94 protein-coding genes and 2 riboswitches (1 of these 96 cut by a window edge) are annotated in these 107,624 nt (G+C 62.5%); of the genes, 37 read left to right on the plus strand and 57 right to left on the minus strand.

All coding sequences use genetic code 11. From position 1 onward, the window contains the following. Positions 1-354, minus strand: partial view of a methionine synthase gene (metH, locus tag ACIPZF_RS19185; protein ID WP_400802112.1) — the start only. The gene continues 3,354 nt to the left of window position 1, outside the view; only the first 354 of its 3,708 coding nucleotides appear in the window; it begins with the start codon at positions 352-354; its stop codon lies beyond the left edge, outside the window. Positions 355-519: 165 nt separating this feature from the next. Between metH and ACIPZF_RS19190 the strand changes: the two genes are divergently transcribed. From ACIPZF_RS19190 to ACIPZF_RS19210, 5 genes are all read left to right on the plus strand, one after another. Then, positions 520-2,820, plus strand: coding sequence for a fatty acid cis/trans isomerase (locus ACIPZF_RS19190; protein WP_400802114.1), 2,301 nt, complete (start codon positions 520-522; stop codon positions 2,818-2,820). 110 nt (positions 2,821-2,930) lie between these two features. Then, positions 2,931-3,965, plus strand: coding sequence for an acyltransferase family protein (locus tag ACIPZF_RS19195; RefSeq protein ID WP_400802115.1), 1,035 nt, complete (start codon positions 2,931-2,933; stop codon positions 3,963-3,965). A 58-nt stretch (positions 3,966-4,023) separates the two neighbouring features. After that, positions 4,024-4,608 (plus strand): Fe-S biogenesis protein NfuA, encoded by a 585-nt coding sequence (gene nfuA, locus ACIPZF_RS19200; protein ID WP_400802117.1) that lies wholly within the window; start codon positions 4,024-4,026, stop codon positions 4,606-4,608. A 199-nt stretch (positions 4,609-4,807) separates the two neighbouring features. Further along, positions 4,808-5,416 carry an SCO family protein gene (locus ACIPZF_RS19205; RefSeq protein ID WP_400802119.1) on the plus strand — a complete coding sequence of 203 codons (609 nt, stop codon included), beginning with the start codon at positions 4,808-4,810 and terminating at the stop codon, positions 5,414-5,416. Beyond that, a complete protein-coding gene (locus ACIPZF_RS19210) occupies positions 5,416-5,904 on the plus strand; it encodes a copper chaperone PCu(A)C (protein WP_400802121.1) in 489 nt (162 codons plus the stop codon). Before ACIPZF_RS19205 ends, ACIPZF_RS19210 begins: the two co-directional genes overlap by 1 nt. 48 nt (positions 5,905-5,952) lie before the next feature. Here the strand turns inward: ACIPZF_RS19210 and ACIPZF_RS19215 are convergent, their stop codons facing one another. From ACIPZF_RS19215 to ACIPZF_RS19250, 8 genes are all read right to left on the minus strand, one after another. Next, positions 5,953-6,180 carry a hypothetical protein gene (locus ACIPZF_RS19215; protein ID WP_012313790.1) on the minus strand — a complete coding sequence of 76 codons (228 nt, stop codon included), beginning with the start codon at positions 6,178-6,180 and terminating at the stop codon, positions 5,953-5,955. 58 nt (positions 6,181-6,238) lie between these two features. Continuing rightward, a complete protein-coding gene (locus ACIPZF_RS19220; RefSeq protein ID WP_400802123.1) occupies positions 6,239-7,072 on the minus strand; it encodes an AraC family transcriptional regulator in 834 nt (277 codons plus the stop codon). Then, on the minus strand, positions 7,069-7,383 hold the full coding sequence (locus ACIPZF_RS19225; protein ID WP_317662773.1) for an AzlD domain-containing protein: 315 nt from the start codon (positions 7,381-7,383) through the stop codon (positions 7,069-7,071). The genes ACIPZF_RS19220 and ACIPZF_RS19225 overlap by 4 nt, the downstream gene beginning before the upstream one ends. After that, positions 7,380-8,081 (minus strand): AzlC family ABC transporter permease, encoded by a 702-nt coding sequence (locus ACIPZF_RS19230; protein ID WP_400802125.1) that lies wholly within the window; start codon positions 8,079-8,081, stop codon positions 7,380-7,382. Before ACIPZF_RS19230 ends, ACIPZF_RS19225 begins: the two co-directional genes overlap by 4 nt. 98 nt (positions 8,082-8,179) lie before the next feature. Then, positions 8,180-8,875 carry a sel1 repeat family protein gene (locus tag ACIPZF_RS19235; protein ID WP_400802126.1) on the minus strand — a complete coding sequence of 232 codons (696 nt, stop codon included), beginning with the start codon at positions 8,873-8,875 and terminating at the stop codon, positions 8,180-8,182. Between the two features lie 156 nt (positions 8,876-9,031). Next, positions 9,032-10,123, minus strand: coding sequence for a hypothetical protein (locus tag ACIPZF_RS19240; protein ID WP_400802127.1), 1,092 nt, complete (start codon positions 10,121-10,123; stop codon positions 9,032-9,034). Between the two features lie 38 nt (positions 10,124-10,161). Continuing rightward, complete coding sequence (locus ACIPZF_RS19245) at positions 10,162-10,788, minus strand: LysE family translocator (protein WP_400802129.1); 627 nt, start codon at positions 10,786-10,788, stop codon at positions 10,162-10,164. Between the two features lie 2 nt (positions 10,789-10,790). Continuing rightward, entirely contained in the window at positions 10,791-11,573 is a 783-nt protein-coding gene (locus tag ACIPZF_RS19250; RefSeq protein ID WP_400802131.1) for a YqcI/YcgG family protein, read from the minus strand. A gap of 160 nt (positions 11,574-11,733) precedes the next feature. Here ACIPZF_RS19250 and ACIPZF_RS19255 point away from each other — a divergent pair, with 160 nt between their 5' ends. The 4 genes from ACIPZF_RS19255 (at position 11,734) to ACIPZF_RS19270 (ending at position 20,443) form a co-directional block, all read left to right on the plus strand. Continuing rightward, positions 11,734-12,654, plus strand: a complete 921-nt coding sequence (locus ACIPZF_RS19255) for a LysR substrate-binding domain-containing protein (RefSeq protein ID WP_400802133.1) — start codon at positions 11,734-11,736, stop codon at positions 12,652-12,654. Positions 12,655-12,706: 52 nt separating this feature from the next. Beyond that, positions 12,707-15,067 carry a DNA polymerase II gene (locus ACIPZF_RS19260; RefSeq protein ID WP_400802134.1) on the plus strand — a complete coding sequence of 787 codons (2,361 nt, stop codon included), beginning with the start codon at positions 12,707-12,709 and terminating at the stop codon, positions 15,065-15,067. A 78-nt stretch (positions 15,068-15,145) separates the two neighbouring features. Further along, positions 15,146-19,660 (plus strand): NEL-type E3 ubiquitin ligase domain-containing protein, encoded by a 4,515-nt coding sequence (locus tag ACIPZF_RS19265; protein WP_400802136.1) that lies wholly within the window; start codon positions 15,146-15,148, stop codon positions 19,658-19,660. Between the two features lie 231 nt (positions 19,661-19,891). Further along, positions 19,892-20,443: a DUF4174 domain-containing protein gene (locus tag ACIPZF_RS19270; protein WP_400802138.1), complete on the plus strand. Its 552-nt coding sequence runs from the start codon at positions 19,892-19,894 to the stop codon at positions 20,441-20,443. A 12-nt stretch (positions 20,444-20,455) separates the two neighbouring features. Here the strand turns inward: ACIPZF_RS19270 and ACIPZF_RS19275 are convergent, their stop codons facing one another. From ACIPZF_RS19275 to ACIPZF_RS19290, 4 genes are all read right to left on the minus strand, one after another. Beyond that, positions 20,456-20,950 carry a DoxX family protein gene (locus ACIPZF_RS19275; RefSeq protein ID WP_400802140.1) on the minus strand — a complete coding sequence of 165 codons (495 nt, stop codon included), beginning with the start codon at positions 20,948-20,950 and terminating at the stop codon, positions 20,456-20,458. A 15-nt stretch (positions 20,951-20,965) separates the two neighbouring features. Then, positions 20,966-21,586 (minus strand): ferric reductase-like transmembrane domain-containing protein, encoded by a 621-nt coding sequence (locus tag ACIPZF_RS19280; protein WP_400802142.1) that lies wholly within the window; start codon positions 21,584-21,586, stop codon positions 20,966-20,968. 97 nt (positions 21,587-21,683) lie between these two features. Continuing rightward, entirely contained in the window at positions 21,684-22,970 is a 1,287-nt protein-coding gene (locus ACIPZF_RS19285) for a sensor histidine kinase (protein WP_400802144.1), read from the minus strand. Then, positions 22,967-23,707, minus strand: coding sequence for a response regulator (locus ACIPZF_RS19290; RefSeq protein ID WP_201207473.1), 741 nt, complete (start codon positions 23,705-23,707; stop codon positions 22,967-22,969). The genes ACIPZF_RS19285 and ACIPZF_RS19290 overlap by 4 nt, the downstream gene beginning before the upstream one ends. 218 nt (positions 23,708-23,925) lie before the next feature. On the opposite strand from ACIPZF_RS19290, the gene ACIPZF_RS19295 reads away from it, so the two are divergent. Both ACIPZF_RS19295 and ACIPZF_RS19300 read left to right on the plus strand, forming a co-directional pair. Then, positions 23,926-24,201 carry a DUF2790 domain-containing protein gene (locus tag ACIPZF_RS19295; RefSeq protein ID WP_400802146.1) on the plus strand — a complete coding sequence of 92 codons (276 nt, stop codon included), beginning with the start codon at positions 23,926-23,928 and terminating at the stop codon, positions 24,199-24,201. Then, a complete protein-coding gene (locus ACIPZF_RS19300) occupies positions 24,191-24,727 on the plus strand; it encodes a thioredoxin family protein (RefSeq protein WP_400802148.1) in 537 nt (178 codons plus the stop codon). The genes ACIPZF_RS19295 and ACIPZF_RS19300 overlap by 11 nt, the downstream gene beginning before the upstream one ends. Before the next feature lie 102 nt (positions 24,728-24,829). Here the strand turns inward: ACIPZF_RS19300 and ACIPZF_RS19305 are convergent, their stop codons facing one another. Together ACIPZF_RS19305 and aroQ are read right to left on the minus strand one after the other, a co-directional pair. Next, positions 24,830-25,678, minus strand: a complete 849-nt coding sequence (locus tag ACIPZF_RS19305; RefSeq protein WP_400802150.1) for a shikimate dehydrogenase — start codon at positions 25,676-25,678, stop codon at positions 24,830-24,832. After that, positions 25,675-26,124 carry a type II 3-dehydroquinate dehydratase gene (aroQ, locus tag ACIPZF_RS19310; RefSeq protein ID WP_400802151.1) on the minus strand — a complete coding sequence of 150 codons (450 nt, stop codon included), beginning with the start codon at positions 26,122-26,124 and terminating at the stop codon, positions 25,675-25,677. The genes ACIPZF_RS19305 and aroQ overlap by 4 nt, the downstream gene beginning before the upstream one ends. A gap of 223 nt (positions 26,125-26,347) precedes the next feature. Between aroQ and ACIPZF_RS19315 the strand changes: the two genes are divergently transcribed. The 3 genes from ACIPZF_RS19315 to ACIPZF_RS19325 are packed head-to-tail and all read left to right on the plus strand — an operon-like array spanning position 26,348 to position 31,935. Then, a complete protein-coding gene (locus tag ACIPZF_RS19315) occupies positions 26,348-27,577 on the plus strand; it encodes a TolC family protein (protein WP_400802268.1) in 1,230 nt (409 codons plus the stop codon). Next, positions 27,570-28,772, plus strand: coding sequence for an efflux RND transporter periplasmic adaptor subunit (locus tag ACIPZF_RS19320; RefSeq protein ID WP_400802153.1), 1,203 nt, complete (start codon positions 27,570-27,572; stop codon positions 28,770-28,772). Before ACIPZF_RS19315 ends, ACIPZF_RS19320 begins: the two co-directional genes overlap by 8 nt. 16 nt (positions 28,773-28,788) lie before the next feature. Continuing rightward, positions 28,789-31,935: an efflux RND transporter permease subunit gene (locus tag ACIPZF_RS19325; RefSeq protein ID WP_400802155.1), complete on the plus strand. Its 3,147-nt coding sequence runs from the start codon at positions 28,789-28,791 to the stop codon at positions 31,933-31,935. A 93-nt stretch (positions 31,936-32,028) separates the two neighbouring features. Here the strand turns inward: ACIPZF_RS19325 and ACIPZF_RS19330 are convergent, their stop codons facing one another. The 7 genes from ACIPZF_RS19330 to ACIPZF_RS19360 all read right to left on the minus strand — a co-directional run bounded on the left by ACIPZF_RS19330 (position 32,029) and on the right by ACIPZF_RS19360 (position 39,628). Next, positions 32,029-33,360 (minus strand): MFS transporter, encoded by a 1,332-nt coding sequence (locus tag ACIPZF_RS19330; protein WP_400802157.1) that lies wholly within the window; start codon positions 33,358-33,360, stop codon positions 32,029-32,031. Between the two features lie 178 nt (positions 33,361-33,538). After that, positions 33,539-34,297: a hypothetical protein gene (locus ACIPZF_RS19335; protein ID WP_400802159.1), complete on the minus strand. Its 759-nt coding sequence runs from the start codon at positions 34,295-34,297 to the stop codon at positions 33,539-33,541. Between the two features lie 182 nt (positions 34,298-34,479). After that, positions 34,480-36,630 carry a TonB-dependent receptor gene (locus tag ACIPZF_RS19340; protein WP_400802161.1) on the minus strand — a complete coding sequence of 717 codons (2,151 nt, stop codon included), beginning with the start codon at positions 36,628-36,630 and terminating at the stop codon, positions 34,480-34,482. A 62-nt stretch (positions 36,631-36,692) separates the two neighbouring features. Further along, positions 36,693-37,103, minus strand: a complete 411-nt coding sequence (locus ACIPZF_RS19345) for a DUF2946 domain-containing protein (protein WP_400802163.1) — start codon at positions 37,101-37,103, stop codon at positions 36,693-36,695. A gap of 77 nt (positions 37,104-37,180) precedes the next feature. Beyond that, positions 37,181-37,957: a ParA family protein gene (locus ACIPZF_RS19350; RefSeq protein WP_400802165.1), complete on the minus strand. Its 777-nt coding sequence runs from the start codon at positions 37,955-37,957 to the stop codon at positions 37,181-37,183. Positions 37,958-38,062: 105 nt separating this feature from the next. After that, positions 38,063-39,085 carry a UV DNA damage repair endonuclease UvsE gene (gene uvsE, locus ACIPZF_RS19355; RefSeq protein ID WP_400802167.1) on the minus strand — a complete coding sequence of 341 codons (1,023 nt, stop codon included), beginning with the start codon at positions 39,083-39,085 and terminating at the stop codon, positions 38,063-38,065. 63 nt (positions 39,086-39,148) lie between these two features. After that, positions 39,149-39,628 (minus strand): hypothetical protein, encoded by a 480-nt coding sequence (locus ACIPZF_RS19360; RefSeq protein ID WP_400802169.1) that lies wholly within the window; start codon positions 39,626-39,628, stop codon positions 39,149-39,151. 131 nt (positions 39,629-39,759) lie between these two features. Between ACIPZF_RS19360 and ACIPZF_RS19365 the strand changes: the two genes are divergently transcribed. Beyond that, entirely contained in the window at positions 39,760-40,260 is a 501-nt protein-coding gene (locus tag ACIPZF_RS19365; protein ID WP_400802171.1) for a GNAT family N-acetyltransferase, read from the plus strand. 104 nt (positions 40,261-40,364) lie between these two features. Further along, entirely contained in the window at positions 40,365-40,667 is a 303-nt protein-coding gene (locus ACIPZF_RS19370; RefSeq protein ID WP_400802173.1) for a hypothetical protein, read from the plus strand. A gap of 138 nt (positions 40,668-40,805) precedes the next feature. Here the strand turns inward: ACIPZF_RS19370 and ACIPZF_RS19375 are convergent, their stop codons facing one another. The 12 genes from ACIPZF_RS19375 to ribBA form a co-directional block, all read right to left on the minus strand. Next, on the minus strand, positions 40,806-42,143 hold the full coding sequence (locus ACIPZF_RS19375; protein ID WP_400802175.1) for an OprD family porin: 1,338 nt from the start codon (positions 42,141-42,143) through the stop codon (positions 40,806-40,808). Further along, positions 42,140-42,574, minus strand: coding sequence for a pseudoazurin (locus tag ACIPZF_RS19380; RefSeq protein ID WP_400802177.1), 435 nt, complete (start codon positions 42,572-42,574; stop codon positions 42,140-42,142). The genes ACIPZF_RS19375 and ACIPZF_RS19380 overlap by 4 nt, the downstream gene beginning before the upstream one ends. Before the next feature lie 17 nt (positions 42,575-42,591). After that, the gene (locus tag ACIPZF_RS19385) at positions 42,592-43,380 is read right to left on the minus strand and encodes an ABC transporter ATP-binding protein (protein WP_400802179.1); all 789 of its coding nucleotides are present in this window, start codon (positions 43,378-43,380) and stop codon (positions 42,592-42,594) included. After that, positions 43,377-44,393 (minus strand): FecCD family ABC transporter permease, encoded by a 1,017-nt coding sequence (locus tag ACIPZF_RS19390; RefSeq protein ID WP_400802181.1) that lies wholly within the window; start codon positions 44,391-44,393, stop codon positions 43,377-43,379. The genes ACIPZF_RS19385 and ACIPZF_RS19390 overlap by 4 nt, the downstream gene beginning before the upstream one ends. After that, positions 44,393-45,403, minus strand: a complete 1,011-nt coding sequence (locus ACIPZF_RS19395; RefSeq protein WP_400802183.1) for an ABC transporter substrate-binding protein — start codon at positions 45,401-45,403, stop codon at positions 44,393-44,395. The genes ACIPZF_RS19390 and ACIPZF_RS19395 overlap by 1 nt, the downstream gene beginning before the upstream one ends. A gap of 108 nt (positions 45,404-45,511) precedes the next feature. Continuing rightward, positions 45,512-45,709, minus strand: a riboswitch (cobalamin riboswitch). 28 nt (positions 45,710-45,737) lie between these two features. Then, positions 45,738-46,898 carry a DUF1624 domain-containing protein gene (locus ACIPZF_RS19400; protein WP_400802185.1) on the minus strand — a complete coding sequence of 387 codons (1,161 nt, stop codon included), beginning with the start codon at positions 46,896-46,898 and terminating at the stop codon, positions 45,738-45,740. A gap of 201 nt (positions 46,899-47,099) precedes the next feature. Further along, positions 47,100-49,226, minus strand: a complete 2,127-nt coding sequence (locus ACIPZF_RS19405) for a TonB-dependent receptor (protein ID WP_400802186.1) — start codon at positions 49,224-49,226, stop codon at positions 47,100-47,102. Positions 49,227-49,336: 110 nt separating this feature from the next. Further along, positions 49,337-49,543: riboswitch (cobalamin riboswitch) on the minus strand. A gap of 45 nt (positions 49,544-49,588) precedes the next feature. Further along, on the minus strand, positions 49,589-50,737 hold the full coding sequence (locus ACIPZF_RS19410; RefSeq protein WP_400802188.1) for an ABC transporter ATP-binding protein: 1,149 nt from the start codon (positions 50,735-50,737) through the stop codon (positions 49,589-49,591). 19 nt (positions 50,738-50,756) lie between these two features. After that, positions 50,757-51,566 (minus strand): ABC transporter permease, encoded by an 810-nt coding sequence (locus ACIPZF_RS19415; protein ID WP_387528195.1) that lies wholly within the window; start codon positions 51,564-51,566, stop codon positions 50,757-50,759. A 6-nt stretch (positions 51,567-51,572) separates the two neighbouring features. Further along, a complete protein-coding gene (locus ACIPZF_RS19420) occupies positions 51,573-52,490 on the minus strand; it encodes an ABC transporter permease (RefSeq protein WP_400802190.1) in 918 nt (305 codons plus the stop codon). Beyond that, the gene (locus ACIPZF_RS19425; protein ID WP_400802192.1) at positions 52,487-53,512 is read right to left on the minus strand and encodes an ABC transporter substrate-binding protein; all 1,026 of its coding nucleotides are present in this window, start codon (positions 53,510-53,512) and stop codon (positions 52,487-52,489) included. Before ACIPZF_RS19425 ends, ACIPZF_RS19420 begins: the two co-directional genes overlap by 4 nt. A gap of 306 nt (positions 53,513-53,818) precedes the next feature. Further along, positions 53,819-54,940 (minus strand): bifunctional 3,4-dihydroxy-2-butanone-4-phosphate synthase/GTP cyclohydrolase II, encoded by a 1,122-nt coding sequence (ribBA, locus tag ACIPZF_RS19430; RefSeq protein WP_400802194.1) that lies wholly within the window; start codon positions 54,938-54,940, stop codon positions 53,819-53,821. A 78-nt stretch (positions 54,941-55,018) separates the two neighbouring features. Between ribBA and ACIPZF_RS19435 the strand changes: the two genes are divergently transcribed. After that, a complete protein-coding gene (locus tag ACIPZF_RS19435) occupies positions 55,019-55,312 on the plus strand; it encodes a DUF1330 domain-containing protein (RefSeq protein ID WP_400802195.1) in 294 nt (97 codons plus the stop codon). A 116-nt stretch (positions 55,313-55,428) separates the two neighbouring features. On the opposite strand, the gene ACIPZF_RS19440 is transcribed toward ACIPZF_RS19435, so the two are convergent. Beyond that, positions 55,429-56,151, minus strand: a complete 723-nt coding sequence (locus ACIPZF_RS19440; protein WP_400802197.1) for a pirin family protein — start codon at positions 56,149-56,151, stop codon at positions 55,429-55,431. A gap of 55 nt (positions 56,152-56,206) precedes the next feature. Further along, on the minus strand, positions 56,207-57,226 hold the full coding sequence (locus ACIPZF_RS19445; protein ID WP_400802198.1) for an alpha/beta hydrolase: 1,020 nt from the start codon (positions 57,224-57,226) through the stop codon (positions 56,207-56,209). A 146-nt stretch (positions 57,227-57,372) separates the two neighbouring features. On the opposite strand from ACIPZF_RS19445, the gene ACIPZF_RS19450 reads away from it, so the two are divergent. The 6 genes from ACIPZF_RS19450 to ACIPZF_RS19475 all read left to right on the plus strand — a co-directional run bounded on the left by ACIPZF_RS19450 (position 57,373) and on the right by ACIPZF_RS19475 (position 61,410). Beyond that, positions 57,373-58,257, plus strand: a complete 885-nt coding sequence (locus ACIPZF_RS19450) for a LysR family transcriptional regulator (protein ID WP_400802199.1) — start codon at positions 57,373-57,375, stop codon at positions 58,255-58,257. Positions 58,258-58,271: 14 nt separating this feature from the next. Continuing rightward, positions 58,272-58,673 (plus strand): hypothetical protein, encoded by a 402-nt coding sequence (locus tag ACIPZF_RS19455; protein ID WP_400802200.1) that lies wholly within the window; start codon positions 58,272-58,274, stop codon positions 58,671-58,673. A 111-nt stretch (positions 58,674-58,784) separates the two neighbouring features. After that, complete coding sequence (locus ACIPZF_RS19460) at positions 58,785-59,006, plus strand: MbtH family protein (protein WP_012313972.1); 222 nt, start codon at positions 58,785-58,787, stop codon at positions 59,004-59,006. Then, entirely contained in the window at positions 59,003-59,722 is a 720-nt protein-coding gene (locus ACIPZF_RS19465) for a thioesterase II family protein (RefSeq protein ID WP_400802201.1), read from the plus strand. The genes ACIPZF_RS19460 and ACIPZF_RS19465 overlap by 4 nt, the downstream gene beginning before the upstream one ends. Before the next feature lie 57 nt (positions 59,723-59,779). Further along, positions 59,780-60,331, plus strand: a complete 552-nt coding sequence (locus tag ACIPZF_RS19470; RefSeq protein WP_400802203.1) for a hydrolase — start codon at positions 59,780-59,782, stop codon at positions 60,329-60,331. A gap of 26 nt (positions 60,332-60,357) precedes the next feature. After that, positions 60,358-61,410: a DUF1615 domain-containing protein gene (locus ACIPZF_RS19475; protein WP_400802204.1), complete on the plus strand. Its 1,053-nt coding sequence runs from the start codon at positions 60,358-60,360 to the stop codon at positions 61,408-61,410. 114 nt (positions 61,411-61,524) lie between these two features. On the opposite strand, the gene ACIPZF_RS19480 is transcribed toward ACIPZF_RS19475, so the two are convergent. From ACIPZF_RS19480 to ACIPZF_RS19520, 9 genes are all read right to left on the minus strand, one after another. Continuing rightward, a complete protein-coding gene (locus tag ACIPZF_RS19480) occupies positions 61,525-62,394 on the minus strand; it encodes a metal ABC transporter solute-binding protein, Zn/Mn family (protein ID WP_400802205.1) in 870 nt (289 codons plus the stop codon). Continuing rightward, the gene (locus ACIPZF_RS19485) at positions 62,391-63,290 is read right to left on the minus strand and encodes a metal ABC transporter permease (RefSeq protein ID WP_400802207.1); all 900 of its coding nucleotides are present in this window, start codon (positions 63,288-63,290) and stop codon (positions 62,391-62,393) included. The genes ACIPZF_RS19480 and ACIPZF_RS19485 overlap by 4 nt, the downstream gene beginning before the upstream one ends. Further along, positions 63,290-64,036, minus strand: a complete 747-nt coding sequence (locus tag ACIPZF_RS19490; RefSeq protein WP_400802209.1) for a metal ABC transporter ATP-binding protein — start codon at positions 64,034-64,036, stop codon at positions 63,290-63,292. Before ACIPZF_RS19490 ends, ACIPZF_RS19485 begins: the two co-directional genes overlap by 1 nt. Next, on the minus strand, positions 64,033-64,935 hold the full coding sequence (locus ACIPZF_RS19495) for a metal ABC transporter substrate-binding protein (RefSeq protein ID WP_400802211.1): 903 nt from the start codon (positions 64,933-64,935) through the stop codon (positions 64,033-64,035). The genes ACIPZF_RS19490 and ACIPZF_RS19495 overlap by 4 nt, the downstream gene beginning before the upstream one ends. Before the next feature lie 17 nt (positions 64,936-64,952). Next, a complete protein-coding gene (locus tag ACIPZF_RS19500; protein WP_400802212.1) occupies positions 64,953-65,537 on the minus strand; it encodes a DUF6162 family protein in 585 nt (194 codons plus the stop codon). Then, on the minus strand, positions 65,534-65,854 hold the full coding sequence (locus tag ACIPZF_RS19505) for a hypothetical protein (RefSeq protein ID WP_400802214.1): 321 nt from the start codon (positions 65,852-65,854) through the stop codon (positions 65,534-65,536). Before ACIPZF_RS19505 ends, ACIPZF_RS19500 begins: the two co-directional genes overlap by 4 nt. After that, the gene (locus tag ACIPZF_RS19510; RefSeq protein ID WP_400802215.1) at positions 65,851-66,390 is read right to left on the minus strand and encodes a thiamine pyrophosphate-binding protein; all 540 of its coding nucleotides are present in this window, start codon (positions 66,388-66,390) and stop codon (positions 65,851-65,853) included. The genes ACIPZF_RS19505 and ACIPZF_RS19510 overlap by 4 nt, the downstream gene beginning before the upstream one ends. After that, a complete protein-coding gene (locus ACIPZF_RS19515) occupies positions 66,387-67,580 on the minus strand; it encodes a PepSY-associated TM helix domain-containing protein (RefSeq protein WP_400802217.1) in 1,194 nt (397 codons plus the stop codon). Before ACIPZF_RS19515 ends, ACIPZF_RS19510 begins: the two co-directional genes overlap by 4 nt. Positions 67,581-67,755: 175 nt before the next feature. Beyond that, positions 67,756-69,090, minus strand: coding sequence for a lysine N(6)-hydroxylase/L-ornithine N(5)-oxygenase family protein (locus ACIPZF_RS19520; protein WP_400802218.1), 1,335 nt, complete (start codon positions 69,088-69,090; stop codon positions 67,756-67,758). A gap of 198 nt (positions 69,091-69,288) precedes the next feature. Here ACIPZF_RS19520 and ACIPZF_RS19525 point away from each other — a divergent pair, with 198 nt between their 5' ends. Then, positions 69,289-69,735: a hypothetical protein gene (locus ACIPZF_RS19525; protein ID WP_400802220.1), complete on the plus strand. Its 447-nt coding sequence runs from the start codon at positions 69,289-69,291 to the stop codon at positions 69,733-69,735. A gap of 50 nt (positions 69,736-69,785) precedes the next feature. On the opposite strand, the gene pbpG is transcribed toward ACIPZF_RS19525, so the two are convergent. Both pbpG and ACIPZF_RS19535 read right to left on the minus strand, forming a co-directional pair. After that, positions 69,786-70,712 (minus strand): D-alanyl-D-alanine endopeptidase, encoded by a 927-nt coding sequence (gene pbpG / locus ACIPZF_RS19530; RefSeq protein WP_400802222.1) that lies wholly within the window; start codon positions 70,710-70,712, stop codon positions 69,786-69,788. 242 nt (positions 70,713-70,954) lie between these two features. Next, positions 70,955-71,137: a hypothetical protein gene (locus ACIPZF_RS19535; protein WP_400802224.1), complete on the minus strand. Its 183-nt coding sequence runs from the start codon at positions 71,135-71,137 to the stop codon at positions 70,955-70,957. A 162-nt stretch (positions 71,138-71,299) separates the two neighbouring features. Here ACIPZF_RS19535 and ACIPZF_RS19540 point away from each other — a divergent pair, with 162 nt between their 5' ends. Beyond that, complete coding sequence (locus tag ACIPZF_RS19540; RefSeq protein ID WP_400802226.1) at positions 71,300-72,121, plus strand: shikimate 5-dehydrogenase; 822 nt, start codon at positions 71,300-71,302, stop codon at positions 72,119-72,121. Between the two features lie 60 nt (positions 72,122-72,181). Here the strand turns inward: ACIPZF_RS19540 and ACIPZF_RS19545 are convergent, their stop codons facing one another. The 3 genes from ACIPZF_RS19545 to ACIPZF_RS19555 form a co-directional block, all read right to left on the minus strand. Beyond that, positions 72,182-72,424 (minus strand): hypothetical protein, encoded by a 243-nt coding sequence (locus ACIPZF_RS19545; protein ID WP_400802227.1) that lies wholly within the window; start codon positions 72,422-72,424, stop codon positions 72,182-72,184. A 94-nt stretch (positions 72,425-72,518) separates the two neighbouring features. Further along, positions 72,519-73,046, minus strand: coding sequence for a lactoylglutathione lyase (gene gloA, locus ACIPZF_RS19550; protein WP_400802229.1), 528 nt, complete (start codon positions 73,044-73,046; stop codon positions 72,519-72,521). Between the two features lie 222 nt (positions 73,047-73,268). Next, on the minus strand, positions 73,269-73,628 hold the full coding sequence (locus tag ACIPZF_RS19555; protein WP_400802231.1) for a histone-like nucleoid-structuring protein, MvaT/MvaU family: 360 nt from the start codon (positions 73,626-73,628) through the stop codon (positions 73,269-73,271). 353 nt (positions 73,629-73,981) lie between these two features. Here ACIPZF_RS19555 and ACIPZF_RS19560 point away from each other — a divergent pair, with 353 nt between their 5' ends. Continuing rightward, the gene (locus ACIPZF_RS19560; protein WP_400802233.1) at positions 73,982-75,271 is read left to right on the plus strand and encodes an OprD family porin; all 1,290 of its coding nucleotides are present in this window, start codon (positions 73,982-73,984) and stop codon (positions 75,269-75,271) included. 20 nt (positions 75,272-75,291) lie between these two features. Then, entirely contained in the window at positions 75,292-76,041 is a 750-nt protein-coding gene (gene cobF, locus ACIPZF_RS19565) for a precorrin-6A synthase (deacetylating) (RefSeq protein ID WP_400802235.1), read from the plus strand. A gap of 24 nt (positions 76,042-76,065) precedes the next feature. Here the strand turns inward: cobF and ACIPZF_RS19570 are convergent, their stop codons facing one another. Further along, the gene (locus tag ACIPZF_RS19570) at positions 76,066-76,416 is read right to left on the minus strand and encodes a response regulator (protein ID WP_400802237.1); all 351 of its coding nucleotides are present in this window, start codon (positions 76,414-76,416) and stop codon (positions 76,066-76,068) included. 249 nt (positions 76,417-76,665) lie between these two features. Here ACIPZF_RS19570 and ACIPZF_RS19575 point away from each other — a divergent pair, with 249 nt between their 5' ends. The 8 genes from ACIPZF_RS19575 (at position 76,666) to ACIPZF_RS19610 (ending at position 98,466) form a co-directional block, all read left to right on the plus strand. Beyond that, entirely contained in the window at positions 76,666-80,133 is a 3,468-nt protein-coding gene (locus ACIPZF_RS19575) for a response regulator (protein ID WP_400802239.1), read from the plus strand. Further along, complete coding sequence (locus ACIPZF_RS19580) at positions 80,130-80,951, plus strand: CheR family methyltransferase (protein WP_400802241.1); 822 nt, start codon at positions 80,130-80,132, stop codon at positions 80,949-80,951. Before ACIPZF_RS19575 ends, ACIPZF_RS19580 begins: the two co-directional genes overlap by 4 nt. Next, positions 80,948-81,523: a chemotaxis protein CheB gene (locus ACIPZF_RS19585; RefSeq protein ID WP_400802243.1), complete on the plus strand. Its 576-nt coding sequence runs from the start codon at positions 80,948-80,950 to the stop codon at positions 81,521-81,523. Before ACIPZF_RS19580 ends, ACIPZF_RS19585 begins: the two co-directional genes overlap by 4 nt. After that, on the plus strand, positions 81,517-82,743 hold the full coding sequence (locus ACIPZF_RS19590) for an ATP-binding protein (protein ID WP_400802245.1): 1,227 nt from the start codon (positions 81,517-81,519) through the stop codon (positions 82,741-82,743). The genes ACIPZF_RS19585 and ACIPZF_RS19590 overlap by 7 nt, the downstream gene beginning before the upstream one ends. 47 nt (positions 82,744-82,790) lie before the next feature. After that, positions 82,791-83,168 carry a response regulator gene (locus tag ACIPZF_RS19595; protein WP_400802246.1) on the plus strand — a complete coding sequence of 126 codons (378 nt, stop codon included), beginning with the start codon at positions 82,791-82,793 and terminating at the stop codon, positions 83,166-83,168. Between the two features lie 313 nt (positions 83,169-83,481). Next, positions 83,482-91,050, plus strand: coding sequence for a neuraminidase-like domain-containing protein (locus ACIPZF_RS19600; protein ID WP_400802248.1), 7,569 nt, complete (start codon positions 83,482-83,484; stop codon positions 91,048-91,050). Between the two features lie 99 nt (positions 91,051-91,149). Then, a complete protein-coding gene (locus tag ACIPZF_RS19605; RefSeq protein WP_400802250.1) occupies positions 91,150-95,490 on the plus strand; it encodes a SpvB/TcaC N-terminal domain-containing protein in 4,341 nt (1,446 codons plus the stop codon). Positions 95,491-95,571: 81 nt separating this feature from the next. After that, positions 95,572-98,466 carry an RHS repeat-associated core domain-containing protein gene (locus tag ACIPZF_RS19610; RefSeq protein ID WP_400802252.1) on the plus strand — a complete coding sequence of 965 codons (2,895 nt, stop codon included), beginning with the start codon at positions 95,572-95,574 and terminating at the stop codon, positions 98,464-98,466. A gap of 118 nt (positions 98,467-98,584) precedes the next feature. Here ACIPZF_RS19610 and ACIPZF_RS19615 read toward each other — a convergent pair whose 3' ends face one another. From ACIPZF_RS19615 to ACIPZF_RS19625, 3 genes are read right to left on the minus strand one after another with little or no spacing between them, the layout of a single operon-like run. Then, on the minus strand, positions 98,585-99,166 hold the full coding sequence (locus ACIPZF_RS19615) for a TetR/AcrR family transcriptional regulator (RefSeq protein ID WP_400802253.1): 582 nt from the start codon (positions 99,164-99,166) through the stop codon (positions 98,585-98,587). 11 nt (positions 99,167-99,177) lie between these two features. Further along, positions 99,178-100,026 carry a 3-hydroxybutyryl-CoA dehydrogenase gene (locus tag ACIPZF_RS19620; protein ID WP_400802254.1) on the minus strand — a complete coding sequence of 283 codons (849 nt, stop codon included), beginning with the start codon at positions 100,024-100,026 and terminating at the stop codon, positions 99,178-99,180. A 12-nt stretch (positions 100,027-100,038) separates the two neighbouring features. Beyond that, positions 100,039-101,223, minus strand: coding sequence for an acetyl-CoA C-acyltransferase family protein (locus tag ACIPZF_RS19625; RefSeq protein ID WP_400802256.1), 1,185 nt, complete (start codon positions 101,221-101,223; stop codon positions 100,039-100,041). Positions 101,224-101,391: 168 nt separating this feature from the next. Here ACIPZF_RS19625 and ACIPZF_RS19630 point away from each other — a divergent pair, with 168 nt between their 5' ends. Then, complete coding sequence (locus tag ACIPZF_RS19630; RefSeq protein ID WP_400802258.1) at positions 101,392-102,402, plus strand: AraC family transcriptional regulator ligand-binding domain-containing protein; 1,011 nt, start codon at positions 101,392-101,394, stop codon at positions 102,400-102,402. Between the two features lie 4 nt (positions 102,403-102,406). Here the strand turns inward: ACIPZF_RS19630 and ACIPZF_RS19635 are convergent, their stop codons facing one another. Beyond that, positions 102,407-103,936 carry a catalase gene (locus ACIPZF_RS19635; protein WP_400802260.1) on the minus strand — a complete coding sequence of 510 codons (1,530 nt, stop codon included), beginning with the start codon at positions 103,934-103,936 and terminating at the stop codon, positions 102,407-102,409. Between the two features lie 105 nt (positions 103,937-104,041). Further along, complete coding sequence (locus ACIPZF_RS19640) at positions 104,042-104,479, minus strand: carboxymuconolactone decarboxylase family protein (protein ID WP_400802262.1); 438 nt, start codon at positions 104,477-104,479, stop codon at positions 104,042-104,044. A gap of 243 nt (positions 104,480-104,722) precedes the next feature. Between ACIPZF_RS19640 and ACIPZF_RS19645 the strand changes: the two genes are divergently transcribed. After that, positions 104,723-105,919, plus strand: coding sequence for a CynX/NimT family MFS transporter (locus tag ACIPZF_RS19645; RefSeq protein WP_400802264.1), 1,197 nt, complete (start codon positions 104,723-104,725; stop codon positions 105,917-105,919). On the opposite strand, the gene ACIPZF_RS19650 is transcribed toward ACIPZF_RS19645, so the two are convergent. Further along, positions 105,912-107,345, minus strand: coding sequence for a PLP-dependent aminotransferase family protein (locus ACIPZF_RS19650; protein WP_400802265.1), 1,434 nt, complete (start codon positions 107,343-107,345; stop codon positions 105,912-105,914). The genes ACIPZF_RS19645 and ACIPZF_RS19650 overlap by 8 nt on opposite strands. Positions 107,346-107,624 lie beyond the last annotated feature (279 nt).

A 107,624-nucleotide genomic window follows, 5' to 3' on the forward strand; every position in this document is an offset into this window, starting at 1 on the left:
GGCTACCTGGCGGGCGATGCGCGCGCCCTCGACGTTCAGCTCGTAGACCAGCGACTCCATGCCGTAGTCGGCCTGGGAAATCTGCGTGGCGTTGAAGGTGTTGGTTTCGAGGATATCGGCGCCGGCGTCGAGGTAGGCCTTCTCGATGGCGGCGATCACATCGGGGCGGCTGAGCAGCAACAGGTCGTTGTTGCCCTTGACGTCGCTTGGCCAATCGGCGAAGCGCGTGCCACGATAGTCGTGTTCCTCGAGGCGATAACTTTGGATCATAGTACCCATGCCGCCGTCGAGGATCAGAATGCGCTCTTTGAGTGCGTGCTGGAGTGCTTGGAGACGAGCGCTGCGGTCGGACATAGGAACTACCTGGTCGGGCAAATATCAGAAGGTGCGCAATCTTATCAAACTGCGTGGTTTTTAGGCGCATTGGCCATTTTCATGAATTCTGTTCATGTTGAGCCGCCGAGCACCCAAGGACGACCAGGCAAACGTGATGGCTTTCAAAACCAGGACTTTCGGCACATGGTGCATCGCTTTATGGCTGCCGCCTTCGCCCTGCTGATCAGCGGCGTGGCATTCGGGCAAGCCCCCCAATCGAGCCCGGCAATTTCCTACACCCGGGATATCCAGCCGATCTTCACCGAGAAGTGCGTGGCCTGCCACGCCTGCAACGACGCTGCCTGCCAGCTCAAGCTGGAAAGCCCGGAGGGCGCGGTACGCGGCGCCACCAAGGTGCCGGTGTACCAGGGCGAACGGAGCAAGGCGGTGCCTACCACGCGGCTGTTCTACGACGCCCACAGCGAAGAGGCGTGGCGCAGGAAGGGTTTCTATTCGGTGCTCGACAACCAGGGCAGCCAGGCCGCGCTGATGGCGCGCATGCTCGAACTGGGGCACAAGACGCCACTCACACCCAATGCCAAGTTGCCCGAAGAGATCGTTCTGGGCCTGAACCGCAACAACATGTGCCCGCTGCCCAACGAGTTCGACGCCTACGCCGGCGCTCACCCCAAAGAAGGCATGCCGCTGGCAGTCACCGGGCTGACCGACAAGGAATACGACACCATGCAGCGTTGGCTGGCGGCGGGCGCACCGGTCGAATACCAGCCGCTGCAGCCTAGCGCGGCCGAAGCCAGGCAGATCGCCGAGTGGGAAGAACTGCTCAACCGCCCGGGTTCTACCGAAGCACTGGTAGGCCGTTGGCTGTACGAGCACCTGTTCCTAGCGCATATCCATTTCGTTGGCGGCGAGCCAGGTCACTTCTTCCAATGGGTGCGCTCGCGCACGCCCAGCGGGCAGCCGGCCGACATCATCGCCACGCGTCGCCCCAACGACCCGCCCGGTACCGACTTCTATTACCGGCTGATCCCGGTGCAGGGCGTGATCGTGCACAAGACCCACATCACCTACCCGATGGGGCCGCAGAAACTCAAGCGGGTGAAGCAGCTGTTCTATGCCGGCGACTGGCATGCCTCCGCGCTGCCGGGCTATGGCCCACGCCACCGGGCCAACCCGTTCGAGACCTTCGAGGCGATCCCGGCCGTGGCGCGCTACCAGTTCATGCTGGATAACGCCGAATACTTCGTGCGCACCTTCATCCGTGGCCCGGTGTGCCGCGGGCAGATCGCCACCGACGTGATCCGCGACAACTTCTGGGCGTTGTTCCAGGAACCGGCCTACGACCGCTACATCACCGATGCCAAATACCGGGGGCAAGCCACGCCGCTGCTGGCAATGCCAGGGCAGATCGATGACGTCGGCAGTGTGTTGTCGCTGTGGCACGCCTACCGCGACAAGCGCAATGAATACGAAAAACGGCGTCGCCAAGCCTATGCCGACATGCCAGCCCCGGGCTGGGCAACCTTGTGGGCCGGCAACGACAACGCACTGCTGAGCATCTTCCGCCACTTCGACAGCGCTGCGGTGACCAAGGGCCTGGTCGGCGACGTGCCGCTGACCATGTGGCTGTTCGATTACCCGCTGTTCGAGCGCACCTATTACCAGCTGGCGGTCAACTTCGACGTGTTCGGCAATGTTTCGCACCAGTTGCAGACGCGGCTGTACTTCGACCTGATCCGCAATGGCGCCGAGGTCAATTTCCTGCGCCTGATGCCGGCCGATCAGCGTGGCGCAATCCTCAGCGACTGGTACCAGAGCGGCGGCAAGGTGAAGATGTGGCTCGACTACGAGGACATCGACACCGACACCCCGAGCGGTATCAAGCTCGACCCAAGCGATGCCAAACGCGACTTCGGCCTCAAGCTGCTGCAGCGCACCGGTAGCCTGAATGCCGCGCCCGACCCCATCAATCGCTGCCAGGGCGCCTACTGCTCACGGCCGCAGATGAACGAGGAATTTCGCAATGTCGAGCAGTCGCTGAGCCGCCTGGTGTCACGCCCGGCCGCGGGCCTGAAGGTGATCAATCAACTGCCCGAGGCGACGATGCTGCGCATCGAAGGGCAGGGCGGCCAACGCCAGGTCTACAGCCTGCTGCGCAACCGTGCGCACAGCAACGTCGCCTTCCTGCTGGGCGAAGCTTCGCGCTATCAGCCGGGGCTGGATACTCTCACCTTGTACCCGGGGGTGCTCAGCAGCTATCCCAACTTCATCTTCAACATTCCAGCTGCAGATGTGCCGGAGTTCGTCGAAGACATGGAATACGCACGCGATGATGCGGCCAAGTTCGAACGCATCGTCATGCGCTGGGGCGTGCGCCGCAGCCACCCGGAGTTCTGGCGCTACTTCCATGACCTCACCACCTTCATCCAGGAAACCGAACCGGTGGAGGCGGGGGTGCTGGACATGAACCGCTACGAGAACCTCTGATCGGTTGAGCTGACCTTTCCGGTACGCCTGCGGTCGGAATCGGTGGGTGGCCCTTGCCAGCGATCTGCGCTTGCAAGGGCCTCAATGCACCGGCAAGCGCAGGGTATTCCATGCTGTATTCGCTTCAGGCACTGCGGGCGTTCGCCGCCTGGGTGGTGGTCTGCCACCATTTCATGCAGATCTTCTTCGACTTCCATGCCACCGGGCCCATTGGCCAGTTTCTTACCGATCGCGGCGCCGTGGGTGTCGACATCTTCTTCGTCATCAGCGGGCTGGTGATCTACCTGTCGACCCGTGACAAAGCCATCGAGCCAGGTCGCTTTCTGCTCAACCGCGCGCTGCGCATCGTCCCTGCCTACTGGTTCTATACCGCGCTCATGGCGGTGCTGTTACTCGCCTTCAGCCAGTGGATGCCGCACCAGGAGTTCGACTGGCGTCATCTGCTCCTGTCACTGCTGTTCATCCCGGCCGAGAACCCCGGCGGCTATGGCCTGTATCCGACGTTGAACGTGGGCTGGACGTTGAACTTCGAGATGTTCTTCTACCTGCTGTTCGGCCTGGCATTCCTGGTCCGTCAACGCCATCACCTGCTGCTGGTAACGGCGGCATTGTTGCTGGTCAGCGAAGTGCTGGGCCGATTGGGTGTGCTCAGCCGCTTCTACAACAACGACATCATCTACGAGTTTCTGCTGGGTATCGGAATCGGCGTACTGTACCGCCGTGGTCTGGTGCGGGAGGGGCGGTGGTTACCCTTGGCGGTGCTGGGCTTGGCGGGCTATGCGATCTATCACCTGGACGCGTCCGACCGCCTGCTGCACTGGGGCGTGCCGAGTGCCCTGGTGGTGCTCGCGTTCGTTTCCCTGGAGCCGTACTTTCAGGGCAACCGGATCCTCAAGGCGCTGGGCGATTGTTCGTACTCGGTCTACCTGATCCACGTGCTGGTGCTGTATGCCGGCTGGTTCGCCAGCCAGCGTTTGCACCTCAATCCGTATCTGGTCTTCGCCTTGTGCGTGCCGTCCATTGGACTAATGTCGTGGTTCAGCTACCAGTGGCTGGAGCGCGGCCTGTACCGGCGCATGCAGGCCTGGGTGGCGGCATCGCGGGAGCGGACACCGGTATTTGCGCTTTCCCGAGTCAAATGCTAGGACTTTGTTCAAAGGCCAGGTTGGCGTACACTTGGCCGCAAGTCTGTGAGGAACTTCCATGAGCGCTATAACCATTACTGACGCCGCCCATGATTACCTGGCCGATCTGCTTTCCAAGCAGAACACGCCTGGCATTGGCATTCGCGTTTTCATCACCCAGCCAGGCACCCAGTACGCCGAGACGTGCATTGCCTACTGCAAACCGGGTGAAGAGAAGCCCGACGACGAACCGGTCGGCCTGAAAAGCTTCACCGCTTACCTCGATGCGGTCAGCGTACCGTTCCTGGAAGACGCGCTGGTCGACTACGCCACCGACCGCATGGGCGGCCAGCTGACCATCAAGGCACCTAACGCCAAAGTGCCGATGGTCAACGAAGACAGCCCGGTCAACGAGCGCATCAACTACTACCTGCAGACCGAGATCAACCCGGGCCTGGCCAGCCACGGCGGCCAGGTGAGCCTGGTCGACGTGGTCGACGACGGCATTGCCGTGCTGCAGTTCGGTGGCGGTTGCCAGGGCTGTGGTCAGGCCGACGTCACCTTGAAGGAAGGTATCGAACGCACCCTGCTCGAGCGCATTCCGGAGCTCAAGGGCGTGCGTGACGTGACCGACCACACCCAGAAGGAAAACGCCTACTACTGACCGGTAGTAGCTCGCGCTCCTAGCAACAAACTGTTACGGATTCAACCCCTGCGACAACAGGCCGCAGCCCATGTTTAAAGGGCTGCAGGCCATCATCGCCTTCGTCGGGTAGAAGCACCAGGGGTGTCATGCCAGAATGCCCCGGTTTTTCGGCCGGCCCGTCCCGAGGGCCGGCACCTTCCCTGTAAAGGATGGTTCCATGAATGATCTGTTGACCCGGCGCGCAGTTGTCGCCGGGATGGGCGTTCTCGGGCTCGGCCTGCTGGCAGGCTGCAACCCGGCCCGGGGGCTTGAGTTCAAGTACGGCAAGAACATGAGCAATGAAATCCTCGGGCGTAAGTTCCGCCTCAAGGATACCCAGGGCAACGACGTCACCCTGTCGAGCTTTTACGGCAGCATGCCGATGATCTTCTTCGGCTTCACCCAGTGCCCGGCGGTCTGCCCGACCACGCTGGCGCGGGCGGCGCAAATCAGGAAATTGCTCAAAGGCCGTGACCGCGAGTTGTTCCGCGTGGTGTTCATCACCCTCGACCCGGAACGCGACACCCCCGAAGTGCTCGACGCCTACGTCAAGGCCTTCGACCCGACGTTCACCGCGCTGACCGGCACACCGGAAGAAATCGCCGAGGTGGCGCGGGAGTTCAAGGTGTTCTACGAGAAAGTCCCGGCCGGTGACACCTACACCATCTCTCACTCGTCCACCAGCTACGTCTACGATACACGTGGCACCCTGCGCCTGAGCCTGGGCCATTCGCTGAATGCCAAGGAATGCGCGGAAGACCTGCTCACATTGATGGAGATTTGCTAATGGCTGTTTCACTGCAACCGATCAAGCGCGGTCTGGCCGCCATGGCCCTTTTCGGCCTTGCCCTGCCAGCCCTGGCCCAGACCACCGTGAGCGATGCCTGGGTGCGTGCCAGCGTCCCGCACCAGCAGTCGACCGGTGCCTTCATGACCCTGACCGCCAGCAGCGACAGCAAGCTGGTCGGCGTGGCATCGCCCGTGGCCAAGACCGTGCAGGTGCACGAGATGACCATGAACGGTGATGTGATGGGCATGAAGCAAGTCGATTCCGTCGCGCTGCCTGCCGGCAAGCCGGTGAGCCTGGACCCGAACGGTTATCACGTGATGCTGATGGGGCTTACCCAGCAGGTGAAGGAAGGCGAGAAAGTGCCGCTGACCCTTACCGTCGAAGATGCCAAGGGCGCCAAGGAAACCTTGCAAGTGCAGGCAGAAGTGCGTGCGCTCAATGCCGAGGCTGGCGGTGGGCATGACCACATGCACATGAACCACTGACCGACGAAAGGGCCGCATCAGCGGCCCTTTTTCATGCTGCCCTGCGCTTCAGCTACGAAAGCGTGGCAGCGGCCTTTCGAGGGTCAGCGAGGTCAAGGTCTTGCGTACCTGGGCTTCGTCGGCCTCCAGGGCCTTGAGGCTTGCGCGGATCTTGCCGGCGGCGGGCACATCGCCCTGCCGGTCGATCCAGTCGGCAATCTCCTTGCAGGCGCTGCTCAGGCAGGCCTGACGCTGGTTCATCAGCGATATGAGGGTGGTGAGCTCTCTTTCGGACATGGCAGGATCCTCCGTTAGCCCCCTCAGTGTAGCAGTGGCCAGCGTACTTGCCTGACGGCTAGCCGTGCAGGCAGGCCGTACGGTAGGCACCTGGCGTGACGCCATAAGCTTGCTTGAACTGCCGACTGAGATGGCTCTGGTCTGCGAATCCCAGGTTGAACGCAACGTCGGTTGCCGCCAGGCCGCTCTTGAGCAGCTCTCGCGCACGGGCCAGCCGACGTTGCTTGAGCCAGGCGTGGGGTGGCAGGCCGGTGGCCTGGCGGAAGGTCCGGGCGAAGTGAAAGGGCGACAGGTTCACGGCCGAGGCCAGTGCTTCCAGCGAAGGCGGATCTGCCAACGTGCTCTCAAGCAGCTCACGGGCGCGGGCCACGGCCAGCGGCTCATTGCCGGGGGCGCTTGGCGCTGGGCAGTGACCGTGGCGCTGGACCAACGCGAGCACCGCGTTGCGCCACGCGGTTTGTTGCTCGAGGGCGCTGGCACCGGCTTCCGACAACTGGTGCAACTGACTGAAAGCCAGCGCCAGGGCGGGGTCGTTGATTACGCTGTCCTTGAACAGCGGCATGCCATGGTGCCCCAACTCCAATTCATCCAGCACCCCGGTGACGCGCTCATGCTCCGGGTAGAAACCCCGGTAGCGCCAACCCGCCTCATGCGCGGTAGCCCCGGTGTGCAGTTCGTCCGGGTTGATCAACACCATGCTGCCGACCGGTGCCAGGTGCTCGCTGCCACGGTGCCAGAAGCGCTGGGCGCCGGACTCGATCACGGTAAACACGTAGCCTTCGTGTACATGCGGGGCGAATCGCTGCTGAAAGTAGCGCGCATGCAGCATCTCGACGTCGCCCAGGGCGGGCGCCTGCCAGAGATGGGTCTGTTCGCGCAGGGACGTGCTCATGCCAGCCAACTGCGCAGCAGGAAGAAGATCAACATGCTGGCCAGCATGCTCAGCAATACGCTGCGGGTCAACAGCACCAGGGCGATGGCCACCAATGCACCCAGCAGGTAGGGGTTGAGCGGGCTGAGGTCGAGCTGGTGGCCCGGCAGGAAGATGATCGGCCCGCAGATCGCGGTCAGCATGCCCGGTACGGCGAAGCCGAGGAACTGCCGGGCATTGGAGCTCAGGCGCAAGGGCAGGCGCGGCTCCAGGAAGGCGTAGCGGTTGAGGAATACCACGGCGCCCATGGCGAAAATCAGCAACCAGGTCATGTGCGTGCTCCGGAAAATTTCTGGCAGATGAAGCCGGCGGCCATGCCCAGCAGGCCGGCTGCCACCAGCGCGGTTTCCCAGTGCCAGTAGCTGAACAGCACGGAGCAAAACAGCGACACTGCCACGCACACCACAGTGGGCAGGTTGCGTACCAGTGGGGTGATCAGCGCGACAAAGGTGGCGACGATGGAAAAGTCCAGGCCCAGTTGGTCCAGATGCGGGATGTTCTGGCCCAGCACGATGCCGGCCAGGGTGAACAGGTTCCAGGCGACGTAGAACGTCAGGCCGACCCCCAGTGCGTACCAGCGGTTGAACTGCTGCTGGTCGTAATGGCTGGTCAGGGCGAAGAATTCATCGGTCAGCAGGAAGCCCAGGCCCAGCCGCCAGCGCAGCGGCTGGCTGGACAGCACGGGGCGCATGGTCAGCCCGTAGAGCAGGTGCTGTGACGTCAGCAGCAGTGTCGTCAGCAGGATCGACATCAGGTTGGCGCCACCCTTGAGCATGCCGATGGCCACCAGTTGTGCGGCGCCGGCGAAGACGATCGCCGAGAGGCCCTGGCCTTCCCAGGCGCTGAGATTGGCCTCGATGGCCATGGAGCCCGCGAGCAAGCCCCATGGCGCCACGGCCAGGGACAATGGAAGAATGGCGATGGCGCCGTGCAGGAAGGCTTGGCGGGCAATGGCAGGACGGCTGGACATGGTGGCTGCGACACTGTTGTTCGGTAAAACAGCATGCCAGCCGACGGCCATGGCTGGCTTGAACGATCTTGCTGGTTTGTCGAGGGTAGAGGAAACCGTCAGCGCTGGCTGGTCAACCGCCGTTGCGCTGCGGCACAGCCATTGATTTCCACCGCCTTCTGCAGCAAGTCCTGGCGGTGCTGCGGGTCCAGCTCACCGAGCAATCGGTACACCTCGGCCTGGTAGTCGCGCTGGCGCCCCCACTGCATCTGCAGCCCTTGTGGCTGAGTACGGGCACAGGCAAGGCGTGCGGCCGGTTGTGGATAATAGGGCGCGTACAGCGTGGCCATGCTCGGGATCGCCTCGAGTGCTTCGCGATAGCGGCGGCTAGCGTTGTAAGTCGGACACCAGGTAGCGATCGCCGTGGCCGGTGGAGCGAAGCCTTGTTGCAAGCTCGCCTCCAGCAATGGGCAGGCGGCATCGGAAATCTGCGCTGCGGGCAGATAAGTCGTGTAGTACAGCGCCAGGCGATACTGGGCTACCGGATGGCCGAGTTCCACGGATTTTTTCAGCAGCGCCACTGCTGTCGGCAGGGTTCGCGCCATGGCCTGGCCTTGGCGGTTGAGCTCGGGGTCGCCGCCGATCGCCGTGCGCAGAATGCTGCCGCTGACGTCCTGATTATCAGCCTGCTCCAGCAGCGGCAGGGCCTGGCGGTAAAGCAGGTCGGCGTGCGGGTCGATGCGCACGTCGAGTGCTTGTGCGGCAAGCGGAAACAACGTGGCGACCAGCGCGGGTAGAAGAACAGCGCGACTCACGGACGCGCCTCGCGAACGGCGCGTACGTGGCTGGCAGCCAGGTACGGGTGGACTGGAGAAATATTCATCACAGGTACGCGTGCGCCTCAGGCGGATCGGAACGACGGCCTATTCTAGCCAAGCGTAGGGGGCGACCGAAAGGGCAGCGCCCAACCTTCAGACGAGCTTGATCGGCGTGACCTTGCGTCGGGCGTGTTTTTCCTGGGCCAGGCCAAGTTTTGCGGTGATGACTTTGGCCAGTGCATTGTTGCCCAGGTCGTTGAGGTGCATGCGGTCGATGAACAGATCCGCGCCGAATACCGGGGAGCTGCTGAGCATGCCGTTCATGTCATAGCAAGGCACGGGGTCGGCCTGGGTCTTGATTCGCCTGAAAAAAGCCGTGTGCAACTGGCTGTCGAAAATGCCTTCGAGCAGGCTGTCGAAGTGCGGTGGTTGCCGCTCCAGTGCCGTCAACATGGCCTGTTCACCGGCAGGCAGCGTTTCCCGGCACCAGGGTAGCAGGGGTTGCAGGATGAACGTGAGGGTAGCGTGGCTATCGGCCAGCAGGCGCTCCCATTGACGCAATGTGCGGCCGATGTCGTCGGCAGCTCCAGCCAGGCGTTTCGCCGGGGCAGACAGCCGCCAGGCGGGCGCGGGCACCTGGCGACGAGGCGCCAGCGCCTGGCCCAGCCTCTGCCATAGGGACTCGCGCACGGGGTGGGTGGGTTGAATTCCCTCGTTATAGCCGCTGAAGAAATGTTGCAGTGCCTGGGCCTGCCCCAGCTCATACCGGCTGGCCAGCACTTCGCCCAGGGCCTGGTGGGCCAATGTATTGATGCCGCTGAGCACTACCACGTGGCCGATGTCGCCCAGGCGGTGCTGATGAGTGAGGAACAGCAGCAGCTCCTGGCTCGCATTGAGCCCACAACCCGCCAGGTTCAGCCACACTTCTCCAGTCAGCATCGAAAGATGCGAGGCCACGGTGTGCTCATCGCTGCTGGCACCGACACCCAGTGCGGTCGAACCGCCGACCAGCAGGTTGACCCGCGGCGCGCTGCCCCTTTCTGCAGGAGAGAAGCGCTTTCCGGCGCCATGGCTGTAGCGCAGGCCAAGCGCGTCGGTGTTGATGGTGCCGGAACGGTAGCCGCTTTCGTGGACATGCAGCGTATGCGGGGCACGACGGCTACCCAGCTGCAGGAAACGCTGGTAGTCCTGCGCCAGCGGAGAGGGGAGGCCCTGGCCGTGTGTTGCAGCGTTGAACGGGATCATGGCGCTCCTTGGCTGACACGGGTTCGCACGTTAACGCTTCAGCCCGCCAGCTCTTTGACGTTGTAAGCCAGGCCGCCGATCGCAATCAGCAACAGCGCGACCCCCGAGGCCAGCGAAATCATACGGTTGCTGCGTTGCGAGGCGATCTTGCCAATGGCGAAGATGTACAGGCTGAGCACGGCGAAATCGATGGCCACCCACAGCAGCGACAGCACCACCATGCTTTTGCCGAACGATTCGGTGATCTGGATGAACTGCGGGAAGAAGGCGATGAAGAAGATGATGTCCTTGGGGTTGGAGATGCCCACCATGAACCCCTGCCACAAACCGCCGCGCCCGGCTTTCGGTGGCTGTGCCTCGTTGTGCACGGCGGGTGCCTGCAGGCATTCGCGCAAGGTGCCCACAGCGATATAGCCGATGAACAGGCAGCCGAGCAGGCTCATTCCACTCAGCCAGGCTTTGTCGATGGCCGCACTGGTGAGGATGACCCAGGCGGCGGCGCCGATCAGCACCAGCGATGCCCAATTGGTGCCGACGGCGGTGAACATGGCCTTGCGCGAGCCCGAGGCGGCGGCGGTGTTGACGATCAATGCCACCACTGGCCCGGGGGTGGCGATCAGCAGCAGGACGGTCAGTGCATAGGTTGCAGTCAGTGCGGTATTCACGGTCAGTTCTCGATCAGTGTGTCGGGTGTGGCGTGGGCATTGGCATGAAAGGGGCAGCGCGACGGGTTGAGCGAGCCTGCTTCCTGCAGTTGGTATTGCTTCCATTCGAAATTGTCGTCCTGGCCGAAGAAGCCCAGGCTGTCGGGCATCACGCCGTCGTTGTAGTGGCGTACGCGTTCGCGGATGCGCGCGCGGATCCGTTGACCGCTTTCGGTGCTGGCGTTGGCCACTTCGTCGAAGTTTTCCCGGGGGTTGATGACGAAGGTGATGTGGTTGCCCAGGTTGCGGCTCTTCATCTGCTGATGGCCGGGGAAGTTCATGTTGATGAACAGCGGCATGCCGGCGTAGCAGAACGACCAGCCGCTGTCCTGTGGGTCACTGGGGATTGCCTGCGGCCATGGATGCGGGTCGCGCGCATGCACGCCACGCAATACTCTCCAGGCCAACGCCTGCTGCTCCGCGAGGGTGCTGCCGGCGGTGGTTTCGAGAAATACCACCAGAGGGCTGCCGATGCGTTTCTTTATGGCAACGGGGTTGATCAACCGAATGTACTCGGCCAGCCCTTGGGCGATGTCATCGGCCAATTGTTCGGCACGGGCGAAAAGGATGTGGCAGGATTCCCCAGCCACCGCTTTGCGCCCGAACAGGCACGGAAAGTCGGGATTGGCGAGAATGCTGCGAAAGTGCTGAAGGGTTTGGTGCGTCCAATGTTGTGTATTACGCACATGTTCGGCGGCGAGCTCTAGCGCGTCCAGGCGATAGCAGTTTCCATAACCCGTAAACATGATTTCCCCAGGCGTTTAATTGAAAGAAAGTTACAGGCACATGCAGGCAGGTTATTGGCTTATCTTGGTTATTTACCTGCATTTTCTGAGACGCGCTTCTCGTTGTAAAACGCGTGGAACTATGACTTACTATTAGTCTCACTCATGCTTCGGGGGCGTCATGTCAGAACGGATTCAGGCCTTGCACGCACTACGCGCTTTCGAGGTCGCCTCGCGATACGGGTCATTCACACGTGCGGCCGAAGAACTGGCGTTGACCCAAGGCGCTGTCAGCCATCACATCAAAACCTTGGAAGGCATGTTCGGGTGCGACTTGTTCGAACGGCGCGGCCCCAAGCTGAGCCTTACCGAACATGGGCGCCTGCTTTCCCAGGAGCTCAAGGTCGGCTTCAAGATCATCGAAAACGCCTGCGCACTGTTGCGCCAGGACCGCTATGGACTGCGCCTCAAGGCGCCCTCGACGCTCACCGTGCGCTGGTTGCTGCGGGCGCTGGATGCGTTCAAGAAGGTCGACGACAGCTGCAGCGTGCAGCTGTCGAGCGTGTGGATGGACATCGACACGGTGGATTTCTACTCGGAGCCCTACGACTGCGCCTTCCTGTTGTCCAATGGCCGCTTTGCCGCCGATGTCGAGAGTTTCAAGCTGTTCGATGAATGGCTGATCCCTGTGTGCCACCCCGACTATATGGCGCACGATCAGCCGGCACTGGGTGACCTGCGCCAATGTGAGCTGCTGCACCCATCGCCTGACCGGCGCGACTGGCGGCGCTGGCTGGCACGCATGGACGCGCTGGACATCAGCATCGATCAGGGCCAGGTGTTCGATACCCTCGACCAGGGCATTTCCGCAGCCCAGCAGGGCCTGGGTATCTCGGTGGTCGACCTGGTGCTGGCCAGCGCCGACCTCGCCGCAGGCCGTCTGGTGACGCCGTTCAAGCATGCGGTGGCGACCGGTGATGGGTATTACATGACCTGGCTCAAATCCAGCCCCAAGGCGCGGCAGATGCACAAGCTGCGCGACTTCCTGCTGGGCCAGGTACCGCCCCTGGCTTACAAGGACATCAACTACCTCTACGGTTGATCGCCCGCACAGCGGTACAATTGCTCCATTCGATTACCCCGAGGACAAGGCAGTGGAGTTGCAGCAGGGCTTTGTCCTGACCCGGCACTGGCATGACACGCCCGAAGGCACCTGCGTGGAGTTCTGGCTGGCCACCGATAAGGGGCCGCGCCTGTTGCGCCTGGCCCCGCAAGATTCGGTGATGTTCATTCTGCAGGCGCAGGCGGAGCATGCACGGGTGCTCCTGGCCGCTGAATCAGGTGTGCAGCTCAAGCCGCTGCAATTACGGGATTTCCAGCATCGACCGGTGCTGGGCGTGTACTGCCGCCAGCACCGCCAACAGATGCAACTGGAGCAGCGTCTGCGCAGCGCGGGTGTGGAGGTGTTCGAGGCGGATATCCGCCCGCCGGAACGCTACCTGATGGAGCGCTTCATCACTGCGGCGGTTCAGTTTACCGGGCAGGTGGATGCCCACGGCGTGGTCTGCGATGCTCAGCTCAAACCCTCGGCGGATTATCGTCCACCGTTGCGCCTGGTGTCGCTGGACATCGAGACCAGCGAACGCGGTGAGCTCTACAGCATCGCCCTGGAGGGATGCGGCCAGCGTCAGGTGTTCATGCTCGGGCCCGCCAACGCCCAACCCGATGCGGTGGATTTCGAACTGCATTACTGCAACGACCGTGCTGAGCTGCTGCACTGCCTCAACCAATGGATGGCCAAGCACGATCCGGATGCGATCATTGGCTGGAACCTGGTGCAGTTCGACCTGCGCCTTTTGCATGAGCATGCCCAGCGACTGCAGGTGCCGTTGAACCTGGGGCGCAACGCCGCGCCCATGACCGTGCGTAGCCATGCCAACCGCGGGCATGTGTTCGCCGATGCGCCCGGTCGGCTGTTGATCGACGGCATCGAGGCGCTGCGCTCGGCCACCTGGAGTTTCCCTTCCTTCAGCCTGGAGAACGTCGCCCAGACCTTGCTGGGGGAGGGCAAGGCAATCGACACGCCCTACCAGCGCATGGACGAAATCAACCGGATGTTCGCCGAGGACAAGCCCGCCCTGGCTCGCTACAACCTCAAGGACTGCGAGTTGGTCACGCGGATCTTCGCCCATACCCGGCTGCTGGAGTTTCTGCTCGAACGTTCATCCGTCACCGGGTTGGCGGTGGATCGCAGCGGCGGTTCGGTGGCCGCGTTCTGCCATCTGTACATGCCGCAGATGCATCGGCTGGGCTTCGTGGCGCCCAACCTTGGCAGTCGCCCGGATGAGGCCAGCCCCGGCGGCTTCGTCATGGACTCGCGCCCAGGGCTGTACGACTCCGTGCTTGTGCTCGACTACAAGAGCCTGTATCCCTCGATTATCCGCACGTTCCTCATCGACCCGGTCGGGCTGGTCGAAGGCCTGCGCGAGCCGGACGATGCGCGCTCGGTCGAGGGTTTTCGCGGGGGGCGTTTCTCGCGCAGCGTGCATTGCCTGCCGAGCATCGTCGAGCGTGTGTGGCAGGGCCGGGAAGCGGCCAAGCGCGAGGGCAATGCGCCGTTGTCGCAAGCGCTGAAGATCATCATGAACGCCTTCTACGGCGTGCTCGGTTCGAGCGGTTGCCGTTTCTTCGACCCGCGCCTGGCATCGTCGATCACGATGCGCGGCCACCAGATCATGCGCCAGACCCGCGCGCTGATCGAGGCACGGGGCTACGACGTGATCTACGGCGACACCGACTCCACCTTCGTCTGGCTCAAGGGCGCCCATGGCGAAGAAGAGGCGACACGCATTGGCCGCGAGCTGGTGGCTGAGGTCAACCAGTGGTGGCGTGAGCATCTGGGCGAAACCATGGGCCTGACAAGCGCCCTGGAGTTGCAGTTCGAAACCCATTATCGACGTTTTCTCATGCCGACCATTCGCGGGGCCGACGAGGGCAGTAAGAAGCGGTACGCCGGGCTGGTGCAGCGTGCCGACGGCAGTGAGGAGATGGTCTACAAGGGCCTCGAATCGGTGCGTACCGACTGGTCGCCATTGGCCCGGCAGTTTCAGCAGGCGCTTTACGGCCGCGTCTTTCGCGGCCAGCCGTATCGTGACTATGTGCGCCAGTTCGTGCAGCAAACGCTGGCCGGTGAGCTGGATGATCTGCTGATCTACCGCAAACGCCTGCGCCGGCCATTGGCCGATTACCAGCGCAACGTCCCACCCCATGTGCGCGCCGCGCGGCTGGCCGATGAATACAACACTCGCCTGGGGCGCGCGCGGCAATACCAGAACGGCGGCTGGATCAGCTACATGATCACCACGGCCGGCCCCGAGCCTCTGGAAAACCTGCAGTCGCCGATCGACTACGACCACTACCTGAGCCGCCAGCTGCAGCCGGTGGCCGATGCCATTCTGCCCTTCGTCGGTGATGACTTCGCGGCCTTGACCGACCGCCAGCTGCTCTTGTTCTGAGCCCGGGCGTTAGCTATCTAGCGCCTGGCAATCCGTCCCTTGCTTAGGCTGACCTCCTCACGTTCAGGAGGCTCCAACATGAATATCCAACCGCCGTCAGATCCGCTGCGTGATGACGCGTTTCGCCTTGCCAGCGAGGCATTTCAGGACGACATCATCGGCAAGCGCCTGCCGCCATGGTTGCGCAAGGCATCGGTCGAACAACTGCCCGCGCTGGGTCAGGCGCTGGCCAAGAGCCTCGAGTGCCGGCACCAGCTTACCCACTTGCTGGCACGCATCGACAGCATCGACGATTTCGTCGCCTCGGCAATGGAAGCTGCACTGGCCGAGCGTTATGGCATGGCTGTCAACCTGCGCCGCTTGAGTTTTCTCCAAGGACGCCGTGAGCCGATCATCAATAGCGAACCTGTGGGCGCCCACCTCACCGAGGTGGTCTATGAAGAAACACCGCTGCTCGAGGTTACCTTGCGCAACTTCAGCGTCGATGAGGCTGCACCTGGGGGGCAACCGGCAGGCAACCGCTTGCTCGTCCCGCGCCTCGGCACTGCCAGGCCGCCCACCGCCATCGAGTTCGCTGCCTTGTGCCGCGAGCTGGACCTGGGAGAGCGCTATCAGCAGCATCTGGACGCCATTCTCAAGCCGGTCAATGCCGAAAAACAGGTTGAGTCGCTGCTGCTCGATGCCTGCCGCTATGCAATGCTGGAAGAGGCGCACAAAGCCAGCTTGGACGACAGGCTGGACGCCAGCGAATTGAAGTTGATCGCAGCCATGTGCCTTGAGGGTAAATTGCTGCGCCTGGCCGGCGATCTGGTGGAGGCCAAGCGTCTGACACTGCTGAACTGCGCGCTGGAACAGGTGGTGGTGCTCGAAGTCACCGACCAGGGGCCGTTGTTCAACACGACGCGACGCCTGTTGCTGTACATACCGGGCGATCCGATTGCCCCCTGGAGTGCGTTCGATGACCTGGAGGGTCTCAATCGAGCACTGGGCCATCGCTTGCGGGTCAAGTCTTACCAAGGCTTCTTCAGCCGCTTCGTGCTGCGGCGCGAAAGCCAGGCATTCTTCGCCACCGTGATCCCCGTTTTCGATGATCTTCCCGACTGGGCCAGCTACGATTTGAAGCCGCGTCTGCACGCTTATGCAGCGCCTCTGTTCAACACCCTGGCGCAATCGCGGATTCGCCAGATAAAAGAAGATGCGGCAATGATCGCGACGCCGGTGGCGCGGCTCGATCGTGACCTTCAGCGCGCCCACGATCAGCGTCTGGCTGCCGAGGGCTGGCTGCTGCTCAATATTGCCGGGCTGTTCGTGCCGGGCATCGGGCTGCTGCTGCTGGCCGTGACTGCATGGGAGCTGCTGGGTGAGGTATTCCAGGGTTTCAAGGCATGGCAGGACGGTGATCGTCAGGAGGCGCTCGATCATTTGACCAATGTCGCCACCGACCTTGCGGTGATCGCAGCCACGGTGGCGGGGGTGAAGATCGCACAGCGCGTGTGGGCACGCTCCTCGGTGGTCGATGCGCTGACGCCGGCGCGGCTGGAGGACGGCAGTACCAAGCTCTGGAGGCAGGACCTCACCCCCTATCGCAGCTTGCCCCCGAGCGCGGCAGCAGTGCCCGATGCACTGGGGCTTCGTCGGCTGAATGCACAGGCCTGGATCGAAATGGACGGCCACCATTATGCCGTGGCCGAAACTGGCAGTGACGGCCAGTGGCGGTTGCGTTCGCGTGACGGGCATGGCCCTGCACTGCGCCACAACGGTGCTGGCGCATGGCGAGTATGGAGCGAGCAGCCCGCTGAGTGGGACGATACCTATCGCTTGTTCCGTCGTCTCGGCGAACCTTTGCAGGGCATGAGCGACGAGCAGATCGATGAAGTGTTGAACATCCATGGCTTGAACGCCGATCATCTGCGTGCGCTGCATGTGTATGCCCGGGCGCCGGAACCCGGCATGCTCGACAGCGCCGAACGCTCCAGGCTCGATCGACGTATTCGGCAGATGATCAGCCGCTTGCGCAGTGGCGAGCACGTTGAAGACAGCACGGTGCTTGAGCATGCCCGGCAGCTACCCGGTGCCAGCGGCTTGCCCGACCAGGCGCTGGCCGAGCTGGCATGGGCCCGTCGTCGCGCCCTGCTGGGCCAGGTGTACGCTGCCTTGCAGCCGGACGACAGTGCCGGTGCCGCTGTGCTGCGCAGGGTCTTTCCGGGCTTGCATCGGCGCGCAGCCCAAGCGTTGCTCGAGGGGGCCTGCGGCGATGATCGACGGCGTCTGCTGCAAACCGGGCGCGTGCCGTTGAGCCTGGCCGAAGCGGCGAGGCTCAGCGTCATGAACATTCGCAAGGCGCGTGTGTTCGAGGCCTTTTACTTGGATACGCCGCAAACTGCCGACCTGGCCCGAGTGGTGCTGGGCTTGCTCAAGTATCTTCCCGGCGCTGCCCAGGGCGTGCGTTGGCGTCTGCTCGAAGGCCATCTTGGTGGACCGTTGCTGGTATCGACCGAGGCAGGTACGCAGGCGTTCGACCTGATCCATCAGCAGGGCCGTTTCCAGTTGGTCGACGCCCAGGGCGCAGAGCAGGGTGAGGCGGGTGAGCTGTTCGAGGTGATGGTTTCGGCCTATACGCCGCAGCAACAGGACGCCATGGCGGTTGGCGACCCTTTTGCGCACAATCTCAGGGTAATGCTGGCGCGTGAGGCCCGGCAGCGGCGCTCCGAGCTTGAACCGCTGCTCGGTCTGCAGCGGCCGGGTGCTTTTCGCGCTCCACTACGTATTGCCAATGGCAGGCTCGGCTACCCGTTGGGCGGTCAAAATACGGGAGGATTCAGGCGCGCCCATCAGGCACTGCCGGCCACCTTGCGTGATCTCTACCCAGCCTTCAGTGACAATCAGGTGGCTGCCTGGGTCGAAAGAGTGCGGCGCTCGGGGCAGCAGCTCGATACGGTACTGGCAGCCCAGCGCGAGCAGCTCAGCGCACTGCGTAACCGGCTCGATGCCTGGGTAGGCGAGGCGCACGGCGAGTTGCGCGCGGAGCGACACACCGTGCGCCGGACCTTGGTCGATTGTTGGCAGCGCCTCACCCATGCCGAGGACTTGCTTGCCGATACGGACGACAACTACCGCCTGATCATCTACAACACTCAGCCGGGTGCGCTGCCAGTGCTCCCTGCGCAGGTGAGTTTTGCCCATGTCTCCGAGCTCTCGTTCCTGGACATGGGCTTGACTGAGATTCCACAGAGCTTCGTGCTCGCGTTCCCGCGATTGCAGGTGTTGGACCTGGGCAGTAACCGCCTGACACGATTACCTGAACCGTTGCTGCAATTGCCGTCCTTGCGCCAGCTGACCTTGACCGACAATCAGATCGTCCTGAGCACCCACCAGGTCACCACCTTGGCGAGCGCCACGATGCTGGAGTACATCGACCTGTCCCACAACCCCTTGGGGCGCACTTTCACGTTGAGTGGGATGACCTATTTGCGCTGGCTGAGCCTGCGTAACACCGGCACAAGCAACTTTCCCCATGGCCTGAACAACCGTTCGGGGCTGCTTTACCTGGATATGCGACAGAACCGGATCCGCCAGATACCCGAGTGGTTCTATCAAGCGCCCGCGCTGTTTCGCCAGCGTATCCGGTTGAGCGACAACCCCTTGCCGGCGCTTGAGCGTCAACGGCTGGACGCTGCCTTGATCCTTCCACCCGGCGTGCTCGACGCGGCACTGGAGCGCGAGCGGGTGGTTCGGGCCCGGGAGATCTGGGGGGACGCGGTGGGGCCGCGAAACCGTGGCTTGCTGATAGCGGCCTGGGAAACGGCGGATGTCGGCGAGGCGTCGGAGCGGTTCTTCCGGGTGTTGCAACAACTGCTGCTGTCGGCGGACTTTCAGGTGAGCGCCGAGGCGCTGGGGTACCGGGTGCTTGCCCTGCTCAGAGCGATGGGGGAAGAGCCCGCCTTGCGTGACCACTTGCTGAGCGTGGCCAACGACGAGTGGGGATGTCAGGATGGCGCAACCTGGTGTTTGAGCAACCTGGAAGTGAGTGTTCTGGTGTGGCGTGCTCGGACCGATCACCCAGCCAACTCGGAACGGGCGCTGATCAGGCTGGGACGACGCTTGTGGCGGCTGGAGCAAGTGGACAACATCGCGGTACGAGAAATCATCCGTCGCGGCGGCGATCCTGATGAAAGCGAGATCGGGCTCGCTTATCGGCTAGGGTTGCGAGAGCGGCTGGATCTGCCCATCGAAGTGGGTGATATGAGCTTCAGTCGGATTGCCGGCGTGGATGAGCAGCACCTGCAGGTGGCGCAGGCGCAGATCCGTCGGGAGGAGACGCAGGAAGCGTTGGCTCGCTCGCTGGTGGATCATTCATTCTGGCAGGCCTATCTGGAACGTACCCATGCCAGCCGTTTTGCCGAAGTGGACAGGCCCTTCCAGCGCCGACTCAGTATCCTGCTCGATGATCTTGCGTTGACTGATGATGCCCGCCGGGTGCAGTCGGATGCCATTCTGGCAGAGCAACGTGCCATGCGCCGCCGGGTGATGCTCGACTTGACGCTGGCGGCGTTGGAGATCGGCCTGGGGGATCCGCCTATCGACGTCCGTTGACCCTCGCAGGCAAGGTGCAGCCTGTCACCCGCGTGCCAGCAGAGCCTTTGGACTATGCTCAGATGAGGTGACGGAGGTGGGTTGAGCATTCGCTCCGGGACCAAGGCCGCTGCGGAAACCACCAGTTACTTTTCCATGGCCACCTGCAGCGCGAAGTAGTTTAGGCTCCCGATCGGATTTTTCTCCGTGATCTGTAGTCATTGGTTTATCGAGACAAATAAGGAGATGCGTATGCTCGTCCGGTCACTGATCCTCGCCACCTTGCTCGCCGTCACTGGGCCTTCGTTCGCCGCCGACAGCGACGCGCCGCTGGCCAAGGAGGTGGGCAAGGCTCGACCTTTGGTGATCATCGCGCCGAGTTCTGCGGACCCCACGCTGCGGGGGTTGAACGAGGCGCTCAAGGACCCTGCCACCCAGGCGGCATTCAAGGAACGCGGCCTGGTGGTGTATAGCGTCGCCAACATGATGGGCAAGCGCGAGGACAAGAACCTCGAGCAACAGACCACCATGGCCCTGATCCGAGAACTCAAGCTCGGCGCCAGCAAGGGCACCAAGGTGATCCTGGTGGGCAAGGACGGCGAGCGGCATATGCTCAAGGATGACGAGTCTGGCGAGAAGATCGACCCGCAGGCGATCCTCAAGGCGGTCGACGAACTCCCCGCGTCGGAGCAGGCCGTTGCGGCACCTGAGCCTGTTGCCGCCGTACCGGAACCCAAAGGCAAAGACAGCAAACCCGCCAAACCTGCCAAGCCCGCCGCGCCGCCCAAACCGCTGGAAGACTGACATCACAGTGCATCAGGCGCGTGCAGCAATGCGCGCGCCGATCCAGTGATCGATGCTCAGCCGGCCGGCGCCCTTGAGCAGCAGGGGCAGCAACGCCACCAGGTAGATCAGCGGCAACTTGAAATTGCCAAAGCCTTGGTCAGTAATGGCGTAGCCCTGCGCCAGCTCTGCCAGGCTCGACCAGTGCGCGGGCCAGTGCACGGCGGCTATCGCCACCACAGTGATCACCATCAGCCCCGCCGAGGCCAGCCTGGTGCCAAGGCCCAACAGCAGCAGCACCGGCAACAGCAACTCGGCCCACATCGACAGCTGCCAATTCAGTGATGGCGGCAGGATGTTGAAGGGGAACGGGAAGCTTCCCTGCAAATCGCCGAACCAGTTGCTGCCATTGAATTTCTCAAGGCCCGATTCGAAGAATTCCCAGGCCAGGAAAAGCCGGAGGGGCAAGTCGGCGCTCCAGCTGCCGAAACGGTCGACGTGGGTGAAAGTACGGGTCAAGGTGGTCATGGTGTTTTCTCTTCTTCAGGAAAGGGCGGCGGTGTTGCGGCGCTGGCGCAGCGCCAGCTTGGCGGTGAGCTTGAGGCCGATGGCGGCGAACATCAGGGCGAACGCCAGCGGGTACCAGCCGGCCATGGGGATGCGCTTGTAGAACGACAGGCAGAACACTGCGGCCAATACCCACATGCCAGTACTGTGCAGGGCCTTCCAGGTGCGGCTGCCAAGCAGGCGCATGGCGGGTTTGAACGAGGTCAGGGTCAGCAACAGCAAAAATACATAGCCGATGCTGCCCGGCAGGCTGGAGGTGACGGTACGGCCAGCCCAGAACAACTCGGGGAACTGCTGCGCGTAGCGATAGATCAGCAGGCCATGCACGGTGTGCGAGAAGGCGAAGGCCAGGCCCAGGTAACGCCGTTCGCGCACGATCCGCCGTGTTGCCGGGCTTGGCAGCAAAGCCACCAGCGAGGAGGCCAGGAACGCCAGCAGGAACAGTGCAAAGGAACTGCGCGCAGTGGCGCGGATAGCGCTGCGCAGGCCATCGGATCCGGCTGGGTGGGCGGCCAGGACCACGACGGTCATGAGCAGGGTCAGGGCGGCGAGGGCGCTGAACAGCTTCCAGCCGGACGGTAGGGTGATAGGTCTCATCGACAAGCTCCCGGGGTGTGGTTGTGTGACCGGAAGTGTGTGGCGATGAGTTATCTGCAGTGTGTCGAACCCAGCTGCTTTATGTATCGGACTGTAGTCAGTGCAACTCGATCTGGGCGCACAACCCGCCACTGCGGCGGTTGCTCAGGGTCAAGCGCCCGCCCATGGCCTGGGTCAGTTGCTGGGCGATGGCCAACCCCAGCCCGGTTCCGCCGGTGCTGCGGTTGCGCGAGCTTTCCACCCGATAGAACGGCTTGAGTACTTCGCTGAGTTCTTCTTCCGGAATCCCCGGTCCCTCGTCGAGCACGCGGATCAGGGTGCGGCCCTGTTCACGGCTGACTTCCAGTTGAGCCTTGCCGGCGAACTTCAAGGCATTGTCCAACAGATTCACCAGCACCCTGCGCAACGCATGCGGGCGGGTTTCCAGCAAACTGTCGGTATGGCCACAGCGCTCGACCTGGGCGCCGCTGTCCTGATAGTCGAACACCACGCTGTCGAGAAACGCATCGAGGTTGATCCGGCAGGGGGGCTCGGTGTTGATATCCATGCTGCGGGCATAGGCCACGCCTTCGCGGACCAGGTGCTCCATGGCATCCAGGTCATGCCATAACTTGTCTTTCTCGACGCTTTCGTCCATCACCTCGACGCGCAGTTTCATGCGTGTGATCGGGGTTTGCAGGTCGTGGGAGATCGCTGCCAGCAACTGCATGCGCTCCTTGAGGTAGGCGGCGATGCGGGCTTGCAGGGCGTTGAAAGCGATGGCCGCTAACTTCACTTCGCGCGGGCCGCTTTCGTCGAGCAGCATCCCTGGCTTGTCCGGGTCGAGGTCGTCCAGCGCCTTGATCAAGCGGGTCAGCGGGCCGATGGCCAGGCGCACGGCCAGCCAGGTACAGAACAACAGCACGCCAAGCTGGATCAGCAGCACCAGCGGCAACCATTTGGCCACAGGTACCGGTGCAGGCGTGACGTCGATGGTCAGCGGGGCACCGTCAGCCAGGCGCAGGTGGGCTTGGAAGTGTGCGTTCGGCCCGGGGATTTCCAGGAAGGTCAGAGGGTAATGATGACCGATGGCCTTGACGATCGACTCGGCGGCCATCGGTGGGTCGTTGCTCGGCATTGACTCACCGGCGAGGCCCTCATCCAGCCGGTAGCGGTAGGTGCGCCGCTCCAGGCGTGGCAGCCAGGCGGCGCGTTCGGCCGCAGGCAGGCGGTCGAGAATGGCCACCGAGGTGGCGACGTCCAGCTCCAGGTTGCTGAGCATCATCGAGCGGCTGCTGATGTAGCGCTCATAGGCCTGCAGGCTGAAGGACAGCCCATAGGCCAGCACCAGGCCGGTGAAGAAGATCAGCGCCAGACGCGAAGCCAGGGTGCGGGGCCACTTCATGACGGCGACTCGAGCAACTGCACCGGCAGCGAGAATACATAGCCCTCGCTGCGCACGGTCTTGATGCAACTGGGTTCGCGAGCATCGTCACCCAGGCGCTGGCGCAGGCGGCTGACCAGCAGGTCGATGGAACGGTCGAAAATGTCGGCCTCGCGCCCTTGGGTCAGGTTGAGCAGCTGCTCGCGGCTGAGCACCCGTTGCGGATGGTCGAGGAATACCCGCAGCAAGCGGTACTCGGCGCCGCTGAGGGCCACCAATGTACCCTCGCTGTCAAGCAAGTGGCGCGCGGTGGTGTCCAGGCGCCACTGGCCGAAGGCGAGCAGGCGGCTGCTTTCACTGATGGTCAGGTTGGGCGGCAGCATGCGCGTGCGGCGCAGCACGGCGTTGATGCGGGCCAGCAGTTCGCGGGCGGAGAACGGCTTGGTCAGGTAGTCGTCGGCGCCCATCTCCAATCCGATGATACGGTCGGTTTCATCGTTGCGTGCGGTCAGCATCAGCACCGGCGTGTTGCGGTGCTTGCCGGCGCGCAGTTCGCGGCACAGCAGCAGGCCGTCATCGCCCGGCATCATGATGTCGAGCACGATCAGGTCGACGCTGTTGGCTTCGAGAAAGGCGCGCATCTGCCGGCCATCGGCGACGATGCTCGTGCGCAGGCCGTTCTTCTTCAGGTAGTTGCCGACCAGTTCGCGGATTTCGCGGTCGTCGTCGACGATCAGGATGTGATCGACATGTTCCATCGCTGGAGTCCTGTGCAAAGTGGAGTGGGCGCAGTGTACCGAGCAGGCAGGTGCTTGCCTGCAGGGGTTTGTATTGCAGTGTATCTGCCCCCGGCGCTGATACAGCAGGAAGCACATCACCGGTTCTGCGACACATGCCCGATACCTGGCGGGCGTGAAATGGCTCTCGACCGGGGAGCAACACTCCCCACCCCTCGAAGATGCACAGGAGCGATACCATGAACGTCAAAACCCTTGCCAGCGCCAGCCTGTTCGCCGTGCTCAGCCTCGGCACCCTGGCCGCCCAGGCGACCACCATGCCGACCAACGATGCCAGCGTCATGCAGTACCGCTACGGCGATCAGCTGGATGTGCAGAAAGTATTGTCGGTGAAGGATGACCAGAGCAATGGCTGTGGCCTGGTCAACACCCGCATGGATTACATCAACTCCAAGGGCCAGCCGGAAAGCGTCCAATACCGCACCTACGCCACGAGCGGCTGCCATGACAACTGATCGCCGTCGGCTGCTCAAAGCGGGTGGCGTGGCCCTGGCGCTGGTCGGCCTGGGCCTGGCCGGCCACCTGATGGCCCGCGACAGCTACGGCGCCATGCCCTCGCTGGCGGGGGCCAGCGCGTGGCTCAACTCGCCGCCGCTGGACGCCCCGGCGCTCAAGGGCAAGGTGGTACTGGTGGACTTCTGGACCTGGGACTGCATCAACTGCCAGCGCAGTATGCCGCATGTGAACGACTGGGCTCGGCGTTATGCCGACCAGGGGCTGGTGGTGGTGGGCGTGCATACACCGGAGTACGACTATGAACATGATGTCGGGGTGCTGAAAAGCAAAGTGGCCAGCCTGGGTATTGGGTATCCGGTGGCGGTGGACAATGATAAAGACGTGTGGAATGCCTGGGGCAATCAGTTCTGGCCCGCCCATTACTTCGTCGATCGCCAGGGGCAAGTGCGGCATGTGCACTTTGGTGAAGGCGACTATGACGGGCAGGAGCAAGTGATAAAGGCGTTGCTGGATGAAAAAGGGTGATGTCAGTGCCGGCCCTTTCGCGGGGCAAGCCCGCTCCCACAGATCCGGCGGTGCACCCTACCTGTGGGAGCGGGCTTGCCCCGCGAAAGGGCCGGTGATGCCTCAGCTGAAACTGGCGAAATGCGCCTGCATCCGCGCCGCATCCGCCTTGCGCCCACTGAACAGCTCAAACGCTTTCACTGCCTGGAAAACCGCCATGTTGCTGCCATCCAGCGTCCGGCAACCCAACGCCCGCGCAGCGCGCAGCAGTTCGGTCTGCAGCGGGAAGTAGATGATCTCTGCCACCCACAGCCGCGCATGCAGCAGTTCTACCGGCAGCGGCGTCCCTGGCAGTTTGGCCATGCCCACCGGCGTGGTGTTGACCAAGCCGTCCGCCTCGGCAATTTCATTCGCCAAGTCCGTACCGAGCACCGCGCGTCCCGCGCCAAAATGGCCGTTGAGGTTGTCGACCAGCGCCTGCGCACGCGCCGCATCCACTTCGAACAGCACCAGCCGCTCGACCCCTTCGCCCAACAGCGCATGGGCCACCGCCGAACCGGCGCCCCCCGCGCCCATCTGCACCACGCAGCGCCGTGCCACATCCGGCAGGCCACGGCGCAGGCCTTCGGCAAACCCTAGGCAGTCGGTGTTATGACCTACACGCTTCCCGTCCTTGAGTACCACCGTGTTCACCGCGCCGATACCCCTGGCCTCATCGGACAGTTCGTCTAGCAGCGGCACAATCGCCTGCTTGAACGGGTAGGTGATGTTGAGCCCGGTAAAGCCCGTGTGCTGGGCGGCGTCGAGCAACTGTGCCAAGGCGCTGTCGTCCAGTTGCAACTGGTCGGCATCGATCAGGCGGTAGAGGTAGCGCAGGGCCTGGGCATCGCCTTCGTGTTCGTGCAGGGCAGGGGTACGCGAAAGCTGGATGCCGCGGCCGATCAGGCCGGCAAGAATGGCTGGCTGAGTCATGCGGCCTGCTCCCGGAACCGTTCGGCGAAGTGGCTCAGGGCCATGCGGTAACCCTGACTGCCCAGCCCGCAGATCACGCCCACGGCGATCGACGAGACGAACGACAGGTGGCGGAACGGCTCACGTTTGTGCACGTTGGAGAGGTGGACTTCGATCACCGGCAGTTCGCAGGCCACCAGCGCATCGCGAATGGCCACCGAGGTGTGGGTCCAGGCACCCGGGTTGATGACCACACCGCTGCAGCGATCACGGGCAGCGTGGATCCAGTCGATCAGTTCGCCTTCGTGGTTGGTCTGGCGGAATTCGATTTCAAGGCCGTGCGCGTGCGCGGTGTCGGCGCAGCTTTGGGCCAGGTCAGCAAGGGTTTCGTGGCCGTACTGGGTGGGCTCGCGGGTACCCAGCATATTCAGATTGGGGCCGTTGAGCACAAGGATGAGGGGCTTCATGGCGGGCATCGCTTTGTTGTTGTTGAATGCCTTTATGGTTGTACCACCTGGTTAGTTTCGTCAATTGGACAAGCCGCCGCACGAGGGATAGTGGGCGATTATCGAACTTGATTACAGAATTGTAACGTTGACGCCACCGCCTCGATATCCAGCCCTCCCTACAGTCCCTCGCCACCGCTTGCCGACGAGGACTTTCGAAGTGCCCACCCCCCGCAAGATCGTCATGCTCTGCCTGTTGCTGACGGCCAGCGTCAATGCCCAGGCCGAGCAGGGCCCGAGCCTGTCCGAAGCGCTCGCCGCTGCCTTTGCCAACAATCCCGAGCTGGCCGCCGCCGGCCGCGAAATCGGCATTGCCGAGGGCGAGCGCCGCCAGGCCGGGCTGATCCCCAACCCCGAACTGTCCTGGGAAGTCGAGGACACCCGCCGCGACACCAGCACCACCACCGTCACCCTCAGCCAACCCTTGGAGTTGGGCGGCAAGCGTGGTGCGCGCATCGCGGTTGCGGGGAGTGGCCAGGCCATCGCCCAGCTCGAACTGGAACGTCAACGCAACGGCCTGCGCGCCGACGTGGTTCAGGCATTCCACGCCGCCCTGCGCGCGCAGACCGCAGTGGAGCTGGCGCAGCAGTCGCAGGCGCTGACCGAGCGCGGCCTGCGCGTGGCACAGGGGCGCGTCAGCGCGGGACAGTCGTCGCCAGTGGAAGCGACCCGTGCCCAGGTGCAACTGGCCCAGGCGCAAGCCGAAGTGCGTCGCGCGCAAACCCAGCAGACGGTGGCCTACCAGGCATTGGCGCGGTTGACCGGTAGCCCGTTGGCGACGTTCAACCAGTTGCCTGCTACCGCGTTGTCACCCGGCGCGGCGCCCGATACCGACACCCTGCTCGACAAGGTCGAACACACCGCCGACTGGCGACTGGCGGCCGCGCAGATCGAGCGCGGCGAGGCCTCGCTGGGCTCGGAGAAAGCCCAGCGCATTCCCAACCTGACCGTCAGCGTCGGCAGCCAGTACAGCCGCGAGGATCGCGAGCGGGTCAACGTGGTGGGCCTGTCCATGCCCCTGCCGCTGTTCGACCGCAACCAGGGCAACGTGCTGGCCGCAGCACGCCGCGCCGACCAGGCACGCGACCTGCGCAATGCCGTCGAGCTGCGCCTGCGCAGTGAAACCCGCAGCGCCGTCAGCCAGTGGCGCACGGCAATGCAGGAGGTGGACGCCTATGACCGGGCCATCCTCCCTTCGGCGCAGCAGGCCGTGGATACCGCCACCCGTGGCTTCGAGATGGGCAAATTCGCTTTTCTCGATGTGCTCGATGCCCAGCGCACGCTGATCGAGGCGCGCGGGTTGTACCTCGACGCACTGGCCACGGCGACCGATGCCCGTGCGCAGGTCGAGCGCCTGTACGGCGACCTTGACGGTTTGAACACCTTATCGAGCAGCAGGAGCACCCATGAATAATCCCCGCAAGTTAGCCCTCCTGGCTGCCGCCATCACCGTGCTCGGCCTCGGTGGCCTGGCCTGGACCGGCAACCTCGGCCAGGCCAGCAGTGGTGAGGCCCATCACGACGAGCATGGCGAAGACAGCCACGGCCACGGCCACGGTGAAGAAGGCGGCGAAACGCACGAGGGAGAAGAAGGCCAGTTGCACCTGAGCGCCGAGCAGATCAAGGCCGCCGGCATCCAGCTGGCCACCGCCGCGCCGCGCGAGCTGGGCACCGCCATCAGCTTCCCCGGCGAGATCCGCTTCGACGAAGACCGCACCGCCCATGTGGTGCCGCGCGTACCCGGTGTGGTCGAGGCGGTGCACGCCGACCTCGGCCAGGCGGTCAAGCGTGGCCAGGTCCTGGCGGTGATCGCCAGCCAGCAGATTTCCGACCTGCGCAGCGAGCAGCAGGCCGCCCAGCGCCGCCTCGAACTGGCGCGCCTGACCTTCCAGCGCGAGCAGCAGTTGTGGCAGGAACGCATCAGTGCCGAACAGGACTACCAGCTGGCTCGCCAGGCCCTGCAAGAGGCCGAAATCGCCTTGGCCAATGCCCGGCAGAAGGTCGCCGCGGTCGGCCCGGCCGGTGCGGGCAACCGTTACGAGCTGCGGGCGCCGTTCGACGCGGTGGTGGTGGAGAAACACCTGACCGTGGGCGAAGTGGTGGGTGAGACCAGCAATGCCTTCACACTTTCGGACCTGAGCCGGGTCTGGGCCACGTTCGCCGTGGCCCCGCGCGATCTGACCAAAGTCACCACCGGCCGCAGCGTCACCGTCAGTGCCCCGGACCTGGGCGCCGAGGTCGAGGGCAAAGTCAACTACGTCGGCAGCCTGCTTGGCGAGCAGAACCGCGCCGCCACCGTCCGCGCCACCCTGGCCAACCCCAACGGCGCCTGGCGCCCCGGGTTGTTCGTCAATATCGCGGTCAGTGTCGAGCGCTTCAACGCCGCCGTGGTAGTGCCTGAAAGCGCCCTGCAGACCTGGGAAGACCAGGCCGTGGTGTTCGCCCGCACCGGAGAGGGCTTCGAGGCACGCCCGGTGAAGGCGGGCCGGCGCGATGCCGGCCAGGTGGAAATCACCGAAGGCCTGGCCGCCGGAACCCAGGTGGCTGCCGCCGGCAGCTTCGTCCTCAAATCGGAGCTCGGCAAGGGCTCCGCCGAGCACAGTCATTGATCACGGGGACGCTTGCATGTTCGAACGCCTGATCCAATTCGCCATCGAGCAGCGCCTGGTGGTGATGCTTGCCGTGGTGCTGATGGCCGCTGTGGGTATTCACAGTTACCAGAAGCTGCCCATCGACGCGGTACCCGACATCACCAATGTCCAGGTGCAGATCAACACCGCTGCCCCCGGTTACTCGCCGCTGGAAACCGAGCAGCGCATCACCTTCGCCATCGAAACGGCCATGGCCGGCCTGCCGGGGCTCAAGCAGACCCGCTCGCTGTCGCGCTCGGGACTGTCCCAGGTGACGGTGATCTTCGACGATGGCACCGACATCTTCTTTGCCCGGCAGCTGGTCAACGAGCGTCTGCAGGTGGCCCGCGCGCAATTGCCGGCCGGTATCGAGGCCGGCATGGGGCCAATTTCCACAGGCCTTGGTGAAATCTTCCTGTGGACGGTCGAAGCCGAGGAGGGCGCGCTCAAGGACGACGGCACGCCGTACACCGCCACCGACCTGAGGGTGATCCAGGACTGGATCATCAAGCCGCAGCTGCGCAATGTGCCGGGGGTGGCGGAAGTCAACAGCATCGGCGGCCATGCCAAGCAATACCTGATTGCCCCGGAGCCCAAGCGCCTCGCGGCCTACAAGCTCACTCTCAACGACCTGATCGCAGCCCTGGAGCGCAACAACGCCAACGTCGGCGCAGGCTATGTCGAGCGCAATGGCGAGCAGTTGCTGATCCGCGCACCGGGGCAACTGGCGTCGGCCGAGGACATCGCCAATATCGTCATCTCCAGCGCCGATGGAACGCCGATCCGCGTCAGCCATGTCGCCCAGGTCGGTCTTGGCCAGGAGCTACGCTCTGGCGCCGCTACTGAAAACGGTCGTGAAGTGGTGCTGGGCACGGTGTTCATGCTGATCGGCGAAAACAGCCGCACGGTATCCCAGGCCGTGGCCGCCAAGCTTGTCGAGATCAACCGCAACCTGCCCAAGGGGGTAGTCGCGGTGACGGTGTACGACCGCACCAACCTGGTCGAGAAGGCCATCGCCACGGTCAAGAAGAACCTCATCGAGGGCGCGATCCTGGTGATCGCCGTCCTCTTCCTGTTCCTTGGCAATATCCGCGCCGCGCTGATCACGGCGATGGTGATACCGCTGTCGATGCTGTTCACCTTCACCGGCATGTTCAGCAACAAGGTCAGTGCCAACCTCATGAGCCTTGGCGCCCTGGACTTCGGCATCATCGTCGACGGCGCCGTGGTGATCGTCGAGAACGCCATCCGCCGCCTGGCCCACGCCCAACAGCGCCATGGCCGCATGCTGACCCGCGCCGAGCGCTTCCACGAAGTGTTCGCCGCCGCCCGCGAAGCGCGCCGGCCGCTGATTTACGGGCAGCTGATCATCATGGTGGTGTACCTGCCGATCTTTGCCCTGACCGGGGTCGAGGGCAAGATGTTCCACCCCATGGCCTTTACCGTGGTGATGGCGCTGCTCGGTGCCATGATCCTCTCGGTGACCTTCGTGCCGGCGGCCATCGCCCTGTTCGTCACCGGCAAGGTCAAGGAGGAAGAGGGCGTGCTGATGCGTACCGCGCGCAAGCGCTACGCCCCGGTGCTGGCCTGGGTACTGCGCCGGCGCAGGCTGGCCTTTGCTGGCGCAACGCTGCTGGTGCTGTTGTCGGCAGCCATGGCCAGCCGCATGGGCAGCGAGTTCATCCCCAGCCTCAGCGAGGGCGACTTCGCCCTGCAGGCCTTGCGCGTGCCGGGCACCAGCCTGTCGCAGTCGGTGGATATGCAGCAGCGCCTGGAGCAGGCGATCATCGCCAAAGTGCCGGAAGTGCAGCGGGTTTTCGCCCGCACTGGCACCGCCGAGATCGCTTCCGACCCCATGCCGCCGAACATCTCCGACGCCTACGTGATGCTGCACCCCCGCGAGCAATGGGCAGACCCGAGCAAGCCCCGCGAGGCACTGATCGCCGAGGTCCAACGCGCCGCCGCCAGCGTGCCGGGCAGCAACTACGAGATGTCGCAACCGATCCAGCTGCGCTTCAACGAGCTGATTTCCGGTGTGCGCAGCGATGTGGCAGTGAAGGTGTTCGGTGACGACATGGACGTGCTCAACCGCACCGCCGGGCAAATCGCCAGCAGCTTGCAGCAGGTGCCGGGCGCCTCGGAAGTGAAGGTCGAGCAGACCACTGGCCTGCCGGTGCTGACCATCGATATCGACCGCGACAAGGCCGCCCGCCATGGCCTGAACGTGGGCGATGTACAGGACGCCATTGCCATTGCCGTGGGCGGGCGCACAGCCGGTACGCTGTACGAAGGCGATCGCCGCTTCGACATGGTGGTGCGCCTTGCCGAAACCTTGCGCACCGATGTCGATGGCTTGTCCAGCCTGCTGATTCCGGTGCCGGCGAACGCGGCAGGCGGCGCTGCGCAGATCGGGTTCATCCCCCTGTCCCAGGTAGCGACACTGAACCTGCAGCTGGGGCCGAACCAGGTCAGCCGCGAGGATGGCAAGCGCGTGGTGGTGGTCAGCGCCAACGTGCGCGGGCGTGACTTGGGCTCGTTCGTCAAAGAGGCCGAGCAGACTTTGCTGCAGCAAGTGCAGGTTCCGCCAGGCTACTGGACCCGCTGGGGTGGCCAGTTCGAGCAGCTGCAATCGGCGGCCGAGCGCTTGCAAGTGGTGGTGCCGGTGGCGTTGCTGCTGGTGATGGGCTTGCTGCTGATGATGTTCAACAACCTCAGGGATGGCCTGCTGGTGTTCACCGGCATTCCCTTTGCCTTGACCGGCGGCGTGCTGGCGCTGTGGCTGCGGGACATTCCCCTGTCGATTTCGGCGGGGGTGGGCTTTATCGCGTTGTCGGGGGTTGCGGTGCTCAATGGCCTGGTGATGATCGCCTTCATTCGCAGCCTGCGCGAAGAAGGTCGCAGCTTGCGCGTGGCAGTCGAGGAGGGTGCGTTGACCCGATTGCGGCCGGTGCTGATGACGGCGTTGGTGGCGTCGCTCGGGTTTATTCCGATGGCGCTGGCCACCGGGACCGGGGCAGAAGTGCAACGGCCGCTGGCGACCGTGGTGATTGGCGGGATTCTGTCGTCGACGGCGCTGACCTTGCTGGTGTTGCCAGCGCTTTATCAGTGGGCGTACCGGCGCGAAGAGGCTGACGAAGGTTGAGAGTGCTCTACTGACCTGCATGCCCTGTGGGAGCGGCTTTAGCCGCGAAGCAAACGACGCGCTGGATGGCACCGGCTTAGCCGGTGTTCGCGGCTAAAGCCGCTCCCACAGTGGCCCAGCATCCACAGCCGGCTCTTCATGCAACGAAATCCGCGAAGTCTCGGGCAACGCCAACCCCCCGACCAACGCCACCAACGCAATCACGACCAGGTAAAACGCCGGCGCCAGGCTGCTGCCGGTCTGCCCGATCAGCCAGGTCGCCACCAACGGCGCGGTACCGCCGAACAGGGTGTAGGCCACATTGTAGGTAATCGCCGACGCGGTGTAGCGCGTACGGGTCGGGAAACTCTCCGACAGCAGCGCCGCCGTCACCACCCCACTGCACAACGCCCCCACCGCCAACAGGATCACCCCCAACAGCGCGCCGGACATCGACCCGGAACTGGCCAGCCAATAGGCCGGGAACACGCAGACCACCACCCACAGGCAGGTAAAGCCAATGGTCTTGCGCCGCCCGACCCGATCGGAAAACGCTCCGGCCAGCGGGCAACCGATGGCAGCGAAAAGCAGCGCTACAGTGGTCACCAGCAGCGATTGCGCGCGGGTCAGGTTGCCGACCAGTTGCAGGTAGGTTGCGAAGTAGGTGGTGAACATATAGAACGACAGCGCCGTCAGTGAGATGAACGCCCCCAGGTTGCGAATGGCCCGACCATGGTTGCGCAGGGTGTCCTTGAGCGGTGAGTGCTCATGCACCTTGCCCTGGGCAATGGCTTCACGGAATGCCGGTGTTTCCTCCATGCGCCAGCGCAGGTACAGCCCCACCAGGCCCAACGGCGCCGCGATCAGGAACGGGATGCGCCAGCCCCAGGCCGCCATCGCCTCGGCGGACAGGCTCGCTTCCAGGCCGTAGGCAATCACCGCTGCGCAGGCGAAGGCCGAGAAGGTCGAAACCGGCACGAAGCTGCCATAGAGCGCGCGCTTGTTGCGCGGGGCGTGCTCCATCAGGTATGCACAAGCCCCGGCATACTCCCCACCGGCCGAGAAGCCCTGCAGGCAGCGCGCCAGGGTCAGCAGCGCGGGGGCGGCAAGGCCGATGCTGGCGTAGGTCGGCAGCAGGCCGATCAGCGTGGTGGAGCCGGCCATCAACAGGATGGTCAGCGACAGGATGCGTTTGCGCCCGAGCCGGTCACCCAGCGCGCCGAACACGATCCCGCCCAGCGGTCGCAAGGCGAAGGCCACCGCGAACACCGCAAAGGTCTTCAGCAAGGCCACGCTGGGATCACCGCTGGCAAAGAACTGGCTGGCGATGAGCGTGGCGAGAAAGCCGTAGACGGCAAAGTCGAACCATTCGACGAAGTTGCCGATGGCCGAGGCAGCGATGACCCGGCGCAGGGTGGCGGGGGATACCTCATGAGTTGCGGACATGTGGGAACGCTCCGGTTTCCAAAGGCAGCCTGGAGGGAATGTGAGGCGGTCCATGCCGCGTCATCATTTTTTGTTCCAGGCAGTAGACCGGCAGGTGGAGCTCCGCGCTTCCACGTGGGCGACATCGGGATATCTGTTTCGACCGCTGTGTCTATTCTGTGGGGTCAGATGCACACGCTCAGGGCCGGTTGACCCGCCACGGTGCGTAGTTCATTTCGCTGTAACCCGTTGCCAGGCCCTGCTCATCTACCTCGAAGCCGGGCAGCTTGCTCAGGTCCAGTGCCATGCAGCGGCTGTTCAATTGAGCTTGCAGGTTGCCATCGAGTTTGAAGGCATCCTTGCGCAGCGGATGTGGGTACAACTGCACCAGGCAGCCTTCGACCTTGCCCTGGGCGTTGGCCTGGTAGTAAAGCGACGCGGTGCCGATGCTGGTCACAGGCTGATCGCGCAGCAAGTGCTCCCAGAAAAAGTCCCGTTGGGCATACGCCTTGCGCCGCAGCGTGCCAGGCGCCTGTTCCGATCGCGGCAGCACGATGTACAGCGGTGCGAGCACATGCACGGTGCCATCTTCTTCGCGCATGGCGGCGGGCGCTACGGGATAGATGGTTTTCCAGCATTGCGCCTCGACCATGCGGGTCAAGGCCTTGATGTCGGTTGCCATCACGCCGGCCGGCAGCGCCATCTGGTATTTGACGGGCGCGCGTATGGCCTTGCAGCTGGTTGGGGCAGACTGCCGATCCAGTTTGACTTCGAGCAGCACCGCACCGATCTGCTCGCCCGTGTCAGCCGTTGCCATGCTGTGGATCAGCGTTCGTTGCATGTCGTTGATGAAACTTTGACGCTTTTGTTCATCCTCCTTGGATACGGGTGCTGACTGGCAGCCGGCCAGGGTGATGAAAGCAGTGGCGAATAGGGCGGGGGACAGCGATCTGAACACGTCGACTTCCTTGATAGAGCTGTAAGCCGGAGCTTCATGTGCCGGCAGTTGTGATGAGCGCAGATTATCACTGAATATCTGTTGACTGTGCCGGCCCTTTCGCGGGGCGAGCCCGCTCCCACACGGTGGAGAAATCTGTGGGAGCGGGCTCGCCCCGCGAAGAGGCCGGCACAGTCAAACGATCAGAAGCGCATATCCACCGCCACCTCGAACGTCCTCGGCGCGCCCATGTAGTATTGCAATCCATACGCCTGCTTGGCATAGACCTCGTCCGTCAGGTTGCGTACCCGCCCGGTGACCGTGGTGTGTTCGTCCAGTCGGTAGCGGGCGAAGGCCCCGAACAGGGTATAGGCCGGCGCCTTCAGCGTGTTGGCGTTATCCGCGTACACCGACCCCACATAGCGCCCATCGACCCCCGCCGACCACGCCGGTGAGAAGCTATAGGTCAGCCACAGATTGCCGACATTGGCCGGCACGTTCACCGGCGCATTGCCCTTGCGCGACACCGACACGCCATTGACCGCCTCGTTGAATTCATCGTACTCGGCATCGACATACGCATAATTGGCCTCGGCCAACAGCTTCGAGGTGACCTGCAAGCGCCCCGACAGTTCGATGCCGCGCGAGGTCTGCTGGCCGGCCTGTACCGTCAGGTTGGGGTTGTTGGAATCGCGCACGGCAAAGTCTTTGCGCACGATCTGGTACAAGGCAACGGTCGCTGCGCCGCGGCCATCGAGGAAGTCGAACTTGCTGCCGACTTCCCATTGCTCGCCCTTGGACAGGTCGAACAGCCCCACGTTGGAGTAGGTCGCCGCAGCCAGCGAGCCGGCGGGCAAGTCGGCGGAGTTGCTGTACTGCGCGTAGACGCTGGCCGACGGCGTCAGCTCATAGGTCAGGCCGATACGCCCCGACAGCGGCTCCCAGCGCCGTTCGAAATAGGCCGGGGAGGTGGGCGTGACGGCGCCGTAGTTGGTGACCTCCATGTCCAGGTAGTCGTAACGCAGGGCCGTGAGCAGTGCCAGTCGATCGCTAAGCTGCAGTCGATTCTCGGCGAACACGGCGCGGTTGCTCACCTCATGGCGGCGCTGCTTGGTAAGTCCGGCGTTCACGCCCGGGATGTCGTCGAAGCTGCCGGGGTCGAAGTGGTCAGGGTCGACCTCGTCGTTCCAGCTGCCCGACGTCGGGTACAGCGTCTGGCGCATGCGCGAGTAGTCCAGGCCCAGCGACCACTGGCTAGTCAGGCCGAACAGCTGGTTGTCGTGGCGCAGTTCGATGCGGTCGCCCAGCACGTTCTGGTCGTGGCGCTGCAGGTAGGGGCTGGCGCGCAGTACGTTGCCGTCGCTGGTGTAGCTGTAGCGCTCGACGTTGCGGTAATCGCGCTGAGCGTTGTAGTGGTAGAGGGTGTTCTGCACGCTGGTGCTGTCGCTGATCCGGTAGTCGAGGATCGAGCGCAACCAGCGTACGCGCTGCTCGTAGCGGCCGTCGGCGACGTTGTAGTTTTCGAAGCGGCGGCTGTTGTCGATCTTCATGGTGCTGCGCCCAGGCAGGATCGGCGAGCCCCAGTAGGGGCTGTCTTCGCTGTCTTCCTGGTACTCCAGCGCCAGGGTGTGGGTGAGGTCTGGCGTCAGGTCGCTGAGCAGCGAAAACGCCAGGCTGTCGGTCTGGCGTTCATTGCGGTCTATGTAGCCGTTGCCCTGGCCGTGGCTGTAATCCAGGCGCATGAAGTGGCGAGCATCGGCCGGGTTGCTGGCCAGGGCCTGGTTGATGCCGAAGGCCACTTCCGAATCGTCGAAGCTGCCATAGCGAATGCGCCCGTCGATGATCTGCTGATCGCGGCTGGCGAGCTTGGTGATGTAGTTGATCGAGCCACCGACCGCGCCCGCACCATGCAGGAACGAGGACGGCCCGCCGATCAGCTCGACCCGGTCCAGCACCCAGGCGTCGATGGGCCGGGTGGCGCTGCTGTAGCCAAGGTTGATGCCGTTGTACAGCTGGGTCACCTGGTTCTGGGTAAAGCCGCGGTAGCTGACGAAACCGCCGTAGCCGGGGTTGGCCGAGGCGTTCACGCCAGTCATGGCATTGATCACGTCCTGGCTGTCCTTGGCGCCGCGTTCTTCGATGACGCGGCGGTCGGATACGCTCACCGACGCGGGTGTTTCGCGGGCGGTCAGGCCCAGGCGCGAGCCGGTACGGATCGGCTCGTCCAGCTGCACGCCGGTAGGCGCTTCGCGCTGGCCATCAATGGTGGTGGCGGTGAGTTCAACGGCGGTGTCGTCCGCCCAGGCGTAAGTGCAGGTGCTCATCAGGAGCACCAGAGAGGTATTGCGGAGCATGTTGTTATGTCTTCCACGCAAAGGTCATGGCTGACCGCACGCACGCAGGCAGGCGCGCCGGGTCAGGCGAGATGATTGGCTGATGCGGGGAAGACGACGGGGGAGGCGCGGGGGTTGAGGGCTGGGCGTTGATAGCGTGGGGGCGGTTGCGCCCAACTGCGCACGACGATGGGCGAAGTGGCAGCGGTTTGCGCTGGTGCGAATGACCAACCGTCGCTGCTGAGCGGCACCGCCATGCCGAACGATGAACACACCGGGCAGTCGAGCTGGGCCATGTGCTGGTCGCCGCCGGCGCCATCCAGGTCGATGGCCACGCCGTGCTCGCTGTTGATCGAGCAAAAACCACCTTCCAGGCCGGCCAGGCGCAGGCCGCCCATCTGGCCATGGTGCAAACCGCACAGCAACAGGCTGAACAGGACGCTGGCATAGAGCGTCCAGGCAGTCAGCGAGCGAGTGTGCCGGGTGATTTTCATGGCGGCGAATCTACCACCCGGATGGACGGTCGGGTAGTCGCTCTCGGTTTACCTGCTGCGCGACAGGTTGTCGCAGGTCAGGCGGCGCGTTCCAGCACGTCCAGCAGGTCGACGAATTCCAAGGCCAATTTGTGCTTTGGCGCAAGGTGCACCAAGGGCACCGACGCCTGGTGCGATTCGCGCATCTTGATCGAGCTGCTCAGGTACACCGGCAGCACCGGCATGCCCTCTTCGCGCAACTGATCGACCAGGGTCTGGTGCAGCGCCGTGCGCCCGGCGAACTGGTTGACCACCACACCTTCCACCTGCAGCGCCGGGTTGTGGTCCTGGCGTAGCTCCTCGACCTCGGCCATCACACAGTGCAGCGCCTGGCGCGAGAAGCTGTCGCAGTCGAACGGGATCAGCAGGCGTTGCGCGGCCACCAATGCGCTGAAGGTGTAGAAATTGAGCGCAGGCGGCGTGTCGATGTAGATTCGCTCGTAGTCCTCGCCCAGCTCCACCAGCAGCTTGCGCAGCTTGTTGATCTTGAACTTGCTCTCCAGCTTGCTCTGCAGGTCGCTGAGGTCGGGGCTGGCGGTGATCAGGTGCAGGTTGCTGTAGCGGGTTTCGGTAATTGCCACGCGGTGCTTCTTGCCCGAGGCGGTGACCGGCGACAAGGTCTGGCGGAAGAAGTCGGCGATGCCGGCAGGGATGGCGTCGTTGGTCAGGCCGGTCAGGTAATAGGTGGCATTGGCCTGCGGGTCGAGGTCGACCAGCAGCGTACGATAGCCCTCCGCGGCACTGGCGGCGGCCAGGTTGCAAGCGATGCTGGATTTGCCGACGCCACCTTTCTGATTGAAAACCACACGACGCATGAGACGCTCATCCATGAAGAAGGGAAATGTCAGGTTGGGGTCAATCCTATGACCGAAAGACGACAGTTTTATGACAAAGCTTGTTACAAACTGCTTTTTGGCGCTCTAGCACGGCTGTTTGAGGTAGCGCTCGTAGAAAGTCAGCGTGGCCAGGTTCTTGTCCTTGGCCTCGAACATGATGTCGAAGCGGTCGCTGAACTGTAGCGCATAACGGTTGGTCCAGTCGTTCCACATCTGGGCGCTGTGCGCATAGAGATCGCGCTTGTTCACTTTTTCCAGCAGGGCGGGGATGGTCAGCTTGGCTGCGGCATCGAAACCCAGGGTCTGAAGATGTTCCGGGGGCTGTGAGTAATGCATGGTCGGGCGTACGCCGCGCCAACTGGCGATGACCCTGTTGACGCGTGGGTCGTTCGGGTCGATGTAGTCGCCTTCGTGGATCCAGCAATGGTGGATATCCAGCACTACCGGCGCCAGGTCTGCCAACGACAGGCAGTCATCGACGCCGTAGGTCTTTTCGTCGTTTTCGAAGGTGATCACATTGCGCGCCACCTGCGACAACCTCGGCCACACTTCGCGAATGCCTTGCGCGCCCAGGCGCCCGGCGATGTGGATATTGCACTTGAAGTCCTGGAAGCGTTGACCGAAACCCATCATGCCGATCATGTCGGCGTGGTATTCGAACTCGGCAAGGCTGTTCTCAACCACTTCGGGGCGGTCTGAGCCGAGTACACAATATTGGCCCGGGTGCATCGACAGGCGTATATCCGTGCTGCGGGCGAGATCACCAATGGCCGAAAAGCCTTTGCTCATCAGCGCCTGGAAGTCGCTGTCGTGATAGACAGGCGCGATGCTGGGGTGGCTGTACAGCGGCAGCAGGTCGCTGCTCAGGCGCACCATGCGCAACATGGCGGGAAGCTCGGCGACGTAGTCCAGCAGGCGCAATTGGGCATCAAGGTTGTGCTGTACCAGCTCGAATAGCTTGGCGCGGGCGGCTTCCGGGCTTGCCCCGGTCAACCAGCGCAGCGTCGTGGTGCGCGGATTGAACGTTCGCTCGATGGTCTCCAGCGCCTTGATCGAAAGGCTGCGGTGGGGGTGGCGGTACATGCAGGCAAAGCCCAGGCGGGGCATGGTGGTCTCCAGGCTCGGGTATGAGCGTTGGACTGCGTCTGCAAGCGAACGATCAATCGGGCGTCAGGAACCGGCGTCTTCCAGCGCGTTCAGCTCGTCTTCCACCAGCTGCAGGCGCTGCTTGGCCAATGCCTGGGCCTTTTCATCGCGAGCGGTTTCGCGCATCAGACGGGTGAGTTTCTCGCTCAGGCGTTGCCCGTCCTCGGTCTCTTCCAGTGCCCTGGCCTTGGCCGGGTCGCGGGTGACCTCGACGATGGTAGCGAACTCGGCGTCGCTGAAATTCTTCTCGCTGTAGAGCTTGTACAGGTCCTGGCGCTGGTCTTCGACCGTGAGGTGCTTGCGCAGCACGCTGCGGATGGTGTCTTCGGCCAGCTGTGGGTGGGTGCGGGTGAGCAACGACGCCATGCGCTCGATGTTGTGCGCGTAGGCCTCCTGTAACGGCAGATTGGCCAGGATCTGCTCTTCGCGGGTGGGTTTCTGGTCGCAGGCGGTGAGGGCGGCGGTGAACAGCAGGGGCAGCAGCAACTTCGGGATGCGGGGCATGGGGTGGCCTTGGGCGCGCGATTCAGGTGGGGATTATAGCGAGGTCGGGACGATGCCCGCGAGCCATACCAGTACTAAGGAATGTGCTGTAGGGTAGGGGCCCCTTTTGCCTACGCCATGCTGACCGCCCCATGCCGAACTGGATCATCCAATCGCCCCGCCCTGAGGCCGTGGCCGAAGTCGTTGATTTCGTCGACAGCGCCCGCCGTGCGCTATTCCCCTTGCTCGCCAACTCGCCGTTGCCCAAAGACCTGAGCCATTTCGAGGCAACCTATCTGGACGGCGAGGGGCACTTTCTTGAAGCCCGTGATCGAGGCCGATTAGTCGCTGCCATCGGTTACCTGCCGTACGACCATCGCTTTTGCCAACTCGATTACCACGGCAAGCATGTAGTCGAAATCGTGCGGCTGTTCGTGCTCCCCGAATACCGCCGCCATGGATTGGCCGCCGCATTGTTTGCGTCGTTGCGTGAGCATGCTGTCGGGGCCGGCATCGAATGCCTGTACCTGCACACGCACCCATTTCTACCTGGGGCTATCCGGTTTTGGGAGCGGCAGGGGTTCGTGGTGACTGACGTTGAAGATAATCCAGTGTGGCGGACTACGCACATGGAACAGTGGCCAGCTGCGTAGGATTTTTCCTGTTGTTCAGTCGCTGGCGTGGACACCCGGTTCATTTTCAACAGCCGACCATTTCCTTACCTTAGGGTCTCTGACGATGATGAGAAGGAAATCACATGGCCCATCTGGCACTGTACAAACTGCAACTGCTCGATGAATTCGAGAGCCGAAACGACAACTGGAGCTTTGGCGATTTCGAGCGGCGGTTGAGCGAGGTATGGCCCAAGTCCTCCTATCACGATGCCAAGGGCATCATCAACGCGGCGCACCAGGAGCGTAAGTGGCCGAGGACGGTGAAGCGGTATCTGCTGACCAACTATCAGGTACATGGGAATGTCAGTTCGGAGTTCAACGATACCTTTGCTGATGTCGTGGCAGCGATGAGTGAGCAAGAGCGGCGAGATTGGGGGGTGGCTTAGCATTTCGGCCGGGTAGAGAACACTGCACGAGAGGGTGCCGCTTACTATGTGGGAGCGGGCTTGTCCCGCGAAACAGGCGCCGCGCAGGATGGCACGGGCTTCGCCCGTGTTCGCGGGGCAAGCCCGCTCCCACAGTTTTCAGAAACCGCCTGTCAACGGCCACTCCACCGCCAGGCGGATCTGATCCCCATCCAGCTCCGCCTGCGCCGTATCCCCGCGGTGCATGTTGTGCCTGATCGAGAACGTGGTCCCTTTCGCCTTGCCGCTCTGCACCACATACCGCGCCTCGAGGTCCCGCTCCCAGTGCTTGCCATCCTTGCCATACCCCAGGTACGCATACCCGCCAGTGGGGTCCACATGCGTCCCATCGATATCGAACCCGCGCACATACAGTGCCGTCAGGTTCAACCCCGGCACGCCATACGCACCCATGTTCAGGTCATACCGCGCCTGCCAGGACTTCTCGTTCGGCGCGTTGAAGTCGGACATCTGCACCGCGTTACCCAGGAAGATCGCGCCACGCGTCACGTAGTCGAACGGCGTGTTGCCATCCACCTGTTGCCAGCCGAGGCTGAAGCTGTGCGGGCCTTGGCTGTAGCGCGATACCAGGCTCCAGGTGGTGTTGTCGATGCGCCCGGACAGGGCCTTGCCGGTGTCGGTGGTGCGGTACAGGTTGAGGTCCAGGCTCAGGCTGCGGCGGTCGTCCAGAGCGTGGGTGATGGTGCTGCCGAGGTAGTGCTGGTTCCAGGTGTCTTCGTAGCGCGAGGTGTACAGGCTGCCACTGAACGCGGCGCTGGGGTTCCACACCACGCCGGCGAGGTCGAAGGTGTTGCCCTGGCGGCCGTTGGAGTAGTTGACCACGAAGCCTTGGTCATGGCTCGAAGCGTTGCGGTCGGTGCTTTCGTTGAAGTGCCCTGCCACCAGTTTGAGCTTGTCGATTTCGTTGCTGGTGAGGAAGAACCCCGTCGCGGTTTCAGGTAGCAGGCGGCTGTCGGAAGAACTGAACACCGGTGTCTTCACCCGCTGCTCACCATAAGACAGCACAGTGTTGGACAGGCGCAGCTTCAACGCCGCACCACCGCGGCTGTATTCGTTCTTCGGGTGGCCGTCGTTGTCCACGCCGAGCAAGCGCGCCTTGCCGGCGCGGCCGCCGCCACTGTCGAGCTGCACGCCAAGGTAGGCGTGGGCATCCACGCCCACTCCGATCAGGCCCTGGGTGAAGCCGGACTGGAACGTACCCATCAGACCGTAGGCCCATTCCTCCGCTAGGCCGTTGCGTTCGCTGCGCGGTTTGTAGGCATTGCGCGCAGCGCTGTTGCGCCCACCATGCTTGTAATCGCGCTGGTCGAACACCGTTCGGTTGAGGAGGCTCCAGGTGCTGTCTTCGATCAGGCCATTGCTTTGCGACTGCGCAGACTCGGCGAGCGCCAAGGGTGCGAGGCTAAGCAGCGGCAGGGCCAGCAGAATGCGACTCATTGTCCGGCCTCCAGCTGCTGCAGCTGGGTCGCGAAGCGCGCCTGTGCACGTGCCGGCAACCCCGCAGGTAGTGCGGTCGAATCGGTATCGCCGACCTGAATCAGCATCACCATACCCATCGCCAGGTGCGGAATGCACTGGATGCCGTACAGCCCTGGCACCGTGAAGGTCTGCTCGAACGGCTGATTCAGCTTGCTTTTGAACGCCTCGGCACCGGTTGGCAGTAAGCCCGGCACGCTGGCCGCGTTATGGCCGCTCTGGGTCGGCAGGAAGCGAACGGTGTCGCCCGCAGCGATGCGCAGGTGGTCAGGCTCGTAGACCATGGCGCCGGCCGTTCCGCGGTTGAGCATCTTCACTTCATGCACTTCGGCCTGGGCGGCGAAGGGCAGCAGGGCGCTGGCGAGCAGCAGGGCGGTGGAGCGCAACAGCATGACAGAGACTTCCATTTTCAAGGGGCGCGAAAGCGCAGGATGCGCGCGCCGTCGAAGGGGTCGGTGAGGTAGCGGGCGTGCACGCCGAAGGTGCTTAGCAGGCGTTCGGGAGTGAGGACTTCCAGCGGCTTGCCGAGCGCCACCAGGCGGCCTTGATCGAGCACCGCCACGCGGTCGCAGGTCAGTGCCTGGTTCAGGTCGTGCAAGGCCACCAGGGTGGTCACCGGCAGCGCCTGCACCTGCTGCAGCAAGCTCAGCTGGTGCTGGATGTCGAGGTGGTTGGTCGGCTCGTCCAGCAGCAATACTTGCGGGCGTTGGGCCAGGGCGCGGGCGATGTGTACGCGCTGGCGTTCTCCTCCGGACAGCGAACCCCAGATGCGCGTGCGCAGGTGCGCAGCATCGAGGTCGGCCAGGGCCTGTTCGACGATGGCGTGGTCGTCTTTGGAGAATGGTGCCAGGGCCGACAACCACGGCGTGCGGCCGAGGGCTACCGCGTCGAATACGCTGATCGCGTCGAGGGTATCCGCCTGTTGTTCGACCAGCGCCAAGGCCTGGGCAATACGCCGGCGTGGCAGGCGAGCGAGGGGCTCGCCGAGCAGCTGGACGCTGCCGCTGTGCGGTGTGCGTAAACCCGCCAGCAGCTTGAGCAGGGAGGATTTGCCCGAGCCATTCGGGCCGACGATGCCGAGTGTTTCACCGGCAACGACGCTCAGGTCGATATCACGCAGCACGCTGTTGCCCGACAGTTGCAGGCTCAGGCCCTTGCAGGCGAGGGGGGCGACGTGCAAGGGGGCCATGACAGTCATACGCGCCCCCTGCGGCTTACCAGAATCAAGGCGAATACGGGTGCACCGATCAATGCCGTGACGACACCCACCGGGATCACTTGCCCGGGTATCAACGTGCGCGACAGCATGTCGGCAGCGATCAGGAACAACGCACCGCCCAGGGCGCTGGCCGGCAGCAGGCGGCTATGGCCGGGACCCAGCAGCAGGCGCAGGGCGTGCGGAATCACCAGCCCGACAAAACCGATGGCGCCAACGATGGACACCATCACCGCCGTCACCAGCGCCGCGCAGCTGATCAGCAGCAACTGGCTGCGGCGCACCGGGATGCCCAGCGATGCCGCCGAATCGGCGCCGAAGGTGAAGGCGTCCAGCGTACGGCGGTGCCACAGGCACACCACCAGCCCGAACAGCGCCACCGGCACTGCCAGCCACACCGAAGGCCAACGCACGCCGCTGAGGTTGCCCAGCAGCCAGAACAGAATGCCGCGCGCCTGTTCGGCGGTGGCCGACTTGGTGATCAGGAAGGCGGTCAGGGCGTTGAACAGTTGCGAACCGGCGATGCCAGCCAGGATCACCTGGGCGTTGTTGCTGCTCGGGCCGGCGGCGCGCGCCAGCACCAACACCAGGCCGAAGGCCGCGACAGCGCCAACGAAGGCGCCGCCAGACATGCTCAGCGCCGCGCTGCCCAGGCCCAGCAGACCGACCAGCACAGCGCCTGTCGAGGCGCCGGCCGAAAGGCCCAGCAGATAGGGTTCGGCCAGTGGATTGCGCAGCAGCGCCTGCAGGATCACCCCACAGGTCGCCAGCCCAGCGCCGCAGGCCGCAGCGACCAGGGTGCGGGTCAGGCGGTAGTTCCAGATGATGCCGGCGTCGATCGGGTCGACCGGGTAACCGGCCTGCCAAAGATGATTGGCCAATACCTGGTACACAACGCGTAGCGACACCGTGGTTTCGCCAATCGCCGTGCCTGCCAGCAAGGCGGCGAGCAAGGCGATCAGGGCCAGGGCGGTGCAGGGCAGCAGACGCTTCATCACTGGGCCGCTTTACCGCTGGCGAAGGCCGTCGACAGGGTCTGCAGGCCACGGAACAGGCGGATGCCGGCCTGCATGGCGTCGGCGTCGAGGATGATGATGCGGTTGTTCTTCACCGCATCCATGTGCTGGGTGACCGGGTCGCTGTGGAGGAATTCGAGTTTCTTCTGGTAATCGTCGGCCGGGAAGCGGCGGCGGTCCATGCGGGCGATGATCAGCCAGGTCGGGTTGGCCTTGGCGAGGGTTTCCCAGCCCACGGTCGGCCATTCTTCGGTGGATTCGACCACGTTGCGCACACCCAGGGTACGCAGCATGAAGTCGGCGACACCTTGTTGTCCGGCGACGTAGGGGTCAATGTCCAGGTCGGCGCTGGAGAACCAGAACAGCGCTGAGGTATTGCTCAGATCCTTGCCGGCCAGTTGTTGCTTGGCAGCGTCCAGGCGGGCTTTGAGGTCGGCGTTCAGCGCCGCGCCACGGTCCTGCACGTCGAAGATTTCAGCTAGCTGGCTGACGCTTTTATAGATGCTGTCGACCTGGAAGGCCTGCAGGCGGGTGCCGTCGGCACCGACCAGGTTGTCCTTGCCTTCGCAGTCCGAGGGCAGCAGGTAGGTGGGAATCTTCAGTTCGTTGAATTGTTCGCGGGTGGCGACCACGCCCTGGGCGCCGACCATCCATTCGAACTGCACGGCCACCAACTGCGGGCGCTTGCCGACCACCGCTTCGAAGCTTGGGTCGTTGTCGGCCAGGCGCGGCACCTTGTCGTTCAGCGCCTTGTACTCGGGCAACACGTTGTTGAACCACAACGAAGTGCCGGCCAGCTTTTCGCCCAGGCCCAGCGCATAGAGCATTTCCGTGCCGGCCTGGCCGATGGTCACCGCGCGCTCGGGGGCCTGGGCGAAGGTTTGCGGCGCGCCGCAGTTGTCTACGGTGAGCGGGTAATGGGTGGCGGCGGCATGGGCCACACCGGTGAGGCTGAGGCCGGCGAGCAGTGTGGCGAAACGGGGCAGCATGGGGACGATCTCCTATCGGACAGTTCACGGAAGAACGCACGGACAGGCATCGCCGAGCCCCTGCAGCCGGCAGGGGCAACACTGATGGCCAATCCCGGACACCCCGCCGGTTGGTGAATGTAGGCCGGCAGGTCTCCTGACTGGTGCGTCGTCGTTCGGCTCCGGCCTTCCCGGACCTGAGATCCAGTGGCATTGATGAAGCGAACTCGGCACCTACAGTTGCGGGGGCAGTTCCCTTTGGCGCGCCACGGCGGCCTGGGATTCCCTATTATTTCCGTGGTGGAAACCGGCGGCCCGCATGGTAGACCATCAGACGCCGGGTGAAAACGTTGAATCAGAAGTACTTGAGCCAGGTGATGTCACGACGACGCGCCTTGAGCCGGGCGAACCATTGCACCGGCAGGTACAGCACCACTGCCAGCAGCACCGCACTCAGCCACACAGCGCCGATGCCATCGAAGCCGAAGTAGGCCCCGTGATTCAGGCCGAACAGGGCGACGCTGGCCAGGTACAGCAGCTTGAGCACGTACAGGTGCAGCAGGTAGAAGAACATCGGTGCCGCGCCAAATACCGCCAGGGCGCTGATCCAGCGAGCCTGCCCTGCGCGTTCGAAGGCGCGCAGCAACAGCAGGCCACAGCCCAGGGTCAGGGTGAGGAACAGCAGCGAAGGCGGGTATTTGGTGATATTGAAAAAGCTCATCAGCGTCTGCGTGAATGTCGGGTAGCCGCTCCACGGCGCTTCGCCGTAGCCGTTGAGCATGCGCAGCACGACGAAGCCCAGCAACGCGATCACGCCGGCCAGCAGCAGTCGATTCTGGCGTTTTTGCGCATCCTTGCCACGGGCAAACCATGGGCCAAGGCCATAGCCCAGGGCGATCACGCCAATCCAAGGCAGCACCGGGTAGGAAGTACGCAGGCGCAGGCTATCGGAAAATTCCAGCCAACCCCGATCATGCAAAATCGCCCACGGTACATGCATGGCCGACTCCACGCCGAAGTGCAGGCCATCGAGCAGGTTGTGGCCAGCGATGATCACGGCACCGACGGCCAGCAGAACAGGGCGCGGCAGCCACACCAGCAGCGACAGGGCGATCATGCTGACGCCGATGGCCCAGATCACCTGCAGGTAGATCACGCTGGGCGGCAGCTGGAAGGTCCAGGCGAAGTTGACCAGGGTGAGCTCCAGCACCACCAGGAACAGGCCGCGCTTGAACAGGAACGCCGAAACATCGCTGCGGCCCTGGTACTTCTCGCCGTACAGCCAGGCCGACAGGCCCGTGAGCAGCACGAACACCGGCGCGCACAGGTGGGCCAGGGTGCGGCTGGCGAACAGCGTCGGGTCGGTGGCGTCGATGGTCATCGGGTCGCTGACCTGGCGGTGGAGGAAGAACGTCTCGCGGACGTGGTCGAGCAGCATGAAGAGGATTACCAGACCGCGTAGGGCGTCGATGCTCTGTAGGCGCTGGGTGAGCAGGGTGGGGGTGGCGCTTGTCATGGAGAGTCGCAGGCAGGAATGAATGTCAAATGAAACGTTATCTTATAACTATTTCATTTGAGTAGAAAGGTGTTTTTGTGTTGTTCATACCGGCCCTTTCGCGGGCAAGCCCGCTCCCACAGGTGCATCACTGATCGCGAGACAGCGGAGATCCTGTGGGAGCGGGCTTGCCCGCGAAGAGGCCGGTAAAGCCGACTCACATCAGAAGCTGTAATCCACCGTCGCAAAGTACGACCGCGGCACACCCATGATCCACTGCGTACCACTGAACGCCGACGCCACATACTCCCGGTCGAACAGGTTGTTCACCTGCAACCCCAAGCGCACATCCGGCAGCACCTGCCAGCCGATATTGGCATCGACCACGGTATACCCCGGCGCGCTCTGGGTGTTGGCCGTGTTGGCATAACGCTCGTCCACATAGCGCGCGCCAATACCGGCCTCGACCTGCTGGCCGAAGCCCTTGCTTAGCCACAGGTTGGCAGTGCGCCGTGGCACGTTAGCCGGGCGGTTGCCGGCGCGGTCCTGGGGCACGCCGCCGACCAGCTCGTCGAAGTCATCGTACTTGGCGCGCACCAGCGAGGCATTGGCTGACACTTGCCACTGCTGCGGCAAGGCCAGCTCCAGGGTCGCCTCCAGGCCATCGGAAGTCTGCTGCCCGGCCTGCTGTTTTTCATGGGTCAGCGGGTCATCCACCAGCAGCTTTTTCTTGACGATGTGGAAGGCGGCCAGTGTCCACTCGCCTCGACCGTCCCAGAAGCGCTGCTTGAGGCCCAGTTCGGTCTGCTTCGACTCGGTCAGGTCGTAGTTCATCTGCGTCGGGCTGAGGCTGACCAGGTTGTTCACCCCGTCCTCGCTCGTTGAGTACTGGCCGTACAGCGACAGGTTGTCGGTGGCGGCGAACACCAGCCCGGCGCGCCAGTTGCCGCCGTTCAGGCTGCGGTCGCTGCGGGTATCGTTGGTGAGATTGTCGCGGTCGATGTGGTTCTGGTCGCGCCGCACGCCGGTCACCAACGACAGGCGCTCGGTCAGTTGCAGGCGGTTCTCGGCGAACAGGGCGAAGGTGTGGGTGGTGGACAGGGTTTGCGGACGGGTCGGCGAGTCGCTGTGGAAGTACCCCGGCGCCGGCTGCCACGGGTCGATGTAGTCGCCGCCCACATCGTTGTACGGCGAGTTGCTGTCGACGTTGAAGCGCACCTTGTTGTACTCGGCGCCGACCACGGTCTTGCTCGCCAGGCCGAACAGCGAATGGTCGAAGGTGAAAGTCTGGCGGTCGCCGATCTGTTCCTGGTTGTGCTTGATCTCCAGGTAGCTCTGGCGCAGCAGCTGCTCACGGTCGGCGTCCCAGCTGTAGTCCTCGGCGTTGCGCCAGTGGCGGCGGCTCTTGATGTAGTAGAGCTGGTTGCTGGCGCTGAGCTGGTCGTTGATCGTCCAACCGGTGGTGAAGCGGGTCCACTCGTCGTGGTAGCGCTGCTGGTCATTCTGGATGTTGTAGTTCTTCTTGCGCAGGCTGCTGCGGTAGTGGCCGTCGATCAGCGGCGTGCCGTAGTAGTTGGCGGGCTCGGCGTCGCCACGCTCATGGGCCAGGGTGAAGCTCAGGTCGTCGCTGGCGTCGAAACGCAGCGCGGCGCTGAGGGCCAGGCTGCGCGAGTCGGTGCGGTCGACCCAGCCGTTGCCGGCCTGCTGGTTGAGGGTCAGGCGGTAGCTCAGGCGCTCGCTGAGGCTGCCGCCGCTGTCCAGGCCCAGTTGCTGGCGGTCCCAGGAGCCGTAGCCCAGGCGCACGTGGTTGCGGATGTCGCCGCTGAAGGGCTTCTTCGGGATCACGTTGATGACCGCACCGGTGGCGCCTTCGCCATACAGCACCGAGGCTGGGCCGCGGATCACATCGATGCGCTCGACCATCCACGGGTCGACCGGAAAGGTCTGGGTGCCGGCACCGGTATACAGGCGTGCGCCGTCGAACAGCGTCATCACCGAGCCGTGGCCGGTAAAGCCACGGGCCGACAAGCCGGTGCCGCCATCGCCGGGGCTGCCGACGAAGGTGATGCCCGGCGAGCGGGTCACGGCGTCCTGCACGGTAAGGTTGTTGCGTTGCTGGATCTCTTCGGCGGTGATGTTGCTGGTGCTGGCCGGGGTTTCCAGGGCGCTGAGGTTCAGCCGTGAGCCGGCCTGGGTCGGCGTGGCAAGGTCGACGTGCTGCTCATCGTGGGTGTCGGTGATGGCCGTGGAGGGTAGTGCCAGGACGGCGTTGTCGTGGTCATCGGCCAGGGCTGGCAGGGCGACGGCCAGGCAGGCCGCCAGCGGGTGAAGCTTGAAGAAACGGGACATGTCTTTCCACTGACTGCAGGAATGAATGGATCCCGGTGGAAAACACGCAAAGGCACAACCGCGCACGCAGGCGCGCACGCAGATACCGGCCTGCGCCCGCCCACCGCGGGTTGCCAAGTGAAGCTTCAGGCCGGTCTCCGGGCTTGCGAGGGTCATGACGCCTTCACCTTCCCATGCATGCGCACAGTGGTGTGTCGAAGGCCTCACTCGCTTACCGTTGCGGGGGCAGCGCCGGACTTGTCGTGGACCACGACGCACCGGCTTCCCGTTTCACCCTGCGCACGGCGGCGCAGGACACCTGAAACTGGCGCGCATCTGACCACTGGTCGGGGCGCGCGTCAATCATTTACCTGCCGTGGTGATCAGTGCGCCCCGGCCGACTTGCTCAGGTCGCTTTCGGCCCATTCGGTGTAGATGCAGGCATCGGCCACCGCCCAGCGCACCTTCACGGTATCGCCCGGTTGCATTGGCATGCCAGCAGCCGACAGCGCCTTCACCGTCAGTTCGGTGCCGCCCGGGGTCATCACATGGCAGGTCTGGCTTTCGCCGAGGAACAGTACTTCGCCGACTTTTGCATCGACCTCGTTCCAGCCTGCGGGCAACGGTTCGCGCGCAGCCTGCTCGGTGGTCAGGGCCAGGGCCTTTTCCGGACGCACCATGATCAGCGCATCCTGCCCGGCCGCCAGGCCAGGGGTCAGGCGGATCGCCACCGGTTGGCCTTCGAAACTGCCTGCACCATGGCTGCTGGCCTTGATACGCAGGAAGTTCGAGTTGCCCAGGAATGAGGCGACGAAGGCGTTCGGTGGGTTCTGGTACAGATCGTAACCGGTGCCCAGGCCGACGATCTTGCCGTGGCTGAAGATCGCGATGCGCTGGGACAGGCGCATGGCTTCTTCCTGGTCGTGGGTCACGTAGACGATGGTGATGCCCAGCCGGCGGTGCAGCTGGCGCAGTTCGTCCTGCAGGTCTTCGCGCAGTTTCTTGTCCAGTGCGCCGAGCGGCTCGTCCATCAGCAGGATGCGCGGCTCGTACACCAGCGCACGGGCAATCGCCACGCGCTGCTGTTGGCCACCGGACATCTGCGAGGGCTTGCGATGGGCGAATTTCTCCAGTTGCACCAGCTTGAGCATGGCGTCGACCCGCTTGTTGATCTCGGCAGCGCCGAGCTTGCGGATGGCCAACGGGAAGGCGATGTTGTCGCGCACGTTCAGGTGCGGGAACAGCGAGTAGCGCTGGAACACCATGCCGATGTCACGCTTGTGCGGTGGCACGTTCACCAGCGACTGGCCGTCGACCAGGATCTCGCCGCTGCTGGGCGTTTCGAAACCGGCCAGCATCGACAGGGTGGTGGACTTGCCCGAGCCGCTGGAGCCAAGGAAAGTGAGGAACTCGCCGTCCTGGATCTCAAGGTCGAGGTTGTCCACGGCGGTGAAGTCGCCGTAATGCTTGTTCAGGCCGCGCAGGCTGACCAGGGTCTTGTTGTGCGCGTTGTCTTTGATCACTGCACTCATTGTTGTTTTCTCCGCGCAATCAAGCGTTGACTTCGGTGCGCCGGCGCAAGGCGGCGGCGATGACCATGACCAACAGCGACAGGCCGATCAGCAGCGTCGAGGCGACGGCGATCACCGGGCTCAGGTCCTGGCGCAAGGTGGTCCACATTTTCACGGGCAGGGTCTGCAGATCGGGGCTGGCCATCATCACGCTGAGCACCACTTCGTCCCACGACACCAGGAAGGCGAACAGACCGCCGGCGATCATCCCCGGGCGAATCGCCGGGAAGGTCACCTTGAAGATCGCCTGCAGGCGCGAGGCCCCGCAAATCACGGCGGCATCTTCGATCGACTGGTCGAACAGTTTCAGCGAGTTGATGATCGAGATGATGGTGAAGGGCAGGGCGACGATCACATGGCTGACCACGAAGGCGAACAGCGTGCCGGTGTAGCCCAGCTTGAGGAACAGTGCGTACACCGCCACGGCGATAATCACCAGCGGCACGATCATCGGCATGGTGAACAGCCCGTAGAGCATCTCGCGGCCGGGGAAACGGCCACGCACCAGGGCAAATGCGGTAGGCAGGCCCAGCAGCACGGCGGCGATGGTCGTCAGCACAGCCACCTTGAGGCTGGCCAGCGCAGCATCCATCCACTCCGGGTTGGCGAAGAACTGCACATACCACTTGAAGGTCCAGCCCGGAGGCGGGAACACCAGCCACTGCGACGAGCCGAACGACAGCAGGATGATGAACACCACCGGCAGCAGCAGGAACGCCGCGATGACCCCGGTGGTCAGGTACAGGCCCGTGCGCAGCGGGCGGCCCATGGCATTGGGAGACAGAAGCATGGCGGATTACCTCGCGTTGCCGACCGGGGATTCCGGCTGCAGCTTCAGGTACAGGTAGAAGAGCACCAGGGTGATCACCACCAGCAGTGCGGCGGCGGCGCTGGCCAGGCCCCAGTTGAGGAACGACTGCACCTGCTGGATGATGAATTCGGGCAGCATCATGTTCTGCGCACCGCCGAGCAGGGCGGGGGTGACGTAGTAACCGAGCGACATCACGAACACCATCAGCGCGCCGGAGAACAGGCCCGAGCGGCACAGTGGCAGGAACACCTTCCAGAAGTTGGTCCAGGGGCTGGCGCCGCAGATCGAGCCGGCCTGCAGCACCATCGGGTCGATGGCGTGCATGGTCGCCTGCAGCGGCAGCACGATGAACGGGATCATGATGTAGCTCATGCCGATCACCACGCCGGTCAGGTTGTGCACCATTTCCAGCGGCGCATCGATGATGCCCATGGCCATCAACGCCTTGTTGATCACCCCCGAGCTCTGCAGCAGTACCAGCCACGAGTAGGTGCGCGCCAGCAGGCTGGTCCACATCGACAGCAGCACGATGTTCAGCAACCAGCGGCCCCAGCCGTTGGGCACCAAGGTGATCGCCCAGGCCAGCGGGAAGCCCAGCAGCACGCTGATCAGGGTGACCACGCCGGCCACCGAGAAGGTGTTGAACAGCACCCGTGCATAGGCCGAGTTGGCGAACAGCTGCTCGTAGTTGCCCAGCCCCGGCACGGGTTCCAGCACCCCGCGCAGCAGCAGGCCGATCAGCGGGGCGAAGAAGAACAGGCCAAGGAACAGCAAGGCCGGCAGCAGGTTACGGCTGCCTTTCCAGCGCCGGCTCATGGGTTCGCGCCGGGGTGCGGTTTGCGGGGCGCCGGTGCCCGTGGGGGCACCTTGCGCATTGTGCAGGGCGTTGATGGCGACTTTCATTTGACCAACCACTCATTCCAGCGCGCAGCGATGGCTTGGCCGTTCTTGGCCCAGTAGGCGAAGTCCAGCGTGACCTGGTCCTGGGCGTAGGCGGTCGGCAGGTTCTGCGCCAGGTCCTTGTCGAGCTTGGCGACGCTGTCGACGTTGACCGGGGCGTAGGCGGTCTTGTTGGCGAACTCGGCCTGGCCCTCGGCGCTGCTGGCGTTGGCCAGGAACTTCATGGCCGCGTCCTTGTTCTTGGCGCCTTTGGGGATGACCAGGAAGTCGGCCATGACCAGATTCTGCTTCCAGCTCACGCCCACCGGCGCGCCGTCTTGCTGCAGGGCGTAGACGCGGCCGTTCCAGAACTGCCCAAGCGAGGCTTCACCGGAGGCCAGCAGTTGCTGCGACTGAGCGCCACCGCCCCACCAGACGATGTCCTTCTTGATGGTGTCGAGCTTCTTGAAGGCGCGGTCCAGGTCCAGCGGGTAGAGCTTGTCGGGCGCGACGCCGTCGGCCAGCAGGGCCAGCTCCAGCACGCCGGGGCTTGGCCATTTGTACAGGGCGCGTTTGCCGGGGTAGGTCTTGGTGTCGAACAGCGCGGTCCAGTCCACCGGCTTGTTGGCGCCGAGCTTGCCTTCGTTGTAGCCGAGCACGAACGAGAAGAAGAACGAGCCGACGCCGTGGTCGCTGACGAAGCGTGGGTCGATCTTGTCGCGTTTGATCTGGTTGAAATCGAGGGGTTCGAGCAGGCCTTCGCTGGCGGCACGCAGGGCGAAATCGGCTTCCACGTCGACCACGTCCCATTGCACGTTGCCGCTCTCGACCATGGCCTTGAGCTTGCCGTAGTCGGTCGGGCCGTCCTGGACGACTTTGATGTCGGTCGATTTGCTGAAGGGTACGGCCCATGCCTCTTTCTGGGCGTCCTGGGTGGTCCCACCCCAGCTGACGAAATTCAGGCTGTCGGCGGCCTGCACGGCCTGACATGCCAGGGTCAGCAGGCTGGCGGACAGCACTGCGGTTACACGTTTGCTCAACAGCATGGTTACGCCCTCGTTGCTTTTGTTATTCGAGGCGGGGCTTTTGGGTGCGCCCGCCAACAGTATTCGGGGAGCAGCTAAAACAAAGTGTCAGTGGCCGTTTTGAGTGTAGGCGGCGGCCTGCGATTTTAAGGTCTACGGGATATCATATTATGGTATTCCAAGCTTTTGGCAAGAGGATAAGGCGACCGGCCATCACTAATCTCTCGACCCTGCTTGGCACACTGTGGGAGCGGGCTTGCCCCGCGAAGGCGTCGGTGGATTCACTGCCGCCTTCGCGGGGCAAGCCCGTTCCCACAAGTGCCCGCTTCAGCTCAACATCCCGGGCTCGAACGGGATGCTTTGCACCACCTCCAGCTCATATCCCGCCAACCCCGCATACTTGAGCGGCGGCCCCAGGTGACGCAGCTTGCCCACGCCCAGGTCTTGAAGAATCTGCGCGCCGGTACCGACCTCCGAGTACACCTTCGACTGCCCGCGCTGGTAAGGCCGCACGGGCTGAGTCAGCTGCGGCACCCGCTCCAGCAGTGCCTGAGACGATTCGTGGTTGGCCAAAATGACCACCACCCCGGCGCCTTCCTCGGCAACCCGCTGCAGCGCCGCCCACAGCGTCCAGTTGGCCGGCCCGGCATATTCAGCGCCGACCAGGTCGCGCAGGGGGTCGATCACATGCACGCGCACCAGGGTGGGGTGCTCGCGGCGGATATCGCCCATGACCATGGCCATGTGCACACCGCCTTCGATACGGTCCTCATAGGTGACCAGGCGGAAGCTGCCATGCACCGTCGGCAGCTCGCGTTCGCCGATGCGCTTGATGGTCTGCTCGGTGCTCAGGCGATAGTGGATCAGGTCGGCGATGGTGCCGATCTTGATGCCGTGGGCGGCGGCGAACACTTCCAGGTCCGGGCGGCGGGCCATGGTGCCGTCGTCGTTGAGCACCTCGACGATCACCGAGGCTGGGGCGAAACCGGCCAGGCGCGCCAGATCGCAACCCGCTTCGGTGTGGCCGGCGCGGGTCAGCACACCGCCTTCGCGGGCGCGCAGGGGGAAGATATGGCCTGGCTGTACCAGGTCTTCGGGGCGCGCGTCAGCCGCCATCGCCGCCGCCACGGTGCGCGCCCGGTCGGCAGCGGAAATGCCGGTGGTGACGCCAGTGGCGGCCTCGATCGACACGGTGAAGGCGGTGCTGAACACGCTGCCGTTGGCCGGTACCATCTGCTCCAGGCCCAGGCGCTGACAGTGCTCGTCTGTCAGGGTCAGGCAGATCAGGCCGCGCGCTTCGCGGGCCATGAAGTTGATGGCCTGGGCGTCACAGCGCTCGGCGGCGATCAGCAGGTCGCCTTCGTTTTCCCGATCTTCGTCGTCCACCAACAGGACCATCTTGCCTTGCCGGTAGTCCTCGAGGAGTTCTTCGATGCTGTTGAAGGCCATGTTGCACGCTCACTGTGATGGGGTGATTATTATGGTATACCATCATACATAAATAATTCGGCAACAGGAGAGCAGCGGATGAAAGCGTATTGGATCGCCCACGTCGACGTGACCGACCCGGAGCAATATCAGCAGTACACCCAGCGGGCGCCTGCTGCCTTCGTGGCATTTGGCGGGCGCTTACTGGCGCGGGGCGGAAGGAGCGAGGCGATGGAGGGGCGGCCGACGCCGCAACGCAGCGTGGTGATCGAGTTCGAATCGTATGAGCAGGCGGTGGCCTGCTATCGGTCCGATCTGTACCAGGAGGCGTGCAGCCATCGCCAGGGTGTGGCGAAGGCTGAGGTCATCATTGTTGAAGGGTTCGAGCCCTGAGCTGATCAATACCGGCCCTTTCGCGGGGCAAGCCCGCTCCCACAGGATCTCCACTTGCTCGAAGGCTGTGGTGAACCTGTGGGAGCGGGCTTGCCCCGCGAAGGGGCCAGTCCTGCTTATGGCATCCCCGGCAACTCATGCGGCCGCAGATCAAACACCAGCACCTCCGCATCCAAGCCATTGCTCAACTCCAGAAGCTGCTCCTGCCGCACCCGCACACCATCACCCTCATTCAGCACCTGCCCATTGAGCTCGATACTGCCCCGCGCCACATGCACATAACCGTGGCGGTTCTCCGGCAAGGTCAGCCTCGCCCGCTCCGCGCCGTCGAACAGCCCGGCGTACACCCGCGCGTTCTGCCGTACCTGCAACGACCCCTCAGCGCCATCCGGGGAAATGATCAGCCGCAACTTGCCACGCTTCTCCTCGGCACGGAAGTGCTGCTGCTGATAACGCGGCGTAGCGCCCTTCACGTTAGGCACGATCCAGATCTGCAGAAAATGCACCGGCTGCGCCTGGCTGTGGTTGAACTCGCTGTGCGCCACACCGTGTCCGGCACTCATCAGTTGCACCTCGCCAGGGCGGATCACCGAGCCTGTGCCCAGGGTGTCCTTGTGCTCCAGCGCGCCTTCGAGCACGTAGGAGAAGATTTCCATGTCCCGGTGCGGGTGTTCGCCGAAGCCCTTGCCGGCGATGACCCGGTCGTCGTTGATTACCAGCAGGTCGGAGAAACCCTGCTCGTCGGGGTTGCGGTAATGGCCGAAGGAAAAGGTGTGGAAGGATTTCAGCCAGCCGTGGAAGGCCAGGCCGCGATCTTGGGCGTTACGAACAGTGAGCATGACGGATCTCCCGAGCCGGCAGGGCATCTGAGCCCTGCCATACAGTTGGAAAAGGTTACTGAAGGTGCACTTTCAGTTCAGTGCCTGCTTGACGCAGGGCCGTTTGCACTTCCGGCACTTGGTGGAGAGGGTTCAGCAACCCATAGTCATGGATCATTCCGTTGTAGCGCACTGACGTTACCTTTACGCCAGCCGCATTCAGCTTGCGTGCATACGCTTCACCCTCGTCCCGCAGCACATCAAACTCGGCGGTCTGTACCAGCGCCGGAGGCAGGCCCTTGAGCTGTTCACTGCTGGCGCGCAGCGGCGAGGCGTAGATCTGTTCCCGTGCCTTGGCATCGGTGGTGTAGTTGTCCCAGAACCACTTCATCATGCCAGTGGTGAGGAAGTGCCCCTCGGCGAACTGTTTGTACGATCCGGTCTCGAAGCTGGCATCGGTCACAGGCCACAGCAGCAGCTGGAAACGCAGCTTCGGCGTGCCGGCTTCTTTGGCTTTAAGTGCGACCACCGCCGCCATGTTGCCGCCGACGCTGTTGCCGGCCACGGCCAGGCGCTTGCCGTCCACGCCGATTTCCTTGCCATGCTCGGCCACCCAGCGGGTCGCGGCGTAGGCCTGGTTGATCGCGGTGGGGTAGTGCGCTTCGGGCGATGGCGTGTAGTCCACGTAGACCGCCACCGCGCCGGAGCCCACCACCAGATCGCGGATCAGCCGCTGATGCGTCGGGAAGTCGCCCAGCACCCAGCCGCCGCCGTGGAAGAACATGAACACCGGCAACTCACCTTTGACGTTGGCTGGGCGCACCACCTGCAGCTTGATCGACTGGCCTTCGGCCTGGATGGTGCGTTCCTTCACCTCGATGCCGGACAGGTCGACCTTGACCGAGGCCTGAGCACCGGTCAGCACGGCGCGGGCGTCTTTCGGGCTGAGCTGTTCCAAAGGTTTGCCGCCGCCTTTTTCCAGGGCTTCGAGGAAGGCCTGGGTGTGCTGTTCGACGCCTGGGCTGCCAGCGGCGAAGGCGCTGGACACGGACAGGGCGAGGAGGGAGGCGGTGAGGGTCTTGTGGACAATGTTCATGAGCGAATCCTTTTCTGTGCAAGTGTGGGTAATGGGCGTCTTGCCTGGCCTTCAGGGCCATCGCTGCGACCTGTGTGTAGATTAAGCAGATGCACTGGCGGGAAAAAGCGGCTATAAAGCGTTTGACTGTCACCAAGAGCGAGACAATGAACCCGTACGAAGACATGCGCATCTTTGCCCAGGTCATGGAAGCCGGTAGTTTCACCGCCGCCGCCGACCGCCTGGGCATGTCCAAGCAATCGGTCAGCCGGCGCCTGATGCAGCTCGAAGAGCGCCTCGGGGTGCGCCTGCTCAACCGCTCCACGCGGCGCCTGGACGCCACGCCGCTGGGCCAGCATTACTATCAGTCGGCGCTGCGCCTGCTGGGCGAGGTGCATCAGGTAGAGCATGACATCAGCGGCCAGACCCAGGCGTTGCGCGGAACCTTGCGCCTGAGTGCGCCACTGTCGTTCGCCATATCGCACCTGGGCTGCCTGTTGACCGAGTTCCTGCACCTGCATCCGCAGGTGGATGTGGAGGTGGACCTCAGCGACCGCGCCGTGGACCTGATCGGCGAAGGCTATGACCTGGCCCTGCGCATTGGTGCGCTGGAGGATTCCAGCTTGATCGCGCGGCGGATTGCCAGCGTCGAACGGGTGTATTGCGCCAGCCCTGGGTATCTTGAGGCGCGTGGTGTGCCGCAGCGCCCAGACGCACTGGCAGAGCATGACTGCCTGCCCTATGGGCATTCTCGGCAGGTGCAGTGGCAGTTCAAGAACGGCAACAAGGTGCAGGCCATTGCGGTGACCGGGCGGATGCGCGCCAACAATGGCGAGCTGCTGCGTGATGCGGCGATTGCCGGAATGGGGGTGACCTACCTGCCGACCTTCATAGTAGGCCAGGCGCTGGCAGATGGACGCTTGGTGACGGTGCTGCAGGATTGGACGCCTGCAGCGCTACAGCTGTCGGCGGTGTACCCCCAGCATCGACAAGTGGCCAGGCCGGTGCAGGGTTTTGTCGAATTTCTGCGCGAGCGCTTGGGCCAGCTCTGACTTATGCTTAGCCCATGAGCACAGCACCTTCTCTGCGCCAGCCTTGCCCACCTGGCGCCTGTGACTGCGGCCGCGAACGGCTGGCTGAGCATCCACCAGCGGCGCAGCGAATCCTCTTGCTTACCCGTCAGGAGGAAAAGCGCCTGCTCGAACGTCTGGAAAATCTCAAAGATCTGGAGGATCTGCAGCGTCTGCAAACAAGGATGTACGAGAACCTCGGCATCCGCGTGCACATCGCACCCGGTCACAACGAGGTGCGCACCATGCGTGGTATCGTCATCGAACTCGATGTCCAGCCAGGCTTGTGCCGCAAGACCCGGCAAGCGATTCCGGCGGCCATCCGGCGGGGGCTGGAACGCAATCCGCACGTGGCATTCCGCCTGCTGGATACCCATGACTTGCTGAGGGATGCCTGACGGCTGGGCACACGCGCAATCGCCCCTAATTTTTCCGAAGCTGCCAACGTCTATTTGAAAGCCGCCCTGCGCCATGGGCGTAACGGCATACCTCATTCAAGGAGACAGGCAATGACTTCCGTTTTCGACCGCGACGATATCCAGTTCCAGGTAGTGGTCAACCACGAAGAGCAATATTCCATCTGGCCCGACTACAAGGCGATTCCCAACGGCTGGCGCGCTGTGGGCAAGAGCGGCCTGAAGAAGGACTGCCTGGCATACATCGATGAGGTCTGGACCGACATGCGCCCGCTCAGCCTGCGTCAGAAGATGGCCGACGCTGCCGCACAGTGACCGCGCTCAATCTGCTGTGCCTGCCGTATTCCGGGGCCAGCGCCATGGTCTACAGCCGCTGGCGGCGCAAGCTGCCAGCCTGGCTGCAGGTTCGTCCGGTCGAGTTGCCCGGGCGCGGCGCGCGCATGGGCGAGCCGCTGCAGACCGACATGCAGGCCCTGGCTCGGCAACTGGCGGAAGAGCAGCGCCACGCAGCCACTACGCCGTATGCATTGCTGGGCCATAGCCTGGGCGCGCTGCTGGCCTTCGAGCTCGCCCACGAGTTGCAGGCGCTGGGCTGCCCGCCACCGCTGGCGCTGTTTGCCTGTGGTACCGCAGCGCCTACCCGGCGTGAAGACTATGACGGCAAGAACTGGCGCGACCCCAAGACCGACGACGAGCTGAAGCTTGAGTTGCGCGAGCTCAACGGCACCCCGGAAGAGGTGCTGGCCAATGAAGAGCTGATGAGTCTGACGTTGCCGATTCTGCGTGCCGACTTCCTGCTGTGTGGCCGTTATGCCTATCGCCAACGGCCAGCCTTGGCGTGCCCGCTGCACGTGTTCGGGGGCGAAGACGACCGGGCCAACGAGGGGCAGTTGTTGGCCTGGGGCAAGGAAACCCAGGACGCGTTCACCTTGCGCATGTTCCCTGGCAGCCACTTCTTCATCCATGAGCAGGAGGACCGCGTCCTCGCTGCACTGGCAGAGTCGCTGGAGCCACATCGGCTCTGCGCCTGATTGACGTCACCGCTTGCCTGGGGGAGGCTAGGCCTTTCCCCAGGCAAGAGGCAGACCATGCTGATCGATCCTCACAAGGCCACGCTGCTGGCCGTCGACATCCAGGAAAAACTCATAGGTGCAATGAGCGACCCCGAGGGCACCCGCGCCCGTGCGCGCTGGTTGCTGGCCGCCAGTGCCGAACTGGAGCTGCCGGTGGTGATCTCCGAACAATATCCCAAAGGCTTGGGCCATACCCTGCCTGAACTGATCGCTGCGGCACCGGCGGCCGAGGTGGTGGAAAAGAACCATTTCTCCTGCGTGGCGGCCCGGTGCCTGCCTGCGAGCCTGTTGGCCCGCGAGCAGGTGATCGTCTGCGGCATGGAAACCCACGTCTGCGTGTTGCAGACTGTGCTCGGCCTGCTGGGCCTGGGCAAGCAGGTGTTCGTGGTCGAAGATGCCTGCGACAGCCGTACCCCGGCGAACAAGGCAGCAGGGCTTGCGCGCATGCGCCAGGCCGGTGCGCAAATCGTCACCCGAGAGATGGTCCTGTTCGAATTGATGGGCAGCGCCAGCCATCCACTGTTCCGCCATATCAGCAAGACCTACCTGGTCGGTGACCAACCCTGAACGGTCGGCTACTGGCGACCGGGCTGATGGCCCTGGCACTGTTGCAGGGTTGCGCCGGGCGTCGCGAGGAAGAGCCCGAAGCCGATCCCGCCCAGGTGCGCGCCCAGCTCATGCGCCTGCTGCCGGCCCAGGCCAAGGACCGCGCGGGTTGGGCTAAAGATATCCAGGTGGCGTTCGAAGCCCAGCGCATCACGCCAAGCAAGAGCAACCTGTGTGCGGTGCTGGCGGTGACCGAGCAGGAGTCGACCTTCAATGCCGACCCGCAGGTGCCCAATCTGGGGCGCATCGCCCGCGCCGAGATCGACCGTCGCGCGGCTGGCCTGCATGTTCCGCACCTGCTGGTCGACGGGGCGCTGAATACGCCATCGGGCAACGGCCAGACTTACCAGCATCGGCTGCTCGCGGTGCGCAGCGAAAAGCAGCTGAGCGCGCTGTATGACGAGTTCATCGACCGCCTGCCGCTGGGCAAGACCTTGCTCGGCGGGTTCAACCCGGTGCACACCGGTGGTCCCATGCAGGTCAGCGTCGAGTTTGCCGAGCAACATGCCAAGGACTACCCCTACACCTACGACGGCACAATTCGCCAGGAAGTGTTCAGCCGCCGGGGTGGCATGTACTTCGGCATTGGCCATCTGTTGGGCTACCCCGCGCATTACGAGCGCCAGCTCTACCGTTTTGCTGACTTCAACGCCGGTTGGTACGCCAGCCGTAATGCCGCGTTCCAGGCTGCTTTGAGCGAGGTAACGGGGGTGGCGTTGGCGCTCGATGGCGATCTGATCGCCCCTGGCGCGATCATGCCCGGCGCTACCGAACAGGCGGCGCGCAAGTTAGGGGTGAAGCTGGGGCTGCGCAACCCGCAGATCCGCAGCCAGCTGGCGCTGGGCGACAGCCTGGCGTTCGAGGACAGCAAGCTGTATAGCGGGGTGTTCGCCCTGGCTGATGCGGCGGCGGGTAAACCAGTGGCGCGGGCGCGGCTGCCGGGGATCGAGCTGAAGAGCCCGAAGATTACCCGCAAGCTGACTACGGCGTGGTTTGCGGGGCGGGTGGATGAGCGTTATGAGCGGTGCATGAACCGATAGTTTGCTTTGTCTGTACCGGCCCTTTCGCGGGGCAAGCCCGCTCCCACAAAGTCTGCACCACAGCCGAACCTGTGGGAGCGGGCTTGCCCCGCGAAGAGGCCAGGATAGGCAGCGTCACCCTTTGCTCAATGCCCCAACCACCTGATCGACACTGGCCTTGAGCCCGGCCACGGCATCTTCAGGGTCACTTTCCACTACCAGCAACTTGGCCCCCGAGGCCTTGATCACCTCGGCCACAGCGGCATCGGGCTGGCGATGGTCCAGCACCAGCGCCACATCCTGCTCCTTGAGGTTTTCACCCAGCGCCTTGAGCGCCGCTTCATCCCACTTGCCATCCGCCGGCAGCACCTGCTCCACCACATCCAGGTTCAGGCCACTGGCCAGGTAGCCCAGACGCTCGGACAGGCTGACCACGCTCAGGTTATCGGCCTTGGCCAGCTGGGTCTGGCTGTTGGCCGTCAACTCCAGCAGCTGGCGCTTGAGTCCCGCCAGGTTGCCCTGGATCTTCGCCTTGTCGGCAGGCGCCAGGCGCTCCAGGTCATTGGCCAGCACATCGGCCATACGCCCGAAGTTCGTCGGGTTCAGCCAGGGGTAGGCGGCGTAGGCGTCGTCCCCAGTCACTGCGATGCCTGGCAACGCGCCGTCCACCGGCCTTGCGGCATCGATTTCGACAATACGGATATTGCTGCGCCGAGCCATTGGATACAGCGGATCGTCGCGCCAGATCGAGCGCACACCGATCACCGCATCTGCCTGTTGCGCGGCTTTTGCCAGGCTGGCGCCGCCACGGCTGCTGAAGTAGGCAGGCTGGCGGCTGGCCGGCAAGTTGGCCGGGGCCGCCCGCTTGAGCTCTACCGAGGTGCCATCGAGCAAGGCCGAGGCCAGGCTGTGAGTGACCGGCAGGGTGGTCAGCACTTCGGTGGCGGATGAAAGCGCAGGCAGGCCTGCCAGGGCCAGTGCCAATGTCAGTGGTTTCAGATTCATGCCGGGTTTCCTTGCAGGCGTGGGACGAGGGCGCGGGCCAGGGCGGCGAGGGCGAAGCAGATGCCGGCGACCAGGATGATTGCAGCCCCCGACGGCACCGGCAGGTCGAAGACGATTGGCAGCAGAATGCCCAGCAGCGTGCTCAGCGTGGCGATCAGCACCGAGATGAAGAAAAAGCCCTTGAGCGACTGGCTGACCAGGCGCGCGGCAGCGGCTGGAATCACCAGCAGCGCGCCGACCAGGATGGCCCCGATTACCTTCACCGAGGCTACGGTGACCAAGGTCACGAGCACGACGAACAGGTAGTCGAGCGTCTTTACCGCAACACCTCTTACTGCTGCCAGCTGTGGGTTGAAACTGGCCAGCATGATGCGGTTGTACAGCGGTAGGGCCAGCGCCAGCACCAGCGTGGCGACGACCCCAAGCACCACCAGATCGTGCGCGCTGACGGTCAGCACCGAGCCGAACAGCACGTTTTCGAGAATATGCACGTTGATCTTGCCAGCCAGCATCAGCAGCAGGCTCGCACCGAGTGCCAGCGACACCGACAGGAACACGCCGATCAAGGTATCGGGTGACAGCCCGGTGCGATTGCGCAGGAAGTTGAGCAGGATGCCGAACAGCAGGCAGTAGCCGAACAGGCTGCCATAAGGGCCGGTATAGGGCTCGCCGAGCAGGATACCGATGGCCACACCGGTCAGGGCGGCATGGCCGACCGCTTCGGAAAAGAACGCGAAGCGCTTGACCACCACCAGGGTGCCCAGCCCGCCCAGTACCGGGCCGATCATCAGCCCGGCGATCAGCGCGTTGATCACGAAACCGTAGGCCAGCGCCTCCGGCAGATAGCCAGCGCCGGCCCATTCCTGGACCAGTTGGCGGAATGCTTCATAGCTCATCAGGCGAGGCTCTCGCTGCGCGGGTGGACGGAGAACAGGGTCAGCAGGCGCTCCGGAGTCAGGGCCTGTGCCGGTGGGGCATCGAACAGCACCTGGCGGCTCAGTCCAGTGACCCGATCGGCCAGGCGCAGCACGGCTTGCAGGTCGTGTTCGATCCATAGCACAGTGGTCCCGGCCTGGCGCCAGCCGTGCAGCAGTTGCTCGAATACCTGGATACCGGCTTCGTCGAGCGCCGACATGGGTTCGTCGAGCACCAGTAGTTGAGGCTCAGGGATCAAGCCCTGGGCCAGCAGCACGCGCTGGCGTTCACCGCCGGAGAGTGCGCCCATGCGCCGCTTGCGTTTGTCGAGCATACCGACCCGGGCCAGCGCCGCGTCGATTTCCGGCTGCACGCGGCGCGACAGGCCGAGGAATGCCGGGCGTCGTTGGCACATCGCGGCCATGAAGTCATCCACGGTCATAGGCAGGCCCCGGTCGAACTCCAGCGCCTGCGGTACATAGCCGATCACCTGCTGCTCGCCCGGCCAGTGCAGGGTCAGTTGGCCCTGGTGCGGCATCTGCCCCAGCAGGGTCTTGATCAGCGAGCTCTTGCCGCCACCATTGGGCCCGACGATGGCGTGCACGCTGCCGGCGGCGACGTTGAATTGCACCCCTTCAAGGATGCGCGTGCGGCCAAGCGTCAGGTCGATGCCGGCGAATTCGATGCGCGGGCCGCCGGCCACCACCAGGTTGGCGGCGGCGGTCATGCGCGGTTCTCCTGGATGGCGCGGACCACGGTGTCGAGGTTGCGCTTCATCTCCACTTCGTATTTTTCCTTGGTGTATTCGCCATAGGAAATGTGGGTCAGCGGATACAGGCGCACGCCGGACTCGCGCTGGATGGTTTCGACGTACGCGGACGGGAAGTCCATTTCCGAGAAGATCACCTTGACGTCCAGCGCCTTGAGCTGGTCGATGGTCTTCTTCAGTTGCGCGGGGCTTGGCTCGATACCGTGGGCCGGCTCGACCACCGCCGTCACTTCCAGGCCGAAGTCGCGTACTAGGTAGTCGTAGGCGGCGTGGATGGTGGCGACGCGGAAGTTGGCGCCGGGGGCCTCGGTGACCTTGGCCAGGGCCTCGGCGCGCAGGGTGCGCAGGCGCTTGGCGTAGGCGCGGGCGTTCTGGGTATAGAACTTGGCGTTGTCCGGGTCAAGCTTGCCCAACTCGCGGGCGATGTTGTTGACCTGAGCGATGGTGGTGCTGATCGACAGGAACGTGTGCGGGTTGACCACCTTGCCGGCCCCGCGCGCCGCGATGCCGGTGGCTGCCAGCAGTGGCACGTTCTGGTTGGCTTCGATGGTCTTGATGTCGGGCTTTTCGCTGGCGGCGATCATGCGGTCGGCGAAATCGTCATGGCCGACGCCATTGAGCACCACCACGTCCAGGCTGCCGATGCGCTTGATGTCCTCGGCGCGTGGTTCGTAGGCATGCGGGTTGAAGCCTGCCGGAATCAGCGGCACCACTTCGGCCTTGTCGCCGACGATGTTGGTCACATAGCTGTAATAAGGGTGCAGGGTGATGCCGATGCGCAGCGGTTTGCCGCTGTCGGCCACGGCCAGGGCCGGCAGGGCGAGGGCCAGGAGCAGGGCGAAGGCGGAACGGAACATGGAAAATTTCCTTGGATTCAGTGACGGTGTTCGCGGGTAACCCCAGCGTCGTAATGGCTGACCACTTGCTGCCAACCGGCGGCGACCAGGGCGGTTTGGCCGAGATCGTCCGGCACTACGGCGGCGCTGTCGCGGCGCAGCCAGACGTCGGCCTCGCCGCTGCTGTCGCCTGGCAGGATCAGCAGGAAACTGCCCGCGACCTCTGGTGCCTGGCTGCGGCCCAGGTAAGCACCGGCCGGTAGCCACTGCCACTGGTGGTTGCCACGGCTCTGGCTGCCGGCATCGACCACGAACGGTGGCAGGCCTTCATCGGCCAGGGCTTGCACGTCGGGTACGGCGGCGGCTTCTTCGCGCAGCAGCTGGATCTCGTCGAACGCTACGCGCAAGTCGGTGAAGATGCCCTGTTCGGCGGCCGTCAGGTCGCGACGGGCGTCGATCTGGTGGCTGGCGATGGTCTGTTCGTCTTCACGCTCACCGCGCAGCAGCACCACCGTGGCGGCGACGATGACGATCAGCAGGCTGACCAGCAGCACGTAGAGGGTTTCGTGCCCGGCACCGGCGGGGCGCACCACCTGGGTGCGGCTGTGGGCCTGGCTGCTCATGGTTGCGCGATGTCGGCGTGGTCGACTTCGACCACGTGGCCGGGGCCTGCGTCGAACAGGACGTAGAACTCACCGTCTGGGCGCTTGAAGGTGAGGGTCGAGTCCTGGCCAAGCTTGCCGCCGACCAGGACTTGCTCGTCGTAGCCGATCACGTCCAGGGTCACACCTGGAGCACCGCTGCCGTCCGAGAAGCCACCGGTGCATTTTACCTGGCCGCCATCGATCTCTTCGCATTCGCACATCGGATTGTGGGCCAGTGCGGGGCTTGCGACCAGTACCAGCAAGGGTAGAGCCAGCCTGCGCATCAGGTGTTTCATGGTTTGCCTCCTTGTTTCTCGAGCCAGGCCACGGTGGCCGGCGAAGCTTTGGCGAGGGGGACCGATGCCTGGTGCATGCTGCCGTCCCAGCCTTCGATGGTGATCCAGACCTGCGCGTCCGGCGCGGTGCGCGGCGGAATTGGCAGGTTGGTGGCCATGCGGTAAGGCGCGCCGAAGAAAATGGTGCCGGCAGCACGCAGGCTGCGGGGTTTGCCGATGCGCAGGTAGACAGCCTTGACCTCATTGACGCAGGCCTTGCACAGCGCGGCGTTGAAGCTCTTGAAGTAGCCCGCTGGGCCATCGGCCAGAGGTGCCTGATCCCTGACTTCGGCCAGGTCGAGGCTATACGGGCCGACCTGGATATTGCTGATCTGGTTCACGCCCAGCCCGGCGTCCCCGCGAAACAGCTTGGCGTCGGCAAAATACTTGGGCATGAAGCCCAGCGGGATGAGGATCAGCAGGATATTGAGGTGGAAGCGCCACTTCAGCCACCACTGCTTGAATGGGGTGGCGGGCACAGCGTGAGCCTGGCTCATGGTTGGATCTCCGCAGGGGTTTCGCTGGCCCGCACGCGGGGCGCACGTTCACTGCGCTTGAGGGCCGCCGCGGTGGCCTGGGCAGTACGTTTGGTCCAGATCAGCAAGCCGCTGAATACCATCAGGGTCAGGATCAGGCCGAAGAAGAACCAGATCAGCTTGATCGGCAAACCGCCAAAGTCGCCAGTATGCAAGGGGCGCATCGATTCGGTGACGAATTCCAGGGCGCTGCGGTCGCTGAGCAGGAACTGGCTGTCCACCTTGCTGGTGTAGGGGTTGACCGCTGCGCTTTGGAACATGAGCGGGTACCAGCCGCGCCCGCCCATGTCGATGTGGCTATAGGCCGTGGCCGGCAGCGAGACGAAGCTGATGTCCAGGCCCGGAATGGCCAACCCGGCAATGCGCGCAGCCTCGTCCAGGTCGATGCGCGGTACCGGGCTGCCATCTTCGCTCAGCGGCACCTGTTCACGGGCGATGACCGGTACTATGGGTTCGCTGGAGATGGTGATGTGGTTATCGAACAGGATCGCCTGTATCAGGAACCAGGTGCCGGTGATCGAGATGACGGCGATGAACCAGATTGACCAGACGCCGGCCAGGCGATGCAGATCGCCCCAGAAGATGCGCGAACCGTGGCCTGTGCGGATGGGTTTGAAGAAGCCTTTCCAGAATTTCTTGTACACCACCAGGCCGGTGACCAGCGACGCCAGCATCGGCAGCCCCAGCAGCGATACCAGGTACCAGCCCCAGCTGAAACCACTGGTGAAAGGTACCAGCCACCAACCGTGCAGGGCGCGAGTAAAGCCTTCGAAGTTGAAGTCAGGTGCCTTGCCCTGTATCGCACCCGTGTAAGGGTTTACGAAGAGTGTCGGGGTAGTGCCGTCTGGCAGGGTGACACGCGCGTTGAGGGCGAAGTGGTCCCCGTCCGGTTGGCTCAGGGAGCGCACGACCATCTCGGGTTCAGCCTTGTTCAGGGCGGTCAGCACTTGCTGGAAACTCAGGCGTTCTGCGCTGTCGTTGGGCTGGCTGGCGCGTACATCCGGGTTGGCCAGCCAGACGATTTCCTGACTGACAACCGCGAGCATGCCGGTAAAGCAGACGATCAGCACGAAGAACCAGATCGGCAGGGCGAGCCAGCTGTGTACGAGGAACCACAGTTTGGACTTGGATTTTTTGGGTGATTTGGCCATCGGACGGTCTTCTGAAAATGAGGGTCGAGCATAAGCCCAACCATGGTGGCTGCATTGATAAAGACGAATGAGAATGGAAATCCTGCCAATTTAAATGCAAGCAAATGTTTCAGAAAGCCGAAAGCCGGCTGGGCGCGCTTGGCATCCTGCCGGCTTGGCGTGGAGCAGGGAGGGGTCAGGCGCTGGTCAAGGCGACGGCCGGTTGCACGTTGTCCTGTTGGCGGGCCAAGTCGTGGTAGAGCGCCTGGCCAATCTCGGCGGCGCGGGACGGCAACACCGACAGCAGGGTATCGCTCAGCCCGTGGCTGTTTTCGCAGAAGCCTTGCAGGTAGACCGAGGCCTGCATCTCGGGGCTGGCCAGAACCCGGTAGTTGCGGTCGACGGCGAAGTCTTCCAGGTAGCCAGCGAGCGGTGCCAGCAGGTCGCGGTGCGAGCGGCGTTCATAGCCGGTGGCAAGGATGATCGCATCGTAACGGTGAGTCTGGTGCTGGTCGGTGGCCAGGTCGCGCAGGGTCAGCTCGATGCCATCGCGGGTGGCGACAACCGCTTCTACCTGGCGACGGCACAGCACGTTGTGGCGGAACTGGTGCGAGACCTTCTGGCGATAGAGGATGCCGTAGATGCGTTCGATAAGGTCGAGGTCGACCACCGAGTAGTTGGTGTTGTGGTATTCACCGAGCAGCTTGGAACGTTGGTCGGCCGGCTCGTTGTAGACCAGGTCGGTGTAGTCCGGCGAGAAAATCTCATTGACGAACGGGCTGTCGTCGGCCGGCTTGAGCGCGGATCCGCGCAGCACCATGTCGACCTTGACCGATGGGTAGCTGTCGTTGAGGTCGATGAATGCTTCGGCGGCGCTCTGGCCAGAGCCGATCACCGCAATGCGCATCGGCTTGCCTTCGGAACAGGGCAGCTTGTTCAGGCTGCTCAGGTACTGGGAATGGTGGAAAACACGCGGGTCATCCTTGAACGCCCCGAACTTTTCAGGGATTTTCGGGGTACCGCCGCTGCCAACCACTACCGAGCGGGTACGCCGGCTGTATTCACGGCCTTGGATGTCGCGCGACACCAGGCGCAGATGCTCGACACGGCCGGCTTTCAGCTCAGGCTCGATGCGCAGCACCTCTTCACCGTAGACGGACTGGGTGGCGAAATGCTCGGCGGCCCAGCGCAGGTAATCGTTGTACTCCAGGCGGCAGGGGTAGAAGGTGCCGAGGTTGATGAAATCGGCCAGCCGCTGTTTCTGGTGCAGGTAGTTGACGAAGCTGTAAGGGCTGGTGGGGTTGCGCAGCGAGACCAGGTCCTTGAGGAACGAAATCTGCAGCTCACTCTGGGTGGCCAGGGTTTCGCCATGCCAGCGATAGTCTTTCTGCTTGTCGATGAACAGCGCATCGAGGGCGTGGCCGTTGGTCTGGGCGAGTTCTTCCAGGGCGATGGCCAAGGCCAGGTTGGAAGGGCCGAAGCCCACGCCGATCAGATCCTTGATGGTTTCCGGGTTTGAAGACTGGCTCATGGCTGCGATTCCATAATGGTCGAATGTGGGCGCCTGCCGGTGCTCCGGCTCCTGCGCGAGTACATTGTTTGGAACGAGCCACGTTGTGGGGAATTTACTGAGGGGCGGCGCAGGCCGTGCGCCGAGGGGTTAAAGCTTTGCGCAACACAGCCGATAGGCAAAAACGTAAGGACCCATTTTCAAGACAGGGACAAGAACATGACCGGTATTGCGGCAATCAGCATCAACAACGTTTCGTCACAGGCATTGGCTACCGCCCAGGCTGCCAGTAATGAAACGGAAAAGACCGAGGATACGCAGAAGAGCGTGGCCACGAGCGCTGCTGAGGACACGGGCAAGGCCCAGGAAGGTGGCGGCGCGAAGGGCGCGCAGCAAAGCGGTGAGAGCTCTGAGCCGGCGCACATCTCGCAATTGCGCGAGATGATCAAGAAACTGCAGAAGCAGATGGCCGAAGAACAGAAGCAACTCGCCGACCTGATGGCGCAGAAGATGGAAGAAACCACCAAGACTGTACTGGTCAGTGCCAAGCAGGCGAGCATTGCCACGCTAAATGGCGAAATCATGCAGGCGACCGCTCAGTTGCTCGAAGCGCTGCAAAAGACCGGTGGCAGCAGCGCTGGCGGCATGGTCAGCACGCAGGCTTGAGTGACCTTTTCAAGCCATTCGCGGCGTAACCCGCGAATGGCTTGCTCACATCAATCGGAGGCCAGGCGGCTCTTGCTCTGCCGCTCCGACTTGTATTGCATCGCCACCGCTGGGGCCGGCTTGGCCGCCCCGGTCTCCAGCCACTGGCGCATGCGGCTGGCATCGGCAAAATGGGTGTACTTGCCGAAGGCATCGAGGATCACCATGGCCACCGGGCGGTTGTCCATGCGCGTCAGCAGCACCAGGCAATGGCCGGCCTCGTTGGTGAAACCGGTCTTGGTCAGCTTGATGTCCCAGTTGCTCTTGTTCACCAAATGGTCGGTATTACGAAAGCCCAGTGTGTAGTTGGGCTTGCGGAAGGCCACGGTCTTTTCACGGGTGGTGGAGAGCTCGCTCAGCATCGGATACTTGCGCGACGCCATCAGCAGCTTGGCGAGGTCGCGAGCGCTGGAGACGTTCTGCGTCGACAGGCCGGTGGGCTCGACATAGCGGGTATGCGCCATGCCGAGGCTGCGGGCCTTGGCGTTCATCGCCTTGATGAATGCCGGGTAGCCGCCCGGGTAATGGTTGGCCAAGGTGGTGGCGGCGCGGTTTTCCGACGACATCAAGGTGATCAGCAAGGTCTCGCGGCGGTTCAGCTCGCTGCCCAGGCGCACGCGGGAATAGACACCTTTCATGTCTGGATTGTTGGCGATGGTCATGGTGAGCATCTCATCCATGGGCAGCTTGGCATCCAGCACCACCATCGCCGTCATCAGTTTGGTCACCGAAGCGATCGGCACCACCCGGTCGGCGTGGCTGGAATACAGTTCCTGGTTGGTGTTCAGGTCGATCAGCAGGGCGCTGCCGGAAGCCAGATGCAGCTTGGAAGGGTCGCGTTGAATCTGGGCTGGGGGTTGTGCAGCAGCGGTCGACGGTAGGGTCGCTGTTCCTGTGAGCAACAGCAGCAGGCTGAGGATGGACAGGGATGTTTTCACGTTGAGGCTCACTAAAAGTTGGTATGTCGTTGGCTGTGCAAGGGTTTTCCCCCTAAAAACCCTCGCATTCTGGAGTATGGCTCAACGGCTGTCGATTGCTCGTTGCAACACCCACTCGATATGAAAAAAGCTTCATGCTGTAACGGTTTTTCCGTCTCCGTTCGTCGGTTCGCGCAGTTAAAAAAAGACCCGCCAAATAGCGGGTCGGAACAGGGGTAGAGCGCAACGCACAACCTATCAGGTCAGGCAATCAGGCGATCACCCTGCAGCTGCTCGGCGAGTGCCTGAGCTGAGGCTCGGGTCGACAGCGGGCCGCTCACGGCTTCGCCGTTGCGCACCAGGTACCAGCAAGCCAACACACCCTTTTCACGCAAGGGAGAGGGGACGGCGCTGCCGATGACTGACATGATCTGGATAGTGGCCATGGGGACCTCCTTTGAACATGTCTCCACCTTACGCAGCCGTCAGCAGGCTTTGAAATCAACTGGCTCAATAGTGCTCATTAGCTTTATCAACGGTGAGCGGGCGATGTGGGGTGAGGTCTGTTACGCTGAACAAACGTTTCAGTTGTGGGCAAGGAGCAGTTCATGTCGGTAACTCCCAGTAAAAATACTGTCTTGTGCATTTCCCTGGCGGGTCGGCCAGGCACTTTTGGCGTGCGCTTCCATAACCATCTCTACCAGCAACTTGGGCTGGATTATTACTACAAGGCGATGAGCACCCATGATCTGCCAGCCGCAGTGGCGGGGATTCGTGCGCTGGGCATTCGTGGTTGTGGCGTTTCGATGCCGTACAAGGAAGCCTGCATAGCGTTAGTCGATGAAGTGGACCCGTCAGCCGCTGCAATCGATTCAGTCAATACGCTGGTCAACACCGACGGTCGTTTGAAGGCCTACAACACGGATTACCTGGCGGTGCGGCAATTGCTCAAACAGCACAAGGTCGATCCAGCCACTGCCTTCGCCTTGCGCGGCAGCGGCGGGATGGCCAAGGCGGTGGCCAGTGCCTTGCGCGATGCGGGGTTTACCGAAGGCGTCATCGTCGCGCGTAACGAGCAGGCGGGGCGCCAGCTGGCGGACGTGTGTGGTTACCGCTGGGTGGCCGAGCTGGGGGATCTGTGCCCGCCGATGCTGGTGAACGTGACGCCAATCGGCATGGCGGGTGGGCCGGAAGCCGATGAGCTGGCATTCACGGAAAACGCCATTGCAGCGGCCGAATGGGTATTCGACGTGGTGGCGATGCCTGCGCTGACACCGCTGATTCGCCGGGCGCAGATGTTGGACAAGTCGGTGATCACCGGGCTCGAGGTCATTGCGTTGCAGGCCCTGGAGCAGTTCGTGCTTTATACCGGGGTGCGGCCTACGCAAGAGCAGGTTGACGCTGCGGTGGCGTACGCACGCGATATCTAGATTGTATTTGCCGGCCTCTTCGCGGAACCAGCCCGCGAAGAAGTCGGCACTGACAACACGTCAAAACGCTTTATGCCCCTTGTCCAGCTGTTCATCCACCAGGGCGCGGCCGTGGGCCAATGAAACATGCTGCGCATTCTCAAGGTCCGAGAAGAACTTCATCGGCATCGATATCCGCTTGCTGGTATGGCCTTGCGGATCGGTGATCAGGCAACCGGCGGCGTAGGGGAGAGGGGAGTCGGGGTGGGGCATCACGCTGGCGGTGATGGTGTGTTCGCGGTATTCACAGTGAAGAGATTGCATCGTCCATACCTCGCTGTGGCTAGTGAAGTGCATACCTTCATATACCACAGCGAGGGGCCGGGAGTTCCCGGCCCGACGAGCGCGTGCCGATGAATCAGCCCTTGAGCTCAGCTGGCTGGATCACTTCTACCCAGTAACCGTCCGGGTCCTTGACGAAGGCCAGGTGGTTCATGCGGCCATCGGCCAGACGTTTCTGGAACGGCACGTTCAATTCTTCGAAGCGGGCGCAGGCAACGCGCACGTCCGGTACCGAAATGCAGATATGGCCGAATCCGCGCGGGTCGGTGTTGCCGTTGTGGTAAGCGAATTGCGGATCGTTTTCGGTGCCGTGGTTATGGGTCAGCTCCAAAACGCCGGGGATGGACTTCATCCACTGGTGGCGTTCGGCGTCGTCGGCGGGAATTTGCGCCGGGTCGACCAGGGCCAGGAAGTACAGGCTGAAGGCCGCCTCCGGGAAATCACGCTTGTCGACCAGGCGGAAGCCCAGGATGCGGGTGTAGAAGTCCAGCGATTTCTCGATGTCCTTGACCCGCAGCATGGTGTGGTTGAAGACGAAATGGGCGGTGGCAACGTCAGGCTGTGCGGTGACGCCTGGCAGTGTTTGCAGATCGTGCAGGCTCATGGGAACTCCAGAGTCGAGGCTGGCACCGGGGCCAGCATAAAAGACAGGCGAGCCATGATACGGCAGTGAAGCGATTGCGCAAATGAAAGCGCCCTGCACGAGGCAGGGCGCTGGAAGAGAGGCCCGCATGTGCGGGCGCGTGATGGGGTCGCTAGTCCTTTAGCTGTCTCGATATTGAGCTCATCCCTGTGAAAAATGTGTGAAGCAGGCGTTGACGTTTCATCAGCGCAGCCAACTTTCCACGGTGCCCGCCCCGTATTCTTCTTTCCAAGCCTTGAGGCCACGGTGGTTGCCGCCCTTGGTCTCGATCAGCTCGCCGGTATGCGGGTTCTCGTAGACCTTCACCACGCGTGGGCGGCGCTGCTGTTTAGGCGCGCTGGCGGTGTTTCGGGTCACGGCCTTGGGATCGAGGATGGCGATGATATCGCGCAGACTTTTGTCATAGCTTTTCATCAGGCCGACTAGTTTCTGCTCGAATTCGATTTCGCGTTTTAGGCCGGCATCCTTTTTCAGCGCCTCCAGTTGAGCCATCTGTTCCTGAAGCGCTTTTTCGGCAGCACGAAACTCTGCAAGTCTGGACACTGTAATCACTCCTGTACGTCATCCGTGGCGGGGCGTGACGAACATTGAAAGCAAATAACGCCGGCCACGCGGGTGGGTGAAACTGTTCGCTGATATCGAGTGTAGACATTAGTAGCAGTTGGGTAAACTGCAAACTTTTCCAAGTAAGACGGGAACTTTGCAAGTTTTCCGGGCGGTAATTTCGATCATCTCCGCAGCCCCGTCACGCGCCGCTAGACCATGGTCCAATGGCCTGTGCCAGAGCCTTTGCGCGATCATTTCAGATGATGGTCGGGTGTTGTTCGGCCGCCTCGTCTCAGCGTGGCAGATTAGTCACAGCTTGTTTATTCGCCTTCCTCTGGATGTTCCCTCGCATGTTCGCCCCCTTTCCTCTCGCCCCCGGGCGCCGTGTTGCCGGCGTGTTTCTGTTGTGCGCCGGCGCACAAGTCCAGGCCTCCGGTTTTCTTGAAGACAGCAGTGCCAAGGTCGAAGCGCGCAATGTCTATTTCAATCGGGATTTTCGTGATGGCCACAGCAGTTCCGGCCAGGGCGCCTCCAAGCGGGAAGAATGGGCCCAAGGCTTCATTCTCACTCTGCAGTCCGGTTTCACTCCCGGCCCGATAGGCGTCGGCGTGGACGCGCTGGGCATGTTCGGCATCAAACTCGACTCCAGCCCTGCAGACAGCAACAGTGGTTTGCTGCCGTCTTCGGGGCATGATCCCCGACATTCCGCCGACCAGTACGCGAAGATGGGCGTGGCGGCCAAGGTCAAGGTGTCCAACACCGTGCTCAAGTATGGTTCGATGATGCCGGACCTGCCCTTGGTGAAGTACAACGATGGTCGCCTGTTGCCGACGATGTTTCACGGCGCCATGCTCACCGCCGAAGAAGTGCGTGACCTGAAGTTCACCCTGGCTCGGCTTAACAAGTACACCGCGCGTGATTCCACCGATCGCCAGGACCTTCGCGTGCACTGCAAGAACAAGCGCTATGCCTGCGATCTCGAAGCCGATCACTTTGACCTGGCCGGGCTCGACTATCGCTTCAATGACCGGGTCAGCGCCCAATACCAAGTGGCCAAGCTGGAAAACATCTATCGTCAGCACTTCCTTGGCATGGTAGCCAGCCAGCCACTGTCGGTCGGCGGCCTGTCGGCCGACCTGCGCCTGATAAAGAGTGACGACATCGGTAATGCCCGTGCGGGGGAGATCGACCATCAGGCCTTCAGCGGCATGCTCGGCTACAGCCTGGCTGGCCACAAGCTCAGTGCCGGCTGGCAGCGCATGTACGGCAACAGCGCCATGCCATACCTGGACGGCAGCAACCCGTACCTGGTCAACTATGCCCAGGTCAACGATTTCGCCGCCGCCCAGGAGCGCTCCTGGCAATTGCGTTACGACTATGACTTCAAGGCGCTTGGCGTGCCCGGCCTGACCTTCTTCACCCGCTACATCAACGGCGACCACATCAAGGTCCCAGGCAGTAACGCTGAAGGCAAGGAATGGGAACGTGACACCGAGTTCAAGTATCAGGTACAAAGCGGCACGTTCAAGAATGTCAGCGTGCGCCTGCGCAACTCCACCTATCGCAGCAATTACCAGACGTGGGCGCGGGACATGGACGAGACCCGGGTCATCGTCAGCTATAACTTCTCCATCCTTTAGCCGACAAGCTGGGAGGTGCCATGAAACATTTACTGCTGATCGGCATCGGCCCGGGTGATCCACGCCAGGTCACCTATGAAGCGGTCGAAGCGTTGCGTCGCGCCACGCTGTTTTTCGTCCTCGACAAAGGCTCGAACAAGGGCGAACTGGTGCGCCTGCGCAAGGCCATCCTCGACCGCTACCGGCCCGAGGGCGGCTACCGACTGGTGCAGGTTGCGGACCCGCAGCGCGATGCCGAGGCCAGCGATTACGTGGCTGCAGTCCAGGACTGGCATCGCCAGCGGGCGGCGTTGTATGCCCGGTTCATCCTCGATGAACTGGGCAGCGAGGATATTGGCGCATTCTTGCTGTGGGGTGAGCCAGGCTTGTATGACAGCACCTTGCGCATCCTCCAACTGGTTCGCGAACGTGGCGTCTCGCTGCGCCTGGAAGTCATCCCCGGTATCAGCAGCGTCCAGGCCCTGGCGGCGCGACATCAGGTGCCACTCAACCGCATCGGCGAGCCCTTGCTGGTGCTGCCCGGCCGTCGCTTGGCGGAGCAGGGCAGACTCGACAACGTGATGGTGATGCTCGATGGGCAGTGCGCATTCGCATCGCTCGACGACCCTGAGCTGGTGATCTACTGGGGCGCATACCTGGGGACGGATGACGAGGTGCTGATCGCCGGGCCGTTGCAACTGGTCAAGGCCCGGATCATGGCGGTGCGCGAAGAAGCCAGAGCGCGCAAGGGGTGGATCATGGATACCTATCTGTTGCGGCGGGAATCGTAGCGCTGCGCGGCCCCCTTGCGCGGGTCAGACCTTGTTCAGTATCCCGAGCACCTTGTCACGCAACTGATCGATGCCGAACGGCTTGCCAATCATGTGCATTCCTTCAGGCACATCAAGGCTTTCGGCGTAGCCGCTGGCGAACAGCACCGGCAACAGCGGCCGCAGTTCACGCGCCTTGGCCGCCAGTTCCTCGCCGCGCATGTCCGGCAAGCCGACGTCGGTCATCAGCAGCGCCAGGGCCTGGTTCGGATCTTCGAGGATTTTCAGTGCAGCAGCGGCACAGTCCGCTTCGATGGCCTGATAGCCCAGTTCGTCGAGCACTTCGACCATCAGCATACGGACGATGTCGTCATCTTCGACTACCAAGAGGTGCATTTTGTGATCCTGTACCAGAAGAATGTCTTTATTCTGTGCGCCAGACAGCAACAGAAGTTCCTTGAGGATACCGATCGTTGCAAAAGGAGGGAACGATTGGCGAACCCAACCTTCAAATACTGGCTAAATGCCCTGCCGAAGCCGACAAAGCTGGTTAGACTCGCTGTTAACCGGTGAGCGCGGCGGCAAGCACCAGAGGCATTATCCGCCACACCGTTCAATGGACTTTTTTCGCTCGGGCGTCTTCACATGATTCAAGCAGCCTCGATGGACCAGCAAAGCTTCCGCAAGCTGTTGAGCCGCAATATTGGCCTGCCCCTGGGGGTTGGTTTGCTCGGTGCCGTGGCCTTTGTCGCGGTGATCAATTACCTGCTGTCGGCCATGCAATGGGTCGAGCACACCGATCGGGTGATCAGCAATGCCAACGAAGCGGTCAAGCTTTCGATCGACATGGAAACCGGCATGCGCGGGTTCCTGATCACCGGTGACGAGCGCTTCCTCGACCCCTACGAGGTGGCCAAGCCCAAGATTCAAGGCAGCCTGAGCAGCTTGCGCGGCATGGTCGAGGACAACCCGCAGCAGGTCGACCGCATCGACCGGCTGATGGCCCTGCAGCAGGCCTGGAACGAGTTCGGCAACGAGATGATTACCCAGCGCCGTACCGGCGGTGATTATCGCGCCTCGGTCGGCAATGGCCGCGGCAAGCGCATCACCGACGAGATCCGCAAAGAGTTCGAGGGGTTGATCGCGACTGAACAGCAATTGCGCATGGCCCGTAATGAGAAGGTCAGCACGGTCACCGTCACCGCAATCACCGCCTTCGTCCTGCTCATCGTCGGCCTCAGCGCCCTGCTGGCCTACCTGGGGCGCCGTGACCTGCTGGCCCTGTCGGGCAGTTACGACGACAACCTCAAGGCCCAGCAGCGCTCGGCCGAACGCCTCGAACACCAGGCCTGGCTGCGCAACGGCCAGACGCAACTGGCCGAGCAGGTATTGGGCCAGCTGACCCTGCCAATGCTGGGCGACAACATTCTGCGATTCTTCGCCGGCTATCTGGGCAGCGTGGTCGGTGCCTTGTACGTGCGCGATGGGCATGGGCGCCTGGTGCGAGTGGCCAGCTACGGTCTGGATGCCGAAGAGCAAGCGCGCGAGCAGGTACTGGCAGCCCACGATGGCCTGTTGGCACAGGCGGTGCGGGAGGGCCGGCTGCTGCGCCTGGACGACTTGCCCGAGGATTACTACCGCCTGAGCTCCGGCCTGGGCAGCGGCCTTCCGCGCAGCGCCCTGTTGATGCCGGCCAGCGACGACGGCCAGATCAACGGCGTCATCGAACTGGGCTTCCTGCGCCCGCTGCAGGAGCGTGACGACGAGCTGATGGAGCGGGTCGGCGGCAACCTCGGCATGTCCATCGAAAGTGCCCGCTACCGCCAGCGCCTGCAGGAAGTGCTGGCCGAGACCCAGCAGCTCAATGAAGAACTGCAGGTCCAGCAGGAAGAGCTCAAGACCGCCAACGAAGAGCTCGAAGAACAATCGCGCGTGCTCAAGGAGTCTCAGGCCCACCTGGAAACCCAGCAGGCGGAGCTGGAGCAGACCAACGAGCAGTTGTCCGAGCGCACCGACGCTCTGGACCGCAAGAACGACGAACTGAGCCAGGCCCAGGAAGAGTTGCAGGCCCGCGCCGACGACTTGCAGCGTTCGAGCAAGTACAAGTCCGAATTCCTCGCCAACATGTCCCACGAGCTGCGTACGCCGCTCAACAGCTCGCTGATCCTGGCCAAGCTGCTGGCCGAGAACGGCGAGGGCAACCTCAGTGGCGAACAGGTGAAGTTCGCCGAATCCATCTACTCGGCCGGCAATGACCTGCTGAACCTGATCAATGATATCCTCGACATCGCCAAGGTCGAGGCCGGCAAACTTGAAGTGCGCCCTGAAACCACTCAGCTGGAGCGCCTGGTCGAAGGCCTGCGCGGCATGTTCCTGCCGTTGGCCGAGCACAAAGGGCTGGCCTTCGAGGTCAAGCTCGAGCCTCAGGTACCGGTCACGCTGTTCACCGATCGCCAGCGCCTGGAGCAGATTCTCAAGAACCTGCTGTCCAACGCCATCAAGTTCACCGATCACGGCCAGGTGAGCCTCGATATCAGCTACCAGGCTGGCACGGGAATCGTCTTCGCCGTCCGCGATTCGGGCATCGGCATCGCCGCCGACCAGCAACAGGCGATCTTCGGCGCCTTCCACCAGGTCGACGGCAGCAGCAACCGCCGCTACGGCGGCACCGGCCTTGGCCTGTCGATTTCCCGCGATCTGGCGCACTTGCTCGGCGGGCAGATCAGCGTCGACAGCAGCCCGGGGCAGGGCAGTGTGTTCAGCCTGATCGTTCCGCAGCGCTACCAGGCCGAGGCCGATGAAGTCGAGCCCCTGACCCTGCGCCCGGCGGTCGACAGCCTGCCGCCAGCACCCCAGATGGCCACGGCCGTGGCACCGAAATTGCCGGCACCGGCGTTCACCGACGACCGTGAGCGGGCGCCGTTCGACAACCGTTGCATTCTGGTGATCGAGGATGAGCCGAACTTCGCCCGCATCCTCTTCGACCTGGCCCACGAGCTGGGCTACAGCTGCCTGGTGGCCCAGGGCGCCGATGAAGGCTTTGCGCTGGCGGCACAGTTCATCCCCGATGCGATTCTGCTGGACATGCGCCTGCCCGACCATTCCGGCCTCACCGTGTTGCAGCGCCTGAAGGAGCTTGCCGCCACCCGGCATATCCCGGTGCATATCATTTCGGTAGAGGACCGCGTCGAGGCGGCCATGCACATGGGCGCAGTGGGCTATGCGGTCAAGCCGACCAGCCGCGAAGAGCTCAAGGAAGTGTTCGGTCGCCTGGAAGCCAAGCTGACGCAGAAGCTCAAGCACATCCTGTTGGTGGAAGATGACGACCTGCAGCGCGAGAGCATCGCCCGCCTGATCGGCGACGACGATGTCGAGATCACCGCCGTGGCCATGGCCCAGGATGCGCTGGCGCTGTTGCGCGAGAACATCTACGACTGCATGATCATCGACCTCAAGCTGCCCGACATGCTCGGCAACGAGCTGCTCAAGCGCATGACCGCCGAAGATATCCGCTCTTTCCCGCCGGTGATCGTTTACACCGGGCGCAACCTCACCCGCGAAGAAGAAGCCGACCTGCTCAAGTATTCGCGCTCGATCATCATCAAGGGCGCCCGCTCGCCGGAACGCCTGCTCGACGAAGTGACGCTGTTTCTGCACAAAGTCGAATCGCAGCTGTCCCATGAGCGCCAGCGCATGCTCAAGACGGCGCGCAGCCGCGACAAGGTGTTCGAGGGCCGCAAGATTCTGCTGGTGGACGACGATGTGCGTAATATCTTCGCCCTCACCAGTGCCCTGGAGCACAAGGGCGCCATCGTCGAGATCGGCCGCAACGGGCGTGAAGCCATCGAGCGCCTGGAGCAGCATGACGACATCGACCTGGTGCTGATGGATGTGATGATGCCGGAGATGGATGGCTTCGAGGCCACCCGCTTGATTCGCCAGCAAGCGCGCTGGCGCAAGCTGCCGATCATCGCCGTGACCGCCAAGGCGATGAAGGATGACCAGCAGCGCTGTCTGCAGGCTGGCGCCAATGATTACCTGGCCAAACCGATCGACCTGGACCGCCTGTTCTCGTTGATCCGCGTGTGGCTGCCGCAACTGGAGCGAATTTGACTAGCGAGCGCAACACCGACATCGAGATTCGGCTGCTGATCGAGGCCATCTACCTCAAGTACAGCTACGATTTTCGCAATTATTCCGGCGCTTCGATCAAGCGCCGGATCCTCCATGCCCTGCGCCAGTTCGACTGCATGACCGTGTCGGCCTTGCAGGAACGGGTGCTGCACGACCCGGGCATGTTCATGCAGTTGCTGCAGTTCCTGACCATCCCGGTCAGCGAGATGTTTCGCGACCCGAGCCACTTTCTTGCCCTGCGCAATGAGGTGGTGCCGTTGTTGCGCACCTGGCCGTCGATCAAGATCTGGATCGCCGGTTGCAGCACCGGTGAGGAGGTGTACTCGATGGCCATCCTGCTGCGCGAGGAAGGCCTGCTCGACCGCACCATCATCTACGCCACCGACATCAATCCGCGCTCGCTGGACAAAGCCAAGCAGGGTATCTACTCGATGCAGAGCATGCGCGAGTACGAAGAAAACTACCGCCTGGCCGGTGGTCGACGCGATTTTACCGAGTACTACACGGCCGCCTATGGCAACGCCATCATGGACAGCAGCTTGCGCGACAACGTGACGTTCGCCGACCACAGCCTGGCCACCGACAGCGTGTTTTCCGAAACCCAGTTGGTGTCGTGCCGCAATGTGCTGATCTACTTCAACAAAGACTTGCAAGACAGGGCCTTCGGCCTGTTCCACGAGTCGTTGTGCCACCGCGGCTTCCTGGTGCTGGGCAGCAAGGAATCGGTGGATTTCTCGGCGTACAGCGACTGTTTCGAGCCACTGGTCAAACCTGAACGGATTTTCCGTAAATCATGAACGGCGTTCGCGCGGTGGTGATCGGTGCCTCGGCGGGCGGCGTGCAAGCATTGTTTCAGGTGCTCGGCGGTTTGCCGCCGGCGTTCGTCACGCCGGTACTGTGCGTGCTGCACCTGCCGGATGATCGCCACAGTCATCTCGCCGAAGTGCTGCAGCGGCGTCTGCTCCGGCCAGTGCGAGAGGCCCGCGACAAAGAAACCATCGCTTGCGGGCAGATCTACGTGGCAACGCCGGGCTATCACTTGTCGATCGAGCACGATTTCAGCTTGTCCTTGAGCCAGGAGGAACCGGTGCATTTCTCCCGCCCGGCGATCGATTTCCTGTTCATCTCGGCGGCCGATGCCTACGCTGACAGCCTGCTCGGCATCCTGCTGACCGGCGCCAACGAAGACGGCGCCAAAGGCCTTGCCTACATCAAGAACAGCGGCGGCCGGACCGTGGTCCAGGACCCCCGCGACGCCCAGGTGGCGCTGATGCCGGAGGCCGCTCTGGCCCTGCACCAGCCCGACCATATTCTTACTCTGAGCGGTATTGGGCAGTTGCTCGCTACCCTGGAAACCAGCGCATGCTAAGCCATACCCCCGCCAAACTGCTGATCGTCGACGACCTGCCGGAAAACCTGCTGGCCCTCGACGCCCTGATCCAGGGCGAAGACCGCCAGGTGCACCAGGCCCAGTCTGCCGAAGCTGCATTGTCGTTGTTGCTGGAGCACGAGTTCGCCCTGGCCATCCTCGACGTGCAGATGCCGGGCATGAACGGCTTCGAGTTGGCGGAGCTGATGCGCGGCACGGAAAAGACCCGCAATATCCCCATCGTCTTCGTCACCGCTGCCGGGCGCGAGATGAACTACGCCTTCAAAGGCTACGAAAGCGGAGCGGTGGACTTCCTGCACAAGCCCCTGGATACCCTGGCGGTGAAGAGCAAGGTCTCGGTGTTCGTCGACCTTTACCGCCAGCGCAAGGTCCTCGACCGCCAGTTGCAGGCGTTGGAGCGCAGCCGCCAGGAGCAGGAACTGTTGCTGACCCAACTCCAGGTGGCGCGCGGCGAGCTGGAGCATGCGGTGCGCATGCGCGATGACTTCATGTCGATCGTCTCGCACGAGGTGCGCACGCCGCTCAATGGCCTGATCCTGGAAACCCAGCTGCGCAAGATGCACCTGACCCGTGGCAACCTCGACGCCTTCAGCGTTGACAAGTTGCAGGCCATGGTCGAGCGCGACGAACGGCAGATCAACAGCTTGATTCGGTTGATCGAGGACATGCTCGATGTTTCGCGTATCCGCACCGGCAAGTTGTCGTTGCGGCCAAAGCTGTTCGACCTGGGCCAGCTGGTGCGGGGCCTGGTGGAGAGCTTCACGGCCCAGGCCACGGCGCTGGACACCCACATCGACCTGCAGCGTTGTGAGGCTCTACAAGGTGAGTGGGATGAATTCCGGATTGAACAAGTGGTGGCCAACCTGTTGTCCAATGCCTTGCGCTATGGCGAGCGCCAGCCCGTTGCGGTGCGCGTATTCGAACAGGGCGGCATGGCCTGGGTGCAGGTCGAAGACCACGGCATCGGCATCAGCAACGCCAACCAGAAAAGGATCTTCCAGCAGTTCGAGCGCGTGGCCACGCAACAGGCCAGTGGTGGATTGGGCTTGGGCCTGTATATCTCGGAGCAGATCGTCGAGGCCCACGGCGGGCAGATCCAGGTCGATAGCGAAGAAGGCAAGGGCGCTACGTTCAGCCTGCAATTACCGCTGACGCGGTTGACAGAACAAAACGACCAGGAGCGGGCAACCTCTGCCTGAGCCTGGGGTCAGATGGCCAACTGTATGAATTTCAAGGCGTTGTTGTCATGAGTGAAGATGCACAAGATGTGGTTTTGGTGGTCGAGGATGAACCGGCGATTCGCATGATCCTGCGTGACTACCTGGCAGGCGAGGGCTACCACGTGTTGGTGGCCGAAGATGGGGAACAGGCGTTCGCGATCCTGGCGAGCAAGCCGCACCTGGATTTGATGGTTACCGATTTTCGCTTGCCTGGTGGCATTTCCGGGGTGGAGATTGCCGAGCCGGCGGTGAAATTGCGACCAGATTTGAAGGTGATTTTCATCAGCGGGTATCCCGCAGAGATCCTCGAATCGGGAAGCCCTATTGCGCGCAAGGCGCCGATCCTGGCCAAGCCGTTCGATCTGGACACGTTGCACCAGAAGATTCAGACCCTCCTGCGCTGAATCTCGCGACTGTGGGAGCCCCTTTATCAGGGCGCTGCCACAGTTTCGTTACGCTACCCGCCTCTTCATATCCATCATCATGCAGAGCTTTACGGTTTTGTACCTACTTGTCGTTGACGAATAACATGCCGGGTTTGGATTAACCCTACACAGGCTTATTCAGGGGTATGTATTTCCCTGTTGGCGCGATTTACCAATCCTTCAATGATGCCCCCAGAGGTTCGCTACAAACGAACGGGGGGCGTCATTTTTTATGGCTGCTTACCTTGGTTGAACTCACCGCATGAGTTCTTGGTTGTTACGAGGTGTTGTCATGGCTGAGCAGTATTCTGAACAACTCGATTCCTTGCTTGCTGGTAAAGGCGAGGAGTATTTGCTGCAAATCGGCGAGCTGTCGATCGACGAACTGCACGAGCAACTGGACAGTGAGCTGGATGCACACGTTGTCGAGCAATTGCACGAAGAAATAGGCGGGGCCTGTAACAAACAATTGATTGCAAAGAAAGACGCCATCATTCAAGCGTCTCCACTGCTGCCAGCTGCACTGCGCCCCGTAGCAGAGGCCCCTGCGGAAATGGGCACCTTCGCATCTCCCGCGCACTGGCACCGCAAAGACGACCAACGCTTCAGCGCTCCAGGCCAGGTATCTTCGATGTTTTCGCCTGCCGCCTACGTTGTCGAGCTTTACCGTCAGGCGAAGACGTTGTATCCAGAGAACAGCCAATGGCACATCGATCAGCGCCGTCCAGACTTGAAGCGACTGCTGTTGAGTCAGGAGAACCTTGATACCCCGCTCAGCGCTTTGAGCCTGTCGAATGAGATCACGCTCAACAGCGTACGTGCGACGCTTAACGCTTCCAACGGAACAAAGCTCAACAACGATGGCGTACGCGACACACTCTCTACCGACGTGGGTACCGGTGGCACGCCCTACCATTTTCATCACAATCGACTGTGTCTGGCTTTTGCTCGCAACGATCCCGATTTTTCGCACCTGCTGGCGGCGACGCAGTTTGCCTATCACATGGAAGACGCTGCGCTTGCGTGCTTTCATTACGATATCCCGCCGGCACTTCGTGCGCTTTTGACAGACGAGATCAATGAAACCAACGAGGAGGATAAATTCGCCCAGTATTTTCCGGGCGTGACGCCAGAATCGATGCTGCAGCCATCGAACTTGCGCAGTTGGTTCAATGTGTCGGACGCAGAATTGCAAGTTTTCATGGGTACGTTGGACACTGCTGAGTATCAACAGAGCAGGCTCACGACACGCGTCGACGAGAAAGTCGTCCAGGTGACCGTCGGCGGCCCGACCCAGTATATTAATTATGTCCGATTATATCCGTTGGCAGGTAACCGTTGGCAGTTGGCGTTCAATCTTAAAGTTTGGAATGTTGACTATTTTCGCGTCCGCTTGCCACAGACTGTCGTGATACGTCCAAGTGCCTTCGGTCTCTCGGAATTTGTACCTAATACCGAGTATCGCCATACTTTTGAGTGGGAGAATGTACCAGCAACTCATGAGTATGAGGTTTACTGGCAGAAGGCCAGAAACGTTGGAGGCGGAGGCCTTACTCAAAAATTCACGATGACCTACGCGCATGCTTCGCTCAGCGGCTATTTGCTGAAGCTCAATAAGATCATTCGCCTGCATAAGGTCACCGGGCTCTCAAACCAGGCTTTGCAGCACCTCATACAAAGCGTCGATCCCAGTCGGATTACCGACGAGACGCTGGCAATCATCTTCATGGCCGCTCAGTGTGTCAGGCGTTACGGTATGGACCATCAGGAAGCGGTGGTCATGGTTAAAGGACAGATTTCCCAAGCGGTCTTTGGCGCAGAGAAAAGCCAGTTCGAGCGCCTTTTCAATGATCCACCGTTGCTCAGCGGGGGATTGAAGCTCACCGATGTTCGGATATTGCTTCATCCCGACCACGCCAAACAGCATGAGCAGATCAAGGTATCTCTCAAGCGTGCCTATCGTACTGATGATGAGGGGTTGTATGAGCTGGGTCGGATCTTCAGCCTGGCTACATCTGACGACCCCGAGAAGTCGTTGAAATCTGTCGGTATCAAACTAAACCTTTCCGACCTGTCCGCACTGTATACCTTGAGCCTGTGGGCGCGGTATCACGGCTTGGCCCCCGGCGAGTTGCGCATGCTGATGCAGATCATGGGTGAACGGCGCGCAATGCAAGGAGAAGAGGCCAGTAAATGGCGGCAATGGTTGAAACGCCTGCGCAGCACTAGTGACTGGATGAAGGCGCGCGACTGGAGCGTACATGAACTGCTTTTGATGACCCGTGACCACCACGGCATACCGGCCAGTACCGAAATCGACAACCTGCTTGATGAAATTCGAGTCACCTTGAGTGGCGCCCAGCCTTCAGAACAGAGCACCGAGCAGAATTGGGTCAGTCTGCTCTCACCGTTGATAGCCTCGACGTTCAATCTCGGTAGTGACACCTTGGCGCAGGCCTTGTTGAATTGGGCGGATCTGGCACAGCCAGGTGGTTTGACGCTCCTGCAGGCTTGTGACGATGTCCGCGCGACCGACCGGTCAGCGGCATATGGGGATGGCGTCGTAGCCTTCGCCTACGGTCTTGCACAGATGGCTCTGATCGCTCATGCATCAGGCGTGACAGGCGATGCGTTACAACTGTTCGTGAAACAACCAAAGCTGTTGTCGACCAGCGCCGATGAAAATGCCAGCCCCGTTTTGCCGCGGGATATTTGCACCGTCATCCACCTTTGCGATTTTACTACGTGGCTCTCGACGGTTCCCGACCCCGCTGGCACGGGCGGTGCTTTGATAGGGACGCTCGGCGAAGGCCTTTCGTTCGCTCAGCTTGCGATGACCTCAGGTTTTACCGAGGAGGCACTGAGGCAGGCCGCCAAGCATGCGTATGTCAAAGGACACTTGCTTAAGGAGGATAAGGTAGGCAGTTGGCAAGAGATCCAAGTGCTGCTGCAGTGGGCGACACTGGCCAATGTCTACAATGTGACGCCGAATACACTTGCTGAACTGCTGGCTCCTGCCGCTGACTGGGACAGCTGGCGCCGGTTGGCAGACGCCTTCAATGCCGGCCTTGCGCCATCTGACGTAAGGCAGGTGCATGCCGCCACCGAGCGTCCGCTCAGCCTGGCGCTCACCGGCATGATGGGCAAGCTGCTCAACCACACAGTGCAATCCTTGAATGAACGTCTGCTGATTGATGTGCTGAACTCCGAGCACGTGACCACCAGTCGCATTGCCGAAGCGACGGTGGCCTTGCAGCAGTTCATTCACCGCAATCTTGCTGATCCGGAAGATTCTGGCGCGATGCGATATGCAGTTCTGAGTCGCCCGTTCTTCCGTGACTGGGCGCGTTGGAATACCACCTATGCCACCTGGGCGGCAGGGCGGATGTTGATGTACTACCCGGAGAACTACATCGATCCGACCATTCGCCTGGGTCAGACCCAGGCGATGGACAACATGCTGCAGGCGCTGGGGCAGGCTCAGATCAACGAGGATACGGTGGGCGATGCCTTTCACGGCTACCTCAGTGCGTTCGAGGAGGTCGCCAACCTCGAGATCCTCAGTGCCTACCACGATAGCCGCGACGCCAACCTGGGCAAATGCTGGTTTGTCGGCCGCAGCCGCGGCGAGCCTCATTATTACTGGTGGCGCACTGTGGACGAAACCAAGCGCGCAGCGAATGGTGTGCTACCCGCCAATGCCTGGACGGCTTGGACGAAGATTGAGTTGGCGCCGAACGTTCACGGCCGTTTGATACGGCCAGTGGTGTTCCGTAGTCGCCTGCATCTGGGTTGGGTCGAGTACGAAGAACAGGTGATAAGCCGCAATTCCGAAGGTACGCCAAGCAGAACGGAAAAACGCTTGTCGTTCAAACTTGCGTGGCGGCGCTTCGATGGCAACTGGAGTGTGCCCATCAGCTACCCGCTGGCTGTCGACCTCTCCCCTGATAGAACGGTGGACGATCTCTCCCTGTTCTTCTGCGCGAGGGCAGGGCGCAATGGGTTGCTTGTGGGCATGTATCGTCGCAGCGATGCTGTCGCGCAGGAAATCATCCCTTCCTCGGGCTTGCACATTCGTGAAGACCTCAGCAGCGAGCCGTTGAAGATTTTCAACCCGTTGCTGCGGCATGTTCGACACTGGTTGGATACTCCGCACCACACAGGCGTTTGCGCGATCTTCGAAGCGCCTGGGGTGCCTCATACAGAGCATCACCTGGAAATGGTTGCCGACCAACCCATTCCAAACGGCTTCAACACATTTGACGGTCGTCTCATGTTCGCCACGGCCAGGGAACATGAAGAGAACGGAGACACCACTTACCGTCTGCAACTGCGTACCGAATTATCAGTATCCGCAAAGCGCCCAGCCATCGAAAACAAGTGGGCAGCGATATTGATTCGAGATTACCCGACACTCCGTTTGCAGACCCAGTCCGTACCCGCATTGCTACGTACTGAGCACGGGGCCTTTATAGTGTGCAAAGAAGGCAGTGATTATTGGGCTTATCTATGTATCACCTCCTCGCGCATGAAAAATTATTTCAAAAACGCGAACGATCACTCTTTAGTGTGGGACGGGGCGCCTGGCGCATCGAGTTCGGCCTGGGGAAAAGCGTCGGGCGGAATAGACGCATACGTGGGACGCTACAAGATAACCAATGGCGATGCATCGCCGGTGTTATACAACGTAAATTTCGGAAGGCAGCGCGAAACCCTGGACACATCCTCGCTGGTATCGTTGCTCGACTACGAGAAAGGGCGTCCGGAAGATTCAATCTCTATTTCAGACTATCAAAACGTAGTGGCGGACAGCGTACCTTACACAGCCATAAATTGCCGCATTTACCGCGCTAATAACTCAAGACCTATTTCCCTCAGGCCCACTACAACCGATCCCTTGGACAGAGGTGTAGGCACGGTACAGTTCATCGGAAATGTCGCTGTAGGTGATACAAGCGAGTGGATCCGTGGAAAAAACTATGCCCTGCATCGAGTCGAATTCGATGTCGCTGGCGCCACCCGCACTTATACCCTAAAGGTTTACAAGGATGTCGACACACTTAAAACTGCCATTATCGGTACCTCCGGTGAAGACGCGCAATACATGGCGCACAGAGGACAAGTCACTCGCCTCAATACACTGTTCGCACGGGAGTTGACGGAAAAAGCTGCACGGGGCATCGGCGCCATTCTGACCTATGACACCCAGCGTCTAGCCGAGCCGGAAATAGGGGTTCAGGTACGTCTTACCCTGCCAGTCTACGATAAGCATCGTCATGGTGACGGTCGCTGGGCCAAGGTCTGGTTGCGGTTGGGAGCCAACAAGCTTTTGCTTTGGCAGGATCAGCTAAGTAATACCGCGCACGTGCAGGCCAATGTGGTGTTCGACCGAACCCAAGGCTATAGGGGGACACATAACTTCCACTTGGAAACCCAATACAGCAAGATTCATAACACGTTGGAGAATAACGGCAGCATCATCTTCACTAGCAAGGATAGCGAGACGCTGTCAATCCTACGAGACTCCGACGTACATACCGATGGCGTCAAGCTGTCAAAGCATAATGTGCATAAGGTGGAGATCGTAAGCAGTAGCACGTCCGAAGTTATGGACTTCACAGGCGCCAATGCGTTGTATTTTTGGGAACTATTCTATTTTTCGCCGATGATGGTGATGCAGCGCTTCATGCAGGAAGAACGTTTTGACGTCGCCGAACACTGGCTGAAGTACATCCACAACCCGGTAGGCTACGTCCAGTCTGTCAGTGCCGCGCCCGGTGTGTGGAACGTGCGTCCGCTAGAGGAAAGCAGTAGTTGGAACACCGAGCCGTTGCAATCCCTTGACCCGGACGCCGTGGCCCAGAACAACCCGTTTCACTACAAGATGAATGTTCTCATGCGCCTGCTGGACATCTATATAGGCCGCGGTGATGCGGCTTACCGCAAGCTGCAACGGGACACCCTCAGCGAAGCCAAGGTCTGGTACCAGAGCGCCCTGAAGCTACTGGGTGCTGCGCCGTGGACCCCCAGCGCCAGCAATGAAGTCGAACCCTTCCTGGGTCAGGCAGAAGCTTCCGGCGGCAGTCATTTCTTGCCAGAGGTCAATCGGACAATGCTCGGTTACTGGGAAGGGCTGGGCATCCGTCAGTTCAACTTGCGTCATAACCTGACCATCGATGGCCAGCCACTGAGCCTGGCGCTGTACTCGACACCCGCCGACCCTAAAGCGCTGCTGGCGGCGGCAGTGGCCGCAGAGGCTGGTAGTGAGCGCGAGCTGCCAGTGATCAGCGACGTGCCAGCGCTGCGCTTTAACGTATTGCTCGACGGGGCCCGCAACATGGCCGCCCATCTCATACAGTTCGGTAACACGATGCAAGGTATTCTCGAGCGCCAGGATGCCGAGGCTTTGGCCGGTCTGCTGGTGAGCCAGGGTGCGGAACTTGCCGACAACAACGTGCTGCTTTTGAGGCAGACACTCAGTGAGCTGGCTGCCGAACGCAGGACACTGGAGTGCTCGCTGGCGGCAGCGACGGCCAGTCATGATCATTACCTGAAGTTGTACGAAGACAACGTCTCTGCGAGGGAAACTAAGGCACTGAATTTGAGAACCGCTTCGGAAATAGCAGCTGCGGCTGAGCCATTCTTCATGGGCGCATCAGCCGTCGTTGCCGCGTTTCCCAAGGTCTTTGGCACGTCAAATGGTGGCGCTAATCCGGAAGAAGCTTTGAAGGCGGTGGCCTACGGCTTTGCTACGACGTCGAAGGGGTTGGGCATCGCTGCTTCGAGAATTAGCCAAGAGGAAGCCTATGCACGCCGACGTGCTGACTGGAAGTTCCACTACGAGTCGGCGCACAGGCAGATGGAAACCGTGCGCGCGCAACTCGATGCGTTGACCGTGCGTGAAACCTCAGCGCAGATGCACGTTGCGCACTTGCAGACCCAAGCCGCGCATGCGCAGGCTCAACTCGCCCTGTATCAGGGCAAATTTACCGGCAAGGCCATGTACAGTTGGGTGCGTGCGCGTCTGGCAAGTATTTTCTACACCTACTACGACCTTACGGTATCGCGCTGCCTGATGGCGCAAAAGGCCTTGCAATGGGAGAAAGGCGACTCCACTACCTACCTGCGTACTGGCACCTGGAACAGCGCTTGGGCGGGACTGTTGTGTGGCGAAGGGTTGATGCTGGCGCTGGGGCAGATGGAAACGGCATGGGTCAAGTGGCAGAAACGCGAACTGGAGGTTACCCGCACAGTCTCGATGGCCAAGCTCTTCGAGGGCAAGCTCTTCGAGTTGAAGCTCGCCAAGGACGAGCACATCAAAGATAAGCTCATCGAACAGCGCAATAACGTCAAATTTAGCGATGCGATCAAGGTGACACTGAAGGCGGGCACGGTGGAGGTCGACGAAACGCTTCCATCCGCCAAATTGGCATTGGCGGCGAGCGGCACGCTGTCGATCGATTTCTCCCTGAAGTCCTTGAACCTGGCGGCAGGCTTCGAGACCGCAGACTCGCGGCGCATCCGTAGCATTGCTGTGACGATGCCAGCGCTGCTGGGCCCCTACCAGGATGTGCATGCTCGTTTGCGGACCAATGCCCGGGGCCTGCCCGCCGGCTGTGAACAGAGCGATATCTCTCATGCTGTTCACGACAATGGCTTGTTCAGTCAACTCAACGGCTACCCGCTGGCGCGTCAGGGAGCGCAGTTGCTTCCATTCGAAGGGCTGCACATTGCCAAGGCGAACGATGACGATGACCAAACGCTGATGACCTTGACTTTCATCAATGCCAATGGCGAGCAGCGGGCACTGCTGGAGCGGCTGAGCGACATCATCCTGCACGTGCAATTCACCGTTCGTTGAGTGCTCGCAGCGAAGGCACCCAGGTGCCTTCGCTGCGAGGCTTGATCTTCCAGTTCTTGACCTTGCGCTTGCGCGTAGGGGTCGTGAAGGAGTCATGTCATGATCGATATGTCTGCCGCGCCTGCGAGTGCCGGCGGTAATGCTGTATTCAATCCACCCACATTGCCCAAGGGCGGCGGCACGGTGTCTGCTGGCGGTGGCATGTTGTCTACGGGCAGCGCCGATGGCGCTGCGGGGTGGACGCTGCCATTGCCATTGCCGGTCGGGCGGGAGCTTTCCCCATCCTTGAGCCTGACCTACCGATCCTCAGGGGGCAACGGTGCATTCGGTGCCGGTTGGCACTGTGCACCACCTGCGATCCGCCGCATGGACCGCCTGGGGGTCCCCCGCTACAGCAGCAGTGACCGTTGGCTGGGCCCCGACGGAGAAGAACTTCTGCTCGATAACGCTACCCCGCGACAGGTCGCCAGCTTGCCGTTTTCCGATGTGCCAGCCGCACATGTGCTGACTGCCTGGGTCCCACGCAATGGCGGTCGGGATGAACGCATAGAGCATTGGCGTGCAGTCGCCAGCCTTGAATCGCCGGGCTTCTGGCTGCAGTACCATGATGATGGCGGCATTACCCTGTTTGGCTGGTCGGCCGCCGCTCGCCTGGCCGAACCAGGCGCTCCGTCGCATGTTGCATGTTGGTATGCCGAGGAGACTGTCAGCGCTACAGGTGAACACATCATCTACCACTACCAGAGCGAAGATCAGGCCGGTTGCGATGCGCATGAACGTGCCATGCATCCGCACGTGGCCAACAACTACCTGATTGCCGTCTATGCCATGAACGCCATCCCGCGCTTGGGGCTCTTGATACCCGAAAAGGCATTTCGCGCAGACGATTTCATGACGGTGATGCAGCTGGATTACGGTGAGCGTGGTGGGCATATAACCACAGCGCCAGCTTTCGAGGTGCGGGCGCCATGGTCAGTACGTCAGGACTGCTTTTCTTACTGGCGCTGGGGTTTCGACTGTCGTGTTCGACGTCTCTGTCACGATGTGCTGCTTTGGCATCGCACGCGAATGATGGAGGGTGAGGCGGACCCACGTCCCGAACTGGTCTCCCGCCTGCACCTCGAATATGACCCTTCGGGTGTCGCCTCGGTGCTGGTGGCAGCGCGACAGGTCAGCTATGCAGCGGATGGCGCAGCACAGTTACAGCCTCCGGTGGAGTTTGAACCGATTCGTCCTGGGTGCGAGCGGCCAGGCTGGGAACTACTGCCCGACCTTGATGGCTTCAGTGCGCCGCATTGGCAACTGGCCGATTTGCATGGCGAAGGGTTGCCGGGTCTGCTTTACCAAGATACGGGGGCCTGGTGGTATCGCGCGCCGCAGCGAAACAGCGATGCAGGTGGCGAGGCTGTGAGCTGGGGGGTGGCGCAGCCATTGCCGGATGCGCCCCTGCCAGGTACGGGCGTGTTGGCTGATCTGGACGGAGACGGCATGCCGCACTGGTTGCTCAATCTACCTGGACTACGTGGCAGCTTCACGCGTTCGACAGATGGCGATTGGCGTGATTTCATCGCGGCCGATGCAATGCCAAGTGAGCTGGCCCACGCTGCTGCGCAACTGGTTGATTCGAGCGGTGGCGGGCTGCTGGATCTGGTCATGATCGGGCCGCGTAGCGTGCGCCTGTCGTGCCGAGTGCGGGGGGTGGGCTGGGAGCCAGCAAAGGACATCCATGCGCGTTCCACTCTGCCCCTGCCGGGCGGCGAGCACCGGCTTGTGGCTTTTGCCGACTTGGCAGGTACGGGCTTGCAGCAATGGGTCGAGGTGACCGCCGACGGTGTCACCTATTGGCCAATGCTCGGCTATGGGCGCTTTGCCCATCCCGTAAGCATGCCGGGTTTTGCCGTGGAGCAGTTCAACGCTTCGAGTGTACTCCTCGGCGATACGGATGGCAGCGGCACCACCGATCTGCTCTACATGGAACACGACCGCATACGTGTCTTTGTCAGCCAGAACGGCAATACCTTTGTCGAAAGCGCTTCCATAACTCCCCCCGCAGGACTGGTGCTGGATAGGACCTGCAAAGTCCAGATGGTCGATTTGCGCGGCCAGGGTACAGCAGAGCTGGTCGTGAGCGTTCAACATCCAATGCCGCGCAGCTGGGTGTACCGCTTCAATGATCGACGCCCGTGGTTGCTCGCGCAGGTGTGTACCAATACCGGTGGCCGCACCCTGTTCGACTACCGCAGTTCAGCGCAATGCTGGCTGGATGAAAAGCTCGAGCTGGAGCGCCAGGGACGTGTGGCGGTCAGCCGTTTGCCTTTTCCTGTGCATACCGTTTCCCAAGTGACCTCGATAAACGATATCAGTGGTCTGTGCATGGTCAGCGGCCTGCAATACCGGGGCGCTGTGTGGGACCCCGAGGAGCGCGAATTTCGCGGATTCATGCATCTGCTGCAGACCGATACACTGAGTGACGCCCAGGGTACCGCCGCCGAGCGATCACCCCCGGCGCAGGAGCGGCGCTGGTTCCTCAGCGGGCTGGAGGAGCCCGACAGCTTTGCCCCACAGGGGTTCGCCAGACCACGCAGTGCAGAGTTGGATTTCGCTTTGCAGCCCGTGCGCTTCACCCGTCTTGAAGGCGATCGCGATGTACCCTATGTACCCGAGGGTGCTGCCCGGCGGTGGTTGTTTCGGGCCTTGAGAGGAGCTCAGGTGCGCAGCGAAACCTACGGCCTGGACGGTGACGTACGCGCCGATGTGCCCTACAAGATTGTCCGCGAACGCTGGCAGGTACGTGTCTACGAGACGGCGCATGCACAAAGGCCGGCAGCCCTGGTCACGGCAATCGAGACATTGGTTTTCACTACCGAACGCATCGCCGAAGATCCGGTCATCACCCAGTCGGTAGTGCTGGCTCAGGACACGCACGGCCATGTACTTCAGCGCGCGCAGGTACATTATCCGCGGCGGGCCGCCGTCTGGCCCTCACCCTATCCCGATACTCTGCCCCAAGGGCTTGAGGCTGACGCCCGTGACCCTCAACAGGATACCTTGTGGCTGGAGCTGTGGCGCCATCGGATACACCATATGGAAGACGGCCACGATCACCGCTGCGGTCTGCTCGAAGCGACCCGCAGCGATATCCTGGTGGTGCCCGCCGATGTGGTGCCGGATCACGGATTCTCTGTCGAGACTCTGCTGGCACCGGGCAGCCCGCTGCAAGAACTGGGTGATGCCACGCTGACGGGTTATGAGCGCATGCAGTGGTGTGATGCGCAAAACCGGCTCACCCCGCAGCCGACCCGCGACGCGCTGGTGGCTTACCGGGAAGTTGCCGTGCTCGATCACGCTACGCTGACCACCCTGGAGGCTCGGCTCGCGCCCCAGGAGCTGGCGCATTGGCAGGCCAACGCTGGTTATCACTGGGTTACCCTGGCAGATGATGACCAACAGGTTCTCGTAAGCCGCCAGGAGCTGGCGAGTTATCAGGGGGCGCACCTGTTCAATCGTCTTGCCACGCTACGGCGCCATGAGCAAGTTGGCGCGCTTCAGATCGAGTGGAGTCCTCACGCTGTGAGGGTGAGCAAGTTGACCGATGGAGCCGGCCTGGAAACCACGCTGCAACATGACTGGCGTTTCCTGACACCCGTGGTGTTGACCGATGCCAACGACAATGTTCACCAGGTACGTCTGGATGCCTTTGGGCAGGTGACACAAAGCAGTTTTCACGGTACCGAACTTGGCCGCCTGGCTGGTTATCGCAGCGACCATGCATTCACGCTGCCGGCAAAGATGGAAGCCATCCTCGCTCTCAGAGGTGGCGACGTTCCAGTCGCCACGGCGCATCGCGTGGTAACCGACAGCTGGATGCCACGCGCGCCAGACCAGCAAGGGCTCCCTCTGGCACCCCCAATGGGCGAACTTGCGCTGCGCCGCTTGGCCAAGGCCAACAACCTGCCTGCCGTTGATTATCTCCAAGGACGCGAACCGCCCCATATCATCAGCCTACAGACCGATCGTTACGACGGCGACCCCGCGCAACAGCTGCGCGTCAGCGTGACGTACAGCGACGGCGCTGGTCGCCTGCTGCAAACCTCCGTGCTGAGTACGCCCGGTGATGCCCTGGTGCGAAACGCCCAGGGCAGTCTCGAGCGTGATGCCACGGGGGCAGCGTTGATCCTGCCTGCCCAGCGGCGTTGGGCTATCACCGGGAAAACCGAATACGACAACAAAGGTCAGCCGGTTCGCACATGGTTGCCTTACTACCTCAATGATTGGCGCCACGTAGACGATGACAGCGCCCGTAGCGGGATTTACGCAGATACCCACCTGTACGACGCCCTTGGGCGTGTTCACCGCGTGTTGACTGCGTCAGGTTGGCAGCGGCAAACCCAGTATTACCCCTGGTTCACAGTTGCAGAAGACGAGAACGACATGGCCTGACCGCATCGTTCGTGGCGAACGTAGCCGACGCATGTCAGATCAGCCAACACATTGCACAACGTCAAGCACAGGAGGCACGTGATGCCTGCTTCTAACGACAACGCGCTCCATCGCAATACACCCACTGTCACGGTAACGGACAATCGTGGCCTGGTCACTCGGGTAATCCGCTATCACCGTCACCCCGATACGCCGTCACAAACGCATACTCGGATAACGCGCCAGCGTCATGACGCCAGAGGCTTCATCAATCAGAGCAGCGACCCGCGCCTGCATGACGGCGGTAGGGCCAACTTCACCTGCCTCAACGACCTGGCCGGTAGACAGCTGTGCACGCACAGTGTCGATGCTGGCGTGTCGATCAACCTCAGCGACAGTGCCGGGCGACCCTTTTTGGCAGTGACCCGAATCGCGCTCGATGCGCATGCCGGTTACGATCGCAATGACGCGATCACCCGTCTATGGCACTACGAAAACGCCGACTTGCCTGGACGCCTGCTGGGCCATAGCGAGCAGGTCAATGATCAAACGCCTTGCCGGCTGGAACGGCTGGTCTACGCCGGAAACAGTTCGGCGGAAAAAGCGCATAATCTGGCAGGCCAAGCGTACCTGCACTATCACACAGCCGGATTGCAGAGCACCCAGAGCTTCAGCTTGACTGGCGTACCCCTTTCGACCACGCAACGCTTGATGGCTGCGGCCGACAACCCGCAGGCCAGAACCGATTGGGACAGCGAACAGCCCGAACGATGGGAGGCTCAACTTCAGCCACTCGCTGAGGCCAACCAGACACTCAGCACGGTGGATGCTACCGGCCAATTGCTGACCTTACGCGATGCTGCCGGGCATCAGCGCCGTCAGGCCTATGATGTATCGGGCCAACTCATCCGTAGTTGGTTGACCCTGGCGGGTGGGCGCGAGCAGGTTATCGTCGACGGCCTGAGCTATTCGGCCGCCGGAAAAAAATTGCGTGAGGTGCATGGCAATGGCCTGGTCACTCTCTATGACTATCACCCACGCACCCAGCGCCTGGCGACGCTACGCACCGAGCGGCCAACAGGCCATGCGCTTGGCGTCAAACTGCTGCAGGACCTGCGCTATGCCTACGATCGTGTCGGCAACGTCGTCGGTGTGCGCGACAAAGCCGCGCAAACCCGCTTCTGGCGTAACCAGGAAGTCGAACCGCACAGTACCTTCGTTTATGACAGCTTGTACCAATTGGTCAGCGCCACTGGCCGCGAGATGGCCAATGCCGGCCAGCAGGGCGTCAAGCTGCCTGTTCTGGCGAACCTGGACAACGTCACCTACACCCGATACAGCCGCACGTATAATTATGATTCGGCTGGCAACCTGATCCGCATCCGTCACCAAGCGCCTGCCAGCAACCATGGCTACACCATCGACATCACGGTCAGCGACCGCAGCAATCGTGCTGTGCAGAGCACACTTACCCGCGATCCAGCTGCCGTCGAAGCTTTGTTCAACGCCAGTGGGCAGCAAACTACTTTATCGCCGGGCCAGCAGCTGACCTGGACCCCCTGCGGTGCACTACACACCGTTACCCCGGTGGCGCGCGAGGTAGCGGCGGACGACAGCGAACACTATCGCTATGACATCGCTAACCAGCGCCAGCTCAAAGTCAGCACCCGCATGACCGCAAGCAGCTTGCGCACTCAACGTGTGCAGTACCTGCCAGGCTTGGAGCTGCGTAGCGTCTTGCAGGACGACATGCCGACCCAAATGCTGCAGGTGGTGAACGTGGAGAGTGAAGGGCATGCACAGGTACGCGCTTTGCACTGGGTTGCAGGCAAGCCGCCGGCGTTGCCTGACGACCAACTACGTTACAGCTATGCCGACCCATTTGGCAGCGGTTGCCTGGAGATCGACGGCAGTGGCGCCGTCATCAGTCAGGAAAGTTACTATCCGTATGGGGGCACTGCGGTATGGGCGGCGACTTCCGAAGTACAGGGGCGTTACAAGTTCATTCGTTATTCAGGCAAAGAGCGCGATGCCACCGGGCTTTACTATTATGGCCACCGCTATTACCAGCCTTGGCTGGGCCGTTGGTTGAGCGCAGACCCGGCTGGCACGATAGATGGTTTGAACGTGTTCTCGATGGTAAACAACAACCCCATGACAATGCGCGACGAGCAGGGCTTGATGCTCAAAAGCGTGGCTAACTTCTTAGGTTTCGGTACACGGGAACCCCAGGCGACAGAGGCGACACAGGCGACACAGGCGGCGGATTCAAGCGAAGGTCGGCATGACGTCTCTCCACCGCCGTCACCGAGCCCAGGTCCCAGCAGAGACAGCGCCGTCGGTCCGCCTACCGCAGACCTGAATTCCGGTGATGTCACGGCCACAAACGGAAAAAGTTCGACCGAAAAGAACCGCTTACGCAACCAGAAACGCAAGGCAGCGAAGGCCCTCGAGCGGGAGATTAAAGCAGACCTCATTCAAACGGTAGAACGCACGCCGAAACCAAAAAAAATGCCAGCTGCACCCACTCGGGAATACGGCACTCGGACAAGCAACGTTCAGGTTTATGAAAGGCTGCAGTCAGGCCTGCCCACTGACAGAAAAGGCGCGCCGGACCAAATTCTGGCCATTGGCCAACGACCAAGCGAGACAAACCGACAAGAAATAATTTTCCTGGAAAGAGGCAATGGCGAGCAGGGTTTCAAGCACATAACGGGGCGGCACCGTGCTGAATTCAATGAGATGGGGATTGAGACGGACAACGCGATCCGCGACTTGGTAATGACGGCTTTGGTCCAAGGCACCATCGTGGGCATTCAAGGTAAAACTGCGGGTAGGCCCGGGCGGCCGATTTATGAGGTTGCTTTCCAGGGCAGAACTCATAACGTCGCCGTGCAACTCATGGACAATAACAGCGTGCTGGGTGCCAATCCTAAACACTCTGTCAGCGCCAGAGAGAAAGCGGCATTGAAACCTGCACCCATTTTGCGTCAATAGTGCGGCGACCGTTTCCTTGGCACCCCTGCGCCTGAACGCAGTAAGGCTGATACGCCTCCATAACATGAGTGCGTATCAGCCTGGCCCTTTCAATTCACCACGGGAAGGCCAGCATGGATTAGCGCAAGATCCGCTCGATGCCGCCTTCCAGCAGCTTCTCTATCAAGGCTAGCCCTTGTGCTTCAGTCAATGCCTTGAACCTCCCCGGCAATTGGTTCAGCAACGTGGCCACCACATGCGCGGTAGCCTCCAACATTTCTTCAGGCAATTTCGGCTGCGGTGCAATCAACCGCAGCAATCCCACCTCATACCGCTTGCGCACTGTCGCCAGACGCGCTTGCTGTTCCTCGCTCAGGCAACAGAAATCCCTCTGCGCCAAGCGCCACTGCAGTGGCCGTTCGGCATGCAATTGCCAGTGCGCCTCGATCAAGCTCGAAAGCGCCGAAGTTCCACGGGCCACGGCACGTCGGCCCAGCTCCAGCGTCGCCTGCAACTCTTCGTACAACTCCTCGATCAGGTCGTACAGCAGGTCCTGCTTGCTGGGAAAATGGTGATACAGCGACCCCGCCGTCAACCCTACATGCGCCGCCAGCTCGCGCATGCTCACCTGGCCAAAGCCTTTTTCGGCGAACAGCGCCATGGCCCGGTCACGACGCTCTTCAAAATTGGCACAGCGCATTGCGGCATCGGCCGGCGGCATGGGCTCGCTCCTCAGTAAGTGAAGAAGCCGCGGCCGCTCTTGCGACCCAGCCAGCCGGCCGCGACCATCTCCCTGAGCAGCGGGGCAGGGCGGTACTTGCTGTCGTTGAAGCCCTCGTGGAAGGCCTCCATGATCGCCAGCAAGGTGTCCAGGCCGATCAGGTCGGCCAGGGCCAGCGGGCCGATCGGCTGGTTGCAGCCCAGGCGCATGCCGGTGTCGATGTCCTGTGCACTGGCCAGGCCTTCCTGGCGCACGAAGATCGCTTCGTTGATCATCGGCACGAGGATACGGTTGACCACGAAGCCTGGACGGTTGCCCGCAGTGATCGGGGTCTTGCCGAGCTTTTCGGTGACCAGCAGCGCCTGGGCGTAAGTACTGTCGCTGGTCTGCAGACCACGGATGATCTCGACCAGGGCCATCATCGGCACCGGGTTGAAGAAATGCACGCCTATGAACCGCTCGGGGTGCTCGATGCTCGCCGCCAGCTGGGTGACCGACAGCGACGACGTATTGGTTGCAATGAGGCATTCGCCTGCCACATGGGCCGCCACCTGTTGCAGGATACGCTGCTTGAGCTGCAGGTTTTCGGTCGCGGCTTCGATCACCAGCTGCGCGCTGGCCAACTGGGCGTAATCGGTGCTGGTGCGGATGCGCGCTCTGGCGGCCTGGGCGCGCTCGGCGTCCAGGGTGCCTTTGTTCACCTGGCGTTCCAGGTTCTTGCTCAAGGTGCCCACGCCACGCTCCAGCGCAGCATCGCTGACGTCCACCAGCAGCACCTGATAGCCCGCCACCGCGCACACCTGCGCGATGCCGTTGCCCATGGTGCCGGCGCCAATCACGGCAATCTGTTCGATAGTCATGTCGTTCTTCCGTTAAACGCGTTCGAAGACCACGGCAATGCCTTGGCCGCCGCCGATGCACATGGTGGCCAGCGCGTAGCGACCCTGGATGCGCTGCAGTTCATGAATGGCCTTGGTGGCAATGATTGCCCCGGTGGCACCGACCGGATGGCCCAGGGATATACCAGATCCGTTGGGGTTGACCTTCTCCGGGTCGAAGTTCAGGGCACGGGCCACGGCGCAGGCCTGGGCGGCGAAGGCTTCATTGGACTCGATCACGTCCAGATCGCTGATCTTCAGGCCGGTTTTTTCCAGCACCTTGCGCGTGGCCGGGATCGGCCCCAGGCCCATCAGGTGCGGTTCGACGCCAGCGTGGGCATACCCCACCAGACGTGCCAGCGGCTTGAGCCCCAGGCGGCGCACGGCGTCACCGCTGGCCAGCACCAGGCCGGCAGCCCCGTCGTTGATGCCACTGGCGTTGCCAGCGGTGACGGTGCCGTCTTTCTTGAATACGGTTTTCATGGCGGCCAATTGTTCGGCCGTGACATCGCCACGCACGTGTTCGTCGACGGTGAACTCGACGGTGCCTTTGCGGGTTTTCAGTTGCAGCGGCGCGATCTGGCTGTCGAAACGGCCTTCTGCCTGGGCGCGAGCAGCGCGGCGCTGGCTGGTCAGGGCCAGTTCATCCTGCATTTCGCGGGTGATGCCATGCTCGGCGGCGACATTTTCCGCAGTGATACCCATGTGGAAATGCGCGAACGGGTCCTGCAGCACACCGACGGTGTAGTCGATGCCCTGCAGGTCGCCCATGCGTGCGCCCCAGCGCGCTTGCGGCAGCAGGTAAGGACCGCGGCTCATGGATTCGGCGCCGGCCGCCAGGGCCACGTCGGTGTCGCCCAGCAACAGGCACTGGGTGGCCGAAACGATGGCCTGCAGGCCCGAGCCACACAGGCGGTTGACGTTGAAGGCCGGGGTTTCCTTGGGAATGCCGGCGTTCATCGCCGCCACCCGGGCGAGGTAGGCATCGCGGGGCTCGGTGGGGATGACGCTGCCCATGACCACGTGACCGATCTGCTCGGCGGCCACCCCCGAACGCTCGATGGCGGCGCGCGTGATGGCGCTGGCCAGTTCGGCCAGGGGCAGGTCCTTGAGCGATCCGCCAAAACCACCGATGGCGGAACGGACGGCACTGACGACGTAGATTTCTGCGCTGCTCATGATGGCTCCGATTGCTTGGGCGTGGCGGGAGCGGGCCAAGCTCTGCGAGAATGGCCGGCGATCCCGGATGGGGTCCGAGTCTAGGCAAAGGCTCTATTGCAGCCTATGCCGGATCTGTTCAGTCAACCTGGCATTTTTTGCCACTCAGCATAGACAGCGAATACCACCATGCGCGATAGCGATACGGTCGCCGTGTACTTTCTCAATGCCATGCTGCATGCCCTGCGTGACCAGCCGCAGGCGCGTGATGAGCAGTTGCGCAAGGTGGGTATCGACCCAGCGCTGCTCGGCCAACCTCAGGCCCGCGTACCGGCCAAGGCATTCGCCGAGCTCTGGCTAGCGCTGATTCACCTGCTCGATGATGAGTTATTTCGCCTGGACAGCCATGGCATGCCGCTGGGCAGCTTCGCCCTGATCTGCCGCGGGCTGATCCAGGAGCCGAACCTGGAAAAGGCCCTGCGCCAATGCCTGGGTAATTTTGGCCTGTTCCTGCGAGATCTGCGCGGCAACCTGACGGTGCGTGGGGGCCGAGCGCTGATCAGCGTGCAATCGAACATTGCCGACCCGCTGACCCGCGTCTACGCCGAGGAAACCTACCTGGTGCTGGTCATTGGCCTGTTGTGCTGGCTGGCCGGGCGGCGCATCGGCATCGATCGCACCGAACTTGCGCTGGTGCGTCCGGCCCAGGAAGACGACATGCTGCTGTGGGGACCGGACCTGCGCATGGGCAGTGGCCGTACCCAGGTCGAATTCGACAGCGCCTGTTTGCGCCTGCCGGTGGTGCAGGGCCTGAGCGAACTCAAGACCTTCCTGCGCAGTGCGCCGCAAGGTCTGGTGATTCGCTTTCGCAACCACAATGGCCTGGTGGCCGAGGTCTACCGCCATTTGCGCGCGCGCTGTTACGGGCAGTGGCCGACGCTGCAAGCCCTGGCAAGGCTGCAAGGGGTCAGCGCCAGCACCTTTCGCCGGCAGCTGGAGCGCGAAGGGCGTTCGTATCAGCAGATCAAGGACGAAGTGCGCCGCGCGATGGCCTTCGAGCGCTTGCGCGAGGGGGTGATGAGCGTCGCCGAGATTGCCGAGCAGGCAGGGTTTCAGGAGCCCAGTGCCTTTCACCGGGCTTTCAAGAAATGGACAGGGCAGAGCCCGGGAAGCTACCGGGCGAAATTGGCTGGGCGATAAATGCTCAGTCCTCCAGGTTTGCCGCCAGCGCCTTGACCCGCTTCAAGTCGCCTTTGGCGACTTTGGCTACCCCCGCGCCATACTGCGCATCGGCCTTGTACAGGAACGACAGGATGATGTGCTTGCTCTCTTCGTCGGCTGTGGCGAGCGACTGGCCAAAGCTGTTCACCAGGTCGCGTTGCTCACGCTTGCTGTACGAGCGGTAAAGTTCGCCGGCCTGTTTGAAATTCTGCTGCTTGGCGATGACTTTCTGCTGGGTGGTCCCGCTCAATGGCAGCTCGCTGTAGCGTGCCGATTCGGGGGTGCTGCGTGGCTGCAAGCGGCTGGGCTCATAGTTGACCATGCCGTGGCTTCGGTTCGGATTGAGCGCGCCATCCTGGTTGCCATTATCGACGGCCGCTCGTGGTTGGTTGATGGGCAGGTTGTTGACATTTGCACCCACCCTGTACATCTGGGTATCGGCATAGGAGAACAACCGGCCCTGCAGCAAGCGGTCTTCGGATGGCTCGATCCCGGGGATCAGGTTGGACGGTGCCAGGGCGACCTGCTCGGTTTCCTGGAAGAAGTTCCCGACATTGCGGTTGAGCACCATCTGACCTACCCGGCGTTCTGCCACATCAGGCCATATCTTGGTGGCATCGAGCGGATCGAACTCGAATTGCGTCAGCTGCTCCGGGCGCAGTGTTTGAATGTAAAGGTCCCACTTTGGATAGTCGCCACGGCGGATGGCACTGACCAGGTCTTCGGTCATATGACTGAACTGCTTGCCCTGGATCTGCTCGACGGCTTTGGGGTTGAGGTTTTCACGGCCTTGCAGGCTCTTCCAGCGAAACTTCACGTAGGTGACCTCGCCCTGCTTGTTGACGAACTTATAGGCGTGGACGCTGTTGCCATCCATGTGTCGATAGCTTTTGGGCGTGCCTTCGTTGGAGTAGAGCAGTGTCAGAGTGCGCGTCGCTTCGGGCATGTGAGAGAACAGATCGAAGCGCCTGGCATCGTTGCCCAGGTTGCTGCGCGGGTCGGGTTTGAAGGCATGCACCATGTCCGGGAACTTGATCGCGTCGCGAATGAAGAAGGTCGGGAAGTTGTTGCCCACCAGGTCCCAGTTGCCGGTGCTGGTGTAGAAACGCGTGGCGAACCCACGCGGGTCACGCAGCGTTTCGGGTGAGTGCAGGCCATGCACCACCGAGGAGAAGCGCACGAACACTGGAGTTTTGTGCCCAGGGGTGAACAGCGGCGCCTGGGTGAGTGCAGACAGGTCTTCGAAGGCGGTGAATTCACCGTGGGCACCCGTGCCGCGGGCGTGCACCACACGCTCTGGAACGCGTTCGCGATCGAAGCGCTGAAGTTTCTGGATCAGCTGTACGTCCTGCAGCAGGGTCGGGCCTGCGGCGCCCGCAGTCTGCGAATGCTGATTGTCACCGACGGGCGCGCCGTTGTCGCGCGTCAAGGGTTGAGCGAGCAAGGCAGGGCTGCAGAACAGAGTGACGCATAACAGGGCGACAGTGGGCGATGTCAGGCGGGTTATTGGCATTGAGGTAGCTCACGGCTGTTGATTGAAAGCCGATGCTAGTAACGCCGCCTGCAGTGTGCAGCCAGAAGGATCAGTACGTTTTGTGGGATTTTTTTTGATCGGCGTTCATGCCGGCACCATCGCAAACCCCACGCCAAAACGGTTCCAGGCATTGATGGTGGCGATGGCCAGGGTCAGATTGACGACTTCAGCCGGCTCGAAGTGCTGCTGCAGCGCCTCATATTCTGGCTGAGGTGCACCCCGCTCCGGCAAGCGGGTGAGGCTCTCGACCCAGGCGAGCGCCGCCCGCTCGCGGGGGGTGAAGTACTGGGTTTCCTGCCATACGCTCAGCGTCTGCAGACGCGCTTCGGTTTCACCCGCCTTGCGTGCGTCATTGGCGTGCATGTTCACGCAATAGGCGCAACCATTGATCTGCGAAGCGCGCAATCGCACCAGCTCCAGCAGGGCGCTTTCCAGGCCGCTCTTGGCCAGGGCCTGTTCCAGGCCGATCATTGCCTTGTAGGCCTCGGGTGAGTGCTTGGCCCATTCGATACGGTTTTGCATGGCGATCTCCGAAGAAGGTGAGGTGGACTTGGCGCTACCTTAGCGCCCTGCGCCCCGCGGCCCGATAGCCAATCCGGCACATTGCCGGGAGGCCAATTGCACCATTCAGGTGCCCACTGGCTTGCATCCAATCTCTTCATTTCAGCTCAGCCTGGCGAGGCAGGATAATGACGCGGTGATGAATCCTGAGAGTCGATCCATGTGTAACGAACGCTGCAAACAGTGCAAGCAGGTGACCCGGCCATGAGAGGCGCGTTGAATCTGCTGCTGGTGATGTTGCTGGCGCTGAACCTGCGGCCGATCCTGACCAGCATCGGGCCGCTGCTCGAACCCATACGCGCCGGTACCGGCCTGGGTTACCAACAGGCCGCGCTGCTGACCGCGCTGCCGGTGTTGTGCATGGGCCTTGTGCCATTGCTGCAGCCCTGGCTGCGCCGTTGGCTCAGTGAGCATGGCGGCATGCTCGGCGGCCTCGCGGCCATCGCCCTGGCTTGCTTGTGGCGATTGCAGCTGGACAGCGCCTGGGCCCTGATCGCCAGTGCGCTACTGGCCGGGTTGGGCGTTGCGCTGGTGCAGGGCATGATGCCGGGGCTGGTCAACCGCTGGTTCCCCAACCGCCTGGCTGGGACCATGGGTTTGTACTCGGCCGCGCTGATGAGTGGGGGTGGCCTTGCAGCGGTGCTCGGGCCACACATCAGCGGCTATTTCGGCCACTGGCAGGCAGGCCTTGGGTTGTGGGCGATTCCGGCGCTGCTGGCGGTGCTCGCCTGGGCCGTATTGCGCCCGCGTGATGCGCAGCCGAAACGGGCGGGTGCTGCCGAGGGGCACTGGTTCGGTACGCGCCGAGCCTGGTTGCTGGCGCTGTACTTCGGCCTGATCAATGGCGGTTACACGAGCATGGTTGCCTGGCTGCCGGCATATCATCTCGAGCATGGCGGCACGGCCCAGGGCGGTGGCAACCTGGTAGGCCTGATGACTATTTTTCAGGTTGCTGGCGCGCTGGGTTTGCCATTGTTGCTGCGGCGCTGGGCAGACCGTCGTTTGGGGCTATGGCTGGCGTTGTCGATCCAGCTGGCAGGCTTTCTCGGCTTGTTGCTGGCGCCGACGGTGACAATGGGCCTGTGGGTAGCCATGATCGGCTTTGGCCTGGGTGCGTGTTTCAGCCTGAGCCTGACCTTGACCCTGGAACACCTGAAATGTCCCGGCGAGGCGGGCAGCCTGGCGGCGTTCGTGCAAGGGATTGGTTTCATCATCACCGGCATCGTGCCGTACATCACCGGTTGGCTGCGCGATGTGAGTGGTGACTTTCAGGCGTCGTGGGCGCTATTGACCGCGACCGTGCTGGCCATGCTGCTGGTGACCCGCTGTTTTGCGCCGCAAGGTTACGCTGCCGCCATCGCCCGGCCAGATCAAGGGGGGCAGGCGGCGCCCGTCAGTTGAGGCGCTCCAAAGTATCGCGCACGCGGTCCAGTGCCGGGTCGATATCAAGCAGTTCGATGGCGCCGAAACCCAGTAACAGCCCTGGGCGCACGGGCGCCTCGTTGAAAAAGGGTGCCAGCGAATAAAGGCCGACTTCCACTTTGCGGGCGAGGGTGGCCAACAGTTCGATATCGACCCCCGGCTGCGCCAGCGCGCTGAGATGAAAACCAGCGCTGGCCGGCACCGCATTGAACCAGGGCGCCAGGTCGCCTTCCAGCCGCGCCAGGATGCGTGCGCGGCGTGCGCTGTAAATATCGTGACAGCGGCGGATGTGTTTGCTCAGGTGACCTTCACTGATAAACCGCGCAAGGGCCCACTGCAGCAGCGTCGGGCTATGCCAATCGCTAAGGTGCTTGGCCACGCAGGCGGCATCGAGCACTGCGCGGGGTAGCACGGCGTAGCCCAGGCGCAGTTCCGCCAGCAAGGTCTTGGAGAAGGTGCCGACGTAAGCCACCAGGCCATGCCGGTCGAGGCGTTGCAGGGCATCGCAGGCCTGGCCGTGGTAGCGGAACTCACAGTCGTAGTCGTCTTCGATGATCAACGCGCCGAGTTCCGCTGCCCTGGCCAGCAGCGCGTGGCGGCGCGCTTCGCTCATCGGCATGCCGAGCGGGAACTGGTGCGAAGGCGTTACGTAGATCAGCCGGGTTCCATCAGCGATCTGCTCGACGCACAGGCCTTGCTCATCCACTGGCACCGACTGCAGGCGCGCGCCCAAGGCCAGGAACAGCTGCCGTGCGGGCGGGTAGCCTGGGTCTTCCATGGCCACCGGACAACCGGGCTCGATCAACACCCGGGCAATCAAGTCCAGCGCTTGCTGGGCACCGTTGCACACCAGAATATCCGCAGCGCTGCAATGTACGCCGCGGGCAAAGGCGATGTGATGAGCGATGGCTTCACGCAGCTCGGGCAGGCCCTGGGCCGGGAACTGCCGTTCGGGGTGGCGCTGGCTGCGGCGAAGGGCATAGTTCAGGCAACTGCGCCAATGGTCGAATGGGAATTGCGACTTGATCGAGGCACCGCCGACGAAGTCATAGCGTGACGGCGCTTCCTGCGTGCGCCTGGCCAGTACCGTGGCGCGTTGCTGCCAGCGGGCCAGCGACGCGGCGGCGGCCAGCGGCACGGTTTGCGCGTCGCCGTTGCGTACCGGCTGGCGCGGGGTGATGAAAGTGCCACGGCCGACCACACCGCTGAGCAAGTTTTCGTATGTCAGCCTCGAGTAGGCTTCGGCGACGGTCTTGCGCGACACGCCCAGCTGTTCGGCGAGCAAGCGGGTAGGGGGCAATTGAGTGCCGGCGGCCAGGTGACCGCTGTCGATGCCGGCGCGCAGCTGTTGGTAGAGCTGGTCGGCCAAGCCTTTGCGGCCTTCCAGGCGGATGTGCAGTTCCATGAGGGCGTCCAGGATGCATGAGTGCTGAGGATAGCGAATCTTTGCTAAATTCTACCGCTGCCCCAACACCCGTTGCTCTTGCTCTTGCTCTTGCTCTTGCTCTTGATCTGCTTTTGCTTCTAAGTGCGCGGTAGTACAGACGACACAGATTGCGACTTCAGGAGGCCGAACGGAGGTCTTGCGAAGGGAGGTGACGGGCAGGAGCCCGTCAAGCGCCTCGGCCCATGGATGGGCCGTGGGCGCGGTCCTCCCGGGAGCAAGGCCGGAGTGAGGGAACCC

Source organism: Pseudomonas sp. NPDC089752 (genome assembly GCF_044748725.1).
Classification (GTDB): domain Bacteria; phylum Pseudomonadota; class Gammaproteobacteria; order Pseudomonadales; family Pseudomonadaceae; genus Aquipseudomonas.

Excerpts from the sequence above, each read along its gene's own strand:
- ACIPZF_RS19190 (WP_400802114.1), top strand. The coding sequence starts at position 520 with ATGGTGCATCGCTTTATGGCTGCCGCCTTCGCCCTGCTGATCAGCGGC.
- ACIPZF_RS19195 (WP_400802115.1), top strand. The coding sequence starts at position 2,931 with ATGCTGTATTCGCTTCAGGCACTGCGGGCGTTCGCCGCCTGGGTGGTG.
- nfuA (WP_400802117.1), top strand. The coding sequence starts at position 4,024 with ATGAGCGCTATAACCATTACTGACGCCGCCCATGATTACCTGGCCGAT.
- ACIPZF_RS19205 (WP_400802119.1), top strand. The coding sequence starts at position 4,808 with ATGAATGATCTGTTGACCCGGCGCGCAGTTGTCGCCGGGATGGGCGTT.
- ACIPZF_RS19210 (WP_400802121.1), top strand. The coding sequence starts at position 5,416 with ATGGCTGTTTCACTGCAACCGATCAAGCGCGGTCTGGCCGCCATGGCC.
- ACIPZF_RS19215 (WP_012313790.1), bottom strand. The coding sequence starts at position 6,180 with ATGTCCGAAAGAGAGCTCACCACCCTCATATCGCTGATGAACCAGCGT.
- ACIPZF_RS19220 (WP_400802123.1), bottom strand. The coding sequence starts at position 7,072 with ATGAGCACGTCCCTGCGCGAACAGACCCATCTCTGGCAGGCGCCCGCC.
- ACIPZF_RS19225 (WP_317662773.1), bottom strand. The coding sequence starts at position 7,383 with ATGACCTGGTTGCTGATTTTCGCCATGGGCGCCGTGGTATTCCTCAAC.
- ACIPZF_RS19230 (WP_400802125.1), bottom strand. The coding sequence starts at position 8,081 with ATGTCCAGCCGTCCTGCCATTGCCCGCCAAGCCTTCCTGCACGGCGCC.
- ACIPZF_RS19240 (WP_400802127.1), bottom strand. The coding sequence starts at position 10,123 with ATGATCCCGTTCAACGCTGCAACACACGGCCAGGGCCTCCCCTCTCCG.
- ACIPZF_RS19250 (WP_400802131.1), bottom strand. The coding sequence starts at position 11,573 with ATGTTTACGGGTTATGGAAACTGCTATCGCCTGGACGCGCTAGAGCTC.
- ACIPZF_RS19255 (WP_400802133.1), top strand. The coding sequence starts at position 11,734 with ATGTCAGAACGGATTCAGGCCTTGCACGCACTACGCGCTTTCGAGGTC.
- ACIPZF_RS19265 (WP_400802136.1), top strand. The coding sequence starts at position 15,146 with ATGAATATCCAACCGCCGTCAGATCCGCTGCGTGATGACGCGTTTCGC.
- ACIPZF_RS19270 (WP_400802138.1), top strand. The coding sequence starts at position 19,892 with ATGCTCGTCCGGTCACTGATCCTCGCCACCTTGCTCGCCGTCACTGGG.
- ACIPZF_RS19275 (WP_400802140.1), bottom strand. The coding sequence starts at position 20,950 with ATGACCACCTTGACCCGTACTTTCACCCACGTCGACCGTTTCGGCAGC.
- ACIPZF_RS19280 (WP_400802142.1), bottom strand. The coding sequence starts at position 21,586 with ATGAGACCTATCACCCTACCGTCCGGCTGGAAGCTGTTCAGCGCCCTC.
- ACIPZF_RS19285 (WP_400802144.1), bottom strand. The coding sequence starts at position 22,970 with ATGAAGTGGCCCCGCACCCTGGCTTCGCGTCTGGCGCTGATCTTCTTC.
- ACIPZF_RS19290 (WP_201207473.1), bottom strand. The coding sequence starts at position 23,707 with ATGGAACATGTCGATCACATCCTGATCGTCGACGACGACCGCGAAATC.
- ACIPZF_RS19295 (WP_400802146.1), top strand. The coding sequence starts at position 23,926 with ATGAACGTCAAAACCCTTGCCAGCGCCAGCCTGTTCGCCGTGCTCAGC.
- ACIPZF_RS19300 (WP_400802148.1), top strand. The coding sequence starts at position 24,191 with ATGACAACTGATCGCCGTCGGCTGCTCAAAGCGGGTGGCGTGGCCCTG.
- ACIPZF_RS19305 (WP_400802150.1), bottom strand. The coding sequence starts at position 25,678 with ATGACTCAGCCAGCCATTCTTGCCGGCCTGATCGGCCGCGGCATCCAG.
- aroQ (WP_400802151.1), bottom strand. The coding sequence starts at position 26,124 with ATGAAGCCCCTCATCCTTGTGCTCAACGGCCCCAATCTGAATATGCTG.
- ACIPZF_RS19315 (WP_400802268.1), top strand. The coding sequence starts at position 26,348 with ATGCTCTGCCTGTTGCTGACGGCCAGCGTCAATGCCCAGGCCGAGCAG.
- ACIPZF_RS19320 (WP_400802153.1), top strand. The coding sequence starts at position 27,570 with ATGAATAATCCCCGCAAGTTAGCCCTCCTGGCTGCCGCCATCACCGTG.
- ACIPZF_RS19325 (WP_400802155.1), top strand. The coding sequence starts at position 28,789 with ATGTTCGAACGCCTGATCCAATTCGCCATCGAGCAGCGCCTGGTGGTG.
- ACIPZF_RS19330 (WP_400802157.1), bottom strand. The coding sequence starts at position 33,360 with ATGTCCGCAACTCATGAGGTATCCCCCGCCACCCTGCGCCGGGTCATC.
- ACIPZF_RS19340 (WP_400802161.1), bottom strand. The coding sequence starts at position 36,630 with ATGCTCCGCAATACCTCTCTGGTGCTCCTGATGAGCACCTGCACTTAC.
- ACIPZF_RS19345 (WP_400802163.1), bottom strand. The coding sequence starts at position 37,103 with ATGAAAATCACCCGGCACACTCGCTCGCTGACTGCCTGGACGCTCTAT.
- ACIPZF_RS19350 (WP_400802165.1), bottom strand. The coding sequence starts at position 37,957 with ATGCGTCGTGTGGTTTTCAATCAGAAAGGTGGCGTCGGCAAATCCAGC.
- uvsE (WP_400802167.1), bottom strand. The coding sequence starts at position 39,085 with ATGCCCCGCCTGGGCTTTGCCTGCATGTACCGCCACCCCCACCGCAGC.
- ACIPZF_RS19360 (WP_400802169.1), bottom strand. The coding sequence starts at position 39,628 with ATGCCCCGCATCCCGAAGTTGCTGCTGCCCCTGCTGTTCACCGCCGCC.
- ACIPZF_RS19365 (WP_400802171.1), top strand. The coding sequence starts at position 39,760 with ATGCCGAACTGGATCATCCAATCGCCCCGCCCTGAGGCCGTGGCCGAA.
- ACIPZF_RS19370 (WP_400802173.1), top strand. The coding sequence starts at position 40,365 with ATGGCCCATCTGGCACTGTACAAACTGCAACTGCTCGATGAATTCGAG.
- ACIPZF_RS19375 (WP_400802175.1), bottom strand. The coding sequence starts at position 42,143 with ATGAGTCGCATTCTGCTGGCCCTGCCGCTGCTTAGCCTCGCACCCTTG.
- ACIPZF_RS19380 (WP_400802177.1), bottom strand. The coding sequence starts at position 42,574 with ATGCTGTTGCGCTCCACCGCCCTGCTGCTCGCCAGCGCCCTGCTGCCC.
- ACIPZF_RS19385 (WP_400802179.1), bottom strand. The coding sequence starts at position 43,380 with ATGACTGTCATGGCCCCCTTGCACGTCGCCCCCCTCGCCTGCAAGGGC.
- ACIPZF_RS19390 (WP_400802181.1), bottom strand. The coding sequence starts at position 44,393 with ATGAAGCGTCTGCTGCCCTGCACCGCCCTGGCCCTGATCGCCTTGCTC.
- ACIPZF_RS19395 (WP_400802183.1), bottom strand. The coding sequence starts at position 45,403 with ATGCTGCCCCGTTTCGCCACACTGCTCGCCGGCCTCAGCCTCACCGGT.
- ACIPZF_RS19400 (WP_400802185.1), bottom strand. The coding sequence starts at position 46,898 with ATGACAAGCGCCACCCCCACCCTGCTCACCCAGCGCCTACAGAGCATC.
- ACIPZF_RS19405 (WP_400802186.1), bottom strand. The coding sequence starts at position 49,226 with ATGTCCCGTTTCTTCAAGCTTCACCCGCTGGCGGCCTGCCTGGCCGTC.
- ACIPZF_RS19410 (WP_400802188.1), bottom strand. The coding sequence starts at position 50,737 with ATGAGTGCAGTGATCAAAGACAACGCGCACAACAAGACCCTGGTCAGC.
- ACIPZF_RS19415 (WP_387528195.1), bottom strand. The coding sequence starts at position 51,566 with ATGCTTCTGTCTCCCAATGCCATGGGCCGCCCGCTGCGCACGGGCCTG.
- ACIPZF_RS19420 (WP_400802190.1), bottom strand. The coding sequence starts at position 52,490 with ATGAAAGTCGCCATCAACGCCCTGCACAATGCGCAAGGTGCCCCCACG.
- ACIPZF_RS19425 (WP_400802192.1), bottom strand. The coding sequence starts at position 53,512 with ATGCTGTTGAGCAAACGTGTAACCGCAGTGCTGTCCGCCAGCCTGCTG.
- ribBA (WP_400802194.1), bottom strand. The coding sequence starts at position 54,940 with ATGGCCTTCAACAGCATCGAAGAACTCCTCGAGGACTACCGGCAAGGC.
- ACIPZF_RS19435 (WP_400802195.1), top strand. The coding sequence starts at position 55,019 with ATGAAAGCGTATTGGATCGCCCACGTCGACGTGACCGACCCGGAGCAA.
- ACIPZF_RS19440 (WP_400802197.1), bottom strand. The coding sequence starts at position 56,151 with ATGCTCACTGTTCGTAACGCCCAAGATCGCGGCCTGGCCTTCCACGGC.
- ACIPZF_RS19445 (WP_400802198.1), bottom strand. The coding sequence starts at position 57,226 with ATGAACATTGTCCACAAGACCCTCACCGCCTCCCTCCTCGCCCTGTCC.
- ACIPZF_RS19450 (WP_400802199.1), top strand. The coding sequence starts at position 57,373 with ATGAACCCGTACGAAGACATGCGCATCTTTGCCCAGGTCATGGAAGCC.
- ACIPZF_RS19455 (WP_400802200.1), top strand. The coding sequence starts at position 58,272 with ATGAGCACAGCACCTTCTCTGCGCCAGCCTTGCCCACCTGGCGCCTGT.
- ACIPZF_RS19460 (WP_012313972.1), top strand. The coding sequence starts at position 58,785 with ATGACTTCCGTTTTCGACCGCGACGATATCCAGTTCCAGGTAGTGGTC.
- ACIPZF_RS19470 (WP_400802203.1), top strand. The coding sequence starts at position 59,780 with ATGCTGATCGATCCTCACAAGGCCACGCTGCTGGCCGTCGACATCCAG.
- ACIPZF_RS19475 (WP_400802204.1), top strand. The coding sequence starts at position 60,358 with ATGGCCCTGGCACTGTTGCAGGGTTGCGCCGGGCGTCGCGAGGAAGAG.
- ACIPZF_RS19480 (WP_400802205.1), bottom strand. The coding sequence starts at position 62,394 with ATGAATCTGAAACCACTGACATTGGCACTGGCCCTGGCAGGCCTGCCT.
- ACIPZF_RS19485 (WP_400802207.1), bottom strand. The coding sequence starts at position 63,290 with ATGAGCTATGAAGCATTCCGCCAACTGGTCCAGGAATGGGCCGGCGCT.
- ACIPZF_RS19490 (WP_400802209.1), bottom strand. The coding sequence starts at position 64,036 with ATGACCGCCGCCGCCAACCTGGTGGTGGCCGGCGGCCCGCGCATCGAA.
- ACIPZF_RS19495 (WP_400802211.1), bottom strand. The coding sequence starts at position 64,935 with ATGTTCCGTTCCGCCTTCGCCCTGCTCCTGGCCCTCGCCCTGCCGGCC.
- ACIPZF_RS19500 (WP_400802212.1), bottom strand. The coding sequence starts at position 65,537 with ATGAGCAGCCAGGCCCACAGCCGCACCCAGGTGGTGCGCCCCGCCGGT.
- ACIPZF_RS19505 (WP_400802214.1), bottom strand. The coding sequence starts at position 65,854 with ATGAAACACCTGATGCGCAGGCTGGCTCTACCCTTGCTGGTACTGGTC.
- ACIPZF_RS19510 (WP_400802215.1), bottom strand. The coding sequence starts at position 66,390 with ATGAGCCAGGCTCACGCTGTGCCCGCCACCCCATTCAAGCAGTGGTGG.
- ACIPZF_RS19515 (WP_400802217.1), bottom strand. The coding sequence starts at position 67,580 with ATGGCCAAATCACCCAAAAAATCCAAGTCCAAACTGTGGTTCCTCGTA.
- ACIPZF_RS19520 (WP_400802218.1), bottom strand. The coding sequence starts at position 69,090 with ATGAGCCAGTCTTCAAACCCGGAAACCATCAAGGATCTGATCGGCGTG.
- ACIPZF_RS19525 (WP_400802220.1), top strand. The coding sequence starts at position 69,289 with ATGACCGGTATTGCGGCAATCAGCATCAACAACGTTTCGTCACAGGCA.
- ACIPZF_RS19535 (WP_400802224.1), bottom strand. The coding sequence starts at position 71,137 with ATGGCCACTATCCAGATCATGTCAGTCATCGGCAGCGCCGTCCCCTCT.
- ACIPZF_RS19540 (WP_400802226.1), top strand. The coding sequence starts at position 71,300 with ATGTCGGTAACTCCCAGTAAAAATACTGTCTTGTGCATTTCCCTGGCG.
- ACIPZF_RS19545 (WP_400802227.1), bottom strand. The coding sequence starts at position 72,424 with ATGCAATCTCTTCACTGTGAATACCGCGAACACACCATCACCGCCAGC.
- gloA (WP_400802229.1), bottom strand. The coding sequence starts at position 73,046 with ATGAGCCTGCACGATCTGCAAACACTGCCAGGCGTCACCGCACAGCCT.
- ACIPZF_RS19560 (WP_400802233.1), top strand. The coding sequence starts at position 73,982 with ATGTTCGCCCCCTTTCCTCTCGCCCCCGGGCGCCGTGTTGCCGGCGTG.
- cobF (WP_400802235.1), top strand. The coding sequence starts at position 75,292 with ATGAAACATTTACTGCTGATCGGCATCGGCCCGGGTGATCCACGCCAG.
- ACIPZF_RS19570 (WP_400802237.1), bottom strand. The coding sequence starts at position 76,416 with ATGCACCTCTTGGTAGTCGAAGATGACGACATCGTCCGTATGCTGATG.
- ACIPZF_RS19575 (WP_400802239.1), top strand. The coding sequence starts at position 76,666 with ATGATTCAAGCAGCCTCGATGGACCAGCAAAGCTTCCGCAAGCTGTTG.
- ACIPZF_RS19585 (WP_400802243.1), top strand. The coding sequence starts at position 80,948 with ATGAACGGCGTTCGCGCGGTGGTGATCGGTGCCTCGGCGGGCGGCGTG.
- ACIPZF_RS19590 (WP_400802245.1), top strand. The coding sequence starts at position 81,517 with ATGCTAAGCCATACCCCCGCCAAACTGCTGATCGTCGACGACCTGCCG.
- ACIPZF_RS19595 (WP_400802246.1), top strand. The coding sequence starts at position 82,791 with ATGAGTGAAGATGCACAAGATGTGGTTTTGGTGGTCGAGGATGAACCG.
- ACIPZF_RS19600 (WP_400802248.1), top strand. The coding sequence starts at position 83,482 with ATGGCTGAGCAGTATTCTGAACAACTCGATTCCTTGCTTGCTGGTAAA.
- ACIPZF_RS19605 (WP_400802250.1), top strand. The coding sequence starts at position 91,150 with ATGATCGATATGTCTGCCGCGCCTGCGAGTGCCGGCGGTAATGCTGTA.
- ACIPZF_RS19610 (WP_400802252.1), top strand. The coding sequence starts at position 95,572 with ATGCCTGCTTCTAACGACAACGCGCTCCATCGCAATACACCCACTGTC.
- ACIPZF_RS19615 (WP_400802253.1), bottom strand. The coding sequence starts at position 99,166 with ATGCCGCCGGCCGATGCCGCAATGCGCTGTGCCAATTTTGAAGAGCGT.
- ACIPZF_RS19620 (WP_400802254.1), bottom strand. The coding sequence starts at position 100,026 with ATGACTATCGAACAGATTGCCGTGATTGGCGCCGGCACCATGGGCAAC.
- ACIPZF_RS19625 (WP_400802256.1), bottom strand. The coding sequence starts at position 101,223 with ATGAGCAGCGCAGAAATCTACGTCGTCAGTGCCGTCCGTTCCGCCATC.
- ACIPZF_RS19630 (WP_400802258.1), top strand. The coding sequence starts at position 101,392 with ATGCGCGATAGCGATACGGTCGCCGTGTACTTTCTCAATGCCATGCTG.
- ACIPZF_RS19635 (WP_400802260.1), bottom strand. The coding sequence starts at position 103,936 with ATGCCAATAACCCGCCTGACATCGCCCACTGTCGCCCTGTTATGCGTC.
- ACIPZF_RS19640 (WP_400802262.1), bottom strand. The coding sequence starts at position 104,479 with ATGCAAAACCGTATCGAATGGGCCAAGCACTCACCCGAGGCCTACAAG.
- ACIPZF_RS19645 (WP_400802264.1), top strand. The coding sequence starts at position 104,723 with ATGAGAGGCGCGTTGAATCTGCTGCTGGTGATGTTGCTGGCGCTGAAC.
- ACIPZF_RS19650 (WP_400802265.1), bottom strand. The coding sequence starts at position 107,345 with ATGGAACTGCACATCCGCCTGGAAGGCCGCAAAGGCTTGGCCGACCAG.